Genomic DNA, 111467 nt, shown 5'->3' on the forward strand with positions numbered 1-111467 from the left:
GGTCAAGGGTTCCCGTGGCAGTGCCATGGACCTGATCGTCAAAGCGCTGCTGGCGCAAGGAGAGGAATCCCCGCATGTTGTATGAACTGGCTCGATGGTTGCAGCAGTTGGAGAGCCTGTTCGGGCTGTTCAACTACCAGACGTTCCGCGCCATCCTTGCCGCGCTGACGGCCCTGTTCCTGTCGCTGTGGCTTGGCCCGGCGATGATCCGCAAGCTTGCCCAGTTCAAGGGCGGCCAGCCGATCCGCAAGGACGGTCCGCAGACCCATTTCTCCAAGGCCGGCACGCCGACCATGGGCGGTTCGCTGATCCTGCTCACCATCACCCTGTCGGTGCTGATGTGGGCCGACCTGCGCAACCGCTACGTGTGGCTGGTGCTGGCGGTGATGCTGTGCTTCGGCGCCATCGGCTGGTATGACGACTGGATCAAGATCGTCCGCCGCGACCCGAACGGCCTGAAGTCGCGCTGGAAATACCTGCTGCAGTCGATCTTCGGCCTGGCTGCTGGCCTGTTCCTGTTCTACACGGCCGACGTGCCGGCGGCGCTGACCTTCTACATCCCGATGTTCAAGTCGGTGGCGTTGCCGCTGGCCGGCATCGGCTTCGTGGCCATCGCCTACTTCTGGATCGTCGGCTTCTCCAACGCGGTGAACCTGACCGACGGCCTGGACGGCCTGGCGATCATGCCCACCGTGCTGGTGGCCTGCGCGCTGGGCGTGTTCGCGTATGCCTCGGGCAACGTGGTATTCGCCAACTACCTGCAGATTCCGCAGATTCCGGGCGCCGGCGAGCTGGTCATCATCTGTGCGGCCATCGCCGGTGCGGGCCTCGGCTTCCTGTGGTTCAACACCTATCCGGCCATGGTCTTCATGGGCGACATCGGCGCGCTGGCGCTGGGCGCGGTGCTGGGCACGATCGCGGTGATCACCCGCCAGGAACTGGTGCTCGTGATCATGGGCGGCGTATTCGTCATCGAAACACTGTCGGTGATGATCCAGGTGGCCTCGTTCAAGCTGACCGGCAAGCGCGTGTTCCGCATGGCGCCGATCCACCACCATTTCGAACTGAAGGGCTGGCCCGAGCCGCGCGTGATCGTGCGCTTCTGGATCATCTCCGTCGTGCTCGTGCTGATCGGCCTGGCCACGTTGAAGGTGCGCTGAGATGAACGACCTGTCCCGCCAGGCAACACGCCTTGAAGCCATCGAAGGCAGCTACGACAAGTGGCTGCTGGGCGCGATCATCGCGCTCACCGGCGTGGGCGTGGTGATGGTGGCGTCCAGCTCGATCGCCTTGATGAGCAGTCCGTTCTACTACCTCAACCGCCACCTGATCTTCCTGGCGGTGGGTATCGTGCTGGCGGTCATCGCCGCCCGCACTGAACTGAAGTCCATCGAGCAGTACAACCAGATGCTGCTGCTGGGCTGCTTCGTGCTGCTGCTGGCGGTGTTCGCACCGGGCCTGGGCAGCACGGTCAACGGTGCGCGCCGCTGGATCAACCTGGGCATCTCCAAGTTCCAGACGGTCGAAGCGGTGAAAGTGCTCTACATCGTCTGGCTGTCCAGCTACCTGGTGCGTTTCCGCGACGAGGTCAATGCGACCTGGCCGGCGATGCTCAAGCCGCTGGGCGTGGCCGGGGCGCTGGTGGTGCTGCTGCTGCTGCAGCCGGACTTCGGCTCGTCCACCCTGCTGCTGGCGATCACCGCCGGCATGCTGGTGCTGGGCGGGGTGAACATGCCGCGCATGTCGATGCCGGTGATCATCGGCCTGGTCGGCATGAGCGCACTGGCGATCATCGAGCCGTACCGCATGCGCCGCATCACGTCCTTCCTGGACCCATGGGCCGACCAGCAGGGCGACGGCTACCAGCTGTCCAACGCGCTGATGGCGGTGGGCCGTGGCGAGTGGACCGGCGTCGGCCTGGGCAACTCGGTGCAGAAGCTGTACTACCTGCCCGAAGCGCATACCGACTTCATCTTCTCGGTCACCGCCGAGGAATTCGGCTTCCTGGGCACCTGCGTGATCGTGGCCCTGTACGCGCTGCTGGTCGGCCGGACCTTCTGGCTGGGCATGCGCTGCGTGGAGATGAAGCGGCACTTCTCCGGCTACATCGCCTTCGGCATCGGCCTGTGGATCAGCATGCAGACCTTCGTTTCGATCGGCGTGAACCTGGGCATCCTGCCGACCAAGGGCCTGACCCTGCCGCTGATCTCTTCCGGCGGCTCGTCGGTGCTGATGACCTGCGTGGCGATGGGCCTGCTGCTGCGCGTGTCCTATGAACTCAAGCGCGCCGAGCGCCGCCAGGCCGTGCGCATCGGCGGCACCGAAGACGCCGCTGCCGAGCCGAGCGACGAGCCGGCCGCGCCGGTGGCCGCCAGCGTACCGATGAGCGCCGAGCCGGTGGCTGCTGCAGCGAACGCTGCACGCGGTACCAGTCGCCTGCAGTCGCGCATCGAACCGACCTTCGGGAGGCTGTCATGAGCGCAGCCACCGACAACGTGCGCCCGGTGATGATCCTGGCCGGTGGCACCGGCGGCCACATCTTCCCCGGCCTGGCCGTGGCCCGCGTGCTGCGCGCACGCGGCGTGCCGGTCACCTGGATGGGCGCAGACGGCGCGATGGAAACCCGTCTGGTGCCGCAGCACGACATTCCGATCGACACCCTGGCCATCACCGGCCTGCGCGGCAAGGGCAAGCTGGCCCTGCTGGGTGCGCCGTGGCGGCTGATGCGCGCGTTGCGCGCGGCCGGCATGATCATCCGCAAGCGCCAGCCGCGTGCGGTGGTCGCCTTCGGTGGCTTCGCCTCCGGTCCCGGTGGCATGGCCACGCGCCTGCACGGCCTGCCGCTGCTGGTGCACGAACAGAATCGCGCTCCCGGCATGACCAACCGCATCCTGTCGCGCTATGCGCGCCGGCTGCTGACCGGCTTCCCCGGTACCTTCGCCAAGGGCGAGGAGTTTGTCGGCAACCCGGTGCGTGCGGAGATCGCCGCCATCGCACCGCCGGAACAGCGCTTCGCCGACCGCCAGGGTCCGCTGCGCGTGCTGGTGGTCGGTGGCAGCCAGGGCGCGCGTGCGCTCAACACCGGCGTGCCACAGGCGATCGCCGCGCTCGGTGCCGGGGTTCCGGTGCAGGTGCGCCATCAGAGCGGCGAGAAGATGCATGCCGAAGCAGTCGAGGCCTATGCCAAGGCCGGCGTGCAGGCTGAAATCACGCCGTTCATCGCCGACATGGCCGAAGCCTTTGCCTGGGCCGACCTGGTCGTGTGCCGTGCCGGTGCGTCGACGCTGGCTGAGCTGTGCGCGGTCGGCGTCGGCAGTGTGCTGGTGCCATTCCCCGCTGCCGTCGACGATCATCAGACCCGCAATGCGGAGTACCTGGTCGAGCGCGGCGCGGCGGTTTTGCTGAAGCAGGACGGAACGCTGGCCGACGGCATTGCCGCACTGCTGCGCGATCTGTCAGAAAATCCCGCCCGCCGCATGCAGATGGCGCAAGCCGCGCGTGCCCTGGCCAAGGTCGATGCCGCCGAGCGCATCGCCGATATCATTCTCGAGGAAGCTGTATGAAGAAGGCATGCCACCGCGCCTGCCCTGCGCGAGGCCGCGCATGATCCGCCGCCTGCACGACACCAACGACCTGGTGCGCGCGTTCCCGCGCGTGCATTTCGTCGGCATCGGCGGCACCGGCATGAGCGGTATCGCCGAAGTGATGCTGACGCTGGGCTATGAAGTGTCCGGCTCGGACAACGCCGACAACGTGGCGACCCGCCGCCTGGCCAGCCTGGGTGCGCGCATCATGCGCGGCCACTCGGCGGCCAACGTGCTGGGCACCGACTGCGTGGTGGTCTCCAGCGCGATCCGCGAAGACAACCCGGAACTGATGGAAGCGCGCAGCCAGCGCATTCCGATCATGCCGCGTGCGGCCATGCTGGCCGAGCTGATGCGCTTCCGTCGCGGCATCGCCGTGGCCGGTACCCATGGCAAGACCACCACCACCAGCCTCACCGCTGCGGTGCTGAGCGAAGGTGGCCTGGACCCGACGTTCGTGATCGGTGGCCAGCTGCTGGCCGCCGGCGCCAACGCCAAGCTGGGCGGTGGCCAGTGGCTGGTGGCCGAGGCTGACGAAAGCGATGGCAGCTTCCTGCGCCTGAACCCGCTGATGTCGATCATCACCAACATCGATGCCGATCATCTGGAGAACTACGGCAACGACTTTGCCCGCGTGCAGGCGGCGTTCGCCGAGTTCCTGCAGCGCCTGCCGTTCTATGGCCTGGCGGTGCTGTGCATCGACGACCCGGAAGTGGCTGCGCTGGCCGCCAGGACCCCGCGCCACGTGATGAGCTACGGCATGAGCCCGCAGGCCGACGTGCGCGCCGAGAACGTGGTGCAGGAAGGGTCGCGCATGCGCTTCACCCTGCGCCTGCCGCAGGGCACCAGCCAGGAAGTGGTACTGGCACTGCCGGGCAGGCACAACGTACTCAACGCACTGGCCGCCGCCGCAGTGGGCTGGCAGCTGGGCGTGGCCCCGGACGCCATCGCGCGTGCGCTGGAAGGCTTCGCCGGTGTCGGCCGTCGCTTCAACGATCTGGGCGAAGTGACCACCGCCAGTGGCGCCAAGGTCCGCATCATCGATGACTACGGTCATCACCCGAGCGAGCTGGAAGCCGTGTTCGCCGCCGCCCGTGGTGGCTGGGCCGACAAGCGCCTGGTGGTGGCCTTCCAGCCGCACCGCTACAGCCGAACCCGCGACCAGTTCGACAAGTTCGCCGCGGTGCTGTCCAGCGTCGATGCGCTGGTGCTGAGCGAGGTCTACCCGGCTGGCGAGGAACCGATTGCCGGTGCCGACTCGCATGCGCTGGCCCGCGCCATCCGCGCGCGCGGCCGCAGCGAACCGGTGGTGGTTGGCAAGGCCGCCGAGCTGGCCAGCGTGCTGCCGGACGTGCTGCAGGACGGTGACCTGCTGCTGATGATGGGGGCGGGCGACATCGGCGCCGTGGCTACCCATATCGCGGTGGAAGGCTTCAAGGGGGAGGGCGAGGCGTGAGCGCGCTGACCTTCCCGCCGCTGCGCGTGACCGACCCGGCTGTATTCGGTCGCGTCGCCGTGCTGCTCGGTGGCACTTCCAGCGAACGCGAGGTGTCGCTGGATTCCGGCCGCAACGTACTGGAAGCACTGCAGTCGCGCGGTGTGGATGCGTTCGCGGTGGATGGCATTCCGGCGCTGGCCAAGGCGCTGGCTGCCGGCGGCATCGACCGTGTGTTCAACATCCTGCACGGCCACAACGGTGGTGGTGAGGACGGCATCGTGCAGGGCCTGATGGACGCCTTCGGCGTGCCGTACACCGGCTCGGACGTGCTGGGCTCTGCGCTGAGCATGGACAAGATCCGTACCAAGCAGGTGTGGTTGTCGCTGGGCCTGCCGACCCCGCAATACCGCAAGGTCGACGCATCGAACGTGCATGCACTGGCGGCCGAGCTGGGCCTGCCGGTGGTGGTGAAGCCGGCCAACGAAGGCTCCAGCGTGGGCATCAGCCGGGTCACCGACGACGCCGGCCTGGATGAGGCCGTGGCCCTGGCTGCGCGCTACGACGGCCAGCTGCTGATGGAGCAGATGGTGGTCGGCGACGAACTGACCGTGGCCATTCTCGGCGACGTCGCGCTGCCGTCGATCCGCATCGTGCCCAAGGGCCAGTGGTACGACTACAACGCCAAGTACATCGCCGAGGACACCCAGTACCTGTGCCCGGGCCTGGACGGTGGCGACGAAGAGGAAATCCGCCGCATCGCGCTGGCCGCGTTCCGCGCTGCTGGCTGCCGTGGTTGGGGCCGCGTGGACGTGATGCGCGACCGCAGCAGCGGCCGCTTCTTCCTGCTGGAAGTGAATACCGCGCCGGGCATGACCAGCCATTCGCTGGTGCCCAAGGCCGCAGGCCAGGCCGGCATCAGCTTCGAAGAGCTGGTGTGGCGCGTTCTGGAACAGACCCTGGAGGCCCCGCACGCATGAACGCGGTGCTGCGCATCTTCGTCTGGCTGTTGGCGCTGTCGGTGGTTGCACTGCCGGTGGTGGCCGTGGTCAATGGCTGGGTCGGCGCCGAGCGCTGGCCGCTGGCGAAGCTGCGCGTGCATGGCGAGTTCAAGCGGGTACCGGCCGAACAGCTGCAGCAGGTGCTGCTGCCGTATGCGCGCGCCGGGTTCTTCGCGGTCAAGCTGCAGGATGCCCAGGACGCACTGGAAAAGCTGCCGTGGGTGGAAAGCGCACGGGTACGCAAGCAGTGGCCGGATGTGCTGGAAGTAACCCTGGTCGAGCACAAGCCGTTCGCGCGCTGGGGCAACGACCGCCTGGTTTCCGAGCAGGGCAAGCTGTTCCCCACGCCGAAGAAGCTGGCCGACCTTGCGCTGCCCGAACTGGATGGCCCGGATAGCCAGACCGAAGAAGTGATGAAGCTGTACAGCGACTCGCGTGCACTGTTCGCACCGGCCGGCGTCGATGTGCGCCGGGTGACGATGGATGCACGCGGCAGCTGGTCGCTGGTGCTGAGCAACGGCACCGAAGTGGTGGTCGGCCGCGACGACGCGCGCTCGCGCATGCAGCGCTTCGTCAAGGTACTGCCGCAGCTCAACCGTCAGGACGCGCCGATCGAGCGCGCCGACCTCCGTTACACCAATGGTTTCACGCTGAGCTGGGGTACCCCGGCCACGCCGGCGAAAGCGCCGGCGACCCCGGCCAGAAGCACGCAGGAAAGGACATGAATCGCAAGGGTGACAAATCGCTGATCGTTGGCCTGGACATCGGCACCTCCAAGGTGGTGGCGCTGGTGGGCGAGTATTCGCCGGGCAACCCGATCGAAGTGATCGGCATCGGCTCGCACGAGTCGCGCGGTTTGAAGCGCGGCGTGGTGGTGGACATCGAATCGACCGTGCAGTCGATCCAGCGCGCGGTGGAAGAAGCCGAGCTGATGGCCGGCTGCGAGATCCGCTCGGTGTACGCCTCGATCTCCGGCAACCACGTGCAGTGCAAGAACTCGCCGGGCATCGTGCCGATCCGCGACGGGGAAGTGACCTGGGGCGACCTGGATCGCGTGCTCGATGCGGCCAAGGCGGTGGCGATTCCGGCCGACCAGAAGATCCTGCACGCGATCCCGCGCGAGTACGTGCTGGACGATTCGCAGGAAGGCATCCGCAATCCGGTCGGCATGACCGGCGTGCGCCTGGAGGTGCATGCGCACCTGGTGGTGTGCGCGCAGTCGGCCGCGGCCAACATCAGCAAGTGCGTGCAGCGCTGTGGCTTGCAGGTGGATGACCTGGTGCTGTCCTCGCTGGCCTCCAGCGTTGCGGTGCTGACCGCCGACGAACGCGAGCTGGGCGTGGTGCTGGTCGACATGGGCGCCGGCACCACCGACATCGCGGTGTTCGTGCAGGGCGCGATCTGCCACACGGCTTCGCTGCCGATCGCCGGCGACCACGTCACCAATGACATCGCGCACATGCTGCGCACGCCCACCCCGGAAGCCGAGCAGATCAAGGTGCGCTACGCCTGCGCCCTGGCCCAGCTGGCCACCGCCGAGGAAAGCATCCAGGTGCCGTCGGTGGGCGACCGTCCGCCGCGCCGCATGCCGCGCCATTCGCTGGCGCAGGCGGTGCAGGGCCGTTACGAGGAAATCTTCGAGATGGTGCAGGCCGAACTGCGCCGCTCCGGCTTCGAGGAACTGGTGCGCGCCGGCATGGTGCTGACCGGTGGTGCCTCGAAGATGGAAGGCGTGGTCGAGCTGGCCGAGGAAATGCTGCAGATGCCGGTGCGCGTGGGCATCCCGCAGCACGTTACCGGCCTGGGCGAAGTGGTGGGCAACCCGGTGCATGCCACCGGCGTGGGCCTGCTGCTGATGGGCAGCCAGATCGAGCACCCGCGGCGGCCGTCGCTGCCGACTGGGCGCGCCGGAAGCATGTTCAAGAAACTCAAGACTTGGTTCCGCGGCGAGTTCTGACGCGGAACCCGTAACACCGGGGGTCACCCCGGCGCAGCACCTGCAGTACCCGCATCACAACGCAGCAACGCAATACACAACCCACACAGCCGCAACGGCAACATGACACGCGAAGGCAGGAGGCCCGACCGTCCATGCCACCGACAAGCGGATACAACGAGGACACGGACATGGCGCATTTTGAACTGATCGAAAAGATGGCACCCAATGCGGTGATCAAGGTGGTTGGCGTGGGCGGCGGCGGCGGCAATGCCGTGGCGCACATGGTCAACTCGGCGGTGGACGGCGTGGAATTCATCACCGCCAACACCGACTCGCAGGCCATCAAGAATTGCGGTGCCAAGCTGCAGCTGCAGCTGGGTACCAACGTGACCAAGGGCCTGGGCGCAGGCGCGAACCCGGAAGTCGGCCGCCAGGCCGCGCTGGAAGACCGTGAGCGCATCATGGACGCCCTGCAGGGCGCGGACATGGTGTTCATCACCGCCGGCATGGGCGGCGGCACCGGCACCGGCGCTGCACCGGTGGTGGCGCAGCTGGCCAAGGAGATGGGCATCCTGACCGTGGCCGTGGTCACCAAGCCGTTCCCGTTCGAAGGCCGTCGCCGCATGCAGGTGGCGCTGAAGGGCATCGAGGAACTGAGCCAGCACTGCGACTCGCTGATCACCATCCCGAACGAGAAGCTGATCACCGTGCTGGGCCGCAATGCGACCATGATTCAGGCATTCCGCGCCGCCAACGACGTGCTGCAGGGCGCCGTGCAGGGCATCGCCGACTTGATCGTGCGTCCGGGCCTGATCAACGTCGACTTCGCCGACGTGCGCACCGTCATGTCCGAAATGGGCCTGGCGATGATGGGTACCGGCACCGCCCGTGGCGATGACCGCGCCCAGGCCGCTGCCGAATCGGCCATCCAGAACCCGCTGCTGGACGACGTGAACCTGGCCGGTGCCAACGGCATCCTGGTCAACATCACCGCCGGTGCGGACTTCACCATGGCCGAGTTCGACGAGATCGGCCGCACCATCGACGGCTTCGCTTCGGAAGACGCCACCGTGGTGGTCGGCACCGTGCTCGACCCGGACATGCAGGACGAAGTGCGCGTGACCGTGGTTGCCACCGGCCTGAACCGCGTGTCGGCCAGCAAGGCCCAGCGTCCGGGCGAGCGTGCGCCGATCAAGCTGGTCCGCAACGCCACCACCGGCCAGCCGGAGTTCGGCGACTTCGACAACGGCGGCGACGCCGTGTCCAAGGCCGTCGGCGGCATGGGCCTGGGCCTGCGTCGCGCCAGCAGCGATACCGCGGCGGCTTCGGCCCCGTCGGCGCCGTCCTCTTCGGCCCCGGCCGCGGCAGAACTGCCGAACGATTACCTGGACATCCCGGCGTTCCTGCGCCGCCAGGCGGACTGAGCGGGGCGGCCCGGGGTTGTCCTCCCCGGGTTGCGCCACCATGTCCTGAAAACGCGGGCGCCGGGCCAGGATGGGCCCGGCCGCCCTGCTTCATGTGCGTCCCATTGGCGCGCCGGTGTGTCCTGCCTGCCTTTCAGCCGGGGTAGGGGACCGTGCGTGTTAATCTAATGTGTCACTTCCGGTCCATCCCCCATGATCCAGCAACGCACCCTCAAGAACACGATCCGCGCCACCGGCGTTGGCCTGCACAGCGGCGACAAGGTCTACATGACCCTGCGCCCGGCACCGGTCAACCATGGCATCGTGTTCCGCCGCGTGGACCTGGACCCGGTGGTGGAAGTGCCGGCCAAGGCCGAGCTGGTCACCGAAGTGACCCTGTGCACCGGCCTGACCTGCAACGACGCCAAGATCCAGACCGTCGAACACCTGATGTCGGCGCTGGCCGGCCTGGGCGTGGACAACATCATTGTCGAACTGTCCTCGGCCGAGCTGCCGATCATGGACGGTTCGGCCGGCCCGTTCGTGTTCCTGCTGCAGTCGGCGGGCATCGTGGAACAGGATGCGCCCAAGCGCTTCATCCGCGTGCTGAAGACCGTGGAAGTGACCGAAGGCGACAAGGTGGCCCGCTTCAGCCCGTACGAGGGCTACAAGCTGGGCTTCACCATCCAGTTCGACCACCCGATGATTCCGGCCAAGCAGTCGCGCCAGGAAATCGAGTTCTCGACGCTGGCCTACACCAAGGAAATCTCCCGCGCGCGCACCTTCGGTTTCATGCGCGACCTGGAATACATGCGCGAGCGTAACCTGGGCCTTGGCGGTTCGATGGACAACGCCATCGTGCTGGACGAGTTCCGCGTGCTCAACGAAGACGGCCTGCGCTATGCCGACGAATTCGTGCGCCACAAGATCCTCGATGCGATCGGCGACCTCTACCTGGCCGGTGGCCAGGTGCTGGGTGCCTACGAAGGCTTCAAGTCCGGTCACGCCCTCAACAACAAGCTGGTGCGGGCGCTGATGGCCGACGCCACTGCCTGGGAATGGGTCAGTTTCGACTCGCCGGCGACGCCGGATCCGGTCGAATATGCCACTCCGGCCTACGCCTGATTTCTGTAGGTTGTTGAATTAAAAGAAAAAACGCCGCCTTCCAGTGCGGCGTTGTCGTTTCAGGCGTGTTTGGCGCATTCAGCATGCTTGACACGCGTCAAGGCCGGTTCGAGGTCACGGTTTTGTGAACCTGTTGGATCGGAAGCCTGAATTTAACGCAGTTTTAACAACAATCTAACGACAGGCCCCCGGATGGCAGCTAGGATGCGACCCGGCCCCCGAAATGTTTCACGCCGTGGTGACACGCGCGACGGGGAGCGGAGCCGGATGCTCCGTTGTCGTCAGGACCGCTTCTTCGGCTTCGAAGGAACGTCCTGCAGGCAAGCCAAGGCGTCGCGTAGCCCTTTGTGCGTGGCGGCTGAAACTGCGTGGGGTCCATTCCGGTTGTCGAGCGCTGGGGAGCGCGTGGGAGTGGGAGACGCAGTCTTGATGGTCACCCTGGTGGCCTTCAGCCCGATGGAACGGGCCGCGTCGAGCAACTGGGCTTCGGCAAGCCGCAACTTGGCATGCCAGACCGGGGACTCGACGAGAAAAACGAGGTGTTCCCCGTCCACATTGGCCAGCCGGCAACGGCTGCGCAGAGGTGGCGGCAACTGGGGGCGCAACTGACGGTCCAGCGCGTCGAGCCACAAGGCACGCCGCAGCGGGTTCCCGCTTTTGTCCGCCATCACCGCATCCAGCGCCGGCTTCGGCACTGACGCGGGGCGAACGCTGGATTTCGGCTCAGACATGAAAACTCACTGATGGCATTCAAAAAGATCGTAATCAAAACGCGTGAAGGACAGGCCAAGTCGTCGCCGATCGCGCGTTTGCGGTTCTATTTCGAGGACCGCCCCCGCGCCCTGCTGGGCAGCGTGCTCGGGGTAGGCTGCATTATCGGCCTTGCTGGCGGCATTGGCGCCAGCGCGCTGAATGATTCCCGGCTGCAGGCCAAGGTCGAGCGCCAGGATGCGGAACTGGCCAAGGTCAAGCGCGATGCGCAGACCCAGGTCAACGCGCTGGCGGCACGCCTCGGCGAGCTGCAGGCGCAGGCTACCCGCCTGAACGCCCTTGGCGAACGGCTGACCCAGATGGGCAAGCTGGAAGACGGCGAGTTCGACTTCAACGAGACGCCTGGCCTCGGTGACGGCGATGCCGGCGGCCCGACCAGCGACATCCCGGTCAAGGACGTCAACGCCGACTTACAGGTGCTGGAGCAGCGTTTCGCTGCTTCAGGCCGCCAGTTGTCGGTGATGGAATCGCTGATGTTCGACCACCAGCTGCAGCAGAACGCCGTGCCGTCGCGCATGCCGATCCGCAACAGCTACGTGACCTCCGGCTTCGGCACCCGTGCCGACCCGTTCGGCCGCGGTGCCGCCACCCACAAGGGCATGGACTTCCACGCCAAGGTCGGCGACCCGGTGATGGCCGTGGCCGAAGGCGTGGTCAGCTTCGCCGGCGTGAAGGGCGGCTACGGCAACGTGGTCGATGTCGACCACGGTAATGGCTACGTCACCCGCTACGCGCACAATTCGCGCCTGGTGGTGAAGGCCGGTGACCTGGTCCGTGCCGGTCAGGAAGTGGCCAAGGCCGGTTCCACCGGACGTTCGACCGGCGCCCACGTGCACTTCGAGGTGTGGGAGAACGGCAACGTGGTCAACCCGCGCAAGTTCCTCGGCGACGGCGGCAACACGCCGGTCGGCCGCATCAGCCGCGGCTGATGCCCGGGTCGGATCCCTTCCGCGCCGCGGGAGGGCTCTGACCCGATGCGGTTGATCTGGTAGTGCCGGCCGCTGGCCGGCAACCTCATGATCTTCGGCAGCATCGCGGATCACCGGCCAGCGGCCGGCACTACCTCTCGGGGTTGAAACCTCAGCCGCCCGTCCCAAGCTACAATGGGTGTTGCCATCGACAGGGCGCCAGGCGCCCTGTTTCGTTTGCGGCGGACGGATCCCAAGGGGGAGGCCGGGCGTCGTGTCCTTCCAACCCGGTTCCTTCAATGATCAACAGCCTGCTTACCCGCGTATTTGGCAGTCGTAACGAACGACAGCTGCGCCAGCTCAACCGCATCGTCGCCAAGATCAATGCGCTGGAGCCGGAGATCGAGAAGCTTTCCGACGAGCAGCTTCAGGCCAAGACGCCGGAGTTCAAGCAGCGCATCGCCGATGGTGAAGCCCTGGACAAGGTGCTGCCGGAAGCCTTCGCGGTCTGCCGTGAAGCCGGCCGCCGCGTGCTGGGCATGCGCCACTACGACGTGCAGCTGATCGGCGGCATGGTGCTTCACCTGGGCAAGATCGCAGAAATGCGCACCGGTGAAGGCAAGACCCTGGTGGCGACCCTGCCGGTGTACCTCAACGCGCTGGAAGGCAAGGGCGTGCACGTGGTCACCGTGAACGACTACCTGGCCCGCCGCGACGCCGCGCAGATGGGCAAGCTGTACAACTGGCTGGGCCTGAGCGTGGGCGTGGTCTACCCGGGCATGCCGCACAGCGACAAGCGCGAAGCCTACGCCGCCGACATCACCTACGGCACCAACAACGAATTCGGTTTCGATTACCTGCGCGACAACATGGCGCTGTCCAAGGCCGACCGCTACGAGCGCGGCCTGCACTACGCCATCGTCGACGAAGTCGACTCCATCCTGATCGACGAAGCGCGTACCCCGCTGATCATCTCCGGCCCGGCCGATGATTCCCCGGAGCTGTACATCCGTGTCAACCGCGTCGTGCCGCACCTGGTCAAGCAGGAAGCGGAAGACGGCGAAGGCGACTTCTGGGTCGACGAGAAGGGCAAGCAGGTGCACCTGTCCGAAGCGGGCATGGAGCACGCCGAGCAGCTGCTGGTGGAAGCCGGCATCCTCAACGGCGAAACCGAAGGCCTGTACGCGGCGCAGAACCTGACCGTGGTCCACCATCTCAACGCCGCCCTGCGCGCGCACGCGATCTACCAGCGTGACGTTGACTACATCGTGCGCGACGGCGAAGTGGTCATCGTCGACGAGTTCACCGGCCGTACCCTGGCCGGCCGCCGCTGGTCCGATGGCCTGCACCAGGCGGTGGAAGCGAAGGAAGGCGTGCCGGTCCAGCGCGAGAACCAGACGCTGGCGAGCATCACCTTCCAGAACCTGTTCCGCATGTACAAGAAGCTGTCCGGCATGACCGGCACGGCCGATACCGAAGCCTTCGAGTTCCAGAGCATCTACGGCCTGGAAGTGGTGGTGATCCCGACCAACCGCCCGACCATCCGCAAGGACAGCCCGGACCAGGTGTTCCTCAACCGCAAGGGCAAGTTCAATGCGGTGCTGGCCGACATCGAAGAGTGCGCCAAGCGCGGCCAGCCGGTGCTGGTCGGTACCACCTCGATTGAAACTTCGGAAATGCTGTCCGAGCACCTGAGCAAGGCCGGTGTGAAGCACGAAGTGCTCAATGCCAAGCAGCACGACCGCGAAGCGACCATCGTCGCCAACGCCGGCCGTCCGGGCGCGGTGACCATCGCCACCAACATGGCCGGCCGTGGTACCGACATCGTGCTGGGCGGTTCGTTGGAAGCAGAGCTCCACGCGCTGGGCGAGGACGCGACCGACGAGCAGAAGGCCGCGGTCAAGGCCGACTGGCAGAAGCGCCACGAGGCAGTGAAGGCGGCGGGCGGCCTGCACATCGTCGGCACCGAGCGCCATGAGTCGCGCCGTATCGACAACCAGTTGCGTGGCCGTTCGGGCCGCCAGGGTGACCCGGGTTCGTCCCGCTTCTACCTGTCGCTGGAAGACAACCTGATGCGCATCTTCGCCTCCGACTGGGTGCAGAAGGCCATGCGCATGATGGGCATGAAGGAAGACGACGTCATCGAAGACCGCCTGGTCAGCCGCCAGATCGAGAAGGCGCAGCGCAAGGTCGAGGCCCACAACTTCGACATCCGCAAGAACCTGCTGGACTTCGACGACGTCAACAACGACCAGCGCAAGGTGATCTACGCCCAGCGCGACGAACTGCTGGACGCCGAGTCGGTGAAGGACAACGTCGACGGCATCCGCGACGATGTGATCTTCGACGTGGTGGCCCGCTTCGTGCCGCCGAACTCGATCGACGAGCAGTGGGACCTGCGTGGCCTGGAAGCGACCCTCGAGTCGGACTTCGGCCTGCAGATGTCGCTGACCGACCTGGTCAAGGAACACGAGGAGCTGGACGCCGAGGCGATTGCCGCCAAGGTGCAGGAACGCGTCAACCAGCACTTCGCCGAGAAGGAAGCCGGCGTGGGCGAAGAGACCATGCGCGCGCTGGAGAAACACGTGATGCTGACCGTGCTGGACCAGAGCTGGAAGGAGCACCTGGCGCGCATGGATTACCTGCGCCAGGGCATCTACCTGCGTGGTTACGCGCAGAAGCAGCCCAAGCAGGAATACAAGAAGGAAGCCTTCGAGCTGTTCTCGGACATGCTGGAAAACGTCAAGCGCGAAGTGGTGACCCTGCTGTCGCGCGTGCGCATCCGCAGCGACGAGGAAGTGCAGGCGCTGGAAGCGGCCGAACGCCAGCAGGCCGAAGCCCGCCTGAGCCAGTCGCAGTTCCAGCACCAGGACGTGGGCGGCTACAGCGCCGACGAGGAAGCCGCGCAGGTGCAGGCTGCCCAGCAGGGCGTGGCGCAGATGCAGCGCGACGAGCCGAAGATCGGCCGCAACGATCCGTGCCCGTGCGGCAGTGGCAAGAAGTACAAGCACTGCCACGGCCAGCTGAACTGATGCCGAAGAGCCCCGCGAAAGCGGGGCTTTTCGTTTGTGGCAGGGGAGTTGCAGCGGATCCGTGATTGCGCCGGCCGCCCTGTTCTGGGCATGCTTCCCCCCATGCCTTCCCCCACCCGATCGATCCATGTCGTGGCCGCCGTCATCACCGACGCCCGTGGCCGCGTGCTGCTCAACCGCCGTACCGAGAACCGCGACATGGCCGGCCTGTGGGAGTTTCCCGGCGGCAAACGCGAATCCGGCGAGACCTCCGAACAGGCGCTGGTGCGCGAGCTGCGCGAGGAACTGGGCATCGAGGCCGATGTCGGCGAGTGGCTGATGGATGTGCCGCAGCGCTATCCGGACAAGCACCTGACCCTGGAGGTGCGCCATGTGCGCAGCTGGAAGGGGACGCCGCGCGGGCGGGAGGGCCAGGCAATCACCTGGGTGGCGCCGGACAAGCTGGGCCGCTATTCAATGCCACCGGCCGACCTGCCGGTGGTGGCTGCCCTGCGCCAGCCCGACAGCTACCTGATCACCCCGGCGCCGGCCGATGATGAGGGCGGCTTGCAGGATTGGCATGAACAGCTGCAGCGCGTGGTGGCCGCGGGCCAGCAGCGCATCCAGCTGCGGTTGCCGACGGCGCATCCGCAGCGGCAGGCGATGGTCGAACAGGCCGTGCGCGCGCATCGTCGCAGCGGGGTGCAGTGGCTGCTCAATCGCGATATCGAACTGGCACGCGCATTGGGCGTGGGTGTGCATCTGGGCAGCGAACAGCTGCTGCAGCTGTCGCAGCGCCCGCTGCCCGAGGGCAAGCTGGTGGCCGCGTCCTGCCACGACCTGCAGCAGCTGCAGGCAGCACAGCAGCTGGGCTGCGACTTCGCCGTGCTGGGCCCGGTGCAGGCCACGGCCAGCCATCCGGACGCGGTGCCGCTGGGCTGGGACGCGTTCGCCGAGCTGCGGGCGCAGGTGTCACTGCCGATCTATGCGCTGGGCGGCATGGGCCGCGGTCACGTCGCCGAAGCGCGTCGCCATGGCGGGCAGGGCATCGCCGCCATTCGCGGGCTGTGGCCGGAGTGAGCCGGCATGCGGGGTCAGATCCCTGCGCAGCAGGGCTCTGACCCCTCCCGATCACAGCGTGATCCAGAAACACCCATACTGCCGCCGCAGCCCAAGCACCGTCGAAGCGCGCGCCACGCTGCCCGGCAAGGTCTGCTCCAGGCGCAGGCCGACCGGATGCCGCACGGCCGGCGGCTCAGGGTCGGACCCCTGCGCAGCAGGGCTCTGACCCTCCTCCGGCACTGCGACCTGGTCCTGCCGCGGATACACCGGCACCACGTCCACCAGCGGCCGCCGCGCCAACGATTCCAGCTGGCCGAGGATGCGCTGCGCGCCCGCATCAGAAACCGCGCCCCACAGGTACAGCGAGGACAGCCGATTGACGTCGTTGCTGAGGATGCCGTTGCGCAATGCGTCCACGAGCTCGCTCAGCCGGCGCGGGCAGCGTGCACCCAGCGTGTCGCGCGCTGCGGTATTGCCGGTCGGGGAGGGCGGCGGCAGCCGTGACCGTGCACCCACGCTGTCGCAGGGCCGGTCGGTATACACGCTCTGGCCCTGCGCATCGGTGCAGCGGTTCAGGCGCGTGGACTGTGCGTGGGCGACGCTCGACAGCACGCATAGCGGCAGCAGCAACAGCAGGAAGGAAAGCCGGATCATCCTCGCAGGGTAGCGCCGATCCGGTCCGCATGGCGTGCTTTCAGCCCCGCAGCAGTTTCAGCACTGAAGTGGTCGGCTTGGCCAGGTTCAAGGTGTAGAAGTGCAGGCCGGGCGCGCCGCCTTCGATCAGGCGCTGGCACAGCCGGGCCACCACTTCCGTGCCGAATGCACGTACCGACTCGGCGTCATCGCCGTAGGCCTGCATCTTGCGGCCGATCCAGCGCGGAATCTCCGCACCACACTGCTCGGAGAAGCGGCGCAACTGGCTGAAGTTGGCGATCGGCATGATGCCGGGCGTGATCGGCACCTGCACGCCGAGCCGGCGCACTTCATCGACGAAGTGGAAGTAGGCATCCGGGTTGAAGAAGTACTGGGTGATCGCCGCATCGGCACCGGCATCGATCTTGGCCTTGAAGTGCTTCAGGTCAGCCAGCGCATCGGTCGCCTGCGGATGCGTTTCCGGATACGCGCCCACTTCGATGTGGAACGCATCGCCGTGCTCGGCGCGGATGAAGTCGATCAGTTCGGCGGCATAGCGCATGTCGCCGGGGAAGCCCATGCCCGAGGGCAGGTCACCGCGCAGCGCGACCAGGCGGCGGCAGCCGATGGCGCGGTACAGCTTGAGCAGTTCGCGGATCTCCTGGCGGGTGCCACCGACGCAGGACAGGTGCGGCGCGGCATCGAACCCATGGTGCTGGTTGAGGTGGCGCACGGTCTCGGAGGTGTAGCTCAGGGTCGAGCCACCGGCGCCGAAGGTACACGACACGTATTCGGGGGCGTAGTCCTTCAGCTTGGCCGCAGCACGGTCCAGCTGGCTGCGCTGTTCGTCGGTCTTGGGCGGATAGAACTCGAAGCTGATGGCGGTCATGGCGCGGATGGCGGCGGTCGGTGCGAAACAGTATATCTCTTCATCAAGATGGATGCATGAGAATTACGTGAGGGCCCGCCGTCCCCGGCCCGCGACCGTTCGCCCCGCCGTGCGGCCGCTGCTCCGAAATCGCAACCGGGGTGCCTCCGCCAGGCCCACGCTGCTCCCATCCCGGCACCACCCACCCAATGAAGGAGCAGACGATGAAGATCTTCCTGGCACTCTGGTACGCAATGAAGGCCCTGGCCCGGCTGGCGATGATCGGCATGGCGATGGCCGTGCTCGGTTCCGGCTCGGCGCATGCGGCGGCCGCCACCGGCACCGGCAAGGTGCAGGTTGAGGTGGTCGGCAAGGGCCGTCCGCTGCTGATGATCCCCGGCCTGAACAGCAGCGCCGAGGTCTGGCGCGAGACCTGCCTGGCGCTGAAGGACGTGCAGTGCCATCTGGTGCAGCTGCCGGGCTTTGCCGGCGCTGCGCCAGCCGACCCGCGCCCGGCCGAACTCCTGCCGGCCATGCGTGGGCAGCTGCTGGCCTACCTGCATGACCAACAGCTGGGCCCGGTGGTGGTGATCGGCCACAGTCTTGGCGGCCTGCTGGGGCTGCAGATGGCGCAGGCCGAGCCGAAGGCAGTCAGTGCGCTGGTGGTGGTCGACGCATTGCCGTTCCTGCCGGCCGCGCGTGACCCGAACGCCACCGCAGACAGCGTGCGGCCAATGGCCGACCAGCTGCGCAAGGGCATGCTCGCCGCCGATGCCGCGCAGTGGCAGGCGCAGCTGAAGGCCGGCCTGCCGGGCATGACCCGCGATCCACAGCGGCAGGCCGAGCTGGGGCGCTGGGGCGAAGCCAGCGACCGCCAGACCACCGCTGACGCCATGCATGCGGTGATGGCCACCGACCTGCGTGACAACATCGCCTCGATCACCGTACCGACGCTGGTGCTGGGCAGCTGGGCCGGCTACCAGCCGATGGGCGGCACCGAGGACAGCACGCGCGCGGTGTTCCAGGCGCAGTACGCGAAACTGCAGGGCGTGCAGATCGCTATGAGCGCGCAGGGTTTCCACTTCCTGATGTGGGATGATCCGCGCTGGCTGCGCGGTCAGGTGCAGGCCTTCCTCGACCACCACCACTGAGTTTCAACACGCCTCGGAATGGACATGCCGGATTCCTCCTCGACGGTACGCTTCTGGCTGCTCAATGCGCTGGTGTGGGTGCTCTATGGCGTTGCCGGAATCGGCCTGCGCCAGGCCTATTTCAGCGATGCCGGAAGCGCAGGCGTGTTGATCACGCTGGGTCTGGCGTTGGCCCTGTTCGGGTGCAGCGGTGCCATCCGCGCGCTGGCGCTGCGTGCCGACTGGTGGGCGCGCGGCACGGCCGGGCTGTTGCTGCGGCTGGCGCTGTCGGTGGCATTGGGCGCGGCAGTGGCGCAGCTGCTGGTGAACATCGCGCTGCACTCGGCGCTGGCCTGGAACTGGGTGAGCCTGGGACGGCAGACGGCCGACTTCAGCCCCAAGGCGCTGCTGCTCTACTGGTACACCACTGCGGTGATGCTGGCCCTGTGGGCAGCGCTCTGGGCAGGCCTGCACAGCCTGCGCCGGATACGCAGTGCGGAACTGGCGCGCCTGCGTGCCGAGGCCGAGCGCAGCGCGCTGGAGCGCGATGCACTGCGTGCACGGCTCAACCCGCATTTCATGTTCAATGCGCTGAACAACCTGCGCGCGCTGATCCTGGAAGACCCGGAGCGTGCGCGCGATATGGTCACCCGCCTGTCGCGCACGCTGCGCCAAGCGCTGGCGCACAACCGCAGCGAGCAGGTCACCCTGGCCGAGGAACTGGTGGTAGTGGACGACTACCTGGCCATCGAGGCAGTCCACTTCGAACAGCGCCTGCAGGTAAGCCAGCACATTGATGCCGATGCCATGCAGGCACAGCTGCCGGCGATGGCGCTGCAGCTGCTGGTGGAGAATGCGATCAAGCATGGCATCGCCAGCCGCCCGGGCGGCGGTGAGGTGCAGATCCGTGCCACGCTGGACAATGACGTGCTGCGCCTACAGGTGGACAATCCGCTGGGCAGCGCCAACGAGCCCACCCATGGCCATGGCGTTGGCCTTGCCTACCTGCGTGCGCAGCTCGGCACGCAGGGTCGTTTCACCCTGCAGCCGGTCGGCGACCGCATGCAGGCCCTGCTGGAGATTCCGCAATGAGTGGCGTGCTGCGTGTGTTGATCGTTGATGATGCACGGCTGGCGCGCCAGGAGCTGCGCACGCTGTTGTCGGCGCTGCCATGGGTGCAGTGCGTGGGCGAGGCCGACGATGTGCCCGCTGCACGCGAGGCGATCGCCACACTGGCGCCAGACCTGGTGCTGCTGGATGTGCAGATGCCCTCCGGCAGCGGCTTCGATGTGCTGGATGGGCTGGAGACGGTGCCGGCGGTGGTCTTCGTTACTGCCTACGACACTTACGCGGTGCGCGCCTTCCAGGCCAATGCGCTGGACTATCTGGTAAAGCCCGTCGAGGCGCCGCGCTTGCTGGAAGCGTTGCAGCGGGCGCGCCAGCGCGAGGTGGTGGCGGGCGAAACGCCGGAGCCGCGCAGCACGCTGGGCGCGCAGGACCAGGTGTTCGTGCGCGAGGGCGAACGCTGCTGGTTCGTCGCGGTCTCGGAGATCCGTCGGCTGGTGGTGGATGGCAACTACACACGGCTATGGTTCCGCGACCAGAACGCCCTGCTGACCCGCAGCCTGAGCGCGCTGGAAGCACGCCTGCCGCCGGAGTTGTTCTTCCGCGCCAACCGCAACACGCTGGTCAACCTGCGCCGCATTCGTGGCGTGACGCCCAGCATTGCAGATGGCTACGATCTGGCGCTGGACGACGGCAGCGAGGTGGAGGTATCGCGGCGGCAGGCACGTGAACTGCGCGAGCGGATGGCGTTGTAGCTGCCGCTACAGCTCGGCACTGACCGGGCTGGTGATGAATCCCCACAGCAGGCGTGCCATCACTGCGGGCGAGCGTGCCTGCCTGCGCGCATAAGTCTGTAGCGCATCCAGCCGCGGGCGGTCATAGAGGTGGCCGGCCAGCAGCACGGCATGCACGCGGCGGGTATTGGCGATGTCGTGCAGCGGGTTGCCATCAAGCAGCACCAGGTCTGCGGCTTTGCCGACCTCGACGCTTCCATGCGATGCCTGCCGTTGCAGATGACGTGCGGCCTGCAGCGTAGCTGCGCGCAGCACGTCGGCCTGGCTCAGGCCGGCCTGTCGCAGCCACTGCAGTTCATCGTGGTAGCGGAAGCCGCCCAATCCGGTATCGGTGCCGACCAGCACGGTGACGCCGGCACGATGGGCCGCACCGGTGAGAGCCAGGCCATGCTCGAAGTAGGTCTTCAGTGCGTCTTGGCCGCGTCGGCCGGGATAGCGCGCTGCGGTGGCCTGCAGGTCATCACGCCACGCCCAGCGTGAAAGCGGGTCCAGATAGGCCAGGCTCGGATCGTCGACGAAGGCGGGGTCGCTTGCGCGTGCATCTTCTTCGCGGGTGACATGGGTCGGTACGAACGCGGCACCGCTGGCCTGCATCAAAGCGAACGCCTTGTTGCAGAGCGTGGGCTGATAGCTGGCAACCATGCGTTCGGCCAGTACGATCGGGTCTTCGCCGTCGAGCGTGCCACCGCGCCATGCCGCCGCGTTGTCGAAGCAGTGGCGCACGAACAGATGGGCGTGCTCGAAGCTGCGCTGGCCCGCCTGCACCGCGTCGTCCAGAGGCACCGCCTTGGGCAGGTGGCCGACCAACGGACGGCGCAGCTGCTGCGCCTCGGTGGCCAGCCGCTGATAGGTGTCCGCACGCAGCCGGTTGTAGACCTTCAACGCCTCGACCCCGCGCGCGCTGTACGTCCGTGCACGCGCAGCGGCGGCCTCCGGCGTGAGTGACGGATCTTCGAAGTAGAAACTGGCGATCTGTACGAAGCGCGGTGCAACCTGCTGCCCGGCAATGGCCTGTGCGGTCCAGCGGCGCTTGTCGGCCACGCAGGCGATCAGCGGATCGGTGGTCTGCGGGCAGTCCATCATGTCACGGGTGCCGGTGATGCCGTTGGCCAGCATCAGCGGGAACTGCAGCTGCGGCGACAATTGCAGCGCATGGGTGTGCATGTCCCAGAAACCGGGCAGCAGCCAGCGGCCGCCGGCGTCGAGCACGGGAAGCCGCGCGTCCTGCGGATCTTCCCCAATGGCAGTGATGGTGCCGTGGCGCACTGTCACGGTGGTGGGTTCGCTGACCTGGCCGCGCGCCACGTCCACCACCCGCGCATTGACGATCACGCGGCTGTTGCCCGGCTCGGGCAACGGCGGAGCCGACAGCGGCCAGAGCAGAGCGGCGGCGAACAGCAATGGCGGCGCCAGCAGGAGGATGACCAGTACGATCGGCCACTGCCGACGGTGGGCGGAACGGGGCAATGCGCATGCTGCATCCATGAGCCGGCGATCCTTGTAGTGGGTCGCCCGCAGGGTGCTGCAAGCGGGACGCTGGCGCCAGTGACCATCGGCATCCGGCCCTGTCTGCCTCCGGGGCGGTTACCCTGTGCAGCAGAACTCCTGATCACACCCGCGCCATGTCCATCGTCCTCACCGATTTCGCCCGTTTCCGCCTGTTCCCGCGCGTGCCGCGTGGCAACACCATCCAGGACTGCACTGCCGAGCAGTTCGAGGCACACCTAAATGCGCATGCGCCGCTGAAGGTGCTGGATGGCTACGCGCCGTTCTGCAAGCTGTTCGTCTACGAGAACTGGACCAGCACGCGCTGCCTGACCGTACCGATCACCGAGGCCAACCGCCACCTGCTGCGCAGTGGTTACGAAGCGCGCAACCGCGAGGAACTACCGGTCCTGGTGCGCTGGTTCGAGGGCGTGGAATCACCGCGTGCGAACTACCTGGTGGTGATCCTGTACAGCGCCGGGCAGCTGGCCAGGGAAGGCTCGCCGATCGAGGCCGACTGGGGCATCGTCGGCTGCATCTACACCGCCGAACCGGAAGAGGTACCGATGGCGCCGATCACGATGATGCGCAATGCGCTGGGCGTGGACGAGGGCGGATCCGGCGTGCCGCTGGACCGCGAAGCCTACCGGCGTTCCGTCGAGTTCTGGGAGAACAACGCGAACTGGCGGCCGTGAGCAACATTTGTCATCCACGCATCGCGTGAATGTGCGGACCGCAGTAGAGCCACGCCATGCGTGGCCGCTTGGCCTTCAGGCAGCTTTCCATTCCCACCACGGGTAATGGTACTCGCGGTCGATGGCCTGCCAATGCTGGCCGCATTGCGTGCAGGCAACGGTGTGGCAGTCGCCCCAGCAGCCCTCAGCCTCTTCCACCGAGAGCAGCTGCATCTGTCCTTGTTCAATCAGGCGACGGGGATCGAAGAACGGGTAGCCGGGGTTGAGCGCGCACAGGCAACCCTCGCGTGCACGCCAGTAACGCAGCCGACGCAGGGCGGCCTTCAGATACGCCTGGTTGCTGATCAGCATGCCGCCAAGCGCGATGCCCTGGCAGCGTTGTTCGATCAGATCCACATGTGCGCTCAACGCGTCCAACGATGAGGCACTGAACAGTCGTGCGACAACGCGGGCGGCATCGGTGATGCGCGTTGCGTCGCGCGACAACAGGTCCTGCAGCAGCACATCGGCCTGTGCATCGTCGAGCCGGGGTATCGGCGCTGCAGACCACGGCCAGCGCATCAGCGTGACTTGCCGATGGCGGCGTAGTGGCCGGCGGTGAGGCGCAGCAGATCGGTGGGTGCCAGTTCCACTTCCAGGCCACGGCGTCCGGCGCTGACATGCAGCCTGGGCAGCGCTTCGGCGCTGGCGTCCAGGAATGTGCGCAGGCGCTTTTTCTGCCCGAGCGGGCTGATGCCACCGACCAGGTAACCGGTCGCGCGCTGCGCGGCATCGGCGGCGGCCATCTCGCACTTCTTGCAGCCGGCCGCTTCGGCCAGTGCCTTCAGGTCCAGCTGGCCGGCCACCGGCACGATCGCCACCAGCAGTTCGTGTGTCTCGGTGCTGGCCAGCAGGGTCTTGAACACCTGGGCCGGATCGAGGCCGAGCTTGTCGACAGCTTCGCCGCCATACGATTCGGCGTGGGCGTCATGCACGTAGCTGCGCACGGTGTGGGCGATCTTCTCGCGCTTGAGCAGGTTGATGGCCGGGGTCATGTAGGCATGGTAGCGCGCGCTGGGCGCGTTGCCTTGACCGAGGCTACTGCTGGAGAGCATCCACGCGTCGCGTGGATCTACCGTGGGGACTGGATGCGGGGTGTACGCAGAACGGACGCCCGAAGGCGCCCGTTCCGTGTGTTGCATGCGCCGGTGGTGCCGGCCGCTGGCCGGCACCCCGCAGGCATCAGTAGCGGTAGTGGTCCGGCTTGAACGGGCCTTCCACCGGCACGCCGATGTAGTCGGCCTGTTCCTGGCTCAGGGTGGTCAGCTTCACGCCGATCTTTTCCAGGTGCAGGCGGGCCACTTCTTCGTCCAGCTTCTTCGGCAGCAGGTAGACCTTCTTCTCGTAGCTGTCCTTGTTCGCCCACAGGTCGATCTGTGCCAGGGTCTGGTTGGCGAAGCTGTTGGACATCACGAAGCTCGGGTGGCCGGTGGCGCAGCCCAGGTTCACCAGGCGGCCTTCGGCCAGCAGGAAGATCGCGTTGCCGTTCGGGAAGATGTACTTGTCCACCTGCGGCTTGATGTTGACGTGCTTGATGCCGGCGAACGACACCAGCGCATCGACCTGGATCTCGTTGTCGAAGTGGCCGATGTTGCAGACGATGGCCTGGTCCTTCATCGCGCTCAGGTGCTCGATGCGGATGATGTCCTTGTTGCCGGTGGTGGTGACGTACAGGTCGGCACGGCCCAGGGTCGATTCGATGGTGTTGACTTCATAGCCTTCCATCGCCGCCTGCAGGGCGCAGATCGGGTCGATCTCGGTGACGATCACGCGCGCGCCGTAGGCACGCAGCGAGGCCGCGCAGCCCTTGCCGACGTCGCCGTAACCGCAGACCACGGCCACCTTGCCGGCCAGCATCACGTCCATCGCGCGCTTCAGGCCGTCGGCCAGCGACTCGCGGCAGCCGTACAGGTTGTCGAACTTGCTCTTGGTGACCGAGTCGTTGACGTTGATCGCCGGGATCAGCAGGGTGCCGGCCTGGGCCAGCTGGTACAGGCGGTGCACGCCGGTGGTGGTCTCTTCGGAGACGCCCTTCCAGTCCTTGACCACGCGGCCCCAGTAACCCGGGCGTTCCTTGGCGACGCGCTTGAGCAGGTTCTTGATGACCTGTTCTTCGTGCGAGGACGAGGCGGTGTTGACCCAGTCGCTGCCGTTTTCCAGCTCGTAGCCCTTGTGGATCAGCAGGGTCACGTCGCCGCCGTCGTCCACCACCAGCTCCGGGCCGGTCAGGGTGCCGTCGGCCAGGGTGAAGGTCAGCGCGTCCAGGGTGCAGTCCCAGTACTCTTCCAGGGTTTCGCCCTTCCAGGCGAACACCGGGGTGCCGGTGGCGGCGATGGCGGCAGCGGCGTGGTCCTGGGTCGAGAAGATGTTGCACGAGGCCCAGCGCACGTCGGCGCCGATGTCCTTCAGGGTCTCGATCAGCACCGCGGTCTGGATGGTCATGTGCAGCGACCCGGTCACGCGCACGCCCTTCAGCGGCAGCTCGGCCTGGTACTTGCGGCGGATCGACATCAGGCCCGGCATTTCGTGCTCGGCGATGTCCAGTTCCTTGCGGCCCCAGTCGGCCAGCGTGATATCGCGGATCTTGTAGTCACCTTCGGTGGAGAAGGTCTTGGCAACAGCGTTCATTCGTGTGCTCCGGTTGTGGACGAGCGGATGCTCGCATCTAGCCGGGCGCCGTTGTTACAAAGCCACCTTACCGAGCCTGGCCGGGCCTCGTGGGATCCGGTCGCAGCGCCCCTCGGCAGGGGAGAACCCCCATTATATCGCGGCCCCGGCGTGACATCCGGATGACCCAACCATCGGCAGATGGGGCCGCGTGCATGGCCTGTTAAGGTCGGTGTTTTCACGCATCACACAGGTGGAACGATGAGCATGCACGCGCGCCGTACTCGGCGCTGGACCGGCCTGGTACTGTCGATGGGACTGCTGGCGGTGGCCCCGCTGGCCTGGGCCGCAGCGCCGCAGCCGGTGGCCGCACAGGCCCAGGGCGTCAACGGCTACGAACTGCCGTCGGCCGCGCTGCAGGCGGTGGTGGACGCGCCGCGTGCACCCTCGTTGTACCTGTCGCCGCGCCGCGACGTGGCCGCGATGATGCAGATGCCGTCGCTGCCTTCGATCCAGGTGGTGGCGCAGCCGGAACTGAAGCTGGCCGGCCTGCGCATCAACCCGCGCACGTTCTCCGACAGCCGCTTCAGCTTCGGCGAGAAGCTGTGGCTGATGAACGTGGCCGACGGCAAGGAGCGGCAGATCAGCGGCCTGCCTGCCAAGCTGTCGATCGCCAGTGTGACGTGGTCGCCGGACCAGAAGTGGCTGGCCTTCAATCAGGTCGACGCCGGCAGTGGCGCCAATGAACTGTGGCTGGTGGACGTGGCCGGCGGCAGCGCCCGTCGCCTGGTTGCCGGCCTGAACACGGTGATCGGCAGCGGCTACCAGTGGCTGCCGGACAGCCGCGGACTGGTGGTGTTCACCCGCCCGGCCAACCTCGGTGCGGCCCCGGCCGCCGACGGCATTCCGACCGGCCCGGCCGTGCAGCAGACCAGCCAGGGTGGCGGCGTGGTGTCGATCCGTACCTACCAGGACCTGCTGAAGAACGAGGCCGATGCGCGCCAGTTCGATTACTACGCGACCACCCAGCCGATGGAAGTCAGCCTGGATGGCAGTACCCGCGCGATCGGCGCGGCCGGCATCTTCATGGGCTTCTCGGTGTCGCCGGATGGCCGCTTCGTGCTGCGCCAGCCGGTGCAGCGCCCGTATTCGTACGTGGTGCCGGTGGACAGCTTCCCGCGCCGCATCGAAGTGATCGACCGTGCCAGCGGCAAGCTGGTGCACACCGTGGCCGTGCGCCCGCTGGTGGAAGGGCTGCCGACCGGCAACGACGCCGAAGTGACCGGCGTGCGCGACATCCGCTGGCGCGGCGATGCCGACGCCACCCTGGTCTGGGCCGAAGCGCAGGACGGCGGCGACCCGAACAGGGACGCCAAGGTACGCGATGCGGTGCTGATGCAGGCCGCGCCGTTCGACAAACCGCCGGTCACCCTGGCCCAGCTTGGCAGCCGCCTGGCCGGCATCAGCTGGGGCCGCGGAGACCTGGCCCTGCTGACCGAATCGTGGTGGAAGACCCGCAGGACCAAGACCTGGTTGATCGCCCCGGACAACGCCGGTGCCGAGCCGCGCCTGCTGTGGGATCGAGACGGGCAGGACCGCTATTCCGATCCGGGCCGGCCGCTGTTGTCCAGCGACGACCGCGGGCGCTCGCTGCTGCAGACCAGCGCCGATGGCAGCAGCCTGTATCTGGCCGGTGCCGGTGCATCGCCGGAAGGCGATCGTCCGTTCGTGGACCGCTTCGACATCGCCACGGGCAAGGCAACCCGCCTGTTCCACTCGCAGGCGCCGAGCTATTCGCTGCCGGTGGCATTGCTGGACAACCAGGGCAGTTCGCTGCTGCTGAGCCGCGAGAGCCCGGACGAGCCGGCCAACTTCTACGTGCAGTCGCTGGCCGATGCGGGTGCTGCGCCGCGTGCGCTGACCCGCTTCGCCCATCCGCTGCTGCAGCTGAAGGGCGTGCAGAAGGAGCAGATCCGCTACAAGCGCAAGGATGGCGTCGACCTGACCGCGACCCTGCTGCTGCCGCCGGGCTACGACCCGAAGCGCGACGGCCCGCGCCCGCTGCTGATGTGGGCCTACCCGGGTGAGTTCAAGAGCGCAGCCGCGGCCAGCCAGGTGACTGATTCGCCGTACCGCTTCAACGCGGTCAGCTACTGGGGCCCGCAGGCGTTCCTGGCCAAGGGCTACGTGGTGCTGGCCAGCCCGTCGATGCCGATCATCGGCGAGGGCGACAAGGAGCCGAACGACACCTACATTGAACAGCTGGTGGCCAACGCGCAGGCAGCGGTGGATGAAGTGGTGCGCCGTGGCGTGACCGATCGCGATCACATCGCCATCGGCGGCCATTCCTACGGTGCGTTCATGACCGCCAACCTGCTGGCGCATACGCGCCTGTTCAAGGCGGGTATCGCGCGCAGCGGCGCCTACAACCGTACGCTCACGCCGTTCGGCTTCCAGGCCGAGGAGCGCAACTACTGGCAGGCGCAGGACGTCTACCAGAAGATGGCGCCGTTCAACTACGCCGACAGGATCAAGGACCCGATCCTCTTCATCCACGGCGTGGACGACAACAACTCCGGCACCTTCCCGATCCAGAGCGAGCGCATGTTTGCTGCGGTGAAGGGCCTGGGTGGCACCGCGCGGCTGGTGATGCTGCCGAACGAATCGCACGCCTACCGCGCACGCGAATCGATCATGACCATGCTGGCCGAGAGCGAGCGCTGGCTGGAGCAGACCATCGGCCCGGCCGAGCAGGGCAAGGCGAAGAAGAAGCGCTGACCGGGCCTGGTAGTGCCGGGCGCTGGCCGGCAACCTCATGGACATGCAACCTGAGGTTGCCGGCCAGCGGCCGGCACTACCAGATGAAACCATTTTTGCATCGCAGCACGACGCCCGATCTGGGATAGGCTTGGGGCCTGGATCCGTTGACCGAGGCCTGTGCGTCGCCGATGAACGAGTACCGCAGCAGCATCGAATTTGCTTCTCCCGATCTTCCGCTTCGCGATGATGTGCGCCGACTTGGCGCGCTGGTCGGTGACCTGCTGGTTGAACAGGTTTCGGCAGCGTTTCTCGACGATGTCGAAGACGTGCGCACCCGCGCCATCGCCCGCCGCGAGAATCAGGCGCCCCTGTCCGAGCTGGCCGAAGGCCTGGCCGGGCGCACGCCGCAGCAGGCCGAGACCATGGTGCGGGCGTTCAGCACCTACTTCCAGGTGGTCAACATCGCCGAGCGCGTGCATCGCATCCGCCGTCGCCGTGACTACCAGCGCGCCGGTACCGCAGGTGCGCAGCCCGATGGCCTGCAGGACGCGCTGCAGCACCTGAAGGTGCAGGGCGTGGGCCTGGACGAACTGGCGCAGTGGCTCCCGCGCATCGACATCGAGCCGGTGTTCACCGCGCATCCGACCGAAGCCGTGCGCCGCGCGTTGTTGGAAAAAGAGCAGCTGATGGTGGCCAGCCTGGTCGACAACCTCGACGGCCAGCGCACCCCGGGTGAGGCCGCCGCCGATGCCGCGCGCTTCCGCATGGCGCTCACCGCGTCGTGGCAGACCACCGATTCCTCACCGGTGCGGCCGACCGTGGATGACGAGCGCGAGCACGTCGGCTTCTACCTGGTGCAGGTGCTGTACCGGGTGATCCCGGTGCTGTACGAATCGCTGCAGCAGGCGCTGCGCGATACCTACGGCGAAGAACTGCCGCTGCCGCGCCTGCTGCGCTTTGGTACGTGGGTGGGCGGCGACATGGACGGCAACCCGAACGTGGATGCCCACACCATCCGCAATACGCTGGATGCGCAGCGGCAGGCGGTGCTCGGGCGCTACCAGAAGGAACTGCTGCAGCTGGCCAGCCTGCTCAGCCAGTCCACCGAGCGGGTAGGGGTGAGCGATGCGCTGCAGGCGCGCGTGGCGCAGTACCAGCAGCTGCTGCCGCAGGTGCAGTCGCGCCCGCGCCACGCCGATATGCCGTACCGCCTGCTCAACGACCGCATGCGCGCACGCCTGCAGGCCACGCTGGACAATGGCGGGGGCGCCTACGCCGGCCCCGCCGAATTGATCGACGACCTGCAGCTGATCCTCGACAGCCTGCTTGCGAACCGTGGCGAGCACGCTGGTGGTTTTGCCGTGCAGCGCCTGCTGTGGCGGGTGAAGACCTTCGGCTTCCATCTGGCGCGGCTGGATGTGCGCCAGGAGTCGAGCGTGCATGCGCGCGCGCTGGCCGCCGTGCTGGGTGGCGAAGAGGCCTGGCAGGCGCTGGATGTGGCGGGCCGTGCGCGGCTGCTGAGCCCGCATGCCAGCGGTGAAACGGCATTGCCCAACGGCGACGACGAGGGCAACCAGCGGCTGGACGCGGTGTTCGCTGCACTGGCCGATGCGCGTGCGCGGCATGGCAGCGATGCGCTGGGCAGCTACATCATCTCGATGGCGCACGACCGCAGCGACGTGCTCGCGGTGCTGGCGCTGGCACGCCGTGGCGGCCTGGTGGAAGAGAACGGATCAGTACCGCTGGATATCGCACCGCTGTTCGAGACGGTGGATGATCTCAAGCGCGGCACCGCGACCCTGCGTGACCTGCTGGCCGACCCGATCTATCGCGCGCACCTGCAGGCACGCGACGACGTGCAGATGGTGATGCTGGGCTACTCGGACAGCAGCAAGGACGGTGGCATCGCTGCCTCGCGCTGGGGCCTGCAGCGTGCACAGGTGGAGCTGCTGGAGGTGGCGGCCGAGGCGGGCATCCGCCTGACCTTCTTCCATGGCCGTGGCGGCTCGATCAGCCGTGGCGGTGGCAAGACCACGCACGCGGTGGATGCTTCACCACGCGGCAGCATCGATGGCCGCCTGCGGGTGACCGAGCAGGGCGAGGTGATCCATCGCAAATACGGCATTCGTGCGTTGGCGCTGCGTTCGCTGGAACAGGCCACCGGCGCGGTGCTGCGCGCCAGCCTGCGCCCGCGCGCGGCTGAGCCGCGCGAGGACGACTGGCGGCCGGTGATGGACGTGGTGTCCGCTGCCAGCAGCGAGGTCTACCGTGGCTTCGTCGGCCAGGCCGGCTTCATGGACTACTTCCGCACCGCCACGCCGATCGATGTGATCGAACGGATGACGCTGGGCTCGCGGCCGTCGCGCCGGCTCGGCCAGGACGCCGCGCTGGGCAACCTGCGCGCGATTCCCTGGGTATTCGCCTGGAGCCAGGCGCGGGCGGTCATCCCGGGCTGGTACGGCGTGGGCAGTGGCCTGCAGGCGGCCGTGGACGCCGGTCACGAGGGTACCTTGCGCGAGATGGCGCGCGACTGGCCGTTCTTCCGCACCTTCCTGGACGACATCGCGATGGTGCTGTCCAAGGGCGATATCACCATCGCCGAGCAGTTCTCGAAGCTGTCGGGCGAACTGCACGAACGCTTCTTCCCGCAGGTGCAGCGCGAGCTGGACCTGACCCGGCACTGGCTGCTGGCGTTGATGGACCAGCAGACGCTGCTGGACCACGACGCGCGGCTGGCGCTGTCGATCCGCCTGCGAAATCCCTACGTCGATCCGATCAGCGTGCTGCAGGTGGATCTGCTGCAGCGCTGGCGGGCCAGCGGCCGCGAGGATGACGCGTTGCTGCGCGCGCTGGTGGCGTGCGTGAACGGTGTTTCGCAGGGCGTGCAGAACACCGGGTGAGGTGTCGCGGTAGTGCCGGGCGCTGGCCGGCAACCTCATGATGTTTGGCGGCACGCACGAGGTTGCCGGCCAGCGGCCGGCACTACCTCATTCCTCCGGCGACGGCGGATTCGATGCCAGCAGTTCCAGATGGCGCTGCTCCATTTCCTGGCGCAGCTGGCGGCGGATCTGTGCGGCGGCCTGGCGGCGCTTCTCGTCGGATGTGGCCGGCTGCAGGGGCGGCACCGGCGTCGGCCGGCCTTCCTCGTCCACCGCCACCATCGTGAAGAAGCAGCTGTTGGCGTGGCGCACGCTGCGCTTGAGGATGTCCTCGGCCACCACCTTGATGCCGATCTCCATCGACGAGGTGCCGGTGTAGTTCACCGAGGCCAGGAAGGTGACCAGTTCGCCCACCGCGATGGGCTGGCGGAACATCACCTGGTCCACCGACAGAGTGACCACGTAGCTGCCGGCATAGCGGCTGGCGCAGGCGTAGGCGACCTGGTCGAGCAGGCGCAGGATTGCACCACCGTGGACCTTGCCGGAGAAATTGGCCATTTCCGGCGACATCAGCACGGTCATGGACAGCTGGTGGGTTTTCAGTTCGGTCGACATGCGGCGGATTGTATCGGCAACCGCGCGATTGTTTCCGGAGGCCATGAAAAAGCCGGCCAGCGGCCGGCTCTACCAGAAAGCAGAAGGGCCGCTTGCGCGGCCCTTCCTCAACGTCAGCCGACTAACAGTCGGCTCTACCGGTCGGCTCTCGCCGGCTTTACTTCAGCTTCGCATCGGCGCGCAGGGCGGCGGCGCGGTCGGTCTTCTCCCAGGAGAAGGCCGTGGCGTTGACGGTCTCGCCTTCGCCGTTGAGGTAGCTGAACTCCTTCGGCTTGCGGCCGAAGTGGCCGTAGGCCGCAGTCTGCTGGTACATCGGGTGCACCAGGTCCAGCATCTTGATGATGCCGTACGGGCGCAGGTCGAAGTGCTTGCGGATCAGCTTCTCGATCTTGTCGTCGCTGATCTTGCCGGTGCCGAAGGTGGTGACCGAGATCGAGGTCGGCTCAGCCACGCCGATGGCGTAGGAGACCTGCACTTCGCAACGGTCGGCCAAGCCGGCGGCAACCACGTTCTTGGCGACGTAGCGGGCCGCGTAGGCCGCCGAACGATCGACCTTGGACGGGTCCTTGCCGGAGAAGGCGCCACCACCGTGACGGGCCCAGCCGCCGTAGGTGTCGACGATGATCTTGCGGCCGGTCAGGCCGCAGTCGCCCACCGGGCCACCGATCTCGAACTTGCCGGTCGGGTTGATGTGGAACTTGGTGCCCTTGTGCAGCCACTTGGCCGGCAGCACCGGCTTGATGATCTCTTCGCGGACGGCCTCGATGAGGTCCTTCTGCTTGATGCCCGGGGCATGCTGGGTCGACAGCACCACGGCGTCGATGGCCGAGACCACGCCGTTTTCATAGCGCAGGGTGACCTGGCTCTTGGCGTCCGGACGCAGCCACGACAGCGGCGAGTTCTTTTTCTTGCGGATCTTGGCCTGCTGCTCGACCAGGCGGTGCGACAGGTGGATCGCGGCCGGCATGTAGCTGTCGGTCTCGTTGGTGGCGTAGCCGAACATCAGGCCCTGGTCGCCCGCGCCCATTTCTTCCGGCTTCTTGCGGTCCACGCCCTGGGCGATGTGCGGCGACTGCTTGCCGATCAGGTTCAGCACGCCGCAGGTGGCGCCGTCGAAGCCGACGTCGGAGCTGTCGTAGCCGATGTCCGTGATGACCTTGCGGGTCAGGGCTTCCAGGTCGATCCAGGCGCTGGTGGTGATTTCACCGGCCACGATGGCAACGCCGGTCTTGACCATGGTTTCGCAGGCCACGCGGGCGCGCTGGTCCTGGGTCAGGATCGCGTCCAGCACCGCATCGGAGATCTGGTCGGCAACCTTGTCCGGATGGCCTTCGGAGACCGACTCGGAGGTGAAGAGATAGCTGGACATCAGGCGTAATATCCCTTGATTCGGATGGAAAGATGGGCGCGAATGATACACGGGGTGCGCCGCCTGTGCATTGTGAACCTGTACCGGTTGCCGGTGGTTAAGCCCGCGTAGGCCCGGCAAGGGCCGTCCTGACGGGATTGGGCCCCGGCCTCGAGGCCCAGTGTTCCACCAGCGTGACAGCGGGGCGGGTGGCGAGGGGGGCGGTTGCGGCCTCCTCAGGCCGGGGACGACCGTCATCGTTCTGCCCCGAAACCGCCATCTGGCTGCCGCCTGCCGGGCGCAGGCTGTCGGCCAATCCGGCCGCCGGGCATGAGTGGATCCGCCATGCAGGAACTTGAACAGCGTCTCCAGCAACGCTTTCCCGATTGGTTCCATGGCCGTCGTGGCCAACTGGCGCGGCCATTGCTTCGCAGCGTCGGGCGCTGGTCGCGGTTGGACCAGATCGAAGCGTTCCTGCAGCGCAGTGCAGGATTGCGCGGATTCGGCTTCGTCGCCGCCGGGCTGGAGTTCATCGATGGCCAGTACCAGGTGGATCCGGCCGCGTTGGCGAAGATCCCGGCCACCGGTCGCTTGCTGATCGTCGCCAACCACCCGTCCGGCGCACTGGACGCGCTGGCCCTGCTGGACGCGGTCGGCCGCATCCGCCGCGATGTGCGGATCGTGGCCAACGACCTGCTGGGGGCGATCGCGCCACTGCAGGACCTGCTGTTGCCGGTGCGCATCCTCGGTGGCAAGGCCCAGCGTGGCAGCCTGCACGCTGTGGAGGAGGCGCTGGCCGCCGAGCAGTGCGTGATCGTGTTCCCGGCCGGCGAGGTCTCGCGGCTGTCGCTGCGCGGCATCCGTGATGGTCGCTGGCAGCGCGGTTTCGTCCGCTTTGCCCGTGCCGCCGGCGCGCCGGTGCTGCCGGTACGGGTGGAAGCGCGCAACTCGGCGCTGTTCTACGGCGCCTCGACCCTGTTCAAGCCGGCCGGCACCGCGCTGCTGGCGCGCGAGATGTTCACCCGCCGCGGCCGCCCGTTGCGGCTGAGCATCGGTGAGCCGATGCAGCTGGGCAAGGGCGGTGACCCGGGCGCGCAGCTGCTGGCCGTACGCCGCGCGCTGTATGCGCTGGGCCGCAATGGCGCGGCCGGCAATGCCGCTGCCTTCGCAGGCCCCGAGCCGCTGGCGGCCCCGGTGCCACCCTCGCAGGTCGCCGTCGGCATTGCCGCAGCCACCCAGCAGGGCCAGACCGCCGACGGCAAGCAGATTCTGCTGGCCACTTGTACTGCCGATTCGCCGCTGCTGCTGGAGCTGGGGCGCCTGCGCGAACTGACCTTCCGCCAGGTGGGCGAGGGCACTGGGCGCAGCCGGGACCTGGACGATTACGACCCGCAGTACGAGCACATCGTGATCTGGGACGCGGCCGCGCAGCGCATCGCCGGCGCGTACCGGATCATGCGCGGCGCCCATGCGCTGGCCCGGCACGGCCTGTCCGGGCTCTACAGCGCGTCGCTGTTCCGCTATTCCGACGATGCCATCACCCACATCGCCGAAGGCCTGGAACTGGGCCGCAGCTTCGTGGTGCCCGACTACTGGGGCAGCCGCAGCCTGGACTACCTGTGGCAGGGCATCGGTGCCTACCTGCAGTGCCGGCCGGGTATCCGCTACCTGTTCGGCGCCGTGTCGATCAGCGCGGCGCTGCCACGCGATGCGCGCGAGCAGCTGGTGGCGTACTACCAGCGCTATTACGGCGGTACCGCCGGCCTGGCCGAATCGAACCGCCCGTTCCAGTACTTCGCCGCGCCGCCGAGTTTTGGCGAGCTGGATGCAGGCGCCGCGTTCGATGTGCTCAAGGCCAACCTGGCCGCACTCGGCACCGGCGTGCCGACGCTGTATCGCCAGTACACAGATCTGTGCGAACCCGGTGGCGCGCGCTTCCTCGCCTTCGGTGTCGACCCGGACTTCAGCGATTCGATCGACGGCCTGATCGAAGTGGACCTGTGCGCGATCCGGCCGAACAAGCGCAAACGCTACCTGCGCGATGCGGGGACGCCGGCATGAGCGTGCTGGCGAACCTGTCGCCGCACCGGCGCGCAGTGTTCGTCTCCGACGTGCACCTGGGTTCACGTCATTGCCATGCCACCGAACTGGCACGCTTTCTCTCGCAGCTGCGCTGTGAGCGTCTGTACCTGGTCGGCGACATCATCGACCTGTGGTGGATGGCCCATCGCCGTGCCAACTGGCGGCAGTCGCACAGCGAGGTCATCCAGGCCCTGCACGCGCTGCGCCGTGCCGGGACCGAGATCATCTACATTCCCGGCAACCACGATGCCTCGCTGCGCCAGGTGTGCGGGCTGATGCTGCCAGCGATGCAGGTGCGCCGCCGCGCCATCCACGTGACCGCCGATGGCCGTCGCCTGCTGGTCGCGCACGGCGACGAGTACGACGGCGTGACCCACTTCGGTGGCCTGCAGGAGAGATTCGGCGACTGGCTGTACTACCGCATCCTCACCGGCAACCAGGCCTTGAATGCAGTGCGGCGCCGGCTGGGCATGCGCTACTGGTCGCTGTCGGAGTTCCTGAAGAAGCGCAGTGGTGCGGCTGAGCGCTACATCGAGCGCTTCGTGCAGGCCGGGCTGGACGACGTGCGCCGGCGTGGTCTGGATGGCATCGTCTGCGGCCACATCCACCGCGCGGCGCTGGTCGAACGCGATGGCCTGGTCTATGCCAACGACGGCGACTGGGTGGAGAGCCTGACCGCACTGGCCGAAGACCACGATGGCGCGCTGCGCCTGCTCGATCACAATGGCCAGACCCTGGTGGAACTGCCGGGCGCGCGGCTGTCGCAGGCGGCGTAACCCGTTCCGTAGAGTCGACTGTCGCGCGTAGCGCGTGGTTTCCGCGGCCTGATGGGAGAGCAGTCGACCAGCAGTCGACTCTACAGACGCGGTGTCCGGGAGTGAGACGGCGCGCCCGCAAGCCGCTAGCATCGGTCCATGGATTCCCTGACCCAGATCGTGCTCGGCGGCGCCGTCGCTGCTGCCATCGCTCCGCCCGGCCAGCGCCGCGCGGCCCTGCTGGCCGGTGCCGCGCTCGGCACCCTGCCGGACCTCGATGCCCTGTGGTTGGGCTTCACCGCCGCCGACCCGGTGGCGAACATGATCGAGCACCGCAGCTTCAGCCATTCGCTGCTGGTGTTGCCCTGGGTGGCGGCACTGATCTGGTGGTTGTTCAAGCGCTTCGGCAACGGCCGCGTCGCGCAGTCACCGGTGCGCTGGTTCTGGGCGATCCAGCTGGCGCTGGTCACCCATCCCGTGCTGGATGCGTTCACCGTCTACGGCACCCAGTTGTGGTGGCCGCTGCGCCCACACCCGACCATGGGTTCCAGTGTCTTCATCATCGATCTTGGCTACACGGTGTGGCTGCTGCTGGGTTGCGTGCTGGCCTGGTTTGGCCGCGCCCGCCCCTGGGCTGGCAAGGTGCTGGGCGTGGCGTTGCTGGTCAGCAGCGGCTACCTGGGCTGGGGCCTGATCGCAAAGGCCCAGGTCGACCGTGCTGCCCAGCAGAGCCTGGCGGCGATGGGTCTGGGCGATGCACCGCGCTTCTCGGTGCCGATGCCGTTCAACACCCTGCTGTGGCGCGTGGTGGCGATGACGCCGAACGGCTACGTGGTGGGCGACCGCTCGCTGGTGGCCGACCATGGACCGATGCAGTTCGAAGGCCATGCGTCCAATGTACAGGCGTTGCGCGAAGCAGGGAGCATCCCGGCAGTGCAGCAGCTGACGTGGTTCAACCGGGGCTTCATGCGTGCACAGGTGGTGGACGGGCGGCTGGTCCTGAGCGACCTTCGCATGGGGCTGGAGCCGGACTACACCTTCAACTTCGCCGTGGCCGAGCAGGTCGACGGGCAGTGGCGACCGATCACGCCCGAGCAGGTGCGGACGGATTACAGCAGCCCGGCCGCGCGCGCGGATGCCGGGCGCCGGCTGGCGGCGATGTGGCAGCGGATCTGGCACGAGCCTGCAGCCTCCGCGACTGGTGCGGCGCACCCGTAGATCCACGCCATGCGTGGATGGCGGGACATCGGCAGTGGCAGCCACGCATGGCGTGGCTCTACTGCGGTTGGCGGTTGAGCTTGATCGAACGGTTCAGCACCTGGCGTGGGACGTTGGCAATGTCAAAGCCAACGAACGCCAGCAGGAACTGCAGCCCGGAGATCAGCGCGACCATGGCGATCATGATGGTACCCACCGGCGTGGCGACATCGGCCTGGGCCGACCGCACCCAGTGGTACAGCCCGAACAGCCCCCCGAAGGCGAGCAGGCTGCTGCCGGCGATCAGCTCCAGTGACGCGATGCTGAGGTCGCGCAGGAAATAGTTGTAGGCAATGCGCTTGAGCGTGTTGCGCAGGTGCTTGAAGCTGAACTCTCCCAGGATGCGACCGATGCGCAGGTTGCTGGTTTCGTCGCCGTAGTGGGCGTCCATTGCCACATCCTGCACGACCGCGCGCACGGTGTTCAGTCGGAACAGCATGTCGGTCTCGAAGAAATAGCGGTCGCTGACCGCCTCGAGCTTCAGGTGGCTGGCGACCTTGGCATGGATGGCGGTGTAGCCGTTGGTCGGGTCGAACACCTGCCAGTACCCGGATGAGGCCTTGGTCATGAAGGACAGCAGCAGGTTGCCCAGACGCCGCACCGGGGGCATGCGGCGGATGTGGGTCAGGTTCCAGAATCGGTTGCCCTTGGTGTAGTCGGCATGGCCGTCGGCGATCGGCGCGACGAAGTCCATCAGCAGCGCCGGGTCCATCTGCCCATCGCCATCGACCTTCACCAGAATGTCCATGCCATCTGCGATGGCCGCGCGGTACCCGGTCTTGATCGCACCGCCGACGCCAAGGTTGTGCTGATGGAACAGCACGGCGATGCGCGGGTCGTTGGCTTCGGCCAGGATCAGGCGGCCGCTGCCGTCGGGGCACGCATCATCCACGCAGTAGATCGCCGTTACCGCATCATCGATCGCCGCGAGGACGGACAGCACGTGGCGGGTCACTTTGTAGCAGGGGATGATTACGGCGATCCGAGCCGGCGTGGATGCGGAGGGCGTAATGGTGGTCATCGGACTCATGGGGCTGGGTGGGCCAGCAGGGCCTTTGCCGGCAGTTCCACCAGATCCCCCTGCAGCACCCGTGGTGCGTCGCCCTCAGGCGCTACGGTGATGTGGTGGTAGCGGTTGAAGGTGAAATTGAACGCCTCGTCGGACATCAATGGGAAGTACCGGCGGAAGTATTCCATCTGTGGCAGGTACAGCACATGGTTCACGGCGGGAATACCAACACCCGGCAGGAGGGCCCCGAACCCACCGGGAGCCACCAGCGCGCCTTCGGGCGTGGTGGCTGAGCCCCGGGCTTGCAGGGAGTGCAGGACGGCAGTGCGGTCCATTGCGAAGATCGGCCCGGCAGGCTGCACAGGGTTGAACAAGCCATTGCCCAGCAGATTGGCCAAGGCGGCGGTGGCCAGGACCAAGGTGGCCGCATGCGCCGACAGCTTTGGGCGGCGGGCGGCAACGGCCAGCCCCGCCAAGCAGAGATAGGGAATGGCATCGGCGGCGCTGTGCAGGCGGCTGAACTGGCCTTCGCCGAACAGGAACTTGGCCACGCTGCCAGCCATCAGCAGCGCAGCCAGCAGCAGCAGACGCCTGCGCTCCAGGCGTACGCCGCAATGGACCAGGATCATCGCGCAGCCGATGTTGAGCAGCAGGCCGAACGCCAGCAGCGCGCGTGCGGGTGGCACCATCGAGAGCCCGGTCAACTTGCCGACCAGAACGGGCACGGGCAGGAAGATCCAGCAGGCGATCAGCAGTACGCCAGCGGCGAGGGCCAGCACGCTGCCGCGGTGGCCCCGCACCCATTCGCGCAGTCGTGCGCCGTCAGCAAGGACCAGGGTGAACAGCGGCAACAGGCTGCCGAGTACGGCGATCTCGCACTCGTTGGAGCCATTGAACATTGGCAGCGGTGCAAACCGGTAGGTCATCAGGTTCGGGAAGACGTGCGCGAACAGGGACGTCAGCCCGACCCCACCTCCGGCGCTCTGGCGCTGGCCCGGATAAACCGTGTTGCGCACGATCGGGATGATGTCGTGGAAGTAACCGATGAACACGGCCAATGCCAGCGCGCCTGCGATGCCGGCATCGATCAGTCGTGGAAGCGTGAGGGCATCGCGACGGAAGGCCAGGACCAGCACCGCCATGGCCAGCAGCGAGGAAATGATGAAGGGCGGATAGGACACTGCGATCACCCAGACAGCGAGGGCGTACGCACTGGCCAGGATGCGAACCCAGCGATTGCCGATGCACAGCCAGGCTGCGGCGGCCCAGGGTGCCAGAGCGAAGGCACCGGCATTGCTGGTCCACCAGACCTGCACGAATGGCGCGAAGAACAGCGTGGCCGAAACCAGCACTGCGGCTGGTACCGGCATCCGCAGTTGGCGCAGGAACAGGGCCCATCCGCTCAGGAAGGCCATGGCCATGAACATGAAGAAGAACGAATAGGCGTTCGCTGCTGGCAACACGAAGAACGCCCAGTGGTAGGGCTTGAACAGCAGGCCCCAGTCGAGCAGCGGCAGCGCCTGGAAGGTGCGCAGTGACTCGTGGTACGGCGAGTGTGCGTTGAACTGGCCGAAATCGTTGTTGACCGCGATCTGGATGTAGGGCGTGAACACGATCCACTCATCGCTGCGGATCATGCGGGCGCTGCCAAGTACCGGGTTCTGTGGCGCCAGGCCGAGATACTCGTAGGCCAGCGAGTAGGAGGATGGCGTCAGCGCGAATGCGACGTAGAGAATGCACAACAGCGCGATGATCCCGGCGAGCAGGCGCGTCTGGCTGGGCAGGAGTCCGCCCGGCAGGTTCACATCATGGGTGGAGAAAGGCGTTCGTCCGCTGTCACTCATCATGCGCTCGCAGGTAAGGTCCATCCATGCGCGACGTACCCGCACACCGATGCCTGAGGGCAATAGAGGGGGATCCCGGCACGCGCCGTTTCGAGGCCGGGACTGCGGGATTCTAGCCGGTTGCCGCCGGAGCCGCAGGCCATCCTGTGGCGAGGATGGGCCTCAATACACCGTCGCGCGGCCCTGCACGAACGAGTAGAAGAACACCGCGTTCGGGTCGTTCTGCACCAGGCGGAACTCGCGGCGCATGCCCTCCACGGTTTCCTCGTCCACCGAGCCGGCCTGCAGCAGCTGGTCGGCGGCCGACAGCAGCAGCTGTTCCCAGAACGCGATCATCGTCTTGCGACGCGCCGGCTCGCGGTTGTCCAGGTGGATGGTCTTGATCTCGGTGTGCACGTCGCGGAAGCCGCCGGCCAGCAGCAGGTTGCCCAGCTTGGCGCCGACGAACGGGTCGCCCCCGTGGTCGTACTGGAAATCGTTGAAGGCCATCCAGTAGCGCCAGATGTGCGGCGAATACGGATCGAGCAGGAACGAGGCATTCATCACTTCGGTGATGTACACCGGCGAACCCGGTGCCAGCACCCGGCGCACTTCGCTCAGCACACGTGCGGGTGACGGCACGTGCTCCAGCACCCAGCACAGGAACGCCGCGTCGAAGCTGCGTGCCTCGAACGGCAGCTCACCGGCATCGGCCTGCTGCAGGGTATAGCGGTCGCTGCACCACGGCGTGCGCGCCAGGTTCTCGCGCGCGGTGGCCAGCTGCGTTTCGCTCAGGTCCACGCCGGTCACGTGCAGCTCGGGGAAGCGGCGCAGCAGGATCTCGGTCTGTGCGCCCACGCCGCTGCCGACTTCCAGCAGGCGACGTGCGCCGCTGTAGTCGATCTGGCCGAAGATGCTTGACTCCAGCAGCCGGGCCTGGGTCATCAGGCGCTGCTGCTCGGTGCCGGAAAACCCGTGCAGATAGGTCGGGGAGGAAATCGGCGGGGTCATGGTGGGCTCTTGTAGCGTCGAGCTGGCTCGACTGTTCGCAAACGCGGGGCTGGCGGCTCAGGCCGCCGAAGGCAGCGCCGGTTCCCCGGCGATCAGGCGGTCGAAGTATTCGGTGGTCAATGCGATCTGGCTGGCCGGATCCTCGGCACGGTTGACCACCGCGCGGAAAGCGGCATTCTCCGGCCGGTCCTTGGCATACCAGCCCAGGTGCTTGCGCGCGATGCGCACGCCCTGCGGCTCGCCATAGAACGCATGCAGCGCGTGCAGGTGGCCAAGCAGGATGTCGCGCACTTCCGCCAGTGATGGCGGTGGCAGTTCCTCGCCGGTGGCCAGGTAGTGCGCCACTTCGCGGAAGATCCACGGCCGGCCCTGCGCCGAGCGACCGATCATCACCGCATCCACGCCGGTTTCCTTCAGGACGTAGGCGGCCTTCTGCGGCGAATCGATATCGCCGTTGGCGATCACCGGAATGCGCAGCGCGGCCTTGATCTCGCCGATCGTGGCGTACTCCGCCTGGCCGGTGTAGTGCTGGTCGCGGGTACGGCCGTGCACCGCCAGTGCCGCGATACCGCTGTCCTCGGCGATGCGTGCGATCAGCGGGCCATTGCGATGATCGCAGTCCCAACCGGTACGGATCTTCAGCGTGACCGGCACGTCCACCGCGTTGACCACGGCCTCGAGGATGCGCGCCACCAGTTGCTCGTCGCGCATCAGTGCCGAACCGGCCCAGGCGTTGCACACCTTCTTGGCCGGGCACCCCATGTTGATGTCGATGATCTGCGCGCCGTGGTCGACGTTGTAGCGCGCGGCCTCGGCCAGCTGCTGCGGCTCGGTGCCGGCGATCTGCACGCTGATCGGGGCCGGTTCGCCGTCATGGTCCATGCGGTGGATCGACTTGCGCGTGTTCCAGAAGCGCGGATCACTGATGGTCATTTCCGAGGCGGCCAGACCCGCGCCCAGCCGTTTGCACAGCAGGCGGAAGGGCTTGTCGGTGACGCCGGCCATGGGCGCCAGCACGACGTTGGGGGCAATGGTGTACGGGCCGATCTGCATGCGCCCATTGTAGGGCGCGCGCGGCGGTACGGCCGCGTCGGGCGCGGTCCGGTTCAGGCCGATCGGCACCGACCTCATGCCGTACCGGCATCAGCAGATGCTTGACGGTTGCTTCCGCCGCCCCCAAGGGCGGGCGATGGTAGGCGGCTACCCCAGGCTCTGCCAGGCCTGCCGGGTCCCCAGCGCGAAGGCCAGCCCCAGGCAGAGGCAGACCAGTGAACTGGCTACCCAGAAGCGCCGGCCGTTGTAGCCGGGCCGGAGCAGCGCCAGGCCGAAGCCCATCGCCGCGCGCAGCAGCAACAGCAGGGCGATGCCCGTCAGGACCAGACGACTGGCCGGCAGCGGCGAATGCCAGCCCGCGGCGGCCAGTGCGTACAGCGCCCAGGCCACCAGCACGGCAGTAATGCCGGCGGTCATCAGCGGCGGCCACCAATGCCCGGCCTGTGCCAGCCGGACCATGCGCTGGCCAGCACCGAAGTACCTGTACCACGCGGCGCCGAAGGCAATGCAGCCGATATGCAGCAAGGCTGCGATGGCACTACCGGCGGCGGCAACCAGCAACCAGGGGAATCCGTCCATGTCCTGCCCACGCTGAAACGCTGCGCGGATGGTGGGTGAGGGGCGGGATGCGGGCAATGCGACCGGCAGTCGCAGCTGTTCGATGCGACCGCCGCCGATGGCGCTTCGCTCAGCGCGGCGGATCGATCTGCAACCCGGCGCCGAGACGGTCCAGGGCCACGTCCACGCGTGGCAGCCGTTGCCGGCCCTGCGGCCACAGCAGGCGCAGCGGCAGGCCGCGGCAGTCCAGTGACGGCAGGATCGAGACCAGGCTGCCGCGCGCCAGCGCGTCATCGACCAGCCAGGTGGCCAGCTGCGCGATGCCGAAGCCGGCCTCGACCGCCGCCACCTGGGCCTCGGCGCTGCCAACCACCAGGCGCGCGCGGGCCTGCAGCGGTGTACTGCGCTGCCTGCCATCGGCCACCTGCCACGGCCCGATGCTGCCGTCCGCGCGTCCGAACAGCACACCGTCATGCCCGGCCAGCTCGGCGGCCGAGCGGGGCTGGCCATGCCGAAGCAGGTAGGCCGGGGAGGCGCAGAAGCGCAGGCATTCGTAACCGAGCAGGCGGCTGCCCAGCATGGCGGGCAGCGGCTCGGGACCGCCGATGCGTACGGCGAGGTCGACGCCGTCCTCGGCGAGGTCGCTGAAGCGGTCGCTGAAGGTCACCTGCGGATGCAACTGTGGAAACTCGGCGGCCAGCTGCAGCAGCAACGGCCAGACTTTGAGGCGCCCGAAGGTGGCCGGCGCATCCACCCGCAGGCGGCCCACGGGCGCGTCTGCGTGCGAGACCAGCACCGACTCGGCATCGGCCAGCTCGCCCAGCACCCGCACGCAGGTGCGATAGAAGCCCTCACCAGCCTCGGTCAGGCGAAGGCGGCGCGTGCTGCGTTCGAACAACCGCGCGCCCAGGCGTGTCTCCAGCCGTGCGATGGTCTTGCCCACCGCCGAACTGGTCAGGTGCAGGCGTTCGGCGGCGGCAGTGAAGCTGCCGGCATCGGCGGTGGCGACGAAGGCCTCGATGCCGCGCAGGCGCTCGGTGGGAAGCATGGGGAATTTCTGTCCGGAATCGATGGAAAACATAGCAGCAATCGGAATCCGGGGAGGAAATAGGCTGGCGGCCCCTGTTCTGATGCCTGCCCATGTTCTCCCTCGATTCCGCCGCGGCCGCTGTCCGCGCAAACGGCCGCGCACGCCTTTCGGTTGTCCTGCTGGCGGTGTCCGCCTTCGTCATCGTCACCACCGAGTTCCTGATCGTCGGCCTGTTGACGGCGCTGGCGCGCGACATTGGCCTGGGCATCGCCCGCGCCGGGCAGCTGGTTACCTTGTTCGCGTTCACCGTGATGCTGGCCGGGCCACCGTTGACCGCGCTGCTGTCACACGTCGGCAGGCGCCGCCTGTTCGTGGCCATCCTGCTGTTGTTCGCGGGTTCCAACGCGCTGGCCGCGATGGCCACGCAGCCGTGGCTGCTGGCGCTGGCGCGGGTGCTGCCGGCACTGGCCCTGCCGGTGTTCTGGGGCACCGCCAGTGAGACTGCTGCGCAGCTGGCCCCTGCAGGGCAGGGCGGTCGTGCGGTCGCGCGGGTCTACCTGGGTATCACCGCCGCAATGCTGTTCGGTATCCCGCTGGGTACGTTGGCTGCCGACGCCCTCGATTGGCGCGGCAGCTTCTGGCTGTTGGCGGCCCTGTCGCTGTTGATGGCCGGCGCGCTGGCGTTGTGGATGCCGGACACCGTGGCCGGACCGCGGCGCGCGCTGGGCGAACAGGCACGAGTACTGCGCCAGCCGCAGTTGCTGGGCGATGTGCTGCTGTCGGTGCTGGTGTTCACCGCGATGTTTGCTGCCTATACCTACCTGGCCGATGTGCTGGAGCGGCTGATGCAGGTACCGGCGGCACAGGTGGGCTGGTGGCTGATGGGCTTCGGAGCTGTCGGGTTGATCGGCAATGCACTGGGTGGGCGCTGGGTCGATCGTGCGCCGCTGGGCGCGACCCTGGTGTTCTGCGCGGTGCTGGCGCTGGGCGTGCTGGCCAGTGTCGGGCTGGCCGGCCACGGCACGTTCGTGCTGATCGCACTGGCCCTGTGGGGTGTGGCGCATACCGCATTGTTCCCGCTGTGCCAGGTGCGGGTGATGCGTGCGGCGCCGCAGGCGCAGGCGCTGGCGGGAACCTTGAATGTGTCCGCGGCCAACGCCGGCATCGGCCTCGGCGCGCTGCTGGGAGGTGGGGCCATCGAACGCTTCGGGCTTGCCTCGCTGGGCGTGGTGGCCGCTGCCGTGGCGCTGCTGGCAATCGTCGCGGGCCTGCTGCTGCGGCAGCTTGCCCGGTCTCGCTCATCCACGCATGGCGTGGATCTGCCTCATTGAAAGGCAAACAAAAAAAGCCCGGGTGTCTGCACACCCGGGCTTCTTCATCCACGCATGGCGTGGATCTACTTTGCTTCGGCGTCGGCCGGGGTGAAGCGCGGCATCGCCGCTGCAGCACCTTCCTTCTCGGTCGAACGACCGGCGAACTGGTTGGCGAAGCGCACGTGGCGGGCGAACGGGGCGTCGGCCACCTGCGCCAGCGACGCGGCCAGCGCACCGTTGAAGGCGTCACCGGCACCGGTGGTGTCGATGGCCTGTACCTGTTCGGCGCCCACGCGGTAGTACGGCTGGGTATCGCCGCGCAGGTTCTCGTCGGCATGCGACACGAACACGCCCACCGAGCCCAGGGTGACCACCACGGTACCGTTGCCGACCAGCTTGCGGCACAGCGCGTGCAGGCTGGCGCCATCCAGCGCGGCGACGTCGTTGGCATCCACGCGCTCACCGACATGGCGGCCGAGCAGGGCAGCGAACTCGGTCTCGTTCGGGGTGATCACATCGGCCAGCTTGAGCAGGCCGATGGTCGAGGGGGCATCGGCCGGTGCGGTGTTGAGCACGGTGGTGACGCCGGCCTCGCGGGCCGTGGCCAGTGCCGCTTCGATGGTCTGCACCGGCGATTCCAGCTGCACCAGCACCACCCTGGCGCCGGTCAGCAGGGCCTGCTGCTGTTGCAGGAAGTCGGTGCTCAGCGCAGCGTTGGCACCCGGGCCGATCACGATGGTGTTGCGGCCACGGGCATCGACGTAGATGCCGGCGGTGCCGGTCGGTTCGCTGCTGGCTTCGGCGATGAGGTCGAAACCATCCTGCGCCGCCAGTTCGCGCGCGGTGGCGCCACCGGCGTCGTCGCCCAGCGCGCACACGAAGTGCGTCTCGGCACCGGCGCGGCAGGCCGCCACGGCCTGGTTGAAGCCCTTGCCACCGGGGCCGGTGCTGTAGCGGCCGGCAATGGTCGCGCCCGGTGCCGGCAGCGACTCGCACCGCCACACGTGATCGACATTGAAGGAACCGACGACAACGACACTGCTGCTCATAGGGAATCTTTTCTCAACCAAGGGTTCAACTGAAGTGCGTCAGCACGCCGGCGATGGTCGCCGTCATGAAGGTGGCAATGGTACCGCCCAGCACCGCGCGCAGGCCGAACTTGGCCAGGTCGTGGCGACGTTCCGGAGCCAGGCCACCGATGCCGCCGATCTGGATCGCGATCGAGCTGAAGTTGGCGAAGCCGCACAGCGCGTAGGTCGCGATCAGGCGACCTTCGCTGGACAGGCTGACGCCAGCCACCTGGCCGTTCACGATCTGCGACAACTCGGTGTAGGCCACGAACTCGTTGATCACGACCTTCTGGCCGATCAGCGAACCGACGGTGGTGGCATCGGCCCACGGCGTACCGATCACCCAGGCGATCGGGGCCAGCAGGTAGCCGAAGATGGTCGACAGGTTGGTCGGCTTGCCGATCTGCGCAGCCAGGCCGGTCACTTCACCGATCCAGGTCAGCGGGGCGTTCAGCAGCGCGATCAGGGCGATGAAGGCCAGCAGCATCGCGCCGATGTTCAGCGCCAGCTTCAGGCCGTCGCCGGCGCCGGCCGCAGCCGCGTCGATGATGTTGCTGGAGGTCTTTTCGACTTCCATCTTCACCGTGCCGCGGGTGAGCGGGGTGCCGGTTTCCGGGATCAGCAGCTTGGCCACGACCAAGGTGGCCGGCGCGGCCATGATGCTGGCCGCCAGCAGATGCTTGGCGTAGAAGGCCTGCTGCGCTGGGTCGCCGCCGCCAAGCATGCCCACGTAGGCCGCCAGCACGCCGCCGGCGATGTGTGCCATGCCGCCGATCATCATGGTCAGCAGCTCGGACTGGGTCATCCTGGCGATGTACGGGCGCACGGTCAGCGGCGCCTCGGTCTGGCCGATGAAGACGCTGGCGCAGACGCTGGTGGTTTCCGCACCGGACACACGCATGACCTTGGTGATCGCCCACGCCATCACGCGCACGATCGCCTGCATGATGTTCAGGTGGTACATCACCCCCATCAGCGCCGAGAAGAAGATGATGGTCGGCAGCACCTGGAAGGCGAAGATGAAGCCGTAATTCTTGGTGTCCATCAACGAGCCGAAGATGAAACCGGAACCCTCGTTGACGAAGCTCAGCACCTTGACGAAGCCGTGGCCCAGCGCGTCGAACACGTCGCGCCCGCCCGGCACCAGGATCACCAGCGCCGCGAAGGCGATCTGCAGGGTGATACCGGTGGCAACCAGCTTCCAGTCAACCGCGCGCTTGTTATTGGAAAACAACCAGGTGATGCCGATCAGCACCGCCAACCCGAACAGGCCGAAGCCGATCCTGCCCAAACCTTCGACCATGTGAGTGACTCCCCTGGGGCGTCGCGAAAAACGGGAAGCCTAGTGCAGGGCAGGGGCCGGGGCAAGAAAAAGCAGCGTGCGCGCGGCCAACGGTACCGATCAGGCCAGCAACGGCAAGGGCTTGCGGCTGGCGGCGGCAGGTAGAATGGGGGTCGATCCCGGCCCGGATGCGGGCCCGCAGCAGGAGATTCGCATGCAATACCGTCGCCTGGGCTCCACCGGCCTGCCGATTTCCGCCCTTTCCTTCGGCGCCTGGGTGACCTTCGGTGACCAGATCCCGCGTGATGAGGCCCGCAACCTGGTGGCCGCCGCCTGGGATCATGGTGTCAACTTCTTCGACAACGCCGAGGGCTATGCCAACGGCCGTGCCGAACAGGTCATGGGTGACGTGATCGCCGACCTGCGCCTGCCGCGCGACGGTTTCTGCGTGTCCAGCAAGGTGTTTTTCGGCAGCGCCAAGGACCCGCGGCCGACCCAGCGCGGGCTGTCGCGCAAGCACGTGACCGACGCCTGCCACGCTGCACTCAAGCGCCTGCGGGTGGACTACCTGGACCTTTACTACTGCCACCGCCCGGATCCGGACGCGCCGATCGCCGAGACCGTGCATGCGATGGACACCCTGGTGCGGCAGGGCAAGATCCTCTACTGGGGCACCTCGGAGTGGTCGGCGGTGCAGATCCAGCAGGCGCTGGACATCGCCGAGGCGCGCAACCTGCAGGGCCCGTCGATGGAGCAGCCGCAGTACAACCTGCTGCACCGCGAGCGGGTCGAGGTCGAGTACGCGCCGCTGTATGCCGGTGCCGGCCTGGGTACCACCATCTTCTCGCCGCTGGCGTCGGGCCTGCTCACCGGCAAGTACGACCAGGGCATTCCGGCCGATGCACGGCTGGGGCGGGAAGGCATGGAGTGGTTGCAGAACCTGGTGCTGGGGGCCGACGCCGGGGCCCGCCTGGGCCAGGTGCGGCGCTTCAGCGAGGTGGCACGCGCGCTGGGCCACGCCCCGGCCACGCTGGCCATTGCCTGGTGCCTGCGCAACCCGAACGTTTCCAGCGTGATCCTCGGCGCCAGCCGGGTCAGCCAGCTGCTGCAGAACCTGCAGGCGTTGGAAGTGCTGGAGCAGGTCGATGCGGCCGGCTGGGCCGAGGTCGAAGCCGTCTTCGCCTGAACCCCGGGGCCGACCGGGCCTGGGGGCCTCGGTCGGGCCGGCTCGGGCTCGGGCCTCGGTTGTAGAGTCGACTGTTAGTCGACTGCTTCGAATAGTCGACTGCTTCGAATAACCGACTGCTTCGAATAACCGACTGCTTCGAATAACCGACTGCTTCCAGCAACAGCAGACGACTGACAGTCGACTCTACACATATGTCGCCAATTGATTGGCAACATCTATCGAATTTCAGAATTCGATCATTAATCTCATCAATCAAATTGAGAATGGTTGTTGATTGTCAACTGAGAATCATTATCATTTGACTCGTCCCTCGCACGAGTCCAGATGCTCATGAATGCTCAACCTGTACTGCTGCGCCCCGAAACGCTGACCCTCCGCGATCGACCGGTCCGCGTCGTTCCGCCGGAAGAGGTCATCGACAGCGAAGCCCTGCTCAAGGGCCGTCGTGAAATCCTGATCCAGCACGGCGACCGCTTCTATCGCCTGCGGCACACCAGCAACGACAAGCTGATCCTGACCAAGTAATCGCGGTCTGGTCGCCCGCCTCCCTCCCTCCTGCCGGCAGCGCCGACAGGGTGGGCGACCCGTCCGCTCCCGCTCTCTCCCCCTCGGTCTACCGCGTGCACCTTCCGGGTGTGCCGGTAACCGGGGGTTCCCCTGCCTGACCGAACGAACCCGATGACCCGCCATACCGCCCTTTGCCTTGCTGTCTGGATGGCGCTGCCGCTGTCCGCCCACGCTGCTGCCACTGCTGCCACTGCTGCCACTGCTGCCCCCGATGCGCGCGAATTCGATCGGGTGCAGGTCACCGCCACCCGCACCGAGCGGGCGGTGAGCGACGTGGCGGCCACGGTGGATGTCATCGACCGTGAGCAGATGGACCGGCACCTGGTGCAGGACATCAAGGATCTGGTGCGCTACGAGCCGGGACTGTCGGTCACCCGCAGCGCGACCCGCTTCGGCCTGGATGGTTTCCGCATCCGTGGCCTGGACGGCAACCGCGTGCGCATCCAGACCGACGGCATCGTCATGCCGACCCGGTTCGACATCGGTTCGTTCGCCAGTTCCAACCGCAACTTCACCGACCTCGATACGCTCAAGCGCGTCGAGATCGTGCGTGGACCGGCCAGCTCGCTGTACGGCTCCGACGCACTCGGTGGCGTGGTCGCGTTCGTGACCAAAGACCCGGCCGACTATCTCAAGGACGGCAAGAACAGCTACTTCGGCCTGAAGTTCGGCTACGACGGTGAGTGGAAGGGCCTGCTCGGCGGTGCCACCGCCGCCTTCGGTGGCGACCACTGGAGCGGCCTGGTCAACGTCAACCATCACCAGGGCCAGGAAACGGACAACAAGGGCACGGTGCGCAGCGACAACGACACCCGCACCGCGTCCAATCCGCAGGATCGCGACGGCCGCAGCCTGCTCAGCAAACTGGTCTATGCACCCAGCGAGGACCAGCGCTTCCGCTTGACCGTGGAAGGCAACGAAGACACCACCGATACCAATGTGCTGTCGGCGATCGCCAGCGTTGCACCGCGCCCCGGCGCGATGGCTGCGGCCACTGGCATGAAGTCCCACGACACCCAGAAGCGCAACCGCGTGTCCTTCGCCCACGAGATGGATGCGCTGGACCAGCCGTTCGCCGACAGCCTGCATTGGCAGGTGTACGCGCAGAACAGCGAAACCCGGCAGCAGACCGACGAGACCCGCACCGACGGCACCCGCCGCCACCGCGTGTTCTCCTTCGACCAGCATGCCTATGGCCTGCAGGCGCAGTTCAACAAGGCGTTCACCACCGGCAGCGTCGAGCACGCATTGACCTACGGTTTCGAAGGCACCCGTACCGAGATCCGCCAGAAGCGCGACGGCTATCAGGTCAGCAAGGCTGGCGTGGTCAGCAACACGGTGCTGCCGGACACCTTCCCGGTGCGTGACTTCCCGATCAGCAAGACCACCGAGCTGGGCCTGTATGCACAGGATGAGATGCGCTTTGCCGATGGCCGGCTGTCGCTGGTACCGGGCGTGCGCGTGGACCGCTACGAGCTGAAGCCGGAAGTGGACAGCATCTTCGCCGAAGACAACCCGACCACGGCCGTGGCGCAGCTGAAGAAGACCAGCGTGTCGCCGAAGCTGGGCATGGTCTGGCGCTTCACCGACGAATGGTCGCTGTTCGCCGGTTATGCGCGTGGCTTCCGTTCGCCGCCGTACAACGACGTCAACATCGGCCTGACCAACGTCGCCTTCCGCTATACCGCCATCGCCAACCCGGATCTGAAGCCGGAAACCAGCGACGGTTACGAACTGGGCCTGCGCTTCATCGCGCCGGCGGCGTACGTCAGCGTCAGCGGCTACTACAACGACTACAAGGATTTCATCCAGTCCAACGTCGATACCGGTCGCAACGCACAGGGTTTGACCGTGTTCCAGTCGCAGAACATCGCCGACGCGCGCATCTATGGCGCGGAAATGAAGGCCGGCATCGAGTTCGGCGAACTCAGCCCGGCGCTGAAGGGCTGGGCGCTGCGCAGTGCGTTGGCATGGTCGCGTGGTGACAACCGGACCGATGACGAACCGCTGGCCTCGGTCGATCCGCTGCGTGGCACGCTGGGCCTGATGTACGACACCGATACCTGGGGCGTCGAACTGGCCGGTACCTTCGTGCAGCGCAAGAAGCGCCTGTCGCCGCCTGCAGCGCAGACCAATCCGAACGCACCGGCGCCGTTCGTCTACCAGCCGGCCGGCTACGGCGTGCTGGACCTGATGGCGCACTGGAACTTCGCGCCGGGTGCCACCTTCAATGTCGGCGTGTTCAACCTGGCCGACAAGCGCTACATCGAATGGTCGTCGATCACCCCGAGCCTGATCACCGATCGCGCACTGAGCGATCGTTTCAGCAGCCCGGGCCGCACCTTCTCCGCCAGCCTTGCCGTTTCCTGGTGACCTCATGAGCCGAGCACTGTCCGCACGCAGGAATGACTCCATCGCCGCGCCGAACAGCGCGGCCTGGCCGACCCCGGCACAGCTGGCCACGCTCGGCACCGTGTTGTGCCTGTACCACGCCGACGGCAACGAGCTGGGCGGCTGGCGCCAGGCCGTACGCGTACACGCCTGTCAGGGCGTGGACAGCGAGGGCCTGCGCGAAAGCCTGTGCTTCCTTGATGGCCGCGGCCGCTGCGTGTGGCGCCTGTACCTGCTGCCCGACAGCGATTTCCTGGCCTGGGACCGTCTGGTCGCGCCGCTGCCGCCGGGACCGGAACACGACGTCGAGGCGAGCGTTGGCGAACGCTTGTGGCGGCGTCTGGCCGGCCATCTTGGCGGCCAGCGCTGGCGCCTGTGCGCGCTGCGCCTGCATGCCGCCGACGACGGACGCACGCTGGCCGCCAGTCTGTCGACCCTGTCCTCGCTGGGCGCGGCCACCGCGCGCCGCATCGCACGCCTGGAAGGTGCTGAAGGCGAGCTGGCGATCGACGACTGCTGCTGTGCCGACGCCGCCCGGCGTCCGGCGCCCCAGATTCCCGGCGACCTGCCGCTGATCCGCCTGTGACCCTCTCCTGATGGAACGCCCGTTGGCCACGGATGGCCCCTCGATGAACTGCAACCCCGAAGGAAAACCCCGATGAAGCTCCAGACAGCCAGCGCCATGCTGCTGCTCGCCGCCAGCGGCGTGGCCAGCGCGCAGCCCTCCGATATCGCCCGCGACCACGACAGCATCCTCGCCATGCAGGGTGAGTACACCGTGGACTTCGCCTTCGACGAGACCGTGCTGCTGAAGCCGGGCTACGAGCGTGCACCGGCGATGCGCAGCGGCGGCAGTGAAGTGGTCATCGTGGTCGAGGACACGCCGAAGCGCATCGTGCTGCAGCACCTGCTGCTGGATGAAAAGAGCGGCCACATCACCAAGCACTGGCGCCAGGACTGGGTGTACGAAGCACCGAACCGTTTCGAGTTCAGCGCCGACCAGACCTGGAGGGTGCGCAGTATTCCGTCGGCGGTGAACCAGGGCGCCTGGACCCAGTGCGTGTACGAAGTGAGCGACGCACCGCGCTACTGTGGCACCGGCACCTGGACCTACACCAACAACGTGCCGAGCTGGACCAGCGACCTGAGCTGGCGCCCGCTGCCGCGCCGTGAGTACACCAAGCGCAGCGACTACAACGCGCTGGCTGTGGTCAACCGCCACACGCTGACCCCGAACGGCTGGACCCACGAGCAGTTCAACACCAAGGTGCAGCGCAACGCCGATGGCAGCCAAGTGGAGATCGCACGCGAGTTCGGCTTCAACGACTATGTGAAGACCACCGAGGTCGACTTCACCCCGGCGCGCAACTACTGGAAGGCCACCGCCGGCTACTGGGCCAAGGTTCGCCAGCGCTGGGACGGTTTCCTGACCCAGGCCCCGGGCGTGCACCTGAAGACCAGGATCGACGGCATGGCGATGATCATTCCGCTGTTCACCCAGGCCGAAGCGATCCAGTCCGGCAAGAAGGTGAAGGACAAGCAGATCGACGACGTGTTCGCCAAGTACGTGGAAAAGGCCCAGTAGATCCACGCCATGCGTGGATGTGCTTGTTCCTTGAACACTGGCAGCGCCGTCCTGGGCTCTTGGTAGGTGCCGAGCTTGCTCGGCACGCGCCCCGGTCCGGCGCCGCCTCAGGCCTCGCGCAGCGCCAATGCCGGTGGCGTATGCAGGATCGCCCGCGTACCCCACCAGCCTGCCAGCAGGCTCAGCCCGATGCCGACCACGCCGCCGATCAGCAGGCCCGGCCACGGCGGCAGCAATGGCAGCTCGAACACCTTCTGCGAGACTGCCACGCCGATGGCGGCCGCCGCGCCCACCGCGAGCAACGCGGCCAGCGTGCCCAGTGCGCCGAACTCCACCAGCACCGCACCGCGCAGCTGGCGCCGGGTCGCGCCCAGCGTGCGCAGCACCGCGCTGTCGTAGCGACGCTCGCCCGCCGTGGCCTGCAGCGCGGCCAGCAGCACCAGCACGCCGGCCAGCAGGCTGAACACCATCACCAGCTTCACCGCCTGTGCCAGCCGCTCCATCACATCGCGCACCTGCGAGATCACCGCGTCCACGTCCAGCAGCGACAGGTTGGGCTGAGCGCGCACCAGCTCGCCCAGTCCGGCTGCCTTGCCGGCCGGCAGGTGGAATGCCGACAGCAGGTTGTGCGGTGTATCGCCCACCGCGTTCGGGTTCAGCAGCACGAAGAAGTTCGGGCGGAAGGTGTTCCAGTCGGCCTTGCGCACACTGGTCACGGTGAACTCGCGCTCCTGCTCGCCTACTGCAATGGTGATGCGGTCGCCCGGATATACGCCGTAGCGCTTGGCCCAGCCGATCTCAACCGACGCCTCCGATGCCGTGCTGTCGGGCGTCCAGAAGGTGCCGTTCATCAGCGTGTTGGCCGGCGGGAAGCTGCTGCGCCAGCTGAAGTTCAACGGCCGGTTCTCGTCGTCGTCATCGCGCTGGGCTTCGCCTGACGCCGGCTGCCCGCTCTGGTCCGGCGAGCGATCCACGCGCAGCGGCGGCTTGCCGTTGATCGCGATCAGGCGGCCGGTGGCCATCGGTTCGATGCTGGCGTCGTTGGCGCCCAGTCCGCGCAGCGCGGCCAGCACGCTGTCGCGCTGTTCGGGCTGGATGTTGATCAGGAAGTAGTTCGGCGTGTCCGCAGGCAGTCGCTCGCGCCACTGCTGCAGCAGGCCGGGGCCGGTCACCGCCAGCAGCAACAGCGCGCACAGCGACAGCGACAGCCCGACCAGCTGCATCACCGCCAGCATCCGGCGCCGGGTCAGCGCCGCCAGGCCCAGCCGCCAGTGGCCGTGCAGACGGTGCTGCAGGCCGCGCAGCAGCTGCAGCAGCGCGAAACCGACCACGCCGGCCGCCACCGCCAACGCGGCCAGGCCGCCCAGCACCCATAGCGCCAGCTTGAGATCACCGGTCACCTGCACCGCCAGCAGCAGGCTCGCCGCCAGCGCTGCTACGTAGGCCAGCAGCGAGGCTGGCGGCAGGGCGGCGAAAGAGCGGTTGAGCACACGCATCGGCGGCACCCCGCGCAGGCGCAGCAATGGTGGCAGGCCGAAGCCGAACAGCAGCAACAGGCCGATGCCGGCGCCGGTCAGCGCCGGCATCGCCTCGGGTAGCGGCAAGCGCTGCGGCACCAGGCTGCCCAGCACCTGCACCAGGCCTTCCTGCGCGGCCATGCCCAAGCCGATGCCGAGCGCACAGGCCGGCAGCGCCAGCATCAGCAGCTGCAGCGCCAGGCCAAGCAGGATGTCGCGCTGGCGCGCGCCCAGGCAGCGCAGGATCGCCACCTGGTCGATGCGGCGCAGGGCAAAACGGTTGGCCGCCAGCGCGGTCGCCACGCCGGCCAGTAATACCGCCAGCAGTGCGCTCAGGCCGAGGAAGCGCCCGGCCAGATCGAAGGCCTGGCGCACGCCGCGCTGGGTGTCGTCCACGCTCAGCAGGCGAAGGCCTTTTACCTGTGGCAGCAGCCACTGGCGCAACGCGGCAACCTGGTCGGCGGAGCCGGCGAACATGAGCCGGTAGCTGATGCGGCTGCCAGGGCCGAGCAGGCCGGTGCCTTCCACATCGGCGCGGTTGACCAGCAGGGTGGGGGAGAGCGTCAGCAGGTCGCCACCGGTATCCGGTTCGGCCTCGATGATGCCGGCGATGCGCAGCGTGCCAGCGCCGAACTCGAGATCGGCGCCGGCCTTCAGTCCCAGCCCCTGCAGCAGGCGCGGGTCGGCATAGGCCTGGCCCTTGGGCGGCATGCCGGCGTTGGCGATCAGCGCGCCACCGGGCGTGCTGCGCACCCGCAGCGTGCCACGCAGCGGATAGCCCGCCTGCACCGCCTTGATGCTGGCCATCTGGCTGGCATCACCGTTGAACAGCACGCTGCCGAAGCTGGCGATGCGGGTGAAGGCCAGTCCACGCCGCTGCGCCTCGTCGGCGAATGCCTGCGGCGGGTCATCGCGCCCGGCGATGCCGAGGTCGCCGCCGAGCATTTCCGCCGCGCTGCCGGTCAGTGCCAGGTTGACCCGGTTCACCAGCGTGCCGACCGCGGTCATCACCGCCACGCCCAGCACCAGTGCGACGAACACGGTCAGCAGGTCACCGGCCAGCGCCTCGCGGCGCAGCGCGCGCCACGCATGCCGCAGCAGGTTCATGCCTGCGCCCCACGCTCGACCGGCAGCAGGCGGCCGTTGTCGATGCGGTGGATGTACTGGCAGCGCTGGGCCAGGCGCAGGTCGTGGGTGACCAGCACCAGAGTGGTGCCGCTGCCGGCGTTGAGTTCGAACAGCAGGTCGCTGATGTGCTGGCCGGTGGCGTGGTCCAGCGAGCCGGTCGGTTCGTCGGCGAACAGGATGCACGGGCGGGTGACGAACGCACGTGCCAATGCCACGCGTTGCTGCTCGCCGCCCGACAACTGGCGCGGATAGTGGCGGGCGCGATGGGCCAGCCCGACCTGGGCCAGCACTTCATCGACCCGCGCCCGGTCTTCGCGTCCGGCCAGTTCCAGCGGCAGCGCGACATTCTCGGCGGCGGTCAGCGCCGGCAGCAGGTGGAAACTCTGGAACACGAAGCCGACCTCACGCGCGCGCAGCTGGGCGCGGGCCTCCTCGTCCAGCGCCGACAGGTCCTGGCCAGCCAGTGCGATGCGGCCGCGACTGGGCAGGTCCAGCCCGGCCAGCAGGCCAAGCAGGGTGGTCTTGCCGGAACCGGAGGCGCCGACGATGGCCACGCTGGTGCCTTCATGGACCGTCAGGGTGATGTTGTCCAGTATGTGGACTTCACCCTCCGGGCCCTGCACGGACTTGCCGACCTGGTCGACGGCGATGGCGACGGGCGCGCTGCGGGGGGACAGGCTGTCGATGAGGAGACTCCAATGCGCAAGACGGGATGGAGCCGGCGAGCCGGCGCGATGATGGTGCTGCTGCTAGGGTTCCTGCTGTTGCCGGGGCTGGCCTGTGCCAAAGGTCCGGCCGGCACCGTGCTGGTGCTCGGCGACAGCCTCAGTGCTGCCCACAATATCCCTGCCGACGCCGGCTGGGTCAGCCTGCTGCAGCAGCGGGTCAGGCAGCAGTCGAAAACCCCGGCGCGCATCGTCAACGCCAGCATGAGCGGCGAGACCACCGCCGGCGCACTCACCCGCCTGCCGGCCCTGCTGGCGAAGGAAAAGCCGACCGTGGTAGTGATCGCCCTTGGCGGCAACGACGCACTGCGCGGGCTGACCCCGGCGCAGGTGCAGGGCAACCTGGAAAAGATGGTGCAGGCCAGCCAGAAGGCCGGCGCGAAGGTGCTGCTGCTGGGCATTGACGTGCCGCCCAACTACGGGCCGGCCTATCGCCAGCGCCTGGCGGCGGCCTACAGGGCGCTGGCCACGCAGTACAAGGTGCCGCTGCTGCCCTTCCTGCTGGAGGGGGTGGCCCTGCAGCCGGGCATGATGCAGGCCGACGGCCTGCACCCGACCGCACAGGCGCAGCCAAAGGTGCTGGACAACGTCTGGCCGCTGCTCAGGCCACTGCTCTGAATCGTTTGTTTACCTCTTGACGGAACTTCACATCGCGTCCACCGTCGATCCGGCATGTTTCACAAAGCTGAAGTTAGAGGGAATCACATGCGTCAGACGAAGGAGACCTCCGGCTTGGTGCTGGTGGTCGAAGACAACCGCAACATCTCCGAGATGATCGGGGAATACCTGGAAGGTCGCGGCTTCGAAGTCGACTATGCACAGGACGGCCTGGATGGCTACCGCCTTGCGGCGGAGAACAGCTATGACGTCGTGGTGCTCGACTTGATGTTGCCGCGCCTGGATGGCATCGAAGTGTGCCGTCGCCTGCGCAATGATGCGCGCAAGTCCACCCCGGTGCTGATGCTCACGGCACGCGACACGCTGGACGACAAGCTCACCGGCCTGGGTTTCGGTGCCGATGACTACCTGACCAAGCCGTTCGCGATCCAGGAGCTGGAAGCCCGCCTGCGCGCGCTGATCCGTCGCGAACGTCGCCAGGTCGGTTCGGAAGTGCTGAAGGTGGCCGACCTGGTGCTCGATCCGGTCAGCATGCGTGCGACCCGTGCCGGCACCGAGCTGCAGCTTTCGCCGATCGGCCTGCGCCTGCTGACCATCCTGATGCGCGAATCGCCGCGCGTGGTCACCCGCCAGGAGATCGAGCGCGAGATCTGGGGCAATGGCCTGCCGGATTCGGACACCCTGCGCAGCCACCTGTACAACCTGCGCAAGATCATCGACAAGCCGTTCGACCGTCCGCTGCTGCACACCGTGCAGAGTGCCGGCTACCGCATTGCCGACATCGCCCAGCCGATGGCCTGAGCAGGATACTCGCCGGTGCAGCAGCAGGCCCGGCCGGGTTGTGGCCACGTACGAGGGCAGGGCATGACCGGCCGGCGTTGCCGCCGGTCATCGCCCATGCACCCGCACGGCGTGGCGCGCTGCCTATAATCGCAGCGCTCTGACCGGGACTCCGCAATGCCGCACGGCCTGCCGCGCAAGATCCGTATCGCCTTCATCCTGCAGGCAGTGCTGGCCAGCCTGGGCATCCTGCTGGGTGCGTGGCTGGTCTCGCTGGTGATCAAGCACAGCCTGGTGGGCGCTGCCCTGCGCGAGGAGGCGGCGTACTACTGGACGCTGCACGAAGCGTCCCCGGTGCAGCCACCGCCCAATACCCAGAACATCCGCGGCTACCTGCTGGAAAGCGGGCAGTCGGCACTGTCGTTGCCGGCCAACCTGCGCAACCTGGAGCCCGGCTTCCACGAACTGCCCAAGGACGACCAGCTGGTGCTGGTTGATGTGCGCCCGGCTGGCCGCCTGTATCTGGTGTTCCTGCGCTCGCGCGCAGAGATGCTGGCGTTCTGGTTCGGCATCGTGCCGGTGCTGCTGACCCTGCTGGCGGTGTATGGCGCCAGCTGGGTGACCTACCGCGCGTCCAAGCGCCTGGTGTCGCCGGTGAACTGGCTGGCTCGGCGCGTCTCGCGCTGGGACCCGGGGCATCCGGAAGCGGCTGACCTGGAGCCCAACAAGCTGCCCGCCGACATGCAGGGCGAGACCCGGCAGCTGGCGGCGGCGCTGCACTCGCTGGCCAACCGGGTCAGCGCGCACGTGGCGCGCGAGCGCAATTTCACCCGCGATGCCAGCCATGAACTGCGTACGCCGTTGACCGTCATCCGCGTTGCCAGCGACATGGCACTGGGTGATGAAACCCTGCAGCCGCGCCTGCGCCGCAGCCTGCAGCGCATCCAGCGGGCTGGCCGCGACATGGAAGCGGTGATCGATGCGTTCCTGATCCTCGCCCGCGAGGCCGACGTCGAACCGCAGATCGAGCTGTTCGACGTCAACGACATCGTCCGCTATGAAGTGGACAACGCCAACGAACTGCTGGGGTCTCGCCCGGTGTCGGTGCACCTGCAGAGCGATGGCCCGGTGCAGCTGCATGCGCCGCCGCGGGTGCTGCAGGTGGTGGTCAGCAACCTGGTGCGCAATGCATGCAGCTACACCGACGAGGGGCGCATCGACGTGCATGTGCACAACGACCGGGTGGTGGTGCACGATACCGGCATCGGCATGTCCCCCGAAGCGCTGTCGCGGGCGTTCGAGCCGTTCTATCGCGCCGAACCCAGCCGGCCGCAGGGTACCGGCCTGGGCCTGTCGATCGTACGCAGGCTGTGTGATCGCTTCGGCTGGAAAGTCAGCCTGGCCAGCGAGCCGGGTCAGGGCACCGAGGCCACGGTGATCTTCCGGTAGAGGGATTTTGCCGGGCTGCGCCCGGCACCCGCCGAGGCAACATCAACATCAAAAGCGGGCATTCCGTGGAATGGCGGGGCGGTGTGGGTTTGCAGGACACGCCGTAAACCCCCCTCCGGGGTCCGGCCCAGCCGCTGGCGGCTGTGCGTTCGGGCGCTTGCGAAGCAGTGCTTCGCAAGCAAAGCGCCCTCACCCATGGGGGCTCGATGGCGCCATCCATGGCGCCAACGGTCCTGCAAACCCACACCGCCCCGCCTTCGACAGTTTCCCGCGATCCGCAGTAGATCCACGCCATGCGTGGATGGGGTGCGGTAGCGCCGGGCCATGCCCGGCGTCCACAGTGCCTCAGTTGCAGTTGACCTTCGGCGCCAGCGCCTTGGTCCAGATCGCATACCCAGCCGGGGTCATGTGCAGCATGTCCTCGCGGAACAGCGTTGCATCCGGCTGGCCATCCGCGCCCAGCATCGGCGTGTAGATATCGGTGAAGCCGGTGTTGGGCAGCTTGGCCAGCGCGGCCTTGATCAGCGTGTTGGCCTCGTTGATCGCCGGCAGCAGGTGCGCACGCGACGGGCTCGGCTTGATCGACAGGTACTCGACCTTGGTCTTCGGCAGGTCGCGATGCACGCGCTGCACGAAGGCGACCACGTCGTCGCGCACCTGGGTCGCGGTGCGGCCGCTGTTGAGGTCGTTGTCACCGGCGTAGAAGAACACCTTGCACGGCGCATACGGCACCACGATCTGGCCGGCATACCAGGTGCTGTCACGCACTTCCGAGCCGCCGAAACCGCGGTTGAATACAGGCTGGCCGGGGAAGTCGGTGGCCAGGCTCTCCCAGAAGCGGATGGAGGAGCTGCCGATGAATTCGATGCCACCGCGGGGCGGCGGGTTGGCCTGGTCGGCGCTGGCGAACCGGGCCATGTCGCCGGCCCAGGCCACGTTGGAGACCTGTTCGGGTACCTGGGGCGACGTGGTCGGGCCCAGGGCCTGGGCCAGCGGTGCGGCGGTCAGCAGGCCCAGCATCAGCAGGCAGGTACGGCGACGGGACATCAGGCGCTCCAGCAGGGAAGGGAACGCCATCATAGAAGCTGGGGCGGGCCGGGGCTTGCCCCTGGCAGTCCATTCACCGGGCCGGCGCCGGGATGCGGCTGGTGGCCTTGTGGCAAAATGGCGGCCATCTGCCTATTCCTGTGCACCCATGATTCCCTGCCGTGCGTCTGAGCGGTCGCTGCGCCGCGCCCCTGTTGCTGGATGTTCCACCCGTGGCTGATCAGTTCGGCCATCTGCCGCGCGGCCCGCGCCGCATCTTCCAGGCCGCCCGCTGGTCCTGGCAGGGCCTGCGCGCCGCCTGGCTGCACGAATCGTCGTTCCGGCTGGAGGTCTACCTGCTGATCCTGCTGGCGCCGGTCGCGGTCTGGCTGGGGCAGACGCCGGTCGAGCGTGCGCTGATGATCGGTTCGATGCTGCTGGTGCTGGCGATGGAACTGGCCAACTCGGCGATCGAGGCGGTGATCGAACGTTACGGCAGCGAAATCCACGAGTTGGCTGGCCGCGCCAAGGACATGGGCTCGGCGGCGGTGTTCGTGCTGATGATGAACGTGTTGTTGTGCTGGGCCCTGGTCGTGGTTCCACACGCGCTGGCCGGCAGCTACGGCTGAAACCCCATTCCCCCACTGCCTTGAAGAGATTCCATGTCCTTTGAGTTCCTCGCCGACCCCAATGCCTGGGTAACCCTGTTCACGCTCAGCGCGCTGGAAATCGTGCTCGGCATCGACAACCTGGTGTTCATTTCCATCGCGGTCAGCAAGCTGCCAGAAGAACGTCGCCCGTTCGCACGCAAGCTCGGTATCGCCGTGGCCTGCATCACCCGTATCGGTCTGCTGGTGTCGCTGGCGTATCTGGCGCACATGGCGGCCAACCTGTTCACGGTGGCCGGCATGGGCATCTCCATCCGTGACCTGGTGCTGATCGTCGGTGGCCTGTTCCTGATCATCAAGGGCTGCATGGAGATCAAGGAACTGATCAGCGGTGGCGAGGATGAAGATCCGAGCACCACCAAGGCCTCGGCCGTGTTCGGCTACGTGATCGCGCAGATCGCGGTGATCGACATCGTGTTCTCGCTGGACTCGGTGATCACCGCGGTTGGCATCGCCGACCACATCCCGGTCATGGTCGCCGCCATTCTGCTGTCGGTGTTGGTGATGCTGCTGGCCGCCAACCCGCTGGGCCGCTTCATCGACGCCAACCCGACAGTGAAGATGCTGGCGCTGGCCTTCATCCTGATGATCGGTGCGGTGCTGATCCTGGACGGCCTGGACGTGCACGTGCCCAAGCCCTACATCTACGCCGCGATGGGCTTCTCGGTGCTGGTGGAATGGCTGAACCTGCTGATGCGCCGTCGCGCCCGCGAGCACAACGTGCCGGGCGCCGGCAACTGGTAAGCGCCTCTGGCATGTAAGTCCCTCAGAACCCCCGGCCCGGCCGGGGGTTCTGCGTTTGTGGGGGGCACGGCTCTGCTACGGTGCTGCGGTTTTTGCACTTGTAGCGGGTTTCCGTGCCCCACTTGTGAACCAGAATCAACAGTGTTTTCCCGGGGCGAGGCTTAATCCGCCACAGCAAAGCGCGCAGGCTACGCACTCCCGAATCCCTCCCCCAGGACCCCCCCATGAATTCCAGAGCCGCCTTGCTGGCGCTTGCCGTCGGCGCCTTCGCCATCGGAACCACCGAGTTTGCGCCGATGGGCCTGTTGCCGGTCATCGCCGACGGCGTGGGCGTGGGCATTCCCACTGCCGGCATGCTGATCACCGCTTACGCCGTGGGCGTGATGCTGGGCGCACCGGTGATGACCCTGCTGATGGGACGGTTCGGCAAGCGCACCGCGCTGATGCTGCTGATGTCGATCTTCGTGGTCGGCAACCTGCTCTCGGCACTGGCCCCGAACTACGGCCTGCTGTTGCTGTCGCGCCTGGTCACCAGCCTCAACCACGGTGCCTTCTTCGGCATCGGTGCGGTGGTTGCCGCCAGCCTGGTGCCGAAGGACAAGCAGGCCGCCGCCGTGGCCACCATGTTCATGGGCCTGACCATCGCCAATATCGGCGGCGTGCCGCTGGCCACGTGGGTGGGCCAGCAGCTGGGCTGGCGCCTGTCTTTCGCCGGCACCGCGGTGCTGGGCGTGGTAGCGATCACCGCGCTGGGCCTGGCCCTGCCGGCATCGGCACCGGGCCCGCGCCCGGACGTGCGCCGCGAGATGAAGGCCATCCTGCAGCCGCAGGTACTGCTGGCGATGGGCACCACGGTGCTCGGCGCGGGTGCGATGTTCACCCTCTACACCTACGTGGCGCCGGTGCTGACCGAACTGACCGGTGCCTCCAACGCCTTCATCGCGATGTCGCTGGCGCTGATCGGTATCGGCTTCACTTTCGGCAACGGCATCGGCGGGCGCATGGCCGACTGGTCGCTGGACGGTGCCACGCGCATCCTGCTGGCAGTCCTGGCCCTGCTGATGTTCGTGCTGCCGCTGGCCTTCATGAGTCACGCCACCGCGGCGCTGGGCGTGCTGCTGTTCGGCGCGGCGACCTTCGCCATCGTGCCGCCGTTGCAGATCCGGGTGATGCAGGCGGCGAGCGAGGCGCCGGGCCTGGCGTCGTCGATCAACGTGGGTGCGTTCAACCTGGGCAATGCTGTGGGTGCCGCGCTGGGGGGCGCGGTGATCAGCTCGGGTTTGGGTTACGCGGCGATTCCGGTGGCCGGTGGCCTGCTGGCGGCATCGGGCCTGCTGCTGGCATGGCTGGGGCGTCCCCGCACTGCGGTGGCTGAAGCCTGCTGAGGGGTGTTGGATTCCGGCAGGGCTTGCAGCCCTGCACCCGCTGCAATCAACGTCAACGTCAACGGCAAAAGCCTGCATTCCGTGGGTTGGCGGGGTGGGTCCGGTTGAGGGGGACGCTGCAAGTACGTCCATGTAAGCTCGGTCGCCGCATCCATGCGGCTCACGCCCCCACAACCGGACCCACCCCGCCTTCGACAGATTCCCGCGGTCTGTCGGAACGGCGTTCTGCTCTGGTAGGTGTCGACCTTGGTCGACACGAATGCCTGAAGAACCGCGTTTTGCTTTTGATTTTTCTTTTGATCTCCCCGCGGTGCCCAGGAAACCGTATAAGGCCGGGCGGGTGGGCGTGGCGGGGGTATCCGCGCCATGGATGGCGCGGCTAAGCCTCCAGGGACGGATTCACGGCGTCCCCCGCCATGCCCACCCGCCCGGACTACTCAGGCGATCCATGAGCATGGCCACCGCGGAGGGGGCGGCGCCCGATGGCCGGTCTTTCACCCGAACCGTGGCATGCTCGGTGCCCAGTCCACCCGGAACCTCCGCCATGCGCCTGTTCACCCGTGTCCTGCCCCTGATGCTGCTGGCCTCCCTGCTGTCCGGCTGCGGCTACAACGCCATCCAGCAGAAGGATGAAGCGGTCAAGGCCAGCTGGTCCGAAGTGCTCAACCAGTACAAGCGCCGCGCCGATCTGGTGCCCAACCTGGTGCAGACCGTGAAGGGCTTCGCCAGCCAGGAAGAGCGCGTGCTGACCGAAGTCACCAACGCCCGCTCGCGTGTTGGCCAGATCAACGTCAACGCCGACGACGAAGCCTCGCTCAAGCAGTTCCAGCAGGCCCAGGGTGAACTCGGCAGCGCACTGTCGCGGCTGCTGGTGGTCACCGAGAATTACCCGGTGCTGAAGTCGGACCAGAACTTCCGCGACCTGCAGGCCCAGCTGGAAGGCACTGAAAACCGCATCACCGTCGCCCGCGGCCGCTACATCCAGCAGGTGCAGGACTACAACACCTACATCCGCTCGTTCCCGCAGGTGATCACCGCCAAGCTCTTCGGTTACAAGACCAAACCGAACTTCACCGTGGAAAACGAAGCGCAGATCTCCAACGCGCCGGCGGTCGATTTCGGCAGCGCGCCGCAGCAGCAGCCGGCACCGCAGCCGGGCCACTGACCCATGCGCCTGGCCACTGCGCTCCTGGCCCTGCTGCTATGGCTGCCGCTGGCATCGCACGCCCAGCAGCTGGCGCCGGTTCCGGCGCTGGATTCGCCGGTGGTCGACACCACCGGCACGCTGGATGCCGCGCAGAAGCAGGCGCTGGTGCAGCAGGCGATTGAGCTGCAGCAGCTCAAGGGCAGCCAGCTGCAGGTGCTGGTGGTGCCCACCACCCAGCCGGAGGACATCGCGCAGTACACCACGCGGGTCTTCGATCAATGGCAGATCGGCCGCAAGGGCGTGGACGACGGGGTGCTGCTGGTGGTGGCCAAGGACGACCGGCGCGTGCGCATTGAACCCGGTTATGGTCTGGAGGGAGCGATTCCCGATGCCATCGCCAACCGGGTCATCCAGGAGTACCTGGTGCCGCGCTTCCGCAGCGGCGACTACGCCGGTGGCATCACCGACGCCACGGCGGTGCTGGTCAAGCTGATCGACGGGGAAGCGCTGCCGGCGCCGGTCAGCGGCCATCGCGGGCGTGAGCCCAGCGGCGGTGGCGATACCTGGTTCCTGGCGCTGTTCATCGGTGTGTTCGCCGGCAGCATCCTGCGCGGGATCTTCTCGCGCGTGCCGCGTCCGCTGCGTGGCCTGCTCGGCGGTGCCGGTGCGGCGCTGGCGGCATTCCTGTTCACCTCCACACTACTCGCCAGTGGCCTGGCTGGCGTCGTGGGCCTGATTGTTGCCATGCTCTCCGGTCACCCGGGCCGCTTTGCCGGTGGCGGTGGCTGGGGCGGTGGCAGCTGGGGCGGCGGAGGCGGCTTCGGCGGGGGCGGTGGATTCGGCGGCGGCGGCGGTTGGGGCGGCGGCGGTGGCCGCTCCGGCGGTGGTGGTGCTTCGGGGGGCTGGTGATGATCCAACGACTGTGTCGTCATGTATTTTCGCCGTCGGTACGGCGCGCGTTCCCGCCGGCCACGCTGCAGGCGATCACCGAGGCCATCGCAGCCGGTGAGCAGCGCCACGGTGGCCAGGTGATGTTCGCGGTGGAAGCGGACCTGCCGCTGGCCGCGCTGTGGCACAAGGTCACCCCGCGCCAGGCCGCCGAACATGCCTTCGCGCGCCTGCGCACCTGGGATACCACCCACAACAACGGTGTGCTGATCTACCTGCTGCTGGCCGACCACGCCATCGAGATCGTCGCCGACCGTGGCCTGCAGGGCCGGGTCAGCCCGGCGCAATGGCAGCGGGTCTGCACCCACCTGCGCGAGGGCCTGCGTGGCTCCAATCCGGTGGAAGCGCTGCAGGATGCCATCGACGAGGTCTCCAGCCTGATCGAAGGGCACTTTCCGGCCTCGACCCGGTCGAACGATGACGCGTTGCCGAACTCGCCCCAGCTCCTTGGTTGAGCCGGGGCGGCACTGGCCCGAGAATAGGCGTTCAACCGCAAGGCACCTTCCATGATCTATTTCCACGACATCGACCCCATCGCCCTCTCGCTGGGGCCGATCAAGGTGCATTGGTACGGCATCATGTACCTGCTGGGCTTCACCGCCGCCTGGCTGCTGGGACGCAAGCGCATCGCCGCCGGCCGCCTGCCGGGCGTCGACGCCAATGGTTTCTCCGACCTGCTGTTCTACGCCATGCTCGGCGTGGTGCTGGGCGGGCGCATCGGCTACATGCTGTTCTACGCGCTGGGCGATTTCCTGCACAACCCGCTGCTGCTGTTCAAGGTGTGGGATGGCGGCATGAGTTTCCACGGCGGCCTGCTGGGCGTGCTGGGCGCCTGCTGGTGGTGGTCGCGCAAGCACAAGCTGCATTTCTTCGACACCATGGATTTCATGGCGCCGCTGGTGCCGCTGGGCCTGGGCTTCGGCCGCATCGGCAACTTCATCGGTGCCGAGCTGTGGGGCAAGTACACCGACGGCACGTGGGGCGTGGTGTTCCCGTCCGGCCTGCCGGCGCCGCTGAACCAGCTGGACCACGCGACCCTGCAGGCGCAGTTCGCCACCGGCGCGCTGAACCAGTTCGCGCGCCATCCGTCGCAGCTGTATGAAGCTTTCCTGGAAGGCCTGGTGATGTTCGTGGTGCTGTGGGCCGTGTCGGCCAAGCCGCGTCACCGTTACCTGGTGGGCGGCCTGTTCGCGCTGATGTACGGACTGTTCCGCTTCGCGGTGGAGTTCGTGCGCATGCCCGACAACGGCGTCTACGTGGCCTTCGACTGGCTGACCCGTGGCCAGATCCTCAGCCTGCCGCTGATTGCCTTCGGCCTGGTGCTGCTGGTGATGTCGCGCCGTGCGCCGGTACTGCAGCCGCAGCTGCCGGTGACTGCCGGGGGCAAGGCATGAAGGCTTACCTGGACCTGCTCTCGCATGTGCTCGAGCACGGCGCCGAGAAGAGCGATCGCACCGGCACCGGCACCCGCAGCGTGTTCGGCTGGCAGATGCGTTTCAACCTGGCCGAAGGCTTCCCGCTGGTCACCACCAAGAAGCTGCACCTGCGCTCGATCATCCATGAGCTGCTGTGGTTCCTGAAGGGCGACACCAACATCGGCTACCTGAAGGACAACCAGGTAAGGATCTGGGACGAGTGGGCCGACGAGAACGGCGACCTCGGCCCGGTCTACGGCAAGCAGTGGCGCAGCTGGGCCACCGCCGATGGCCGTGAGATCGACCAGATGCAGTGGCTGGTGGACGAGATCAAGCGCAACCCCGATTCGCGCCGGCTGGTGGTCAGCGCCTGGAACGTGGGCGAGCTTTCGCAGATGGCGCTGATGCCGTGCCACAACCTGTTCCAGTTCTACGTGGTGGACGGCAAGCTCAGCTGCCAGCTGTACCAGCGCAGCGGCGACATCTTCCTCGGCGTGCCGTTCAACATCGCCAGCTACGCGCTGCTGACCCACATGGTGGCGCAGGCCACCGGCCTGGGCGTGGGCGATTTCGTGCATACGCTGGGCGACGCGCACCTGTATTCGAACCACTTCGAGCAGGCGCGCGAGCAGCTGTCGCGTGAACCGCGCGCGCTGCCCAAGCTGTGGTTGAACCCGGAGGTGACCGATCTGTTCGGCTTCCAGTTCGACGACATCCGCATCGACGGTTACGATCCGCACCCGGCCATCAAGGCGCCGGTGGCGGTATGAGCGCGATGAAGCTGTCGATGATCGTGGCGCTGGACCGCAACCGTGGCATCGGCCAGGGCAATGCCATGCCCTGGCACCTGCCGGACGACTTCAAGCACTTCAAGGCGCTCACCCTGGGCAAGCCGATCCTGATGGGGCGCAAGACGGCCGAATCGATCGGCCGCGTGCTGCCGGGACGGACCAACCTGGTGCTGACCCGCAGCGGCCAGGTGCCGTTCGAGGGCATGCGCGCGGTGGCGTCGCTGGACGAAGCCAAGACGATTGCCGAAGGCGAGGGCGCCAGCGAGCTGTGCATCATCGGTGGTGGCGAGATCTTCCACCAGCTGCTGGACCAGGCCAGTGACCTGTACCTGACCTGGGTGGATGCCGAAATCCCCGCTGATACCCATTTCCCCGAAGTCGACATGCAGGACTGGCGGGAAGTGAGCAGCGAGCCGCACCCGGCCGACGAACGCCATGCCTACGCGTTCCGCTTCGCGCACTACGTGCGCCGCTGATCGCGCAAGTACCAACGAAAACACCGACGGGGATGTCGACGGGGTAGAGTCGACTGTTAGTCGACTGCTCTCGGCGGTCACCCGAAAAACCCGCGCTGCGCGTGATAGTCGACTGACAGTCGACTCTACCTGGGCTGTCGCTGCGGCATCCGGTAATGCCCGATGATGGCGTGCTGGAACAGCAGGTTCTCTTCGCGCGTGCCGCGTGCGATGTTGTGCAGGACCAACGGCGTGCCGTCGGCCAGCCGACGGTCGGAGACGATGCCCACGTGCAGCAGGCCGTTGCCGTTGAGCTTCCAGGCGACGATGTCGCCGGCCGCATAGTCGGCGGCGGCGGCGGCGGCGGTGACCGGCTGCTGCCAACCCTGCCGTTCGAACCAGCGCATCAGGTTCGGCACACGGCGATGATCGATGTTGCGGTCCGGCCGTGACAGGCCCCAGATCGCGGGATAGGCACTGAAATTGCCGCGCATGTCTTCATGCACGCGCGCTTGCAGGTCCAGGCCTTGGTTGCGCAGGGCGCGCACCACCACGTCGGTGCACACACCGCGATCGAGCGGGACGTCGCCGCCGGGATAGGAGAGGACCCGGTAGGCGGGATCGTAACGGGTGGTAACGCCGATCTGCGCCCGCGCTGCGGCCACCAATGGCGGAGAATGCGACTGCGGGGATGCCGACGCGTGATCGGCGTCTGCGCCAGTGCCAGGCGCTGGGGACGGATCGCGCTGGCAGCCGCTGACGCTGGCCAGCGTCAGCAGCAGCACCGTCCATGGTGCCCAGCCGCGTCGCGTCATGCCTGCGGCGCTGCACCGTTGTTGTTGGGCCCGCCGGAACCACCACCGCCACCACGACGACGACGACGACGCGGACCACGATTGCCCGGGTTGGCAGCGGGCGCACTGCCGCCCGCCTGTTCCTTGCCCGGCGCCGAAGCGACGGGGCGCTCGTGCGCCGGTCGCGCTGGCGGGCGTGCGTTGGGCACGGGTGCGGGGACATCGCGGCCCGGCACCTGCACCACGCGCAGTTCATCGGTATCGAGCTGGATCGCGGTCAGCTTGCCGCCCCAGACTGCGCCGGTGTCGATGGCATGCACGCCCTGGGTGATGGTCAGGCCCAGCGCCGACCAGTGGCCGCAGACGATCTTCAGGTCGCGCTCGACCCGGCCCGGCACTTCGAACCAAGGGTACAGTCCCTGTTCCTGCGTGCCCGGCGTGCCCTTGTCCTCGATGCCGATGCGCCCACGCGGGGTGCAGTAGCGCATGCGGGTGAGCACGTTGATGATCGCGCGCGAACGGTCGTAGCCGGACAGGTTGGGCGCCCAGCTCGGCTTGTCGCCGTACATGTTGCGGAACAGCTTGCGGTAGCCGGCGCCGTGCAGCTGCGCCTCGACTTCGGCCGCATGCTTTTCGGCCATCTGCGTGGTCCACTTCGGCGCCAGGCCGGCGTGCACCATCATCCAGCCCAGCTCGCGGTCCACGTGCACCAGCTTCTGCAGGCGCAGCCAGTCCAGCAGCTCGTCGCGGTCCTCGGCCTGCACGATGCGCAGCAGGTCCGGGTTGACCTTGCGCTGTTCCTCTTCGGTGCGCGCACCGACGGCCAGCAGCGAAAGGTCGTGGTTACCCAGCACGACTACGCTGTGCGCGCGCAGCGAGTGGACCAGCCGCAGCGTTTCCAGCGATTGGCCGCCACGGTTGACCAGGTCGCCGCAGAACCACAGGGTGTCCTGCGCCGGGTCGAAGCGGATCTTCTCCAGCAGTCGCTGGGTGACGTCATAGCAGCCCTGCAGGTCGCCGATCGCCCACACACTCATCGTTCGGCCTCCTTGTCAGTGCAGGGTACGCGGGATGGCCAGCACGAACGGTGCGACCGGCGCGGCAAATTCGGTGCCGTCGTCGGCGACCATGTCGTAGTGGCCCTGCATGGTCCCGTGATCGGTCCCCAGCATGACACCGGACGTGTAATGGAAGTCTTCACCGGGACGCAGGCGTGGCTGCTCGCCGATCACCCCGTCGCCATCGACATGCTCGACGCGGCCGTTGGCATCGGTGATGCGCCAGTGGCGTGCGACCAGGCGCGCGGCAACACGCCCCTGGTTGTGGATGCGGATCGTGTAGGCGAACGCATAGCGTCCGTCTTCCGGCGCGGATTGATCGTCGAGGAAGCGCGGTGCGACTTCGACGGAGATGGCGTAAACGTCAGCGTCTTCCATACCGGCAGTGTAATCAGGAGGCATTGGCCAAAGCGATGAATTCGGCCACGTCCAGCTGTTCGGCGCGGGCATCGGGACGTACGCCGGCGGCAACGAACTGTTCGGCGGACACCACGTTGTTCAGGGCGTTGCGCAGGGTCTTGCGGCGTTGCCCGAAGGCGGCCTTGACCACCTCGGCGAAACGCTTGTGGTCGTTGATGTTGATCGTGGCCGGGTCACGCGGCACCAGCCGCACCACGGCCGAATCGACTTTCGGCGGCGGCCGGAACGCGCCCGGCGGCACTACGAACAGCGAGGTCACCTGGCAGTAGGCCTGCAGCATCACGCTGAGCCGGCCGTACACCTTGCTGCCGGGGCCGGCGGCCATGCGGTCGACCACTTCCTTCTGCAGCATGAAATGCATGTCGCGGATCACCGCGGCATGTTCCAGTGCATGGAACAGGATCGGCGAGGAGATGTTGTAGGGCAGGTTGCCGACCAGGCGGATCGGCTGGCCGGCGGCCAGCTCGGTGAAGTCCACGCGCAGCACGTCGCGGTGGACGATGGTCAGCTCGCCCAGCGGCTCGGCGGCGGCGGTCAGCGGCGCGATCAGGTCACGGTCGAACTCGATCACCGTCAGTTTCGGATGCACGCGCAGCAGCGGCAGCGTGATCGCGCCCTGGCCGGGACCGATCTCGACCAGGCGGTCACCGTCTTTCGGGTTGACCGCCATCACGATCTTGTCGATGTAGTGGCGGTCGGCCAGGAAATGCTGGCCAAGCTGCTTCTTGGCCGGGGCGGTGAACACCGGGCCGGAGGGGGAATGCGGGGAATTCATGCGCTCAGTGTACGTTGCCGCGCAAGCTGCGCACACAACGTCGTTGCCGCCTGCAGGCTGGAAGGATCGGCAACGCCACGGCCGGCAAGGTCCAGCGCGGTGCCGTGGTCCACTGCAACGCGTGGGTAGGGCAGGCCCAGGGTCAGGTTCACCGCCTGCTCGAAGCCCGAGTACTTCAGCACCGGCAGGCCCTGGTCGTGGTACATCGCCAGCACGGTGTCGAAGCCGGCCAGCTTGGCCGGCAGGAAGGCGGTATCGGCTGGCAGCGGCCCGATCAGGTCCATGCCCTCCGCGCGCAGGCGCTGCAGCAGCGGGATGACCAGGTCCAGTTCCTCGCGGCCCAGATGGCCGTCTTCGCCGGCGTGCGGGTTCAGGCCGAGCACGGCGATGCGTGGTGCGGGCAGGCCGAACTCGCGGCGCAGCGCGGCGTGCACGGTGCGAAGAGTGTGTTCCAGGCTGGGCGCGGTAATCGCGTCGGCCACCTCGCGCAGTGGCAGGTGGGTGGTGGCCAGGGCCACGCGCACGATGTGGTTGGCCAGCATCATCACCACCTTCACCCCAGCCTGGTCGGCCAGCAGTTCGGTGGTGCCGCTGTAGGCGATGCCGCCTTCGTTGATGACGGCCTTGTGCACCGGGCCGGTCACCACGCCGTGCAGTTCGCCTGACAGGCAGGCCTGGCCGGCACCGAGCAGGGCGCCGATGACCGCGCCGGCATTGGCCGGATCGGCCTGGCCGAAACGGCTCGGGGTGGCATTGGCCACCACGCGCAGGCGCAGGTCGCCGGGGACGCGCGCTTCGGCACCCTCGGGCAGCAGTTGCAGCGGCAGGTTCAGCGCGGCCGCGGCCGCGCGCAGGGTGTCCGGGTCGGCGAAGGCCAGCAGCCGGCAATCTTCACGCGGCTGCTGGACGAGGCGGACGCACAGCTCCGGGCCGATCCCGGCGGGCTCGCCCGGTACCAGAGCGAGCTCGGGGCGCATCGATCAGGACTGCGGCGGCGTGGCGGTGTTTTCCGCACGGTCGCCACTGCGGAAGCTGACGTAGGCTTCGCCACGCAGTTCCTGCAGGAAGCGGTTGTACTCGTCTTCCAGCTTGCGGCGGCCAATGGTCTCGCGGACCTGGGCACGCTGGTTGTCGTTGGTCACGTCGGTCTGGCGAGTGGCCACGCGCTGCAGGATGTGCCAACCGGCATCGGTGCGGAACGGCTGGCTGACGCCGCCGTCCTGGATGGCGGCCACCTGCTGGCCAAAGGCCGGACCGAACGCATCGGCCGGGAACCAGCCCAGATCGCCGCCCTGGCCCTTGCTGTTGTTGTCCTCGGAGGACTCCTTGGCCACGGTCTCGAAGTCCGCGCCACCGGCAATGCGGGCACGCAGGGTATCGATCTTGGCTTTGGCGGCCGCGTCGGTCTGATGATCGTCCACGCGCACCAGGATGTGGCGACCGTGGTACTCGGTGACGGTGCTGGCGCCAGCGGTGGCGCTGGCATCACGCACTTCCACCAGCTTCAACAGCTGGAAGCCGCTGGGGCCACGGATCGGGCCGACCACTTCGCCGGGCTTCATCTTTTCCATCATCTGCGCGAAGGCCTGCGGGATTTCATCCAGGCTGCGCCAGCCCAGGTCGCCGCCTTCCAGCGCATTGGGGCTGTCGGAATAGCGCACGGCCGCCGCGTTGAAGTCCAGCTCTCCCTTGTCCAGCAGGGCCTTGACGCCATCGGCCTTCTTCTGGCCGGTGGCGATCTGGTCGGCGTTGGCGCCGTCCGGCAACGCGACCAGGATGTGCGCCAGGTGGTACTGGTTGCCTACCGTGGCCTGCTGCTTCAGCGCGGCATCGACTTCACCCTCGCTGACGCTGATGCGGCTCTGCGCGAAGCTCTGGCGCAGGCGCTGCACGGTGATCTCGTCCCGCACCGAGGCGCGGAAATCGTTGAAGTCGATGCCGTCATGGGCCAGGCGCTGGCGCAGGGCGTCCAGGTTCGAACCGTTCTGCTGGGCGATGGAGTTCATCGCCTGGTTCAGCTCCTGGTCGCTGACCCGGATGCCGCTGCCCTGGGCGCGGGCTACCTGCAGCTTGACCAGTACCAGGCGCTCGAGCACCTGGCGGCTGAGCACGTCTTCCGGCGGCAGCTGGTTTTCGCGGCCGGCGTACTGCGCCTTGATGTTGGCGATCGCACGCTGGAGCTCGCTCTGCAGGATCACGTCCTCATCGACGACGGCGGCGATGCGGTCAAGCGGCTGCGCCTCCTGGGCAAGCACCTGCAGGGGGGCGGACACGCTGGACACCGCCAGCAGCGAGGCGAGAAGAACGGGGAAGCGCTTGGTCATGGGATCAGGTTCGGATCGTAGTCATCCCGGGTCGCCCCGGTGTTGCTGGGCGGCACGAGATAGAGGTCGTCGCGGTTATAGCCGAGGATAGCACGGCGCAGAGTGCGGTCCGTGTCCTGGCCGATGGAGCTCAGGCCCTTCAGGACGAACTCCACCTGGATGGAGTTGTTCATCTCGCCTTCGCGATTGCGGACATAGCGGCGGCCGACCACACGCACGGCCAAGCAGCAGCTGTCCCACTGGACACCGCCGATGATTTCCAGCGGCTCCTTGTCCTGCAGCGAGTAGTAATAGCGGCCGACCAGGCTCCAACGCGCATTCAGCGGGTACAGGAACGACAGGTCGGCCTGCTCCAGCAGGGTGCGGTCATGCTTGTTGGCACCGGGCAGAGCACCGGCATTGATGCGGTAGCGGTAGCTCAGGTTGACCACGCCGTCGTTGGGCATCAGGTAACGGGCACGGACGCTGGCCAGATCCTCGCGCTTGTACTTCGGGTCCCACTGGTAGGTGGCGCCCAGGGTCCAGCGGTCGTTGATCATGTAGTTGCCGTCGGCGATCCAGGCCGACTTGCCCTTTTCCACCGGGGCGCCGCCGGGGGTGACGGTCACCCGCGACTCATCGAAGTACTGGATCTGGCCGATCGAGGCCGAGAAACGTTCCTTGCCGGTGGTCTGGTCGATGAACCGGGTGCTCACCGCCAGGGTCAGCTGGTTGGCGTCGTTCTGGCGGTCGGCGCCGGTGTAGCGCGAGTCGCGGAACAGCTGGCCCCAGCTGAAGGTGAAGTCACGGGTGTCGAAGATCGGCAGCTCGTCCTGGTTGCGGTACGGCGTGCGCAGGTAGAATAGGCGCGGTTCCAGGGTCTGCAGGAACGACTTGCCGCGGATGCTGGTTTCGCGATCGAAGAACAGGCCGGCGTCGATGCTGCCGATCGGCAGGCTGCGGCTGGGCGAGGTATTGCCGCGCAGCTGCTCGGGCGTGGCCGTGTTCGGGTCGATGCCCTGCGAACGCAGGATCTGGGCCTGGATGCCTCTCACACCATCCACCAGACCTCGGTCCAGCTGATAGGCGGTGTAGCGGTAGGCCAGGGTCGGGGTCACATACCAGGCCGCGCCGCTGATCGGGAACGACACATACGGCTTCACGTCCAATCGCGAACCACCGCTGACACCGACGCCGTCGGTCCACTGCACTCCGTTGCGGGTGTACTGCAGATCCTTACCGGTGCCGACGGCGTTTTTGAAGTTGATGTCGTCGTGGGTGAAGCGCACCGCTTCGGCGTAGATGCCGGCTTCCAGCCAGGGCCGGACCGGCTTGTCCCAGTTGAAGTACAGGCGCGGCTGGCGGTTGTAGGGCAGGGCGCGCTCGTCGAGCGTGTAGTCGGTCAGCTGCCAGCGGTCGGCCATGATGCCGGCCGTCCAGTTCGTGCCGGTGCCATACAGGCCCACCGTGCTCTGCAGGTTGGAGGCGGTCACCCCCACCAGGCGGTTGGCGAAATCCTCGACATAGCGCTCGTCGCTGACCCAGGCCAGGTTGGCGCGGGCCTGCCAGTGGCTGTCCACGTTGTGGTAGCCGGTGAACATCACCCGGCCGCGGTCACGGTCACGCAGGCGGTCGTTGGGCATGAACGAGGTCAACACCTCGCCGCGGCCGCCGTTGTAGAGGTAGCGGAACTCGTTGTCGAGCAGCAGGCCGCGCCGGCTCATGTAGCGCGGGGTCAGCGTGTCGTCGTAGTTCGGCGCCAGGTTGAAGTAGATCGGCTGGGCGTAGTCGAAGCCGTTGCGCCCGGACATGCCCAGCTGCGGGAACAGCAGGCCGGTCTTGCGGCGGTCATCGATCGGGAACTTGAAGTACGGCGCCCACAGCACCGGCACCTTGCCGATGCGCAGCACGGCGTTGCGCGCGGTGCCGAAGCCCTCGTCGTTGTCCACTTCGATCTGCGGCGCCGACAGCTTCCACACCGGCTGCGAGGGGTCGCAGGTGGTGTAGGTGGAGCGGTGCATCTGGCCGACCGCACCCTGCAGGTCGACCGACTCGGCATCGCCGTTGCCCCGGCGCGACACCAGCTGGTACTTGATGTCGGATATCTTGTGGGTATCGCTTTCCTGGTTGCCTTCGGCACGCTTGGCGACCATCCGGATCGACCCGTCCTGGTAGCGGACATTGCCGTCGGCGATGTAGTTGCCGGTCTCGGTGTCGAAGCTGAGCTTGTCGGTACCGACGAACTGGTCACCCCGGCGCAGCGCCACGTTGCCCTCGTACTGCGGCACGGTGGTGGTGCCCAGCAGCTGGTCACCCTCAATGTCGGTCGGCTGCTGCTCGCGGGCGGCCGCGGCGGCAGCCTTGTCCTGGGCCGGGACCGGGGTGGGGGCGTCAGTGAACGCGGGAATGACGTCGGTGGCCGGGCACAGGCCCCAGTTGAGCGGCTTTTCATCGGCCATCGCCGGCAGGCTGATGGCGATGCTCAGAGGCAGGGGAAGCAGGCGGAGGGCTCGGCGCACGCGGTTCGGATTCGGGCGAAAACGGACGGTAGCTTGCCCCATCCCTTGCATAGGGGCAATGAAGGACGCCGGAGCCTGCCGGTTCGGGTTCATCCGGCGGAGGTGCCCACGGACGGCGTGAGCAGGGCCTGGACATGGGCCACGCTGCACTCGGCCAGGGCCTGCAGGTCGTAGCCACCCTCCAGCATCGAGACCACCCGGCCGGCCGCGTGACGGCGTGCCAGCGCGTGCAGTTCACCGGTGATCCAGGCGAAATCGTCGGTCTCCAGCATCAGGTCCGCCTGCGGATCACGCAGGTGGGCGTCGAAGCCGGCCGAGATCAGCAGCAGCTGCGGGCGGAAGTCGTCGATGGCCGGCAGCATCTCGTCGGCCCAGACGTTGCGGAAGCGGAAGCCACCGCTGCCCGGCGGCAGCAGGATGTTCATCAGGTTGCCGGCACCGCGGTCACGGCGCAGGCCGGAATTGGGGAACAGCCCGGCCTGGTGGGTGCTGTAGTACGAGACCCGGGCGTCGTGCTGGAAGATGTCCTGGGTGCCGTTGCCGTGGTGGACGTCGAAGTCGACCACCGCGATCCGTTCCAGGCCGTGGCGGTCGCGGGCATAGGCGGCGGCGATGGCGATGTTGTTGAGCAGGCAGAAGCCCATCGCCGTGCTGCTGGTGGCGTGGTGGCCCGGCGGGCGTACCGCGCAGAAGGCCAGCGGGTCGTCGCCCAGCATCACCGCATCGACCGCGGCCACGCCGGCACCGGCGGCGTGCACGGCGGCGCTGGCCGAGCCGGGTGAGGTCCAGGTGTCCATGTCCAGCTGGCGCAGCGGTGCGGTCTGCGGTTGCAGCACGAAGTCGAGCAGGGCGCTGTCGTGGACCCGGGTCAGTTCACCGAACTTGGCCGGTGGCGCTTCGCGCCACTCCAGCTGGCCGGGGAACGCGGTGTGCAGCGCGTCCAGCACATGCTGCAGGCGTTGCGGGCACTCCGGGTGGCCGGGGCCGGGGTCGTGCAGCAGGCAGGACGGATGGGTGTAGACCAGCATCGTGCAGGCTCAGCGCTGGCGCTGCTGTGGTTGCCACAGCGCTTCGCCCTGGCCGTCGGCACGGGCCAGCACCCGGGCCAGCACGAACAACAGGTCCGACAACCTGTTCAGGTACTGCAACGCCTCGCTGCGCACGGCCTGGTGGCGGGCCAGGGTGACCGTTTCGCGCTCGGCGCGGCGGACGATGGTGCGGGCCAGATGGCAGCGCGCGGCGGCTTCGCCGCCGGCCGGCAGGATGAATTCCTTCAGCATCGGCAGGTCGGCGTTGTAATGGTCCAGCTGCTGTTCCAGGGCCGAGACATCGGCGGCGTGGATCGCGGCGTGGCCGGGGATGCACAGTTCGGCGCCCAGGTCGAACAACTGGTGCTGCAGATGCACCACCAGCGCGCGCACATCCTCGGGCAGGGGCACGGCCAGCAGCAGGCCGAGCGCGGCATTGGCCTCGTCGACGGTGCCGTAGGACGCCACCCGGGCGTCATCCTTGGGCACGCGCTGGCCGTCACCGAGGCCGGTACTGCCGTCGTCGCCGGTGCGGGTGTAGATGCGCGAGAGGCGATGACCCATGTCGCGGCTCAGTGGCGGATGTCGCGGCGGGCCTGCTGGAGCTTCAACACCTGCTCCACGGCCAGCTGCAGGGCGGCGGCCAGCGCCACGTAGATCGCCGTGGTGCGCAGGTAGGGGCCGAACCACTGCGCGTAGTTCTGTGCCCAGCCGGCCAGGGTCGGCTCGGCCACGTTGCTGCTGGTCCAGTAGAAGCCACCCTGCGCCAGCAGGTGGCAGACCGCCACCGAGGCGACCAGCAGCAGCGCGCCCTTGGCCAGTACCGGCCAGCGCGCGCTCTGGTAGTTGCGGCCCAGCAGCATGCCGCCGGCCCACAGCGAGAAATAGGCCGGCAGCAGCAGCCAGTAGCCCGGCGACACGCAGTAGTGCTGCCAGAAGTCCAGGCCGCTGCTGCGGATCACGATCCAGTCCACCAGCACCGCGAACACCATCAGCAGCGGGAACGCCCAGCGCGTCCAGCGGGCCAGGTAGAAGCCACCGATGAAGAACACCGCCCATGAGGCATCGGGGATCGCCGCGAAGTGATTGACACGGGTCGCTGCCAGCACCAGAACGAGCACGGACAGGACGAAGGCGCGGTTGGCAGTGTCGGACATGGTGGCGGGCCCGGAGCGGATTCAGGTTTCATTCTAGCCCGCCGCGCGGGTTGGCGCAGGACCGGCCGTTCGGCGTACAGACGGGGCGAGCGCGTATCATGAACGCATGAGTGAACGACATGACGTGCTGATTGTCGGTGGTGGCCTGGTCGGCGCCAGCCTGGCCATTGCCCTGGACCGCCTCGGCCGCGACGTGGGCCTGCTCGAGGCCAGCCCGGCCGGCGAGCTGCCGGCGGTGTTCGACCAGCGCAATCTCAGTTTCGCCGCTGCCACCGTCAATGCGCTGACCGCGCTGGGAGTGATGCAGAAGCTGGCGATGGCACCGGGCCCGATCCGGCGCATCCACGTCAGCCGTGCCGGCGATTTCGGCCGTGTGCAGCTGGAAGCGGCTGATTACGACCGGCCTTGGTTCGGCCAGGTGGTGGTCGCCCGCGACTTCGGCCAGGCGCTGGAAGCGCGGCTTCAGGAGCTGCCGCGGCTGCGCCGTTACCGGCCGATGCGGTTCCTGGGCCTGGGTGAAGTGGTCGACGGCTACCGCCAGGTGCGGGTCGCCGATGAGGCCGGCGAGCGCGTATTGCTGGCACGGCTGGTGGTGGGTGCCGACGGTACGACCAGTGGCGTGCGTGGTGCACTGGGCATCGAGGTCGACCGCCATGATTTCCAGCAGACCCTGTTCGTGGCCCGTGTACGCAGCCAGCGCGCGCCGGATGGCACCGCGTGGGAGCGTTTCACCGATACCGGCCCGACGGCCCTGCTGCCGCGCGGGGATCGTCACTTCGGCACCGTGCATGGTGTTGCGCGCGACCAGGCCGATGCGGTGATGGCACTGGACGATGCCGCCTGGCTGCAACGCCTGCAGAACGCGATCGGCTGGCGTGCCGGCCGCCTGCTCGAGTCCGGCCCGCGCAGCGCCTACCCGCTCATCCAGGTGCTGGCGCGCGCGCTGGCCGGTGAGCGCACGGTGCTGCTGGGCAATGCCGCGCAGACCATTCATCCGCTGGGTGCACAGGGCTTCAACCTGGGCCTGCGCGATGCGCTGACCCTGGCCGAGCTGCTGGAGGATGCGCATGAAGATGCCGGCAGTGATGCACTGCTGCAGGCCTATGTCGCGCGCCGCGAGGAAGATCGCCGGCAGACGGTGGCGTTCTCCGGCGGCCTGGCGCGCCTGACCAGCAACCCGGCGCCGCTGATGCGGCCGCTGCGCAGCCTCGGCCTGGTGGCCGCGCAACGCGCATCGGTGCAGTCGATGCTGGTCGGTGGCGCGATGGGCTTCCGCGGCGAAGTGCCGCGCCTGTGCCGCGGAGAAGCCGCATGAGCCGGCGCATGCGCCTTGATGTGGCCATCGTCGGTGGTGGCGTGGTCGGTGCCGCGTGCGCGCTGGCGCTGGCCGATGCCGGCCTGTCGGTTGCGCTGGTGGAAGGTCGTGAGCCCGCGCCGTGGCACGCCGCACAGCCTGACCTCCGCGTGTTCGCCTTCGCTGCTGACAACGTACAACTGTTGAGCCGCCTGGGCGTGTGGCCGGCGATCGCGCAGGCCCGCGCCTGGCCCTACCGGCGCATGCAGGTGTGGGATGCGGCCGGTGGCGAAGATCTGCTGTTCGATGCCGATCGCTTCGGCCGCCGTGAACTGGGCTACATCGTCGAGAACGGCCTGCTGCAGGATCGCCTGTGGGCGGCGTTGCCGGCGGCGGGCGTGCAGCTGCACTGCCCGGCGCGGGTGGAAGCGCTGGAGCAGGACGACGACGGCGTGCGCCTGCGCCTGGATGACGGTCGTCGCCTGGAAGCGGCGTTGGCGGTGGCCGCCGACGGCGCCGAATCGACTCTGCGCCAACTGGCCGGGATCGAGGTTGAAAAGCATGACTACCACCAGCGTGGCGTGGTGGCCTACGTGGACAGCGATCTTCCCAACCAGGCCACCGCCTGGCAGCGTTTCCTGCCGAGCGGGCCGCTGGCGCTGCTGCCGGTGGCCGAGCGCCGCAGCTCGATCGTATGGACCCTGCCCGAGGACGAGGCCGCGCGCGTGCTGGCGCTGGACGAAGACAGCTTCAACCGCGAACTGACCCGCGCCTTCGCGGCGCGGCTGGGTGAGCTGCGGCTGGCATCACCGCGCGCAGCCTTCCCGCTGCGCCGCCAGCTGGCACGTCACTACGTGGCCGGCCGCGTGCTGGCATTGGGTGATGCCGCGCACGTGGTGCATCCGCTGGCCGGGCAGGGCGTGAACCTGGGCCTGCGCGATGTGGCCGCCCTGCAGCAGTGGCTGGCGCCGTCGGCCGAGCGCCGTGGCCAGCCGCGGCTGTCGCCGCAGCGCCTGCAGCGCTGGGCACGCGAACGGCGCAGCGACAACCACATCGCCGCCTACAGCTTCGATGCGATCAACCGCCTGTTCTCCAACGACGAAATGCACCTGACCCTGGCCCGCGGTCGCGCGCTGGGCTGCGTCGGCAAATGGCCGCCGCTGGTGCAGGCATTCTGGAAGCGCGCCGCCGGGGTGTAGCCGGAACGCGAACCGCACGTTGCTGGGGGGACCGCTGGCGCGTTAGCAACCACGGGATCCCGCTCTGGTAGGTGCCAACCTTGGTTGGCACGTCTGCCAGGTCACGTCGGCCCAGATGGGGCAACGGCGTTTCCGATGTTGTGCCAACCAAGGTTGGCACCTACCGAAAGCGGGCGCTGCTACCGCCGTTGCTCCAGTAGATCCACGCCATGCGTGGATGAAGATCGCGGGTGGATTCAATCCACCAGCCAGCCGGCCAGGTCGGCACGATCCAGCTTGCCGCGACGCTTCACGTCCAACGCATTGAACTCATCGGTCAGCGCCGGATTCGCCTGAGCTTCCTCGCGGCTGATGAAACCATCGCCGTTCACATCCAGCACAGTGAAGTGGATGCGGTACTGGCCAACCACGCTGCTCGGTTCCAGCGAACGCACGGTCACCTGCGCCTCGCCGGCCGGTTGCGGAATCTCGACGCTGCCGCTGACCCGGCCCGCATCCAGCGGTTGCTGGCGGATCGCGCCGCCGGTGGGGCCCAACGGCTGGCTTTGTGCCGGGGTGTGCGGCAATTGCTGGGCCACCGCTGGTGCGGCGGCCAGCAGGGTGATCAGCAGCGGAATCGTTCGATGTCGCATGGATGCTCCTCCCTCTGCAGCGCCGGGGTATGCCCGGCGGACGTGATGGCCTCAGCGCAGTGGCGACGCCAGTACGGTGATCTCCTCACGGTCGTGATAGAGCTGCTTGGCACGCACCACCAGCGGCTTGCCGGCCTGGTCCTGGAACAGGTCCAGGCACAGGCGGGTTTCGTCCCAGCGCTTCTTCATCGGCAGCTTCAGGTTGAAGATCGCGTGCCGGCACCAGCCTTCGCGGAACCAGGTGGCCATGCGTTCGGCTACGCGGCGCGGCTGCTCGACCATGTCGCAGACCATCCAGTCCAGCGGCTGTTCCGGATGCCAGTGGAAGCCATCGGCGCGCAGGTGCTCGACCAGGCCGGTGTCCAGCACGTGCTGGCGCAGCGGGCCGTTGTCGATGCTCAACACGTGCATGTGCTGGCGGGTCAGCACCCAGGTCCAGCCGCCGGGGGCGGCGCCCAGGTCGGCTGCACGCATGCCGGGCTTGGCCAGTGCTTCGCGTTCTTCCGGCGTCAGCAGGGTCAGCAGTGCTTCGTCCAGCTTCAGTGCCGAACGCGAGGGTGCTTCGGGCAGCAGCTTCAGGCGCGGGATGCCCAGTGCCCACGGCGCGCTGTCGGCCGGGTCGGCCACGCAGACGAAGGCGTGGGTGCCGTCGACGAACACCACGTGCAGGCGCGGCAGGCGGTTGTTCGGCTTGTCAGTGAGCTTGCCGGCCTTGCGCAGCGCCGGGCGCAGTGCGTTGCCGAAGGCGCGGGCCAACCCGGACAGCGGCTTGCCGGCGTCCGAGTCCGGGTGTTCCACCCACAGGTCGCCGAAGCGCGGCGCATCGGCCAGCACGTCGAGCATCGGGGTAATACGGTCGGCCGGGTCCAGCTGCGGCAGCTCGGCCAGCACCACCAGCTTCTGCCGCGCGAAGATCAGCTCGCGCCAGCGCAGGCGCGGCGCCAGCGCGGCTGCTTCGTCGCACATGAAAAGCACGTAGCCATCATTGCGCTGGGTGCGCGCGTAGCCGGCGAAACCGGCTTCACCGGCGCGGAACTGCAGCTCGCCGGCCAGCTCGGGCTCGAAGCCCTGCCGACACAGGCACAGCAGGCCGATGCCGGTCTCAGTAACGGGCGCCATCGCTTTCCCCATAGGCGCGCAGCACGCTGCGCGCGGCGTCGCGGTTCAGGCCCTGCACCACTTCGATGCCACGCTTGTTGAGCTCGCCGACCCAGTCGGCCGGCAGCGGGCCTTCATCGAACGGGGTCAGTTCCTCGACGTCGGCCGAGTTGGCACCAATCAGCAGGCGGTCGATGCCCGCCCACACGGTAGCGCCATAGCACTGGCAGCACGGCTGCGAACTGGTGGCCAGGGTGACCGGCGACAGCACCGCGTTCAGGCGCGGGGTCTGCAGGCGCTGCTGGGCCAGCATGTAGGCCATGTTCTCGGCGTGCGCCAGCGAGGTCGCGTGCGGCATCACCCGGTTCACGCCGGCGGCGATGACCTTGTCGTCCGGTCCGAACACCACTGCACCGAACGGACCGCCACTGGCGTGCTCGACGTTCAGCCGCGACAGCTCGATCGCCAGCGCGACCTTGGCCTCATCGCCCGGATATCGACGATCCAGGTCGATCTGGTCGTGGATCCAGGCGGGAAGGGTCAGGTGGACTTGCGCGTACAGCATCGCGGGGGTGCCTCGTGTGGGATGGGAAAAAGTGCGGTTGCTTGGGGAACCGGCGCGCAGTGTAGCCGCACGGGCCTGTATCGGGTGTGGGCGTGGGTCAGCCTGGCGAGCCGGTGCGGATCACCACGTACTGCTTGCGGAACTCCAGCCCGGCCTGCGGCCAGCTGGCCGTGTAGGCGCGCAGCAGGGGCAGGGCGGCGGCGAAGTCGTGGCCGTTGACCCGGCAATCGGCCTCGCACAGGCCGTCGGCATCGCGCGAGGCGAACAGGCGGATGGCGAGGAATTGGCGGGCTTTCAGCAGCTCGTCGAAGGCCTCCATGCTGCGGGTGAACAGGCAGCAGGGGCAGGAGCCATGATCGTCTTCGCTGCAGGTGGAGGCATCCACTTCCTGTGCACGGTAGTGCGCCAACGGCCCCAGCACCACGGTGCGTTCGTGTTCCTCGCCATCGTCACCGGCCGGATAGGTCAGGCTCATCATCGGCAGGCCCTGTGCATCTTCGGCGCCGATCGCAGTCTGCAGCGTCGCCAGGTCTACCCGCACCCAGGTCTGGAAGCCGGACAACAGCGATGCCTGCTCATCGGCACCATTTGCATGCTGGTACTCGAACAGGCCATCGGCGAACAACCGCGGATGCTGGCTTTCAATGACGGTGGAGGTCTGCCAACCACCGTTGTCGCGCGCGTGTGCGGCCATTGCATGCGGGGTCAGGCGCAGGCCGCTGTCCAGCAGCAGCGCGTTGCCGTCGACGTGGCTGGCGACGCCCGCGTCCTGAAGGACCTGCTGCAGCAGCGGGAGGAGAGCGGCGGAGGTCGTGGTCATGTCAGGCCTGTGGGGTGGATGGGGTGGAACATCCAGGCAGGGCCTGGGCATCTAGCGGTCGAGCGCGTCGAGTTCGGCGCGATATCGCTGCGCGTCGGATTGCTGCTGCGGATCGTTGCCGTGGTCGCGCAGCCAGGTTTCCAGCTCGCGGCGATAGTCCGCGCGGAAATCGGCATTACCCGGGCTGAAATGCAGCTTGCGTGCCGCCACCTCCACCCGCTCGCGCGCGCTGGCCCGGGCCTGGGCGACGCCGTGCGGGGATTCATTGGTGAGGATGACGAAGTTGCGTGGGAAGCCCGGCGTGTACTTGACCACGAACGGCTGGTCGCGCGCCGGGATACGGATGGCGTTTTCCAGCGGCCACAGCGAAGCGGTGTTGGTGTGGAACACCACGTCCACGTCGCGGCCCTCGGCGGTACGCAGCACCCCTTCGTAGCGCCAGATGTACTGTTCGTTGAGCGTGGAGCTGGTTCGCTCGGCCTTGACGATCACCGCTTCACCACGCTCGCCCACCACGTTGAGGAAGGTGGCGTTGAGGAAGTGGCCGAGGAACATGTTGAGCATCGCCAGCGGGAACACCACGATGGCGTAGCCCGGAAAGCGCCGCCACCACGAGACCAGCCCGGCCAGCACCATCGCTGCAAAGAACGTCAGCAGCGGATGCTGCGAGATGAACCAGAACAGGACGGAGAGGGCGGTGATCATTGTCGATGGCGTGCGGGCGCCGTGCTGGCGCCCGCGCAGGTCCTCAGGCCGACCAGGTATCGCGCAGGGTCACGCTGCGGTTGAACACCGGCTTGGCTTCGGTGTGGTCGCGGCGGTCGGCGACGAAGTAGCCGGTACGTTCGAACTGGAACGACTGCTCCGGCGCGGCGCTGGCCGCGGCCGGCTCGACATAGCCGGTGACGGTGCGGCGCGATTCCGGATTGAGGTAATCGCGGTAGGTCTTGCCTTCCGATTCATCATCCGGGTTCGGCACCGAGAACAGGCGGTCGTACAGGCGGATCTCGGCCGGCACGCCATGCACGGCGCTGACCCAGTGGATGGTGCCCTTGACCTTGCGGTTGGCGCCTTCCATGCCCGGACGCGATTCCGGATCCAGCCAGCCGCGCAGCTCGGTGATGGTGCCGTCGGCACCCTTGATCACTTCGTCGCAGCGGATGATGCCGGCGCCGCGCAGGCGCACTTCGCCACCCGGCACCAGGCGCTTCCAGCCCTTCGGCGGCACTTCGGCGAAGTCCTCGCGGTCAATCCACACTTCGCGTGCGAACGGCACTTCGCGGCTGCCGAAGCTCTCGTCCTTCGGGTGGTTGCTGAAGGTCAGCTGTTCTTCATGGCCCTCAGGCAGGTTGGTCAGCACCAGCTTGACCGGATCGATCACTGCCATGCGGCGCGGCGCGGCGCTGTCCAGGTCTTCGCGCAGCGCGCCTTCCAGCACGCTGAAGTCGATCAGCGAATTCTGCTTGCTGATGCCCACGCGCTCGGCGAACAGGCGCATCGCGGCCGGGGTGTAGCCACGGCGACGCAGGCCCTGCAGGGTCGGCATGCGCGGGTCTTCCCAGCCGTCCACCAGCTGCTCGGTGACCAGCGCCATCAGCTTGCGCTTGCTCATCACCGTGTAGTTGATGTTCAGGCGCGAGAACTCGATCTGGCGCGGCTTGGCCGCCTCGCGCGGCAGGCCGGCATCGACCAGCGGCTGGGTCAGCGCATCGTCATGGGCGAAATCGACGTTGTCCACGCACCAGTCGTACAGCGGGCGGTGGTCTTCGAACTCCAGCGTGCACAGCGAGTGGGTGATGCCCTCGATCGAATCACCCAGCGCATGTGCGAAGTCGTACATCGGGTAGATCGGCCACGCGTTGCCGGTGTTCTGGTGCTCGACGTGCTTGATGCGGTACAGCGCCGGATCGCGCAGGTTGATGTTGCCGCTGGCCATGTCGATCTTCGCGCGCAGGGTGCGCGCGCCATCAGGGAATTCACCGGCGCGCATGCGGCGGAACAGGTCGAGGTTTTCCTCGACGCTGCGGTCGCGCCACGGCGACGGGCGGCCCGGTTCGGTGAGGGTGCCGCGGTAGGCGCGTACTTCCTCGGCCGACAGGTCGCAGACATAGGCCTTGCCCTGTTCGATCAGCTTCTCGGCGGCCAGGTAATAGGCCTGGAAGTAGTCCGAAGCATGGCGCAGCTCGTTCCACTCGAAGCCCAGCCAGCGCACGTCGTCCTGGATCGCGGCCACGTATTCCGGGTCTTCCTTGGCAGGGTTGGTGTCGTCGAAGCGCAGGTTGCAGACGCCGCTGAATTCGCCGGCGATGCCGAAGTTCAGGCAGATCGACTTGGCATGGCCGATGTGCAGGTAGCCGTTCGGCTCCGGCGGGAAGCGGGTCTTGATCGCCTGGTGCTTTCCGCTGGCCAGGTCCTCGCGCACGATCTGGCGAATGAAATCGCGCTTCTCGTGGCTGTCGGCGGGGGTCTCGGGGCTGGCGGGGGTGTGCTCGGACATGAGTCTGGGGCGAAAAAGGGCAGAAAGACCAACAGTCTAGCGCGTACGGGGCAGGGCTGCCCGGTGGGGTGTGGGGATGCCGGCCAGCGGCCGGCACTACCCAACTGCGCGGCGATCCACATTCCGCCGGCCCGCTGCCAGCGCTACCGGAAGGTGGATGGGTAGTGCCGGCCGCTGGCCGGCAGAACGGTCATGCGCCGTCACCACCACCATTCAGCCCCCGGGCGTATGCTGGAACCCTGTCCCACGGAGCCGCCGCATGCACATCGTGTACAAGGCCGACAACCTGTTCGACGCCCACCTGGTCAAGCACGCGCTGGAAGATGCCGGCATCCCGGCCTTCGTGTTTGGCGAGCAGTTGCTGGGCGGCATGGGCGAGCTGCCGCTGTTCGGTGTGCTGCGGGTGGGAATCCCCGATGCGGCACGCCCGCAGGCCGAGGACATCGTGGCGGCGCTGGACTTGGGCCACGCGCCGGACGCCCCCATTTCAGATGCAGACGACATAGCCGGACTTCCGGCGTAGGAGCGCATCATGTTGGGAATTGGCCGGGGCATCCTCGGCATCGGCGCCTTCAAGCAGCGCCTGCCGCGCCCGGAAGAGGCGCTGCCGGGGCGTGACCAGCCGCTGCCGCTGCACAGCAACCAGCACTTCGTGAACAGCCATCCGCTGAAGGACCGTTTTGCCGGCCTGCAGCAGATCCGTTTCGCGCTGGGCTGCTTCTGGGGCGCCGAGCGCAAGTTCTGGACCGAACCGGGCGTGTACAGCACCTCGGTGGGCTATGCCGGGGGCATCACCCCGAACCCGACCTATGAAGAGGTCTGTTCGGGCCTGACCGGCCACACCGAAGTGGTGCAGGTGGTGTTCGACCCGGCGGTGGTGAGCCTGGAGCGCTTGTTGCAGCTGTTCTGGGAGAGCCACGACCCGACACAGGGCATGCGCCAGGGCAACGACACCGGCACCCAGTACCGCTCGGCGATCCACACCACCGACGAAGCCCAGTACAAGGCCGCGCTGGCCAGCCGCGAGGCCTACCAGGCGCAGCTGGATGCGGCCGGCTACGGCCCGATCACCACCGAGATCGTGTACCCGGCACCGGCGTACTACTACGCCGAGGACTATCACCAGCAGTACCTGGCGAAGAATCCGAACGGCTACTGCGGCATCGGCGGCACCGGCGTGAGCTGCCCGATCGGGTTGGATGTGGAGGCGCCGCGCTGACGCGCGGTGGTCCGCCTGCGGCGGGCAACGTCAACGGCTGAAAGCCAAGGCCAAAGCCAAAGCCAAAGCCAAAGCCAAAGCCAAAGCCAAGCGGCTCTGGTTTGCTGTGAGTTTGGCGGGACGGGTGCAGATGGCGGGACACGCCGTAAACCCGTCCTTGGGGGCTCGGCCACGGCATCCATGCCGTGGACGGTCCCGCCATCTGCACCCGTCCCACCTTCGACAGTTTCCCGGTGACGGTGGGCGAGAGCATTGGTTACTGACGAACTGAAGAAAAACAAAAAGGACGCGGCGTTCGCCGCGTCCTTTTTGTTTGGTTCTGCAGTGCTTTCTGTAGAGCTGAAGGCAGCGGCATGAGCCGCTGCCAACGTCGCTTGCGCGACGGCCCGGAGGGTGCCGGTCAGGACGACCGGCATAGCCATGCTCGGCTCCGAGCAAGCGAAGCGCGCGACCCGCTGTTGCTCTTCTTTCTTTCTTCCGTGGCGGGCGGCCACAGGAAACTGTCAGAGGGCGGGCGGGTTGGGTTCGCGGGAGTGTCCGCCGCATGGATGCGTCGGCCAAGCCTCCAGGGATGGATTCACGGCGTCTCCCGCGGACCCAACCCGCCCGACCCAGCACGGCTGTTGCTTCATGCCTTTCGCGACCAACCAACCCGCCACGAGGTGCTCAGCCGTTGGCCGGAATCCTCACAGTGCCGCGCGGATCCGCTCGCGCAGTGCTTCCAGATCCTTGGCAAACGCCTCGATGCCGGTCGCCAGCTTCTCGGTGGCCATCGGATCGGCCGCCAGGTCCGCCGCGAACTTCGCCGCATCGATCGGGGTCACCGCCGCGCCGTCCGCTGCACCGGCCACCAGCTTGCGCGGCAGCTCGCCGTGGTCAGCGTCCAGCTTCTCCAGCAGGTCCGGCGAAATCGTCAGGCGGTCGCAGCCGGCCAGCGCTTCGATCTGCGCGGTCGAACGGAACGAGGCACCCATCACCACCGTCGGCGAACCGCGGCGCTTGAATTCGGCATACACGCCACGCACGAACTTCACGCCCGGGTCTTCGTCGATGGTGGCCGGGGTCTGGCCGTTGGCCACGTACCAATCGAGGATACGACCGACGAACGGCGAGATCAGGAACGCGCCGGCTTCGCTGCAGGCCAGCGCCTGGGTCGGGTTGAAGATCAGGGTCAGGTTGCAGTCGATGCCCTCGGCCTGCAGGATGCGCGCGGCTTCCACGCCTTCCCAGGTCGCGGCGATCTTGATCAGGATCTTCTCGCGCGGCACGCCGGCATCGGCGTACATCTGGATGAACTGGCGGGCCTTGGCCACGGTGGCGGCGGTGTCGTGGGCCTGGTCGGCGTCCACTTCGGTGGACACGCGGCCCGGCACCAGCGTGCTCAGCAGCGCGCCGACGCCGATGGTCAGGCGGTCGGCCACGGCGTGCACCACGGCTTCGCGGTCGCCACTCTGCTGGCGGCCCCAGGCCAGTTCGCGTTCGATCAGCTCGGCGTAGACCGGCAGGTCCAGCGCCTTCTTCACCAGGGTCGGATTGGTGGTGCAGTCCACCGGCTGCAGGCGCTTGATCGCCTCGTAGTCACCGGTATCGGCAACGACCACGGACAGTTCGCGCAGCTGGGACAGTTTGGACGGGGTACTCATTACGGCTCCTGGTGCAGGGGGATCGAATCGCGCGCGGTGCGCAGCGGTAATCAGGGGCGGTCGTTGTGGACCGCAGTCACGCGCAGGCGCAGCTTGCGGCCGCCGGGCGCGTTCCAGTCGATGCTCTGGCCGATCGAAAGGCCGAGCAGGGCACTGCCGACCGGGGCCAGCACGGAAACCTTGCCTTCATCGACGTTGGCTTCGCGGGGGAAGACCAGGGTCAGGACGTGCTTCTCGCCCGACACTTCATCTTCGCACTCCACGCGCGAATGCATCATGACGATGCCTTCGGGAATCTGGTCCGGTGCCAGCACGGTGGCCCGGTTGAGTTCTTCAGCAAGCGCGAGCGCGGCAGGCGTCTGGCTCAGCGCAGGGGATTCGAGCATGGCGTCCAGGCGGTCCATGTCGAAGGTGGAAACGGTGATCGACGGCGGCAGGCCGCTGGCGGTACTCATGGTGAAGCTCCTTGGTTGAAAGCCATGCAAAAGGCGGCACCTGCTGGCGCCGCCTGTCTGTATTGTGGGGACAAATGCGGCCGGAATCGACTCCTGCCGATTCCAGGCCGGTGCTGCGGGGGTTCAGCCGTTCAGGGCGGGGCCGGGCAGGGCGGTCGCTTCGCCGGTGGCATTCACCGCATCAAGGGTGAACAGCGCCTGCGGCAGGCGCTTGAACTGGTCGGCCAGTTCCATCAGGAAGTCGTTCATGGCCGAGCTGCGGCGCCAGATCATGGCGATGCGACGGCTGGGACGGCCCTCGCCGGTGAAGTCGAGCAGGCGGATGTTGTTCGATCGCGGCACCGGCGGCTGCACCGACAGGCTGGGCAGCAGGGTGATGCCGACGTCGGCGGCAACCATCTGCCGCAGCGTCTCCAGGCTGGTGGCGCGGAACTCGGACTTCTCGTTGGCGCCGAACAGGCGGCACACTTCCAGCGCCTGGTCGCGCAGGCAGTGGCCATCTTCCAGCAGCAGCAGCTTCTGCGTGGCCAGTTCCTGCACATCCAGGTGTTCGCGGCGGGCCAGCGGGTGGCGCCCGGACACCGCCAGCAGGAACGGTTCCTCGAACAGGAACTCGGCGTGCAGCTGGTCGTCGATTACCGGCAGCGCCAGCAGCGCGGCGTCCAGCTTGCCTTCGCGCAGGCGGTCCAGCAGCACATCGCTCTTTTCCTCGACCAGCAGCAGTTCCAGCTCCGGGAAGCGCTCGCGGATGCGTGGGATCACATGCGGCAGCAGGTACGGACCGAGGGTCGGGAAGATCCCCAGGCGCACCGTCCCGGCTTCCGGGTCGCGGCTGCGTCGCGCCGCTTCCTTCAGCTGCTCCACTTCGGACACGATCACCCGTGCTCGTGCCGCCGCTTCCTGGCCGGCCGGGGTCAGCATCACCTTGCGCGGTGCGCGTTCCACCAGCGGCAGGCCCAGTTCTTCTTCCAGCTTGCGGATCTGCGTGGACAGCGTGGGCTGGCTGACAAAGCAGGAGGCGGCAGCCCGGCCGAAATGCTTGTGGTCGGCCAGGGCTACCAGGTACTTCAGATCACGTAGGTTCATCCTTACACCCCAGGGGTAACGGACCGGCTGACGGCGTGGTTACCCGACAGGCAGACAATGTTCCCGGTGATCTGGGAACGGTGGATCAGGCCGCTTCAGCAACGGCACCGCTGCTGTTGCTCACCGACGAGCGGATCAGGTGGTCGAACGCGCTCAGTGCGGCGGTCGAACCGGCGCCCATGGCAATGATGATCTGCTTGTAGGGTACCGTCGTGCAATCGCCAGCAGCGAACACACCCGGCAGGTTGGTCTGGCCGCGGTCGTCGATGACGACCTCGCCACGCGGCGACAACGCCACCACATCCTTCAGCCACTCGGTGTTGGGCAGCAGGCCGATCTGCACGAAGATGCCCTCCAGCTCGACGCGGTGGGCGTCGCCGCCGACGCGGTCCTTGTAGACCAGGCCGGTGACACGGCTGCCGTCGCCCAGCACTTCGGTGGTCTGTGCGCTGGTCAGCACGGTGACATTGGCCAGGCTGCGCAGCTTCTTCTGCAGCACTTCATCGGCGCGCAGGCTGGAATCGAACTCCAGCAGGGTTACATGCGACACGATGCCGGCCAGGTCGATGGCCGCTTCCACGCCGGAGTTGCCGCCGCCGATCACCGCCACGCGCTTGCCCTTGAACAGCGGGCCATCGCAGTGCGGGCAATAGGCCACGCCCTTGTTGCGGTACTGGTCTTCGCCCGGCACGTTCATCTGCCGCCAGCGCGCGCCGGTGGACAGGATCACCGAACGCGACTTCAGCACCGCGCCGTTCTCCAGCTGCACCTGCACCAGGCCGTCTTCACCGGCCGGCACCAGCGCGCTGGCGCGCTGCAGGTTCATGATGTCCACCTCGTACTCGCGCACGTGCTGTTCCAGTGCCGTGGCCAGCTTCGGGCCTTCGGTCTCCTTCACCGAAATGAAGTTCTCGATCGCCATGGTGTCCAGCACCTGGCCACCGAAACGCTCGGCGGCGATGCCGGTGCGGATGCCCTTGCGTGCGGCGTAGATCGCCGCTGCAGCACCGGCCGGGCCACCGCCCACCACCAGCACGTCGAAGGCGTCCTTGGCGGCGATCTTCTCGGCATCGCGCTTGCTGGCATTGGTGTCCAGCTTGGCCACGATCTGCTCGAGGGTCATGCGGCCCTGGTCGAACACGTCGCCGTTGAGGTACACGGTCGGCACCGACATGATCTCGCGCTTCTCGACTTCGTCCTGGAACAGGGCACCGTCGATGGCCACGTGCTGGATGCGCGGGTTGAGCACCGCCGCCAGGTTCAGCGCCTGCACCACGTCCGGGCAGTTCTGGCAGGACAGCGAGAAGTAGGTTTCGAAGCGGTAGTCGCCTTCCAGGTTCTGCACCTGCTCGATCAGCTCGGCGGTGGCCTTGGACGGATGACCGCCCACCTGCAGCAGCGCCAGCACCAGCGAGGTGAACTCGTGGCCCATCGGCAGGCCGGCGAAGGTCAGGTGGATGTCCTGGCCCGGGGTGCCCAGGTCGAAGGACGGCACGCGGCCCTGGCCATCGCGCAGCACCTGCAGCGAGATCTTGTCCGACAGGCTTTCCAGGGTCTGCAGCAGTTCCAGCATCTCCTGCGACTTGGCCCCGTCGTCGGCGTGCGCGGTGATCTGGATCGGGCGGGTCACGCGCTCCAGATAGGTCTTCAGCTGCGACTGCAGGTTGGCGTCCAACATCGGTCTTCTCCTGGCTTCAGGCAAACAGGGGGCGTGGCACCGCTGTACAAGGTAGCGGACCAGCTGGGGGTAGGGGTGAACCCAAGACAGCGACCGTGGAAGGGGCTGGCTGGCCAAGGCGGGCGAGCGTTGGCTGTCTTGGGTTCACCCCCACGCCGGTAGGGCACCGGCATGGGGACGAAGGGCGCGCCGTGGCGTGGGGCCACGGAAGGCCGGTACTGCGTTAGATCTTGCCGACCAGGTCCAGCGACGGGGTCAGGGTCTTCTCGCCTTCCTTCCACTTGGCCGGGCAGACCTGGTTCGGGTTGGCGGCGGTGAACTGGGCAGCCTTCAGCTTGCGCAGGGTCTCGGAAACGTCACGGGCGATCTCGTTGGAGTGGATCTCCAGGGTCTTGATCACGCCTTCCGGGTTGATGATGAAGGTGCCGCGCAGCGCCAGGCCTTCTTCCGGAATGTGCACGCCGAAGGCGTTGGTCAGCTGGTGGGTCGGGTCGCCGACCAGCGGGAACTGGGCCTTGCCGACGGCCGGCGAGGTTTCGTGCCACACCTTGTGCGAGAAGTGGGTATCGGTGGTGACGATGTAGACCTCGGCGCCAGCCTTCTTGAACTCGGCGTAATGGTCAGCCGCGTCTTCGATCTCGGTCGGGCAGTTGAAGGTGAAGGCGGCCGGCATGAAGATCAGGACGGACCACTGGCCCTTCAGGCTGGCGTCGGAAACCTTGATGAACTCGCCATTGTGGTAAGCGTTGGCTTCGAACGGCTGGATCTGGGTGTTGATCAGGGACATCGTTTTTCCTCTGGTGAAGGGGAGTGGGTGAATCGACAGGAGCTAGGTTACCGACTCGCTGGCGATAAGAACAATCCATTGATTGCATCTATTTGATAGATGGAGTCTATCATTCGGTCATGAGCAGGCACTGAACCTTTCCGCTCCCATCCTGCAACTGGCTGTGTGACAAGGGAAATCTCCCGGAGGCGCGGAAAGGGGCCGATAGCCCCTCCTTATTCCCTCCGGCAGAACCTGAACGGATTGCAGCTTTTTGTAGTGTCGAGCCACGCTCGACTGCGGATCTCTGGAACCGAGCCCATGTTCCGCTGTTCCAGAAGCAGCCGAGCATGGGCACGGCTCTACAATTGCGGAATGTCTTTCCAAACCGAACCCTCCCTGCGCCAGATCGTGGCCGAGGCCAGTGCCCGTCTCGGCGGCATCGAAGCCCGCCACGAGGCTGAACTGCTGCTGCTGCATGTACTGGACCGCCCGCGCAGTTGGTTGTTCGCGCACGCCACCGATCCGTTGGCCGCCAATGACCAGGCCGCCTTCGAGGCGTTGCTGGCCCGCCGCGTGGCCGGTGAGCCGGTGGCCTACCTGACCGGCCGTCGCGGATTCTGGACGCTGGACCTGGAGGTCGACCCGGCCACGCTGATCCCGCGTCCGGAAACCGAGCTGCTGGTCGAGCTGGCACTGGAGCGCCTGCCGCCAGACCAGTCGCTGCAGCTGGCCGACCTGGGCACCGGCAGTGGTGCGATTGCACTGGCACTGGCCAGCGAACGGCCGCAGGCGCAGGTGCTGGCCACCGACGCCAGCCCGGGCGCGCTGGCCGTGGCCGCGCGCAATGCCGCCCGCCATGATCTGCGCAACGTCCGCTTCGCTGAAGGCGGGCACGACTGGTATGCACCGCTGCAGGGCGCGCGTTTTGATCTGATTGCCAGCAACCCGCCGTACATCGCCAGCGACGATCCGCATCTGGAGCGGGGTGACCTGCGCTTCGAGCCGGCCACCGCACTGGCCTCGGGTCCGGATGGCCTGGACGACATCCGCCGCATCGTCGACGGTGGCCAGGCCCACCTGCTGCCCGGCGGCTGGCTGCTGATCGAGCACGGTTGGGACCAGGGCGAGGCGATCCGCGCGCTGTTCGACGCGGCGGGGTTTGCCGAGGTGCAGACCGTGCAGGATCTGGAGCAGCGCGACCGCATCACCCTGGGCCGACGTCCGGCCTAGAATGGAGGTTCTCCTGCCCCGGCAGGGCATCACCCTGGAGCTGCAAGCATGCGAACGCTGTACCCCGCCATCACACCCTACGACGTCGGCACCCTGAAGGTCGACGACCGCCACACGCTGTACTTCGAACAGTGCGGCAACCCGGACGGCAAGCCGGTGGTGATGCTGCACGGTGGCCCGGGCGGTGGCTGCAGCGACAAGATGCGCCAGTTCCACGACCCGTCCAAGTACCGCATCATCCTGTTCGACCAGCGCGGTGCCGGCCGTTCCACCCCGCACGCCGACCTGGTGGACAACACCACCTGGGACCTTGTTGCCGATATCGAGAAGCTGCGCGAACACCTCAAGGTCGATCGCTGGCAGGTGTTCGGTGGCAGCTGGGGTTCGACCCTGGCGCTGGCCTATGCCGAAACCCATCCGCAGCGCGTGACCGAACTGGTCCTGCGCGGCATCTTCATGCTGCGCCGCTGGGAACTGGAGTGGTTCTACCAGGAAGGCGCCAACCGCCTGTTCCCGGATGCGTGGGAGCACTACCTCAAGCCGATCCCGTCGGTGGAGCGCCATGACCTGATCTCGGCCTTCCACCGCCGCCTGACCAGCGACGACGAAGCCACCCGCCTGGAAGCGGCCAAGGCGTGGGCGGTGTGGGAAGGCGCGACCAGCTTCCTGCATGTCGATGATGACTTCATCAACAGCCACGAAGACCCGCACTTCGCGCTGGCGTTTGCCCGCATCGAGAACCACTACTTCGTCAACGGCGGCTTCTTCGAGGTGGAAGACCAACTGCTGCGCGACGCGCACCGCATCGCCGATATTCCCGGCGTGATCGTGCACGGCCGCTACGACGTGGTCTGCCCGCTGGCCAATGCCTGGGACCTGACCAAGGTCTGGCCGAAGGCGAAGCTGGAAATCACGCCGGCCTCGGGCCATTCGGCGTTCGAGGCCGAGAACGTGGACGCGCTGGTGCGCGCCACCGACAGCTTCGCCTGATCGGTAGTGCCGGCCGCTGGCCGGCAACGCCGCACCGGTAGCGCCGGGCCATGCGCGGCGCTATCAACCCTCATCCACGCATGGCGTGGATCGACCACAGCCTGGTAGTGCCGGCCGCTGGCCGGCAACGCCGCACCGGTAGCGCCGGGCCATGCGCGGCGCTATCAACCCTCGTCCACGCATGGCGTGGATCTACCACAGCCTGGTAGTGCCGGCCGCTGGCCGGCAACGCCGCACCGGTAGCGCCGGGCCATGCGCGGCGCTATCAACCCTCGTCCACGCATGGCGTGGATCGACCACAGCCTGGTAGTGCCGGCCGCTGGCCGGCAACGCCGCACCGGTTGCGCCGGGCCATGCGCGGCGCTACCAACCCTCGTCCACGCGTGGCGTGGATCTACCACAGCCTGGTAGTGCCGGCCGCTGGCCGGCAAACCTGAAACGGGTGGATTCCTGCAGGCGCCGGCCAGCGGCCGGCGCTACCAATCCCCGGCCAGCAATGCGTCGGCCAGCACCTGCAGCTTCGGCGAATGCTGGCGCGACGGCGGGTAGATCAGTGACAGCGCGCGGCTGCGTCCCTCGAACGGCTGCAGCACGCGCTGCAGGCGGCCGTCGGCCAAGGCATCGGCCACCGCGAAATCCATTACCTGCACGATGCCGATGCCGGCGATGGCCGCTTCCACCAGCGGATCGCCGCTGTCGAACACCATCCGCGTCGGCGGCGTGAACTCGCGCAGTTGCCCGTCCTGCAGGAACTGCCAGTCCACCAGCCGGCCACTGCGCAGGTTGCGCACCGCCAGGCAGGCATGATCCTGCAGCGCGGCCACATCATCCGGTGCGCCACAGCGGGCCAGATACGCGGGGCTGGCCACCGTCACCCAGCGCAGCGGCCGCAATGGCCGCGCGACGATGCGCTGGTCGGCGATGACGCCGGTGCGCAGCGCGGCATCGAAGCCTTCCTCGACCAGATCGACCAGGCGGTCGCTGAGCACGGCTTCCACCTGCAGTTGCGGATGCTGTTCCAGTAATGGCGCCAGCATCGGCACCAGCACCTTGCGCCCGAACATCGACGGCGCACTGATCTTCAACGTACCCGAGGGCGTGCACGGGCGGTCGGCCAGTTGCCGCTCGGCATCGTCCAGGCCGGCCAGCAGCGGTGCCACCTGTTCCACGAACTGGCGGCCATCCGGGGTCAACGCCACGTTGCGGGTGTTCCGCTGCAGCAGCTTTACCCCCAGCGTGGCTTCCAGCCGCCCGATCGCGCGCGACAGGCCGGACTGGCTCAGGCCCAGCTGCCCGGCAGCGACGGTGAAGCTGCGTGCCTCGGCCACCTGCACCAGCATGCGCACGGCATTGAGGTCCAACGAGGATCCATTCATGCCGAAAATCATGACAGATATGGTCGGGCAGGGGTTTATTGATTGGCCCGCATCAATGAGACTGCGCTCCCCCATCGATCCAGACCGCCGATGCCTCCCCTCAAATACCCGCGCTGGGCGTTGACCCTGCTGGCCACCGCGCAGCTGATCATCGCCCTGGACGCCACCATCATCTTCGTCGCCCTCCATGACATGGGCCGCGCGCTGCAGATCAACGCGCAGCAGCTGCAGTGGGTGGTCAGTGCCTACACCGTGGCGTTCGGTGGCAGCCTGCTGCTGGGTGGCCGCGCCGCCGACCTGATTGGCCGTCGCCGTTTCTACCGGCTGGGCATGCTGCTGTTCGCACTGGCGTCGCTGCTCGGTGCGTTGGCGCCGAATGCCACCTTGTTGATCATCGCGCGCGCCGCGCAGGGCGTCGGTGCGGCCCTGCTGTTCCCCGCCACGCTGGCACTGATCAACACGCTGTACGCCGAAGGCCCGGTGCGCAACCGCGCGCTGGCGATCTGGAGCATGGCCAGTGCGGTCGGCCTGGCGCTGGGCACGCTGCTCGGTGGAGTGCTGACCCAGGCGTTCGGCTGGCCGGCGGTGCTGGCGGTGATCGTGCCGCTGGCCACGGCGTGCGCGGTCGCAGCCGGTGCGTGGTTGCCGTCCGATGGTCCAAGGGTGCGCGGCCGCTCCTTCGATCTGGCCGGTTGTCTGACCGTCACCGCCGGCGGCAGCCTGCTGGTCACTACCCTGGTGCAAGGGCCGGAGTGGGGCTGGACGGCACCGGCCACGCTGATCTGCCTGCTGCTTTCAGCCGTGTTGTTGACGGTGTTCGTACAGATCGAAAAACGCAGCCGTGACCCGCTGATGCAGTTTTCGCTGTTGCGCCTGTCGGGCCTGCGCGCGGCACTCGGCCTGACCTTCGCCTTCATGAGCAGCTATGGCGTGCAGTACTACTTCCTGGCGCTCTACTTCCAGGATGGCTATGGCTGGAGCCCGCTGCAGGCCGGCATGGCCTTCCTGCTGCCGACGTTGGTGTGCACCTTCGGCATCCGTATTGCCGAACGCATGCTGCGGCGCCGTTCGCCAAGGCAGGTACTGGCCTGGGGCTTCGCCGCCGGTGCCATCGGCATTGCCGCGGTGGCGCTGGCGATGCCGCACGGTGCCAGCTACTGGCCGCTGCTGCCGGGCATCGTGGTGCTCAGCATCGGCCAGGGCATGAGCTGGACGGCGATGTGGATCGTGGCCGGGCAGGGAGTGCCGGCCGCACAGCAGGGCGTCGCGTCCGGCATGGCAGCCACCGCCCAGCAGATCGGCGGGGCGTTGGGACTGGCGGCGCTGGTGATGGTGGCCAACGCCGCGCGCGGCACGCAGGCAGCAACCAGTGCCGACGCCCTGCAGGGCATGGTCAATGCACAGTACGGCGCCGCGTTGTTCGCCGCGCTCGGCGTGGTGATCGCGCTGGGCCTGCGCCCGGCGCCGGTCGAGTCGGCCGCCGCCGTCTGCCCGGTCAGCGAGGCATGATTGAAGGCGCTCCCGTGGGGGGGTGTGCCATGCCTGCGGTGGTGCCGGGCGCTGGCCGGCAACCTCGGGGTGGTTGGATCATTGAGGTTGCCGGCCAGCGGCCGGCGCTACCGATCCGGGATGGATCCACGTGCGTTCAACCGAACGCCAGCAACTGCGGCTGCAATGCGCTGAAGATCCGCGCCAGCCGCTCCGCCCACGCCTGCTGCCCAGCCACATCGGCGATCAGGTCCTGGCGGATCTCCAGTTCCACGTGCACCAGGCCACGGCCTTCGCCATGCACCGGTACCGCGTAGTCGCTGGTACTGCTGACCGAATATGGTTCGTTGTCACCCACCACCAGGTCGCCTTCCTCGCGCAGTGCCTGCAGCAAAGCATGGGCGAAGCGCGTGTCCTGGTGGTACAGCACGCCGACATGCCACGGTCGCTGCGCGCCGTTCATCGCCGGAGTGAAGCTGTGCATCATCACCAGCAGGGTGGGGCGGCCGGCATCGCGGCGTGCGTCCAGTTCCGCGTCGATGCGCGCGTGGTAGGGCGCGTGGATCGCATCGATACGCTGCTGCCGCTGTGCCGCCGACAGCCCGGCATTGCCCGGCACGACGGTGTGGTCGCTTACTTCCGGAATCAGCGTCGGCGAGGCCAGCGGGCGGTTGCAGTCGATCAGCAGCCGCGAATAGGTCTGTTCGATGGCCCAGGCATCCAGCCGTTCGGACAGTGCGCGGGTGGTGCCGGCAATGCCGATGTCCCAGCCGATATGGCGGTCCAGTTCGGCCTGCGGCAAGCCCAGGCCTGCGAGGACACGCGGCACCTGCTGGCCGGCATGATCGGCCAGCAGCAGGTACGGCGAGGCACCCTGAGGCCGGTGGATCGTATGGATCGCCGGGTCGTCTGCGCCGAGCAGCGCCGGCAGCGCGTGCAGGTCGGCGTCAGCCACGCGGGCGTCCGTCCAGATGGTGCTCGATCATCCACAGCCCGGCCCAGAGCTTGGCGTCCAGCTCGTAGCCTTCGCCCATCTTCTGCACCAGCCAGGCCGCTGCCTCACTGCGCGGAATCTCGTGCACGATGATGTCTTCGCTGTCGTCACCACCGCCCTCGCCAACGCGGCGCAGGCCGGTCGCGCGCACGAAGGCGATCTTCTCGCTGCTGGCGCCGGAAGAGGTCGGGCCGATCAGCAGCACTTCGGCGTGATCGGCGGTCCAGCCGGTTTCTTCTTCCAGTTCGCGCACGGCCGAAACTTCGATCGATTCGCCGGCGTGGATGTCGCCGACCAGGCCGGCCGGCATCTCGATGGTGGGTGCCTGCAGCGGCACGCGGAACTGTTCCACGAACAGCACCTTGTCCTCCGGGGTGACGGCGATGATGATCGCGGCCAGGCCACCGGCATGGGTACGTTCGCTGTATTCCCAGGTGCCGCGCACCAGCATGCGCTGGTACTTGCCTTCATAGACGACACGCGGGGCTTCGGTGTTGCGCTGGCTCATGCGGGCTCGCTGTGGGTGGGAAGAATATCGGGCACGCCGGCGGCATCGAACAGCCGGCGGCGGGTCATCGGGCCGAAGCGCAGGGTCTGGCACAGGCCGCCGAGCAGCTCGGGATCGGCCGCCTGGCGCAACAGGCCGGGCTGGCTGCCTTCCAGCGGCGCGTCCAGCGCGATGGTGGTCAGCTGGCGCCAGAGCTGGGCGTGCTCGCGCTGCTCGCGCAGGCGCACCGCCATCTGGGCGGCGCCGCGCAGGCGCAGGAACGGCACTTCGTCGAGGCGTTCGTACAGTGCATCCATGCTGCCGAAATGGGCCAGCAGCACGGCGGCGGACTTGCTGCCGACGCCACTGATGCCGGGAATGTTGTCCACCGCATCGCCGCACAGCGCCAGGTAGTCGGCGATCTGGTGCGCGTGCACGCCGTGCCGCGCCTTCACTCCGGCCACGTTCCAGCGCTGGTTGCGTGCGTAGTCCCACTGCTCGTCGTGATCCAGCAGCAGCTGCGACAGGTCCTTGTCGGCGGAGATGATCACGCCGCGGTGGCTGCCACGATGCACATGCAGGGCGCTTCCGATCAGGTCGTCAGCCTCGTATTCATGGTGGGCCAGAACGGCGAGGCCCAACGCTGCGCACAGCGCCTTGCAGTGCACGAACTGGCGCTTGAGCGCCTCCGGCGCCGGGTCGCGGTTGGCCTTGTAGGCGGGGTACAGGCGGTGGCGGAAGCCACTGTCCAGCGCTTCGTCGAAGGCGATGGCGATGTGACGCGGGCGTTCGCGCTCGAGCAGGTCCAGCAGGAAGCGGGCGAAGCCGTGCACGGCATTGGTCGGCCAGCCCTGCGCGTCCTGGAACTGGTCGGGCAGGGAGTGCCACGCGCGGAACACATAGATGCTGGCGTCGACCAGGTACAGCGACGGCGGTGGTACCGGCAGGGTCATGCCGGAGGCGTCCAGTCGCGCAGCAGGATGGCAGGGTCCGGACGCTCGCGCTCGGGCACGGCGGCCTTCGGCGTGCCGATATGGATGAAACCGGCGATGCCTTCGCCCTCGGCCAGGCCCAGGTAGGCGTGCACGGCGGGGTCGAAGGCCATCCAGGCGGTCAGCCACTGCGCGCCGAAGCCCAGCGCCTGTGCGGCCTGCAGCAGGGCGAAGCAGACGCAGCCGGCGGTCATCAGCTGCTCCTGCTCGGGGACCTTCGGGTCCGGGCGCGGGCTGGCCACCACCACGATCACCAGCGGCGCATGGCTGAAACGCTGGCGATCCTTCTCGAACACGGCCTCGCCCGCATGCGGGTCGCGTTGGCGGCTGCGCTCGGCCAGGAAGTCGCCCAGAGTGTGACGTGCATCGCCGGCGATCTTCAGGAAGCGGAACGGTACGCGCTTGCCGTGATCGGGCACGCGCACTGCCGAAGCCAGCATCCGCTGCAGGGTGGCCGGGTCCGGGCCGGGCTCGGCCAGTTGCCGCGAAGGCACAGAGCGGCGGGCATCCAGGGCGAGCAGGGCGGCGGGGTCGGGCATGGAGTCTGAACCGGTCATCACGAAGGTTTGATTATAGTCGGGGTGGTCAAAGACACCGTCTGTGTCGCGTCTGGCCTTTGAATACCAAACTGTGATGAACGTCATGCCACTGGCGGGAAACGGGCGGCCGCTTCCCCTCGCCTCGCAGGCCTTGCACGGCTTACGATATCTACCTTGCCGGGCCGCCGGTCATGAGGTTTGAAGTGAGGACTGTTTCACTGTCCGTGACGGGCTGGCCGGCCTACCATCGACGTACCGGTACATGGGGTGTGCCGGTCGTCGCGATGTCCACGTTGTCTGTCGTACCAGAGAAGGTGGGGAGCCTTCCCGAATGATGAGCGCGCCCACACCGATGGGATCGCCGGGTCGTGACCCGGCCCAGCTCCAGCGTGCCCGGGACATGGTCCTGCCCGCGCTGTGCCAGGCCTTTGGCGCGGCACTGGCGCGCTTCGACGATGCCCTGTTCGACCGGGCCGGCAATGCCGGTTCGTCGCAGCTGCTGTTCCTGGATGCGATGCGCGAACTGCGCCGCCGCCGCGAGGACATTGCCGGTGCCTTCTCTGGCCACCTGCAGCGGGCCTGGGATGCGCTGGCCAGTGGTGAGCCCATGTCGGCCGAATCGACGCTGTCCGGCCCAGCCGAGGATGGCCTGAGCCTGCTGGCCGAGCACGTGCTGGAGTCGCGGCTGGCGGTGCGCAATTTCGCCACGGTGCTGCTGCGTGACTTCAAGCCGGTGCTGGCGCGGCTCGACCGTCGCCTGGGCCGTCTGGTCGGCGGCGCCGAACTGGATGCCGACCATAATCCCATCAGCCCCGAACACCTGGGCGTGGCCATCCACGAAGCCTTTGCCGGCTGTGAACTGGCCCCGGAAGTACACCTGGTGCTGATCAAGCTGTGCGAGCGCGACCTGCGCGCGCCGGTGGGTCGCATCTACGAGAAGCTGGACGAGCAACTGGCCGCGGCCGGGGTGATGTCGCAGATGGGGGCGCCGCGGCGTCCGCCGTCGGCCGCGCCCGACCCGCGCATGGCCTCGGGCCTGGATGACCTGGTGGAGCAGCGCCCGGGCTCGGGCCTGGACGGCGAATTCGGTGATGACGAGCAGGCCGCGCCGGCCTGGGCGCAGCGCTTTGCCGCACGCTGGTCCGAGCGGCGTGGCCACATGCAGCAGCACCTGGGCGCCGAAGGCAGCGGCACCGGCGAGGCCCATGCGGGCCAGCAGGGCATGCTGCTGGAGGCGCTGCACGAACTGCTGCAGCAGACCCGCCACGTGCGCGAGGACGCGACGTCGGCCGCACAGGTGGCGATCGGCCAGCAGCGTCCGCTCAGCCAGCGCGAGATGATGTCGGTGCTGTCGCTGCTGCAGGCCACGCCCAGCGCGACCCTGCGCGCAGCGATCGGCGAGGACGGCGAATCGTTGGCGCAGCGGTTGAAGAGCGAAGTGCTGTCCAGCGCCACCCGTCTCGGTGTCGACCCGGGCCAGACCCGGCTGGACCCGCAGGACGAGGATGCAATCGACCTGGTGGGCATGCTGTTCGACGTGATGCTGGACGAGCGCGAACTGGAAGGCCGCTCGCGCGAGTTGATCGGCCGCCTGGTGGTGCCGTTCGTCAAGGTCGCCATGCTCGACCGTCGCATGTTCGTGCAGAAGACCCATCCGGCGCGCAAGCTGCTCAACTCGCTGGCCGAGGCCTGCGAAGGCAACACCGGCGAAAGCCAGGCCGAGCGCATGCTGATGGCCAAGGTCGAGGAGATCATCGAGCGCCTGGTCGCCGAGTTCAACGAGAACCTGGCGATCTTCCTGACCCTGGAAGAAGAATTCCGCGAGTTCCTCGTGCAGCATCGTCGCCGCGTGGAAATCGCCGAGCGTCGCGCCGCCGAAACGCAGCGTGGCCAGGAAAAGCTGGAAATGGCCCGTACCCGTGCCGGTGCCGAGCTGGACCGCCGCATTGGTGATGCCACCTTGCCGCCGGCCATCGCTGAATTCCTGCGCCAGCCATGGCAGCACCACCTGACCCTGGCGCTGCTGCGCGAGGGCGAGGAGGGCGCATCGGTGGCCGAAGCGCTGAGCCTGGGCGACGGGCTGCTGGAGGAAGTGGCCGAGGCCCGCCGCCAGATCGTCGGCAAGCCGTGGCTGCAGGCCTGGCAGCCGGCGCTGGCCAAGGTGTTCGCCAGCGTGGGCGTGCATGGCGACGCCGCCACCGGCGCCATCGATGCCCTGCATGACACCCTGCAGGGCATTGCCGAATCGCGGCCGGAACTGCAACGCGCGCTGCCGGAACTGCCGCAGGTGGCACTACCGACCCCGCCGGTGGCCGAATCGCCGGCGGTCGAGCTGGGCGGGCAGATCGACGCCGATGACTTCGACAACGCCGACGCCGACCGCTTCCGCCGGATGGAGATCGGCAACTGGCTGGACTTCGTCGACAAGGACGGCAAGGTGCAGGCCGGCAAGCTGTCCTGGGTCAGCCCGATTTCCTCGCGCCTGCTGTTCGTCAACCGTCGCGGCGTGCGCTTCTGCGTGGCCTCGCCGGAGGAACTGGCGGTGATGGTGCGGCTGGGACGTCTGCGCGCCCATGTGGATGATGGTGCGTTCGACAGCGCGATGCAGGGTGTGATCGATCGGCTGGACCCGGGCAGCGCCACGCTGCACTGAGTGGAGCCGCCTGCTAGGATCGGGAAAACTCACCGATCAGCGGGGACCTGCATGGCCGTGGCGTTGCTGGGGATCAAGGAGACCGCGCCGGGCGAACGGCGCGTGGCGCTGACGCCGGAAACCGCGCGCAAGCTCGGCGCCCTCGGCATTACCGTCTGGTACGAGGCCGGTGCCGGTCTGGCCGCAGGTTTCACCGATGCAGCCTATGACGACGCCGGTGCCCGCGCATTCGACGCCGGCCGCTGGGCCGAAATCGACATCCTGTTGTGCGTGCAGGCGCCGCCGGCGGCGGTGCTTGAACAGCTCAAGCCGGGTGCCACCGTGGTTGGCCTGTTGACCCCGGCCAGTGATCCGGGCCTGGCGGCACTGGCTGCCGATGACCGCCTGCACCTGTTCCCGCTGCAGCAGCTGCCGCGCACCACCCGTGCGCAGGCGATGGACGTGCTCAGTTCGCAGGCCGGCATGGCCGGTTACAAGGCCGCGCTGATCGCCGCCGAACGCGCACCACGTTTCTTCCCGATGTTGACCACCGCTGCCGGCACCGTGCGTCCGGCCAAGGTGCTGGTGATCGGTGCCGGCGTGGCGGGGCTGCAGGCCATTGCCACTGCCCGGCGTCTCGGTGCACAGGTGGAAGGTTTCGACGTGCGTCCGGAAACCCGCGAGCAGATCCAGTCGCTGGGCGCGCGCTTCCTCGACCTGGGGGTGAGCGCGGCGGGCGAAGGCGGGTACGCGCGCGCGTTGACCGATGAAGAGCGTGCCGAGCAGCAGCGCCGCCTGGCCGACCACCTGCGCAGCGTGGATGTGGTGATCTGCACCGCAGCGGTACCGGGGCGACCGGCGCCGACGATCGTGACTGCCGCGATGGTGGAGGGCATGGCCACCGGCAGCGTGATCGTGGACCTGGCTGCCGAGAGCGGCGGCAACTGCGCACTGACCCAACCGGGGCAGTGCATCGAGCATCAGGGCGTGACCATCGATGGCCCGCTGGGCCTTGCCAGCCGCGGCGCCACCCAGGCCAGCGAGATGTATGCGCGCAACCTGCTCAACTTCGTCGCGCTGTTCGTGCGCGAAGGGCAGCTTGGTTTCGACTGGGAAGACGAGCTGCTGGCGAAGACACGCTGGCAGGCGTGAACGACATGGGGTCAGATCCCTTTGCCTCTGGCAAAGGGCTCTGACCCTGGTTCCCGGAATCTGCCAGGGGTCGGATCCCTTTGCCTCAGCAAAGGGCTCTGACCCCGTTCCCCGCGGCGTTTCAGCGCGGCTTCGCCGGCGGTGGGTTGTCGCGCACCCAGTCCTTGCGTTGTTCCGGCGTCATCTGCGACCAGCGCTCGCGCAGTGCATCGCGCTGCGCGGGCGGCAGTTCCCGCATCTGGCCGAACAGGGCCCGGGCCTGCTCACGCTGTTCCGGGCTCATGTGCTCGAAGCGGCGCAGGCCACGGCGGGCCTTGTCGCGCTCCTCCGGGCTCATCGTCTGCCAGCGCTGGCCATGCGAGAGCATGCGCTGGCGCTGGCCGGCATCGGCGCTGTTCCAGCGGTCGCGCAGTGGCGCCAGCAGCGATTCCCGCTGCGCTTCGCTCAACTGTTCCCAGGCCGGCAGCGGCGTGGCCGGCGCAGGGCGTGCCGCAGGGGCGGGCGCGGCGCTCTGCGCCAGCGCCGGGAGGGCCGGCAGCAGCAACAGGGTCATCAGCAGGGGCAGGGTGTGCAGTCGGGACATGATTCACTCCATCGCCAGGTCGGTATCGCCCAGCCACAGGTACAGATCGGGATTTTCGTCGTAGAGCGCGCTGTTGTCTTCCACCGAGGCCAGCACAGGTGCCGGCGCGGGGCCCGTCAGCGTGCCATGGCCAGTGAACTGCAGGCCGATACCCAGCGCCACCACCAGTGAACAGGCGCTGGCCAGCCACCAGCGCAGGCGCCCGTGCCGGGTCGCGCTGGCGCCGTGTCGGGCCTGGCGCAGGCGTGCCAGTGTGGCCGGCGACAGCGCATGCAGCGACTGCGCGTGCAGGCTGCGCAGGGTGTCATCGGAAGGCAGGGAGCGGTTCACGGGTGGATCTCCAGGTAGTCCTGCAGCGCCTGCCGGGCGCGTGCCAGATGGGTTTTTACCGCGCCTTCGCTGCAGCCCATGGCGCGGGCGGTGGTGGCCCCGTCCAGGTCCTGCAGCACGCGCAGGGTGAAGGCCTCGCGCTGGCGGGCGGGCAGGCGGCGCAACGCGTCCACCAGCTGCTGGTACTGCTGGCGCTGTTCATGCGCCTGTGCCGGGTCCGGGCCGGGATCGGCCCAGTCGATCTCGCCGCCTTGCGCGTCCTGGTTGTCGCGCCAGAACGGCAGGCGGAAGCGGCGCCGGCGCTGCACGTCGATCACGCGCCGGCGCAGGATGCTCCAGAACAGCGGCGCCCATTCGGCTGCCGGCTTGTCGGCGTAGTCCAGCATGCGCAGCAGCGCGTCCTGCACCGCGTCCATGGCGTCTTCGCGCTGGCGCAGGCCGGCCTCGGCGAAGCGGAACGCGCGCGGGCCGACGCTGGCCAGGAACGCTTCCAGCGATGCCGGCAGGGCATCGGTCTCGGCGCTCGGGGGGACGGGGCTGCTCACCAGCACAGGGTACGGTTCCTCGCTCGGGGTCACCATCGACAACGCGTGAGCGCCGCTTCGGTTGACGCCGGGTGCACGCCGGGTTCAGCCCATGGTTATGATGGGCCGACGAAGACAGAGCGGGAGCGTTGCCAGTGAGTGCCGGGTTCGTAGCGCTGTACATCTTCATGCTGGCCGCCATCGCCGGCCACGTGATCATTTCGCGGGTGCCGGTGATCCTGCATACCCCGCTGATGTCGGGCTCCAATTTCATCCACGGCATCGTGCTGATCGGCGCGATGGTGGTGCTGGGGCACGCACAGACACCGTTGGAGAAGGCCCTGGGCTTCCTCGCCGTGGTGCTGGGTGCCGGCAATGCCGCCGGTGGCTACGTGGTTACCGCGCGCATGCTGGAAATGTTCAAGCCGAGCGCGCCCAAGGGCGGCAAGGACGAGCCGAAGGAGCCGCAGGCTTGAACATCAGCACCGTCGAACTGCTCGACTGGCTGGTCAAGGCCAGCTACCTCGTCGCCGCCACGCTGTTCCTGCTGGGCCTGCAGCGCATGGCCTCGCCACTGACCGCGCGCAGCGGCATCCGCTGGGCCGGGCTGGGCATGCTGCTGGCCACGGCGGCCACTTTCTTCCTTCCCGAACTGCACAACGTGCCGCTGATCCTGGTGGCGCTGCTGCTCGGCGCGGGCCTGGCCTGGTGGTCGGCCGGCAAGGTTGCCATCACCGACATGCCGCAGATGGTGGCGCTGTACAACGGCATGGGCGGTGGCTCGGCGGCGGCGATCGGCGCGGTGGAGCTGCTGCGCTACGCTTTCCTTGCCAACCGCGATACCAGCCACTGGAGCGCGCAGGCGCTGGCCGATCTGGCCGCGCGCCAGCCGTCGGGCACGGTGCTGCTGCTGGCGGTGGTCGGCGCAGCGATCGGCGCGGTGTCGCTGTCCGGCTCGGTGATCGCCTGGGCCAAGCTGGATGGACGCCTGGACAAGCGCGTGACCTGGCCGGGCCAGCAGGTGATGAACCTGCTGGTGGCGCTGGCGGTGGTGGTACTGGCGATCATCGCCGCCAGCACGCTCAGCACCTGGGCGATCGTTGCCTTCTTCGTACTTGCGCTGACGCTGGGCGTGCTGATGACGCTGCCGATCGGTGGCGCCGACATGCCGGTGGTGATCTCGCTGTACAACGCGTTCACCGGCCTGGCGGTGTCGTTCGAAGGTTACGTGCTGGGCAACGAAGCATTGATCATCGCCGGCATGATGGTCGGCGCGGCGGGCATCCTGCTGACCCGTCTGATGGCCAAGGCGATGAACCGGCCGATCCGCAACGTGCTGTTCTCCAACTTCGGCGGTGGTGCTGGTGGCGAAGCGCAGGCGATCAGCGGCTCGCAGAAGCCGATCGAAGCGGCTGACGTCGCCGCGATGATGGCCTTCGCCGAGCGCGTGGTGATCGTGCCTGGCTACGGCATGGCCGTGGCGCAGGCGCAGCACAAGATCTGGGAGCTGGCGCAGCGGCTGGGCCAGCGCGGGGTGAAGGTGAAGTTCGCGATCCACCCGGTGGCCGGGCGCATGCCGGGGCACATGAACGTGCTGCTGGCCGAAGCGGGCGTGCCCTACGACCTGATCGCGGACATGGACGACATCAACCCGGAGTTCGCCAACACCGACGTGGTGCTGGTGATCGGCGCCAACGACGTGGTCAATCCGGTCGCACGAACCGATCCGGCCAGCCCGATCTACGGCATGCCGGTGCTGGACGTGGTCAATGCGCGCAACGTGGTGGTGATCAAGCGCGGCAAGGGCACCGGCTTCGCGGGCATCGAGAATGCGCTGTTCTACGCCGACAACACCCGCATGCTGTATGGCGACGGTGCCGAAGCGGCAGCCTCCCTGGTCAGCGAGTTGAAGGCGCTCGACGGCGGGCATTGAGGACCGGGGGCGGATCCCTTTCCGCAGGAATGGGCTCTGATCCCTTTGCCGGCCAGCGGCCGGCACTACCATCCCATCCATGCATGCGTGGATCTACCTGCATGTCCCCGGCGGGCGTGGCAACCGGCGCGCTCAGCGCGCCAGCCAGGCGCCTACGGCCACGGCCACGGCCAGCCACAGCCACTCCACCGCGCCATTGGCCAGGGTGACCAGGGTCCAGGCCAGGTGCGGGCCCATCCGCATCGTGGCGTCCCACAGGTCCAGCCCGATCGAGCCGCCCATCCAGGCGCTGGCGATGGTCCAGTTGGCCACGGCGGCCACCAGCAGGGTGCCCACCACGACCAGCACGATGCGCAGCCGGCCCGGGCCGAGCGTACCCATGCGCAGCATGAACACCAGTTCCAGGGCGGTCAGTACCGCCATCCAGCCGACCTGCCGGCCGGTCATCAGCGCCAGCACCATCCAGGCAAGGGGAGCAACAACCAGGCCCAGCAACAGCATGATGGGCCAGAGCCAGGTCACGGTCCTGGCACGCGCGGCATTGGAGGACATCGAAGCTCCCTGAAGATCACCCACAGGATACTGTGGTTTGCGGCGGTGCACCGGCGGTGCCGGAGCGGCTGGGCTAGAATGCCGTCTTGCGTGGCCCCGGCCACGGCCCCATATCGGTCCCCATGTATTCCCGTAGCAGCGAACCTGTCCACTTCGAGCGCGATTGCGAGGCCGTGATGGTCCCGCAGGGCGATACCGTGACCCTGCCCGCCGGCAGCTATGGGTACATCACCCAGGCGCTGGGCGGCAGTTATTCGGTGTTCGTCGAGGGCAACCTGTTCCGCATCGCCGGCAAGGACGGCGACGCCATCGGCAAGGAGGCACCGGCACCGCTGGAACTGCCGGCCGACGCCACTGATGAACAGGTGGAACAGCTGGTGTGGCAGCAGCTGCGCACCTGCTTCGACCCGGAAATTCCGGTGAACATCGTCGAACTGGGCCTGGTCTACGAGGTCGAGATCAAGCACCTGGACGAAGGCCAGCGCGAGATCGACGTGAAGATGACCCTGACCGCACCGGGCTGTGGGATGGGCGACATCCTGGTCGACGACGTGCGCAGCAAGCTTGAAATGATCCCGACGGTGGCCGAGGCCGACGTCGACCTGGTGTTCGACCCGCCGTGGAACCAGCACATGATGTCCGAGGCGGCCCGGCTCGAGACCGGCATGCTTTGACCCAGGGCCCGCAGTGAAGCGGGCCCGGCACTACCCGCAACCAGAACAGGAATCCTCCGGTGTCCCAGTCCATCCCCAGCTTCGCCGTTACCCGTTCGGACCACCCGCGCAGCGCTGAAGAGCGCGCCAAGATCCTGGAGAAGCCGGGCTTCGGCCTGCACTTCACCGATCACATGGTGGAAGTGCGCTGGGACAAGGATGCCGGCTGGCACAACGCCAACGTGCGTGCCTACGGCCCGTTGCAGCTGGATCCGGCTGCGGCCGTGCTGCACTACGGCCAGGAAATCTTCGAAGGCATCAAGGCCTACCGCCATGCCGATGGCTCGATCTGGACTTTCCGTCCGGATGCCAACGGCCGTCGCCTGCAGCGTTCGGCGCAGCGCCTGGCGCTGCCGGAACTGCCGGTGGAGATCTTCGTCGAATCGCTGAAGCAGCTGATCGCGGTCGACAGCGAGTGGGTGCCGTCGGCCGACGAGTCGAGCCTGTACTTCCGCCCGTTCATGATCGGCGACGAAGCCTTCCTCGGCGTGCGCGGCGCGCACAAGGCCGGCTACTACGTCATCGCCAGCCCGGCCGGCCCGTACTTCGCCAAGGGCGTGGCCCCGGTGTCGATCTGGCTGTCCACCGAATACGCGCGCGCGGCCAAGGGCGGCACCGGCGCCGCCAAGTGCGGTGGCAACTATGCTGCCTCGCTGCTGCCGCAGCAGAAGGCGCAGGCACAGGGCTGCTCGCAGGTGCTGTTCCTCGACCCGGTCGAAGGCAAGTACCTGGAAGAGCTGGGTGGCATGAACGTGTTCCTGGTCTACAAGGACGGCACGCTGGTGACCCCGGAACTGTCGGGCAGCATCCTCGAGGGCATCACCCGCGAGAGCATCCTGCAGCTGGCCCGCGACCGTGGCATGAAGGTCGAAGAGCGCAAGGTCAGCATCGACGAGTGGAAGCAGGGCGTGGCCTCCGGCGAGATCGCCGAAGTGTTCGCCTGCGGCACCGCCGCGGTGGTCACCCCGATCGGCCAGCTGAAGGGCGAGGGCTTCTCGGTGGGCGACATCAACGCGCCGGCCGGCGAAGTGACCATGTCGCTGCGCAAGGAACTGACCGACATCCAGTATGGCCGCCTGCCGGACCGCCACAACTGGCTGGTCAAGCTGGGCTGATCGCCCGCACCGGGTTGTAGACCCGAGCGCGCGCTCGGCTGCGTTGTTCCTGGAAAGCCCGTCCCTATGACGGGCTTTCTGCGTTGTGGACAGGTGGGTGGGGTCAGATCCTTTTCCGTGGGAAAAGGGATCTGGCCCCGGCTCCGACCCCGAATCGGCGGATGCCGATGTCGGCAAAGTCATCGCAGGACAGGTGATGACCCAGTCAGGTCTGTGCAGGACACGAGAAGGTTCCTTCACCTTCACAAACCCTCGACCCGAAAAGTCTCAGAACGAACATTTCATCTTGCTGAAAAGACGCTGAAAATCTTGTGGTGTCCGGTTTCGGCCATTAGCGTCATCTGCACGGCGGATCGTTAGGGGGATCCGCTGACTCACCGGACTTCGAACCTCGCCAATGCAAGCCAGCCCAGGGTTCGGGCCGGTGCTTCTGCCGATTCCGGCATTCACACCACAAGAAAGGGAAATACGATGTCCCAGGTAACGCAACCGCGTGTGCGTCGAGTGTGGGTGGTCCTTGGTGCGTCCGTTCTGTCATCGCTGCTGCTGGCCACGCCTGCGCTGGCCGGTGATGTCCAGCTCAGCGGCCTGCAGTCCGCGCCGACGCACCAGCGCTTCATCGTCAAGTACCGCGACGGCAGCGCCGCCGTGGCCAACACTACTGCGCTGGCTTCGTCGCTGAAGACGGCCGCCGCCGGCCTGGCCAGCAGCCAGGGCCGCGAGCTGGGCCTGCAGCAGGTCCGCAAGCTGGCCGTCGGCCCGACCCTGGTCAAGACCGACCGTCCGCTCGACCAGGCCGAATCCGAACTGCTGATGCGCAAGCTGGCCGCCGACCCGAACGTGGAATACGTCGAAGTCGACCAGATCATGCGCGCGACGCTGACCCCGAACGACACCCGC

General features: G+C 67.5%; 103 protein-coding genes, 1 pseudogene and 1 riboswitch (2 of these 105 cut by a window edge). Of the genes and pseudogenes, 54 read left to right on the plus strand and 50 right to left on the minus strand.

Annotated elements, in window-relative coordinates; genetic code table 11:
- From AC5P9N_RS13620 to lpxC, 10 genes and pseudogenes are all read left to right on the plus strand, one after another.
- On the plus strand, positions 1–85 hold the end of the coding sequence (locus tag AC5P9N_RS13620) for a UDP-N-acetylmuramoyl-tripeptide--D-alanyl-D-alanine ligase (RefSeq protein ID WP_099484698.1). It extends 1310 nt beyond the left edge of the window; only the last 85 of its 1395 coding nucleotides appear in the window; the start codon falls outside the window, past its left edge; its stop codon occupies positions 83–85.
- Positions 75–1160 carry a phospho-N-acetylmuramoyl-pentapeptide-transferase gene (gene mraY / locus AC5P9N_RS13625; protein ID WP_004154219.1) on the plus strand — a complete coding sequence of 362 codons (1086 nt, stop codon included), beginning with the start codon at positions 75–77 and terminating at the stop codon, positions 1158–1160. The genes AC5P9N_RS13620 and mraY overlap by 11 nt, the downstream gene beginning before the upstream one ends.
- A 1-nt stretch (position 1161) precedes the next feature.
- Positions 1162–2478, plus strand: a complete 1317-nt coding sequence (ftsW, locus tag AC5P9N_RS13630; protein WP_099484697.1) for a putative lipid II flippase FtsW — start codon at positions 1162–1164, stop codon at positions 2476–2478.
- On the plus strand, positions 2475–3563 hold the full coding sequence (gene murG, locus AC5P9N_RS13635) for an undecaprenyldiphospho-muramoylpentapeptide beta-N-acetylglucosaminyltransferase (protein WP_099484696.1): 1089 nt from the start codon (positions 2475–2477) through the stop codon (positions 3561–3563). The genes ftsW and murG overlap by 4 nt, the downstream gene beginning before the upstream one ends.
- 40 nt (positions 3564–3603) lie before the next feature.
- Entirely contained in the window at positions 3604–5040 is a 1437-nt protein-coding gene (gene murC / locus AC5P9N_RS13640; RefSeq protein WP_005408080.1) for a UDP-N-acetylmuramate--L-alanine ligase, read from the plus strand.
- Positions 5037–5999: a D-alanine--D-alanine ligase gene (locus AC5P9N_RS13645; protein WP_059036317.1), complete on the plus strand. Its 963-nt coding sequence runs from the start codon at positions 5037–5039 to the stop codon at positions 5997–5999. The genes murC and AC5P9N_RS13645 overlap by 4 nt, the downstream gene beginning before the upstream one ends.
- Positions 5996–6673 (plus strand): annotated as a pseudogene (locus AC5P9N_RS13650) (cell division protein FtsQ/DivIB); the annotation flags it as partial. The gene AC5P9N_RS13645 and the pseudogene AC5P9N_RS13650, both read left to right, overlap by 4 nt.
- A gap of 68 nt (positions 6674–6741) precedes the next feature.
- Positions 6742–7977, plus strand: a complete 1236-nt coding sequence (gene ftsA, locus AC5P9N_RS13655; protein ID WP_005408083.1) for a cell division protein FtsA — start codon at positions 6742–6744, stop codon at positions 7975–7977.
- 170 nt (positions 7978–8147) lie between these two features.
- Positions 8148–9383: a cell division protein FtsZ gene (ftsZ, locus tag AC5P9N_RS13660; RefSeq protein ID WP_005408084.1), complete on the plus strand. Its 1236-nt coding sequence runs from the start codon at positions 8148–8150 to the stop codon at positions 9381–9383.
- Between the two features lie 192 nt (positions 9384–9575).
- Positions 9576–10487 carry a UDP-3-O-acyl-N-acetylglucosamine deacetylase gene (lpxC, locus tag AC5P9N_RS13665; RefSeq protein WP_005408085.1) on the plus strand — a complete coding sequence of 304 codons (912 nt, stop codon included), beginning with the start codon at positions 9576–9578 and terminating at the stop codon, positions 10485–10487.
- Positions 10488–10768: 281 nt separating this feature from the next.
- On the opposite strand, the gene AC5P9N_RS13670 is transcribed toward lpxC, so the two are convergent.
- Complete coding sequence (locus AC5P9N_RS13670) at positions 10769–11218, minus strand: DciA family protein (RefSeq protein ID WP_005408086.1); 450 nt, start codon at positions 11216–11218, stop codon at positions 10769–10771.
- A 12-nt stretch (positions 11219–11230) separates the two neighbouring features.
- Between AC5P9N_RS13670 and AC5P9N_RS13675 the strand changes: the two genes are divergently transcribed.
- The 3 genes from AC5P9N_RS13675 (at position 11231) to AC5P9N_RS13685 (ending at position 16257) form a co-directional block, all read left to right on the plus strand.
- A complete protein-coding gene (locus tag AC5P9N_RS13675) occupies positions 11231–12187 on the plus strand; it encodes a M23 family metallopeptidase (RefSeq protein ID WP_005408087.1) in 957 nt (318 codons plus the stop codon).
- A 278-nt stretch (positions 12188–12465) separates the two neighbouring features.
- Complete coding sequence (secA, locus tag AC5P9N_RS13680) at positions 12466–15198, plus strand: preprotein translocase subunit SecA (protein ID WP_208180490.1); 2733 nt, start codon at positions 12466–12468, stop codon at positions 15196–15198.
- 102 nt (positions 15199–15300) lie between these two features.
- Positions 15301–16257, plus strand: coding sequence for a Nudix family hydrolase (locus AC5P9N_RS13685; RefSeq protein WP_062607806.1), 957 nt, complete (start codon positions 15301–15303; stop codon positions 16255–16257).
- Between the two features lie 51 nt (positions 16258–16308).
- Here AC5P9N_RS13685 and AC5P9N_RS13690 read toward each other — a convergent pair whose 3' ends face one another.
- Positions 16309–16893 (minus strand): DUF4124 domain-containing protein, encoded by a 585-nt coding sequence (locus tag AC5P9N_RS13690; protein WP_049459468.1) that lies wholly within the window; start codon positions 16891–16893, stop codon positions 16309–16311.
- A 40-nt stretch (positions 16894–16933) separates the two neighbouring features.
- Entirely contained in the window at positions 16934–17761 is an 828-nt protein-coding gene (gene metF / locus AC5P9N_RS13695; protein WP_099484694.1) for a methylenetetrahydrofolate reductase [NAD(P)H], read from the minus strand.
- 203 nt (positions 17762–17964) lie between these two features.
- On the opposite strand from metF, the gene AC5P9N_RS13700 reads away from it, so the two are divergent.
- From AC5P9N_RS13700 to AC5P9N_RS13710, 3 genes are read left to right on the plus strand one after another with little or no spacing between them, the layout of a single operon-like run.
- Entirely contained in the window at positions 17965–18891 is a 927-nt protein-coding gene (locus tag AC5P9N_RS13700; protein WP_099484693.1) for an alpha/beta fold hydrolase, read from the plus strand.
- Between the two features lie 24 nt (positions 18892–18915).
- On the plus strand, positions 18916–19962 hold the full coding sequence (locus AC5P9N_RS13705) for a sensor histidine kinase (RefSeq protein WP_059036362.1): 1047 nt from the start codon (positions 18916–18918) through the stop codon (positions 19960–19962).
- Entirely contained in the window at positions 19959–20690 is a 732-nt protein-coding gene (locus tag AC5P9N_RS13710) for a LytR/AlgR family response regulator transcription factor (RefSeq protein WP_005408094.1), read from the plus strand. Before AC5P9N_RS13705 ends, AC5P9N_RS13710 begins: the two co-directional genes overlap by 4 nt.
- A gap of 6 nt (positions 20691–20696) precedes the next feature.
- Here the strand turns inward: AC5P9N_RS13710 and AC5P9N_RS13715 are convergent, their stop codons facing one another.
- Positions 20697–22214 (minus strand): amidohydrolase family protein, encoded by a 1518-nt coding sequence (locus tag AC5P9N_RS13715; protein WP_099484692.1) that lies wholly within the window; start codon positions 22212–22214, stop codon positions 20697–20699.
- Positions 22215–22351: 137 nt separating this feature from the next.
- Here AC5P9N_RS13715 and AC5P9N_RS13720 point away from each other — a divergent pair, with 137 nt between their 5' ends.
- Positions 22352–22909: a DUF3228 family protein gene (locus AC5P9N_RS13720; RefSeq protein WP_099484691.1), complete on the plus strand. Its 558-nt coding sequence runs from the start codon at positions 22352–22354 to the stop codon at positions 22907–22909.
- 75 nt (positions 22910–22984) lie between these two features.
- Here the strand turns inward: AC5P9N_RS13720 and AC5P9N_RS13725 are convergent, their stop codons facing one another.
- From AC5P9N_RS13725 to ahcY, 3 genes are all read right to left on the minus strand, one after another.
- Positions 22985–23470, minus strand: a complete 486-nt coding sequence (locus AC5P9N_RS13725) for a hypothetical protein (RefSeq protein ID WP_033834447.1) — start codon at positions 23468–23470, stop codon at positions 22985–22987.
- Positions 23470–23943 carry a Cys-tRNA(Pro) deacylase gene (gene ybaK, locus AC5P9N_RS13730; protein ID WP_099472872.1) on the minus strand — a complete coding sequence of 158 codons (474 nt, stop codon included), beginning with the start codon at positions 23941–23943 and terminating at the stop codon, positions 23470–23472. The genes AC5P9N_RS13725 and ybaK overlap by 1 nt, the downstream gene beginning before the upstream one ends.
- 187 nt (positions 23944–24130) lie before the next feature.
- Positions 24131–25576 carry an adenosylhomocysteinase gene (ahcY, locus tag AC5P9N_RS13735; protein WP_004154241.1) on the minus strand — a complete coding sequence of 482 codons (1446 nt, stop codon included), beginning with the start codon at positions 25574–25576 and terminating at the stop codon, positions 24131–24133.
- Between the two features lie 36 nt (positions 25577–25612).
- A riboswitch (S-adenosyl-L-homocysteine riboswitch) is annotated at positions 25613–25696 on the minus strand.
- A 120-nt stretch (positions 25697–25816) separates the two neighbouring features.
- Between ahcY and AC5P9N_RS13740 the strand changes: the two genes are divergently transcribed.
- Positions 25817–28333 (plus strand): S9 family peptidase, encoded by a 2517-nt coding sequence (locus AC5P9N_RS13740; protein WP_049459463.1) that lies wholly within the window; start codon positions 25817–25819, stop codon positions 28331–28333.
- A 170-nt stretch (positions 28334–28503) separates the two neighbouring features.
- Positions 28504–31215, plus strand: a complete 2712-nt coding sequence (gene ppc / locus AC5P9N_RS13745; protein ID WP_099484690.1) for a phosphoenolpyruvate carboxylase — start codon at positions 28504–28506, stop codon at positions 31213–31215.
- Between the two features lie 87 nt (positions 31216–31302).
- Here the strand turns inward: ppc and AC5P9N_RS13750 are convergent, their stop codons facing one another.
- Complete coding sequence (locus AC5P9N_RS13750; RefSeq protein ID WP_005415314.1) at positions 31303–31809, minus strand: acyl-CoA thioesterase; 507 nt, start codon at positions 31807–31809, stop codon at positions 31303–31305.
- 157 nt (positions 31810–31966) lie between these two features.
- A complete protein-coding gene (metK, locus tag AC5P9N_RS13755; RefSeq protein ID WP_010481882.1) occupies positions 31967–33178 on the minus strand; it encodes a methionine adenosyltransferase in 1212 nt (403 codons plus the stop codon).
- Between the two features lie 324 nt (positions 33179–33502).
- On the opposite strand from metK, the gene olsF reads away from it, so the two are divergent.
- The 3 genes from olsF (at position 33503) to AC5P9N_RS13770 (ending at position 37212) form a co-directional block, all read left to right on the plus strand.
- On the plus strand, positions 33503–35218 hold the full coding sequence (olsF, locus tag AC5P9N_RS13760; protein ID WP_099484689.1) for a bifunctional ornithine lipid synthase OlsF: 1716 nt from the start codon (positions 33503–33505) through the stop codon (positions 35216–35218).
- Positions 35215–36015, plus strand: a complete 801-nt coding sequence (locus tag AC5P9N_RS13765) for a UDP-2,3-diacylglucosamine diphosphatase (RefSeq protein ID WP_060380202.1) — start codon at positions 35215–35217, stop codon at positions 36013–36015. Before olsF ends, AC5P9N_RS13765 begins: the two co-directional genes overlap by 4 nt.
- Before the next feature lie 138 nt (positions 36016–36153).
- On the plus strand, positions 36154–37212 hold the full coding sequence (locus AC5P9N_RS13770; protein WP_099484688.1) for a metal-dependent hydrolase: 1059 nt from the start codon (positions 36154–36156) through the stop codon (positions 37210–37212).
- A 58-nt stretch (positions 37213–37270) separates the two neighbouring features.
- Here AC5P9N_RS13770 and AC5P9N_RS13775 read toward each other — a convergent pair whose 3' ends face one another.
- From AC5P9N_RS13775 to AC5P9N_RS13800, 6 genes are all read right to left on the minus strand, one after another.
- Complete coding sequence (locus AC5P9N_RS13775; RefSeq protein WP_012479174.1) at positions 37271–38281, minus strand: glycosyltransferase family 2 protein; 1011 nt, start codon at positions 38279–38281, stop codon at positions 37271–37273.
- Complete coding sequence (locus AC5P9N_RS13780) at positions 38278–40128, minus strand: DUF7657 domain-containing protein (RefSeq protein WP_099484687.1); 1851 nt, start codon at positions 40126–40128, stop codon at positions 38278–38280. Before AC5P9N_RS13780 ends, AC5P9N_RS13775 begins: the two co-directional genes overlap by 4 nt.
- Positions 40129–40266: 138 nt before the next feature.
- Positions 40267–41094 carry a class I SAM-dependent methyltransferase gene (locus AC5P9N_RS13785; RefSeq protein ID WP_005408109.1) on the minus strand — a complete coding sequence of 276 codons (828 nt, stop codon included), beginning with the start codon at positions 41092–41094 and terminating at the stop codon, positions 40267–40269.
- 57 nt (positions 41095–41151) lie between these two features.
- Positions 41152–42147, minus strand: coding sequence for a tRNA dihydrouridine synthase DusB (dusB, locus tag AC5P9N_RS13790; protein ID WP_012479176.1), 996 nt, complete (start codon positions 42145–42147; stop codon positions 41152–41154).
- 147 nt (positions 42148–42294) lie between these two features.
- Positions 42295–42726 carry a hypothetical protein gene (locus AC5P9N_RS13795; RefSeq protein WP_032966440.1) on the minus strand — a complete coding sequence of 144 codons (432 nt, stop codon included), beginning with the start codon at positions 42724–42726 and terminating at the stop codon, positions 42295–42297.
- Between the two features lie 109 nt (positions 42727–42835).
- Positions 42836–43753, minus strand: a complete 918-nt coding sequence (locus AC5P9N_RS13800; RefSeq protein ID WP_049459455.1) for a LysR family transcriptional regulator — start codon at positions 43751–43753, stop codon at positions 42836–42838.
- A 92-nt stretch (positions 43754–43845) separates the two neighbouring features.
- On the opposite strand from AC5P9N_RS13800, the gene AC5P9N_RS13805 reads away from it, so the two are divergent.
- Positions 43846–45066 (plus strand): MFS transporter, encoded by a 1221-nt coding sequence (locus tag AC5P9N_RS13805; protein ID WP_099484686.1) that lies wholly within the window; start codon positions 43846–43848, stop codon positions 45064–45066.
- 65 nt (positions 45067–45131) lie between these two features.
- On the opposite strand, the gene AC5P9N_RS13810 is transcribed toward AC5P9N_RS13805, so the two are convergent.
- Both AC5P9N_RS13810 and AC5P9N_RS13815 read right to left on the minus strand, forming a co-directional pair.
- Positions 45132–46097, minus strand: a complete 966-nt coding sequence (locus AC5P9N_RS13810; RefSeq protein WP_099484685.1) for a ribokinase — start codon at positions 46095–46097, stop codon at positions 45132–45134.
- A gap of 25 nt (positions 46098–46122) precedes the next feature.
- A complete protein-coding gene (locus AC5P9N_RS13815; RefSeq protein ID WP_005408115.1) occupies positions 46123–47421 on the minus strand; it encodes a NupC/NupG family nucleoside CNT transporter in 1299 nt (432 codons plus the stop codon).
- A 193-nt stretch (positions 47422–47614) separates the two neighbouring features.
- Here AC5P9N_RS13815 and AC5P9N_RS13820 point away from each other — a divergent pair, with 193 nt between their 5' ends.
- From AC5P9N_RS13820 to AC5P9N_RS13840, 5 genes are all read left to right on the plus strand, one after another.
- Positions 47615–48586: an aldo/keto reductase gene (locus AC5P9N_RS13820; RefSeq protein WP_099484710.1), complete on the plus strand. Its 972-nt coding sequence runs from the start codon at positions 47615–47617 to the stop codon at positions 48584–48586.
- A 333-nt stretch (positions 48587–48919) separates the two neighbouring features.
- Entirely contained in the window at positions 48920–49114 is a 195-nt protein-coding gene (gene hemP / locus AC5P9N_RS13825) for a hemin uptake protein HemP (protein ID WP_005412278.1), read from the plus strand.
- Between the two features lie 153 nt (positions 49115–49267).
- Positions 49268–51529: a TonB-dependent hemoglobin/transferrin/lactoferrin family receptor gene (locus AC5P9N_RS13830; protein ID WP_369479382.1), complete on the plus strand. Its 2262-nt coding sequence runs from the start codon at positions 49268–49270 to the stop codon at positions 51527–51529.
- A gap of 4 nt (positions 51530–51533) precedes the next feature.
- Entirely contained in the window at positions 51534–52133 is a 600-nt protein-coding gene (locus AC5P9N_RS13835; RefSeq protein WP_049397450.1) for a ChuX/HutX family heme-like substrate-binding protein, read from the plus strand.
- Between the two features lie 72 nt (positions 52134–52205).
- Positions 52206–53132, plus strand: a complete 927-nt coding sequence (locus AC5P9N_RS13840) for a DUF6607 family protein (RefSeq protein WP_099484683.1) — start codon at positions 52206–52208, stop codon at positions 53130–53132.
- Between the two features lie 107 nt (positions 53133–53239).
- Here AC5P9N_RS13840 and AC5P9N_RS13845 read toward each other — a convergent pair whose 3' ends face one another.
- Together AC5P9N_RS13845 and AC5P9N_RS13850 are read right to left on the minus strand one after the other, a co-directional pair.
- The gene (locus AC5P9N_RS13845) at positions 53240–55756 is read right to left on the minus strand and encodes an ABC transporter permease (protein WP_164212710.1); all 2517 of its coding nucleotides are present in this window, start codon (positions 55754–55756) and stop codon (positions 53240–53242) included.
- Positions 55753–56400 carry an ABC transporter ATP-binding protein gene (locus AC5P9N_RS13850; protein WP_099484681.1) on the minus strand — a complete coding sequence of 216 codons (648 nt, stop codon included), beginning with the start codon at positions 56398–56400 and terminating at the stop codon, positions 55753–55755. Before AC5P9N_RS13850 ends, AC5P9N_RS13845 begins: the two co-directional genes overlap by 4 nt.
- Positions 56401–56475: 75 nt before the next feature.
- Here AC5P9N_RS13850 and AC5P9N_RS13855 point away from each other — a divergent pair, with 75 nt between their 5' ends.
- The 3 genes from AC5P9N_RS13855 (at position 56476) to AC5P9N_RS13865 (ending at position 59349) form a co-directional block, all read left to right on the plus strand.
- Complete coding sequence (locus tag AC5P9N_RS13855) at positions 56476–57120, plus strand: arylesterase (RefSeq protein ID WP_087802800.1); 645 nt, start codon at positions 56476–56478, stop codon at positions 57118–57120.
- Positions 57121–57207: 87 nt separating this feature from the next.
- Entirely contained in the window at positions 57208–57921 is a 714-nt protein-coding gene (locus AC5P9N_RS13860) for a response regulator transcription factor (protein ID WP_002811889.1), read from the plus strand.
- Positions 57922–58077: 156 nt separating this feature from the next.
- Positions 58078–59349 carry a sensor histidine kinase gene (locus AC5P9N_RS13865; protein WP_099484680.1) on the plus strand — a complete coding sequence of 424 codons (1272 nt, stop codon included), beginning with the start codon at positions 58078–58080 and terminating at the stop codon, positions 59347–59349.
- Between the two features lie 345 nt (positions 59350–59694).
- Here the strand turns inward: AC5P9N_RS13865 and AC5P9N_RS13870 are convergent, their stop codons facing one another.
- A complete protein-coding gene (locus AC5P9N_RS13870) occupies positions 59695–60396 on the minus strand; it encodes an SGNH/GDSL hydrolase family protein (protein ID WP_099484709.1) in 702 nt (233 codons plus the stop codon).
- Positions 60397–60608: 212 nt separating this feature from the next.
- On the opposite strand from AC5P9N_RS13870, the gene AC5P9N_RS13875 reads away from it, so the two are divergent.
- From AC5P9N_RS13875 to AC5P9N_RS13915, 9 genes are all read left to right on the plus strand, one after another.
- The gene (locus AC5P9N_RS13875; protein ID WP_005408126.1) at positions 60609–61004 is read left to right on the plus strand and encodes a diacylglycerol kinase; all 396 of its coding nucleotides are present in this window, start codon (positions 60609–60611) and stop codon (positions 61002–61004) included.
- Between the two features lie 33 nt (positions 61005–61037).
- Positions 61038–61787: a TerC family protein gene (locus AC5P9N_RS13880; protein ID WP_005408127.1), complete on the plus strand. Its 750-nt coding sequence runs from the start codon at positions 61038–61040 to the stop codon at positions 61785–61787.
- A 224-nt stretch (positions 61788–62011) separates the two neighbouring features.
- Positions 62012–63172, plus strand: a complete 1161-nt coding sequence (locus tag AC5P9N_RS13885) for an MFS transporter (RefSeq protein WP_065183607.1) — start codon at positions 62012–62014, stop codon at positions 63170–63172.
- Positions 63173–63716: 544 nt separating this feature from the next.
- On the plus strand, positions 63717–64337 hold the full coding sequence (locus tag AC5P9N_RS13890; RefSeq protein WP_065183608.1) for a LemA family protein: 621 nt from the start codon (positions 63717–63719) through the stop codon (positions 64335–64337).
- A gap of 3 nt (positions 64338–64340) precedes the next feature.
- On the plus strand, positions 64341–65228 hold the full coding sequence (locus AC5P9N_RS13895; protein ID WP_100443153.1) for a TPM domain-containing protein: 888 nt from the start codon (positions 64341–64343) through the stop codon (positions 65226–65228).
- Positions 65228–65722, plus strand: coding sequence for a TPM domain-containing protein (locus tag AC5P9N_RS13900; RefSeq protein WP_033834745.1), 495 nt, complete (start codon positions 65228–65230; stop codon positions 65720–65722). Before AC5P9N_RS13895 ends, AC5P9N_RS13900 begins: the two co-directional genes overlap by 1 nt.
- 51 nt (positions 65723–65773) lie before the next feature.
- On the plus strand, positions 65774–66661 hold the full coding sequence (lgt, locus tag AC5P9N_RS13905; protein ID WP_012479192.1) for a prolipoprotein diacylglyceryl transferase: 888 nt from the start codon (positions 65774–65776) through the stop codon (positions 66659–66661).
- Entirely contained in the window at positions 66658–67452 is a 795-nt protein-coding gene (locus AC5P9N_RS13910; protein ID WP_057498746.1) for a thymidylate synthase, read from the plus strand. Before lgt ends, AC5P9N_RS13910 begins: the two co-directional genes overlap by 4 nt.
- A gap of 5 nt (positions 67453–67457) precedes the next feature.
- Positions 67458–67949, plus strand: coding sequence for a dihydrofolate reductase (locus tag AC5P9N_RS13915; protein WP_012479194.1), 492 nt, complete (start codon positions 67458–67460; stop codon positions 67947–67949).
- A 125-nt stretch (positions 67950–68074) separates the two neighbouring features.
- Here AC5P9N_RS13915 and AC5P9N_RS13920 read toward each other — a convergent pair whose 3' ends face one another.
- From AC5P9N_RS13920 to AC5P9N_RS13965, 10 genes are all read right to left on the minus strand, one after another.
- On the minus strand, positions 68075–68743 hold the full coding sequence (locus AC5P9N_RS13920) for a DUF1287 domain-containing protein (RefSeq protein WP_099484846.1): 669 nt from the start codon (positions 68741–68743) through the stop codon (positions 68075–68077).
- The gene (locus AC5P9N_RS13925) at positions 68740–69759 is read right to left on the minus strand and encodes a symmetrical bis(5'-nucleosyl)-tetraphosphatase (protein ID WP_099484845.1); all 1020 of its coding nucleotides are present in this window, start codon (positions 69757–69759) and stop codon (positions 68740–68742) included. The genes AC5P9N_RS13920 and AC5P9N_RS13925 overlap by 4 nt, the downstream gene beginning before the upstream one ends.
- A 15-nt stretch (positions 69760–69774) precedes the next feature.
- Positions 69775–70158, minus strand: a complete 384-nt coding sequence (apaG, locus tag AC5P9N_RS13930) for a Co2+/Mg2+ efflux facilitator ApaG/CorD (protein ID WP_005412297.1) — start codon at positions 70156–70158, stop codon at positions 69775–69777.
- A gap of 13 nt (positions 70159–70171) precedes the next feature.
- Positions 70172–70975, minus strand: a complete 804-nt coding sequence (gene rsmA, locus AC5P9N_RS13935; protein ID WP_005408139.1) for a 16S rRNA (adenine(1518)-N(6)/adenine(1519)-N(6))-dimethyltransferase RsmA — start codon at positions 70973–70975, stop codon at positions 70172–70174.
- Positions 70972–71952: a 4-hydroxythreonine-4-phosphate dehydrogenase PdxA gene (pdxA, locus tag AC5P9N_RS13940; protein ID WP_005408140.1), complete on the minus strand. Its 981-nt coding sequence runs from the start codon at positions 71950–71952 to the stop codon at positions 70972–70974. Before pdxA ends, rsmA begins: the two co-directional genes overlap by 4 nt.
- 3 nt (positions 71953–71955) lie before the next feature.
- Positions 71956–73299: a peptidylprolyl isomerase gene (locus AC5P9N_RS13945; RefSeq protein ID WP_005408141.1), complete on the minus strand. Its 1344-nt coding sequence runs from the start codon at positions 73297–73299 to the stop codon at positions 71956–71958.
- Complete coding sequence (gene lptD, locus AC5P9N_RS13950) at positions 73296–75797, minus strand: LPS-assembly protein LptD (RefSeq protein WP_080355292.1); 2502 nt, start codon at positions 75795–75797, stop codon at positions 73296–73298. Before lptD ends, AC5P9N_RS13945 begins: the two co-directional genes overlap by 4 nt.
- 89 nt (positions 75798–75886) lie before the next feature.
- A complete protein-coding gene (locus tag AC5P9N_RS13955) occupies positions 75887–76825 on the minus strand; it encodes a histone deacetylase family protein (RefSeq protein ID WP_005412302.1) in 939 nt (312 codons plus the stop codon).
- A 9-nt stretch (positions 76826–76834) separates the two neighbouring features.
- Positions 76835–77389, minus strand: coding sequence for a cob(I)yrinic acid a,c-diamide adenosyltransferase (locus AC5P9N_RS13960; protein WP_099484844.1), 555 nt, complete (start codon positions 77387–77389; stop codon positions 76835–76837).
- Positions 77390–77397: 8 nt separating this feature from the next.
- On the minus strand, positions 77398–77982 hold the full coding sequence (locus tag AC5P9N_RS13965; RefSeq protein WP_005408145.1) for a hypothetical protein: 585 nt from the start codon (positions 77980–77982) through the stop codon (positions 77398–77400).
- A gap of 106 nt (positions 77983–78088) precedes the next feature.
- Here AC5P9N_RS13965 and ubiH point away from each other — a divergent pair, with 106 nt between their 5' ends.
- Positions 78089–79297, plus strand: a complete 1209-nt coding sequence (ubiH, locus tag AC5P9N_RS13970; protein WP_005412303.1) for a 2-octaprenyl-6-methoxyphenyl hydroxylase — start codon at positions 78089–78091, stop codon at positions 79295–79297.
- Positions 79294–80475: a UbiH/UbiF family hydroxylase gene (locus AC5P9N_RS13975; RefSeq protein WP_099484843.1), complete on the plus strand. Its 1182-nt coding sequence runs from the start codon at positions 79294–79296 to the stop codon at positions 80473–80475. Before ubiH ends, AC5P9N_RS13975 begins: the two co-directional genes overlap by 4 nt.
- A gap of 236 nt (positions 80476–80711) precedes the next feature.
- On the opposite strand, the gene AC5P9N_RS13980 is transcribed toward AC5P9N_RS13975, so the two are convergent.
- From AC5P9N_RS13980 to AC5P9N_RS14005, 6 genes are all read right to left on the minus strand, one after another.
- Positions 80712–81107 (minus strand): hypothetical protein, encoded by a 396-nt coding sequence (locus AC5P9N_RS13980; RefSeq protein WP_099484842.1) that lies wholly within the window; start codon positions 81105–81107, stop codon positions 80712–80714.
- Positions 81108–81158: 51 nt separating this feature from the next.
- A complete protein-coding gene (gene rlmM / locus AC5P9N_RS13985; RefSeq protein ID WP_005408149.1) occupies positions 81159–82226 on the minus strand; it encodes a 23S rRNA (cytidine(2498)-2'-O)-methyltransferase RlmM in 1068 nt (355 codons plus the stop codon).
- Positions 82210–82770 (minus strand): nucleoside deaminase, encoded by a 561-nt coding sequence (locus tag AC5P9N_RS13990; RefSeq protein ID WP_004154307.1) that lies wholly within the window; start codon positions 82768–82770, stop codon positions 82210–82212. Before AC5P9N_RS13990 ends, rlmM begins: the two co-directional genes overlap by 17 nt.
- A gap of 97 nt (positions 82771–82867) precedes the next feature.
- Positions 82868–83590 carry a DUF6348 family protein gene (locus AC5P9N_RS13995; protein ID WP_099484841.1) on the minus strand — a complete coding sequence of 241 codons (723 nt, stop codon included), beginning with the start codon at positions 83588–83590 and terminating at the stop codon, positions 82868–82870.
- Between the two features lie 51 nt (positions 83591–83641).
- Positions 83642–84295, minus strand: a complete 654-nt coding sequence (locus AC5P9N_RS14000; RefSeq protein ID WP_024958872.1) for a membrane protein — start codon at positions 84293–84295, stop codon at positions 83642–83644.
- A gap of 43 nt (positions 84296–84338) precedes the next feature.
- Positions 84339–86087 carry a glutamine--tRNA ligase/YqeY domain fusion protein gene (locus tag AC5P9N_RS14005; RefSeq protein ID WP_099484840.1) on the minus strand — a complete coding sequence of 583 codons (1749 nt, stop codon included), beginning with the start codon at positions 86085–86087 and terminating at the stop codon, positions 84339–84341.
- 259 nt (positions 86088–86346) lie between these two features.
- Here AC5P9N_RS14005 and AC5P9N_RS14010 point away from each other — a divergent pair, with 259 nt between their 5' ends.
- Positions 86347–86610: a putative signal transducing protein gene (locus AC5P9N_RS14010; RefSeq protein WP_005408153.1), complete on the plus strand. Its 264-nt coding sequence runs from the start codon at positions 86347–86349 to the stop codon at positions 86608–86610.
- Between the two features lie 30 nt (positions 86611–86640).
- Complete coding sequence (gene msrA / locus AC5P9N_RS14015; RefSeq protein ID WP_032965999.1) at positions 86641–87306, plus strand: peptide-methionine (S)-S-oxide reductase MsrA; 666 nt, start codon at positions 86641–86643, stop codon at positions 87304–87306.
- A gap of 686 nt (positions 87307–87992) precedes the next feature.
- On the opposite strand, the gene AC5P9N_RS14020 is transcribed toward msrA, so the two are convergent.
- From AC5P9N_RS14020 to ahpC, 5 genes are all read right to left on the minus strand, one after another.
- Positions 87993–88949 carry a transaldolase gene (locus AC5P9N_RS14020; protein WP_005408155.1) on the minus strand — a complete coding sequence of 319 codons (957 nt, stop codon included), beginning with the start codon at positions 88947–88949 and terminating at the stop codon, positions 87993–87995.
- A 50-nt stretch (positions 88950–88999) separates the two neighbouring features.
- Complete coding sequence (rnk, locus tag AC5P9N_RS14025) at positions 89000–89404, minus strand: nucleoside diphosphate kinase regulator (protein ID WP_005408156.1); 405 nt, start codon at positions 89402–89404, stop codon at positions 89000–89002.
- 123 nt (positions 89405–89527) lie between these two features.
- On the minus strand, positions 89528–90490 hold the full coding sequence (locus tag AC5P9N_RS14030) for a LysR substrate-binding domain-containing protein (RefSeq protein ID WP_005412310.1): 963 nt from the start codon (positions 90488–90490) through the stop codon (positions 89528–89530).
- Between the two features lie 85 nt (positions 90491–90575).
- Entirely contained in the window at positions 90576–92168 is a 1593-nt protein-coding gene (gene ahpF, locus AC5P9N_RS14035; RefSeq protein ID WP_012479210.1) for an alkyl hydroperoxide reductase subunit F, read from the minus strand.
- A gap of 223 nt (positions 92169–92391) precedes the next feature.
- On the minus strand, positions 92392–92955 hold the full coding sequence (gene ahpC / locus AC5P9N_RS14040; protein WP_005408159.1) for an alkyl hydroperoxide reductase subunit C: 564 nt from the start codon (positions 92953–92955) through the stop codon (positions 92392–92394).
- A gap of 354 nt (positions 92956–93309) precedes the next feature.
- Here ahpC and prmC point away from each other — a divergent pair, with 354 nt between their 5' ends.
- Together prmC and pip are read left to right on the plus strand one after the other, a co-directional pair.
- The gene (prmC, locus tag AC5P9N_RS14045) at positions 93310–94167 is read left to right on the plus strand and encodes a peptide chain release factor N(5)-glutamine methyltransferase (RefSeq protein ID WP_012479211.1); all 858 of its coding nucleotides are present in this window, start codon (positions 93310–93312) and stop codon (positions 94165–94167) included.
- Between the two features lie 48 nt (positions 94168–94215).
- The gene (gene pip, locus AC5P9N_RS14050) at positions 94216–95157 is read left to right on the plus strand and encodes a prolyl aminopeptidase (protein WP_005408161.1); all 942 of its coding nucleotides are present in this window, start codon (positions 94216–94218) and stop codon (positions 95155–95157) included.
- Between the two features lie 476 nt (positions 95158–95633).
- Here pip and AC5P9N_RS14055 read toward each other — a convergent pair whose 3' ends face one another.
- The gene (locus AC5P9N_RS14055; RefSeq protein ID WP_012479212.1) at positions 95634–96533 is read right to left on the minus strand and encodes a LysR family transcriptional regulator; all 900 of its coding nucleotides are present in this window, start codon (positions 96531–96533) and stop codon (positions 95634–95636) included.
- Positions 96534–96623: 90 nt separating this feature from the next.
- On the opposite strand from AC5P9N_RS14055, the gene AC5P9N_RS14060 reads away from it, so the two are divergent.
- Positions 96624–98042, plus strand: a complete 1419-nt coding sequence (locus AC5P9N_RS14060; protein ID WP_099485037.1) for an MFS transporter — start codon at positions 96624–96626, stop codon at positions 98040–98042.
- 136 nt (positions 98043–98178) lie between these two features.
- Here AC5P9N_RS14060 and AC5P9N_RS14065 read toward each other — a convergent pair whose 3' ends face one another.
- The 4 genes from AC5P9N_RS14065 to AC5P9N_RS14080 are packed head-to-tail and all read right to left on the minus strand — an operon-like array spanning position 98179 to position 101033.
- Positions 98179–98976 carry an N-formylglutamate amidohydrolase gene (locus tag AC5P9N_RS14065; RefSeq protein ID WP_060380826.1) on the minus strand — a complete coding sequence of 266 codons (798 nt, stop codon included), beginning with the start codon at positions 98974–98976 and terminating at the stop codon, positions 98179–98181.
- A complete protein-coding gene (locus AC5P9N_RS14070; RefSeq protein WP_005408165.1) occupies positions 98969–99523 on the minus strand; it encodes an NUDIX hydrolase in 555 nt (184 codons plus the stop codon). Before AC5P9N_RS14070 ends, AC5P9N_RS14065 begins: the two co-directional genes overlap by 8 nt.
- On the minus strand, positions 99520–100455 hold the full coding sequence (locus AC5P9N_RS14075) for a 5'-3' exonuclease (protein WP_005408166.1): 936 nt from the start codon (positions 100453–100455) through the stop codon (positions 99520–99522). Before AC5P9N_RS14075 ends, AC5P9N_RS14070 begins: the two co-directional genes overlap by 4 nt.
- On the minus strand, positions 100452–101033 hold the full coding sequence (locus AC5P9N_RS14080; RefSeq protein WP_043033804.1) for a nitroreductase family protein: 582 nt from the start codon (positions 101031–101033) through the stop codon (positions 100452–100454). Before AC5P9N_RS14080 ends, AC5P9N_RS14075 begins: the two co-directional genes overlap by 4 nt.
- A gap of 331 nt (positions 101034–101364) precedes the next feature.
- Here AC5P9N_RS14080 and pacR point away from each other — a divergent pair, with 331 nt between their 5' ends.
- On the plus strand, positions 101365–103686 hold the full coding sequence (gene pacR / locus AC5P9N_RS14085) for a PacR family protein (RefSeq protein ID WP_005408168.1): 2322 nt from the start codon (positions 101365–101367) through the stop codon (positions 103684–103686).
- Positions 103687–103737: 51 nt separating this feature from the next.
- Complete coding sequence (locus AC5P9N_RS14090; RefSeq protein WP_012479216.1) at positions 103738–104817, plus strand: NAD(P) transhydrogenase subunit alpha; 1080 nt, start codon at positions 103738–103740, stop codon at positions 104815–104817.
- A gap of 121 nt (positions 104818–104938) precedes the next feature.
- Here the strand turns inward: AC5P9N_RS14090 and AC5P9N_RS14095 are convergent, their stop codons facing one another.
- Genes AC5P9N_RS14095 through AC5P9N_RS14105 form a run of 3 tightly spaced genes read right to left on the minus strand, consistent with a single transcriptional unit; the run spans position 104939 to position 106311 of the window.
- Positions 104939–105400, minus strand: a complete 462-nt coding sequence (locus AC5P9N_RS14095) for a DUF3106 domain-containing protein (protein WP_012479217.1) — start codon at positions 105398–105400, stop codon at positions 104939–104941.
- A gap of 3 nt (positions 105401–105403) precedes the next feature.
- Complete coding sequence (locus AC5P9N_RS14100; RefSeq protein WP_012479218.1) at positions 105404–105730, minus strand: hypothetical protein; 327 nt, start codon at positions 105728–105730, stop codon at positions 105404–105406.
- Entirely contained in the window at positions 105727–106311 is a 585-nt protein-coding gene (locus AC5P9N_RS14105) for an RNA polymerase sigma factor (protein ID WP_077684483.1), read from the minus strand. Before AC5P9N_RS14105 ends, AC5P9N_RS14100 begins: the two co-directional genes overlap by 4 nt.
- Positions 106312–106409: 98 nt before the next feature.
- Here AC5P9N_RS14105 and AC5P9N_RS14110 point away from each other — a divergent pair, with 98 nt between their 5' ends.
- Both AC5P9N_RS14110 and AC5P9N_RS14115 read left to right on the plus strand, forming a co-directional pair.
- Complete coding sequence (locus AC5P9N_RS14110; protein WP_099485038.1) at positions 106410–106730, plus strand: NAD(P) transhydrogenase subunit alpha part 2; 321 nt, start codon at positions 106410–106412, stop codon at positions 106728–106730.
- Complete coding sequence (locus AC5P9N_RS14115; protein WP_012479220.1) at positions 106727–108187, plus strand: NAD(P)(+) transhydrogenase (Re/Si-specific) subunit beta; 1461 nt, start codon at positions 106727–106729, stop codon at positions 108185–108187. Before AC5P9N_RS14110 ends, AC5P9N_RS14115 begins: the two co-directional genes overlap by 4 nt.
- A 132-nt stretch (positions 108188–108319) precedes the next feature.
- Here the strand turns inward: AC5P9N_RS14115 and AC5P9N_RS14120 are convergent, their stop codons facing one another.
- Complete coding sequence (locus tag AC5P9N_RS14120; RefSeq protein ID WP_005408175.1) at positions 108320–108739, minus strand: hypothetical protein; 420 nt, start codon at positions 108737–108739, stop codon at positions 108320–108322.
- Positions 108740–108861: 122 nt separating this feature from the next.
- Between AC5P9N_RS14120 and sufT the strand changes: the two genes are divergently transcribed.
- The 3 genes from sufT to AC5P9N_RS14135 form a co-directional block, all read left to right on the plus strand.
- Positions 108862–109413, plus strand: coding sequence for a putative Fe-S cluster assembly protein SufT (gene sufT / locus AC5P9N_RS14125; RefSeq protein ID WP_012479222.1), 552 nt, complete (start codon positions 108862–108864; stop codon positions 109411–109413).
- Between the two features lie 59 nt (positions 109414–109472).
- Positions 109473–110567 (plus strand): branched-chain amino acid aminotransferase, encoded by a 1095-nt coding sequence (locus tag AC5P9N_RS14130; RefSeq protein ID WP_005408177.1) that lies wholly within the window; start codon positions 109473–109475, stop codon positions 110565–110567.
- A gap of 471 nt (positions 110568–111038) precedes the next feature.
- Positions 111039–111467, plus strand: partial view of a S8 family peptidase gene (locus tag AC5P9N_RS14135; protein WP_164212722.1) — the start only. The gene runs 1314 nt beyond the window's last position; only the first 429 of its 1743 coding nucleotides appear in the window; the start codon lies at positions 111039–111041; the stop codon falls past the right edge of the window.

The organism is Stenotrophomonas sp. YJH_SMC_6 (genome assembly GCF_059371335.1).

What these genes read in the sequence shown, in the direction of transcription:
- mraY (WP_004154219.1), top strand. Translation starts at nt 75, where the DNA reads ATGTTGTATGAACTGGCTCGATGGTTGCAGCAGTTGGAGAGCCTGTTC.
- ftsW (WP_099484697.1), top strand. Translation starts at nt 1,162, where the DNA reads ATGAACGACCTGTCCCGCCAGGCAACACGCCTTGAAGCCATCGAAGGC.
- murG (WP_099484696.1), top strand. Translation starts at nt 2,475, where the DNA reads ATGAGCGCAGCCACCGACAACGTGCGCCCGGTGATGATCCTGGCCGGT.
- murC (WP_005408080.1), top strand. Translation starts at nt 3,604, where the DNA reads ATGATCCGCCGCCTGCACGACACCAACGACCTGGTGCGCGCGTTCCCG.
- ftsA (WP_005408083.1), top strand. Translation starts at nt 6,742, where the DNA reads ATGAATCGCAAGGGTGACAAATCGCTGATCGTTGGCCTGGACATCGGC.
- ftsZ (WP_005408084.1), top strand. Translation starts at nt 8,148, where the DNA reads ATGGCGCATTTTGAACTGATCGAAAAGATGGCACCCAATGCGGTGATC.
- lpxC (WP_005408085.1), top strand. Translation starts at nt 9,576, where the DNA reads ATGATCCAGCAACGCACCCTCAAGAACACGATCCGCGCCACCGGCGTT.
- AC5P9N_RS13670 (WP_005408086.1), bottom strand. Translation starts at nt 11,218, where the DNA reads ATGTCTGAGCCGAAATCCAGCGTTCGCCCCGCGTCAGTGCCGAAGCCG.
- AC5P9N_RS13675 (WP_005408087.1), top strand. Translation starts at nt 11,231, where the DNA reads ATGGCATTCAAAAAGATCGTAATCAAAACGCGTGAAGGACAGGCCAAG.
- secA (WP_208180490.1), top strand. Translation starts at nt 12,466, where the DNA reads ATGATCAACAGCCTGCTTACCCGCGTATTTGGCAGTCGTAACGAACGA.
- AC5P9N_RS13685 (WP_062607806.1), top strand. Translation starts at nt 15,301, where the DNA reads ATGCCTTCCCCCACCCGATCGATCCATGTCGTGGCCGCCGTCATCACC.
- AC5P9N_RS13690 (WP_049459468.1), bottom strand. Translation starts at nt 16,893, where the DNA reads ATGATCCGGCTTTCCTTCCTGCTGTTGCTGCTGCCGCTATGCGTGCTG.
- metF (WP_099484694.1), bottom strand. Translation starts at nt 17,761, where the DNA reads ATGACCGCCATCAGCTTCGAGTTCTATCCGCCCAAGACCGACGAACAG.
- AC5P9N_RS13700 (WP_099484693.1), top strand. Translation starts at nt 17,965, where the DNA reads ATGAAGATCTTCCTGGCACTCTGGTACGCAATGAAGGCCCTGGCCCGG.
- AC5P9N_RS13705 (WP_059036362.1), top strand. Translation starts at nt 18,916, where the DNA reads ATGCCGGATTCCTCCTCGACGGTACGCTTCTGGCTGCTCAATGCGCTG.
- AC5P9N_RS13710 (WP_005408094.1), top strand. Translation starts at nt 19,959, where the DNA reads ATGAGTGGCGTGCTGCGTGTGTTGATCGTTGATGATGCACGGCTGGCG.
- AC5P9N_RS13715 (WP_099484692.1), bottom strand. Translation starts at nt 22,214, where the DNA reads ATGGATGCAGCATGCGCATTGCCCCGTTCCGCCCACCGTCGGCAGTGG.
- AC5P9N_RS13720 (WP_099484691.1), top strand. Translation starts at nt 22,352, where the DNA reads ATGTCCATCGTCCTCACCGATTTCGCCCGTTTCCGCCTGTTCCCGCGC.
- AC5P9N_RS13725 (WP_033834447.1), bottom strand. Translation starts at nt 23,470, where the DNA reads ATGCGCTGGCCGTGGTCTGCAGCGCCGATACCCCGGCTCGACGATGCA.
- ybaK (WP_099472872.1), bottom strand. Translation starts at nt 23,943, where the DNA reads ATGACCCCGGCCATCAACCTGCTCAAGCGCGAGAAGATCGCCCACACC.
- ahcY (WP_004154241.1), bottom strand. Translation starts at nt 25,576, where the DNA reads ATGAACGCTGTTGCCAAGACCTTCTCCACCGAAGGTGACTACAAGATC.
- AC5P9N_RS13740 (WP_049459463.1), top strand. Translation starts at nt 25,817, where the DNA reads ATGAGCATGCACGCGCGCCGTACTCGGCGCTGGACCGGCCTGGTACTG.
- ppc (WP_099484690.1), top strand. Translation starts at nt 28,504, where the DNA reads ATGAACGAGTACCGCAGCAGCATCGAATTTGCTTCTCCCGATCTTCCG.
- AC5P9N_RS13750 (WP_005415314.1), bottom strand. Translation starts at nt 31,809, where the DNA reads ATGTCGACCGAACTGAAAACCCACCAGCTGTCCATGACCGTGCTGATG.
- metK (WP_010481882.1), bottom strand. Translation starts at nt 33,178, where the DNA reads ATGTCCAGCTATCTCTTCACCTCCGAGTCGGTCTCCGAAGGCCATCCG.
- olsF (WP_099484689.1), top strand. Translation starts at nt 33,503, where the DNA reads ATGCAGGAACTTGAACAGCGTCTCCAGCAACGCTTTCCCGATTGGTTC.
- AC5P9N_RS13765 (WP_060380202.1), top strand. Translation starts at nt 35,215, where the DNA reads ATGAGCGTGCTGGCGAACCTGTCGCCGCACCGGCGCGCAGTGTTCGTC.
- AC5P9N_RS13770 (WP_099484688.1), top strand. Translation starts at nt 36,154, where the DNA reads ATGGATTCCCTGACCCAGATCGTGCTCGGCGGCGCCGTCGCTGCTGCC.
- AC5P9N_RS13775 (WP_012479174.1), bottom strand. Translation starts at nt 38,281, where the DNA reads ATGAGTCCGATGACCACCATTACGCCCTCCGCATCCACGCCGGCTCGG.
- AC5P9N_RS13780 (WP_099484687.1), bottom strand. Translation starts at nt 40,128, where the DNA reads ATGGACCTTACCTGCGAGCGCATGATGAGTGACAGCGGACGAACGCCT.
- AC5P9N_RS13785 (WP_005408109.1), bottom strand. Translation starts at nt 41,094, where the DNA reads ATGACCCCGCCGATTTCCTCCCCGACCTATCTGCACGGGTTTTCCGGC.
- dusB (WP_012479176.1), bottom strand. Translation starts at nt 42,147, where the DNA reads ATGCAGATCGGCCCGTACACCATTGCCCCCAACGTCGTGCTGGCGCCC.
- AC5P9N_RS13795 (WP_032966440.1), bottom strand. Translation starts at nt 42,726, where the DNA reads ATGGACGGATTCCCCTGGTTGCTGGTTGCCGCCGCCGGTAGTGCCATC.
- AC5P9N_RS13800 (WP_049459455.1), bottom strand. Translation starts at nt 43,753, where the DNA reads ATGCTTCCCACCGAGCGCCTGCGCGGCATCGAGGCCTTCGTCGCCACC.
- AC5P9N_RS13805 (WP_099484686.1), top strand. Translation starts at nt 43,846, where the DNA reads ATGTTCTCCCTCGATTCCGCCGCGGCCGCTGTCCGCGCAAACGGCCGC.
- AC5P9N_RS13810 (WP_099484685.1), bottom strand. Translation starts at nt 46,097, where the DNA reads ATGAGCAGCAGTGTCGTTGTCGTCGGTTCCTTCAATGTCGATCACGTG.
- AC5P9N_RS13815 (WP_005408115.1), bottom strand. Translation starts at nt 47,421, where the DNA reads ATGGTCGAAGGTTTGGGCAGGATCGGCTTCGGCCTGTTCGGGTTGGCG.
- AC5P9N_RS13820 (WP_099484710.1), top strand. Translation starts at nt 47,615, where the DNA reads ATGCAATACCGTCGCCTGGGCTCCACCGGCCTGCCGATTTCCGCCCTT.
- hemP (WP_005412278.1), top strand. Translation starts at nt 48,920, where the DNA reads ATGAATGCTCAACCTGTACTGCTGCGCCCCGAAACGCTGACCCTCCGC.
- AC5P9N_RS13830 (WP_369479382.1), top strand. Translation starts at nt 49,268, where the DNA reads ATGACCCGCCATACCGCCCTTTGCCTTGCTGTCTGGATGGCGCTGCCG.
- AC5P9N_RS13835 (WP_049397450.1), top strand. Translation starts at nt 51,534, where the DNA reads ATGAGCCGAGCACTGTCCGCACGCAGGAATGACTCCATCGCCGCGCCG.
- AC5P9N_RS13840 (WP_099484683.1), top strand. Translation starts at nt 52,206, where the DNA reads ATGAAGCTCCAGACAGCCAGCGCCATGCTGCTGCTCGCCGCCAGCGGC.
- AC5P9N_RS13845 (WP_164212710.1), bottom strand. Translation starts at nt 55,756, where the DNA reads ATGAACCTGCTGCGGCATGCGTGGCGCGCGCTGCGCCGCGAGGCGCTG.
- AC5P9N_RS13855 (WP_087802800.1), top strand. Translation starts at nt 56,476, where the DNA reads ATGCGCAAGACGGGATGGAGCCGGCGAGCCGGCGCGATGATGGTGCTG.
- AC5P9N_RS13860 (WP_002811889.1), top strand. Translation starts at nt 57,208, where the DNA reads ATGCGTCAGACGAAGGAGACCTCCGGCTTGGTGCTGGTGGTCGAAGAC.
- AC5P9N_RS13865 (WP_099484680.1), top strand. Translation starts at nt 58,078, where the DNA reads ATGCCGCACGGCCTGCCGCGCAAGATCCGTATCGCCTTCATCCTGCAG.
- AC5P9N_RS13870 (WP_099484709.1), bottom strand. Translation starts at nt 60,396, where the DNA reads ATGTCCCGTCGCCGTACCTGCCTGCTGATGCTGGGCCTGCTGACCGCC.
- AC5P9N_RS13880 (WP_005408127.1), top strand. Translation starts at nt 61,038, where the DNA reads ATGTCCTTTGAGTTCCTCGCCGACCCCAATGCCTGGGTAACCCTGTTC.
- AC5P9N_RS13885 (WP_065183607.1), top strand. Translation starts at nt 62,012, where the DNA reads ATGAATTCCAGAGCCGCCTTGCTGGCGCTTGCCGTCGGCGCCTTCGCC.
- AC5P9N_RS13890 (WP_065183608.1), top strand. Translation starts at nt 63,717, where the DNA reads ATGCGCCTGTTCACCCGTGTCCTGCCCCTGATGCTGCTGGCCTCCCTG.
- AC5P9N_RS13895 (WP_100443153.1), top strand. Translation starts at nt 64,341, where the DNA reads ATGCGCCTGGCCACTGCGCTCCTGGCCCTGCTGCTATGGCTGCCGCTG.
- AC5P9N_RS13900 (WP_033834745.1), top strand. Translation starts at nt 65,228, where the DNA reads ATGATCCAACGACTGTGTCGTCATGTATTTTCGCCGTCGGTACGGCGC.
- lgt (WP_012479192.1), top strand. Translation starts at nt 65,774, where the DNA reads ATGATCTATTTCCACGACATCGACCCCATCGCCCTCTCGCTGGGGCCG.
- AC5P9N_RS13910 (WP_057498746.1), top strand. Translation starts at nt 66,658, where the DNA reads ATGAAGGCTTACCTGGACCTGCTCTCGCATGTGCTCGAGCACGGCGCC.
- AC5P9N_RS13915 (WP_012479194.1), top strand. Translation starts at nt 67,458, where the DNA reads ATGAAGCTGTCGATGATCGTGGCGCTGGACCGCAACCGTGGCATCGGC.
- AC5P9N_RS13920 (WP_099484846.1), bottom strand. Translation starts at nt 68,743, where the DNA reads ATGACGCGACGCGGCTGGGCACCATGGACGGTGCTGCTGCTGACGCTG.
- AC5P9N_RS13925 (WP_099484845.1), bottom strand. Translation starts at nt 69,759, where the DNA reads ATGAGTGTGTGGGCGATCGGCGACCTGCAGGGCTGCTATGACGTCACC.
- apaG (WP_005412297.1), bottom strand. Translation starts at nt 70,158, where the DNA reads ATGGAAGACGCTGACGTTTACGCCATCTCCGTCGAAGTCGCACCGCGC.
- rsmA (WP_005408139.1), bottom strand. Translation starts at nt 70,975, where the DNA reads ATGAATTCCCCGCATTCCCCCTCCGGCCCGGTGTTCACCGCCCCGGCC.
- pdxA (WP_005408140.1), bottom strand. Translation starts at nt 71,952, where the DNA reads ATGCGCCCCGAGCTCGCTCTGGTACCGGGCGAGCCCGCCGGGATCGGC.
- AC5P9N_RS13945 (WP_005408141.1), bottom strand. Translation starts at nt 73,299, where the DNA reads ATGACCAAGCGCTTCCCCGTTCTTCTCGCCTCGCTGCTGGCGGTGTCC.
- AC5P9N_RS13955 (WP_005412302.1), bottom strand. Translation starts at nt 76,825, where the DNA reads ATGCTGGTCTACACCCATCCGTCCTGCCTGCTGCACGACCCCGGCCCC.
- AC5P9N_RS13960 (WP_099484844.1), bottom strand. Translation starts at nt 77,389, where the DNA reads ATGGGTCATCGCCTCTCGCGCATCTACACCCGCACCGGCGACGACGGC.
- AC5P9N_RS13965 (WP_005408145.1), bottom strand. Translation starts at nt 77,982, where the DNA reads ATGTCCGACACTGCCAACCGCGCCTTCGTCCTGTCCGTGCTCGTTCTG.
- ubiH (WP_005412303.1), top strand. Translation starts at nt 78,089, where the DNA reads ATGAGTGAACGACATGACGTGCTGATTGTCGGTGGTGGCCTGGTCGGC.
- AC5P9N_RS13975 (WP_099484843.1), top strand. Translation starts at nt 79,294, where the DNA reads ATGAGCCGGCGCATGCGCCTTGATGTGGCCATCGTCGGTGGTGGCGTG.
- AC5P9N_RS13980 (WP_099484842.1), bottom strand. Translation starts at nt 81,107, where the DNA reads ATGCGACATCGAACGATTCCGCTGCTGATCACCCTGCTGGCCGCCGCA.
- rlmM (WP_005408149.1), bottom strand. Translation starts at nt 82,226, where the DNA reads ATGGCGCCCGTTACTGAGACCGGCATCGGCCTGCTGTGCCTGTGTCGG.
- AC5P9N_RS13990 (WP_004154307.1), bottom strand. Translation starts at nt 82,770, where the DNA reads ATGCTGTACGCGCAAGTCCACCTGACCCTTCCCGCCTGGATCCACGAC.
- AC5P9N_RS13995 (WP_099484841.1), bottom strand. Translation starts at nt 83,590, where the DNA reads ATGACCACGACCTCCGCCGCTCTCCTCCCGCTGCTGCAGCAGGTCCTT.
- AC5P9N_RS14000 (WP_024958872.1), bottom strand. Translation starts at nt 84,295, where the DNA reads ATGATCACCGCCCTCTCCGTCCTGTTCTGGTTCATCTCGCAGCATCCG.
- AC5P9N_RS14005 (WP_099484840.1), bottom strand. Translation starts at nt 86,087, where the DNA reads ATGTCCGAGCACACCCCCGCCAGCCCCGAGACCCCCGCCGACAGCCAC.
- AC5P9N_RS14010 (WP_005408153.1), top strand. Translation starts at nt 86,347, where the DNA reads ATGCACATCGTGTACAAGGCCGACAACCTGTTCGACGCCCACCTGGTC.
- AC5P9N_RS14020 (WP_005408155.1), bottom strand. Translation starts at nt 88,949, where the DNA reads ATGAGTACCCCGTCCAAACTGTCCCAGCTGCGCGAACTGTCCGTGGTC.
- rnk (WP_005408156.1), bottom strand. Translation starts at nt 89,404, where the DNA reads ATGAGTACCGCCAGCGGCCTGCCGCCGTCGATCACCGTTTCCACCTTC.
- AC5P9N_RS14030 (WP_005412310.1), bottom strand. Translation starts at nt 90,490, where the DNA reads ATGAACCTACGTGATCTGAAGTACCTGGTAGCCCTGGCCGACCACAAG.
- ahpF (WP_012479210.1), bottom strand. Translation starts at nt 92,168, where the DNA reads ATGTTGGACGCCAACCTGCAGTCGCAGCTGAAGACCTATCTGGAGCGC.
- ahpC (WP_005408159.1), bottom strand. Translation starts at nt 92,955, where the DNA reads ATGTCCCTGATCAACACCCAGATCCAGCCGTTCGAAGCCAACGCTTAC.
- prmC (WP_012479211.1), top strand. Translation starts at nt 93,310, where the DNA reads ATGTCTTTCCAAACCGAACCCTCCCTGCGCCAGATCGTGGCCGAGGCC.
- pip (WP_005408161.1), top strand. Translation starts at nt 94,216, where the DNA reads ATGCGAACGCTGTACCCCGCCATCACACCCTACGACGTCGGCACCCTG.
- AC5P9N_RS14055 (WP_012479212.1), bottom strand. Translation starts at nt 96,533, where the DNA reads ATGAATGGATCCTCGTTGGACCTCAATGCCGTGCGCATGCTGGTGCAG.
- AC5P9N_RS14060 (WP_099485037.1), top strand. Translation starts at nt 96,624, where the DNA reads ATGCCTCCCCTCAAATACCCGCGCTGGGCGTTGACCCTGCTGGCCACC.
- AC5P9N_RS14070 (WP_005408165.1), bottom strand. Translation starts at nt 99,523, where the DNA reads ATGAGCCAGCGCAACACCGAAGCCCCGCGTGTCGTCTATGAAGGCAAG.
- AC5P9N_RS14075 (WP_005408166.1), bottom strand. Translation starts at nt 100,455, where the DNA reads ATGACCCTGCCGGTACCACCGCCGTCGCTGTACCTGGTCGACGCCAGC.
- AC5P9N_RS14080 (WP_043033804.1), bottom strand. Translation starts at nt 101,033, where the DNA reads ATGCCCGACCCCGCCGCCCTGCTCGCCCTGGATGCCCGCCGCTCTGTG.
- pacR (WP_005408168.1), top strand. Translation starts at nt 101,365, where the DNA reads ATGATGAGCGCGCCCACACCGATGGGATCGCCGGGTCGTGACCCGGCC.
- AC5P9N_RS14090 (WP_012479216.1), top strand. Translation starts at nt 103,738, where the DNA reads ATGGCCGTGGCGTTGCTGGGGATCAAGGAGACCGCGCCGGGCGAACGG.
- AC5P9N_RS14095 (WP_012479217.1), bottom strand. Translation starts at nt 105,400, where the DNA reads ATGTCCCGACTGCACACCCTGCCCCTGCTGATGACCCTGTTGCTGCTG.
- AC5P9N_RS14105 (WP_077684483.1), bottom strand. Translation starts at nt 106,311, where the DNA reads ATGGTGACCCCGAGCGAGGAACCGTACCCTGTGCTGGTGAGCAGCCCC.
- AC5P9N_RS14120 (WP_005408175.1), bottom strand. Translation starts at nt 108,739, where the DNA reads ATGTCCTCCAATGCCGCGCGTGCCAGGACCGTGACCTGGCTCTGGCCC.
- sufT (WP_012479222.1), top strand. Translation starts at nt 108,862, where the DNA reads ATGTATTCCCGTAGCAGCGAACCTGTCCACTTCGAGCGCGATTGCGAG.